Source organism: Cobetia sp. 2AS, assembly GCF_029846355.1.
Classification (GTDB): domain Bacteria; phylum Pseudomonadota; class Gammaproteobacteria; order Pseudomonadales; family Halomonadaceae; genus Cobetia; species Cobetia amphilecti.
Genome location: NZ_JARWKQ010000001.1, coordinates 57,672 through 173,014, shown reverse-complemented (window position 1 = coordinate 173,014; position 115,343 = coordinate 57,672). Strand labels below are relative to the sequence as shown.

At 63.8% G+C, this 115,343-nt stretch carries 98 protein-coding genes, 6 tRNA genes and 1 other RNA gene (2 of these 105 cut by a window edge); 43 read left to right on the top strand and 62 right to left on the bottom strand.

Annotated elements, in window-relative coordinates; translation table 11 throughout:
- The 12 genes from murC to rsmI all read right to left on the bottom strand — a co-directional run.
- On the bottom strand, nucleotides 1–916 hold the 5' portion of the coding sequence (gene murC / locus QD356_RS00775) for a UDP-N-acetylmuramate--L-alanine ligase (RefSeq protein ID WP_054555190.1). Its footprint begins 497 nt before the window's first position; only the first 916 of its 1,413 coding nucleotides appear in the window; its start codon is at nucleotides 914–916; its stop codon lies off the left edge, out of view.
- 22 nt (nucleotides 917–938) lie between these two features.
- Nucleotides 939–2,003, bottom strand: a complete 1,065-nt coding sequence (murG, locus tag QD356_RS00770) for an undecaprenyldiphospho-muramoylpentapeptide beta-N-acetylglucosaminyltransferase (protein WP_192838510.1) — start codon at nucleotides 2,001–2,003, stop codon at nucleotides 939–941.
- Nucleotides 2,004–2,080: 77 nt separating this feature from the next.
- On the bottom strand, nucleotides 2,081–3,310 hold the full coding sequence (ftsW, locus tag QD356_RS00765; protein WP_054555086.1) for a putative lipid II flippase FtsW: 1,230 nt from the start codon (nucleotides 3,308–3,310) through the stop codon (nucleotides 2,081–2,083).
- Nucleotides 3,303–4,814, bottom strand: coding sequence for a UDP-N-acetylmuramoyl-L-alanine--D-glutamate ligase (gene murD / locus QD356_RS00760; protein WP_192838351.1), 1,512 nt, complete (start codon nucleotides 4,812–4,814; stop codon nucleotides 3,303–3,305). The genes ftsW and murD overlap by 8 nt, the downstream gene beginning before the upstream one ends.
- Nucleotides 4,815–4,827: 13 nt before the next feature.
- Nucleotides 4,828–5,910, bottom strand: a complete 1,083-nt coding sequence (gene mraY / locus QD356_RS00755; protein WP_043332504.1) for a phospho-N-acetylmuramoyl-pentapeptide-transferase — start codon at nucleotides 5,908–5,910, stop codon at nucleotides 4,828–4,830.
- 9 nt (nucleotides 5,911–5,919) lie between these two features.
- Nucleotides 5,920–7,383 carry a UDP-N-acetylmuramoyl-tripeptide--D-alanyl-D-alanine ligase gene (gene murF / locus QD356_RS00750; RefSeq protein WP_192838350.1) on the bottom strand — a complete coding sequence of 488 codons (1,464 nt, stop codon included), beginning with the start codon at nucleotides 7,381–7,383 and terminating at the stop codon, nucleotides 5,920–5,922.
- Nucleotides 7,380–8,978 (bottom strand): UDP-N-acetylmuramoyl-L-alanyl-D-glutamate--2,6-diaminopimelate ligase, encoded by a 1,599-nt coding sequence (locus tag QD356_RS00745; protein WP_082388133.1) that lies wholly within the window; start codon nucleotides 8,976–8,978, stop codon nucleotides 7,380–7,382. Before QD356_RS00745 ends, murF begins: the two co-directional genes overlap by 4 nt.
- Before the next feature lie 105 nt (nucleotides 8,979–9,083).
- Nucleotides 9,084–10,745 (bottom strand): penicillin-binding protein 2, encoded by a 1,662-nt coding sequence (locus QD356_RS00740; protein ID WP_054555193.1) that lies wholly within the window; start codon nucleotides 10,743–10,745, stop codon nucleotides 9,084–9,086.
- 116 nt (nucleotides 10,746–10,861) lie between these two features.
- Nucleotides 10,862–11,182 carry a cell division protein FtsL gene (gene ftsL / locus QD356_RS00735; RefSeq protein ID WP_043332508.1) on the bottom strand — a complete coding sequence of 107 codons (321 nt, stop codon included), beginning with the start codon at nucleotides 11,180–11,182 and terminating at the stop codon, nucleotides 10,862–10,864.
- A 250-nt stretch (nucleotides 11,183–11,432) separates the two neighbouring features.
- Nucleotides 11,433–12,419, bottom strand: a complete 987-nt coding sequence (gene rsmH, locus QD356_RS00730; RefSeq protein ID WP_054555089.1) for a 16S rRNA (cytosine(1402)-N(4))-methyltransferase RsmH — start codon at nucleotides 12,417–12,419, stop codon at nucleotides 11,433–11,435.
- Between the two features lie 285 nt (nucleotides 12,420–12,704).
- Nucleotides 12,705–13,057: RNase P RNA component class A (gene rnpB / locus QD356_RS00725), an RNA gene on the bottom strand.
- Nucleotides 13,058–13,159: 102 nt separating this feature from the next.
- Complete coding sequence (gene rsmI / locus QD356_RS00720; protein ID WP_192838349.1) at nucleotides 13,160–14,023, bottom strand: 16S rRNA (cytidine(1402)-2'-O)-methyltransferase; 864 nt, start codon at nucleotides 14,021–14,023, stop codon at nucleotides 13,160–13,162.
- A 196-nt stretch (nucleotides 14,024–14,219) separates the two neighbouring features.
- Between rsmI and QD356_RS00715 the strand changes: the two genes are divergently transcribed.
- Genes QD356_RS00715 through QD356_RS00700 form a run of 4 tightly spaced genes read left to right on the top strand, consistent with a single transcriptional unit; the run spans nucleotide 14,220 to nucleotide 17,755 of the window.
- Nucleotides 14,220–16,121, top strand: a complete 1,902-nt coding sequence (locus QD356_RS00715; RefSeq protein WP_192838348.1) for a penicillin-binding protein activator — start codon at nucleotides 14,220–14,222, stop codon at nucleotides 16,119–16,121.
- A 1-nt stretch (nucleotide 16,122) separates the two neighbouring features.
- Nucleotides 16,123–16,524 (top strand): YraN family protein, encoded by a 402-nt coding sequence (locus tag QD356_RS00710; protein ID WP_052384397.1) that lies wholly within the window; start codon nucleotides 16,123–16,125, stop codon nucleotides 16,522–16,524.
- Between the two features lie 21 nt (nucleotides 16,525–16,545).
- A complete protein-coding gene (locus QD356_RS00705) occupies nucleotides 16,546–17,139 on the top strand; it encodes a phosphoheptose isomerase (RefSeq protein ID WP_043332512.1) in 594 nt (197 codons plus the stop codon).
- Nucleotides 17,140–17,176: 37 nt separating this feature from the next.
- Complete coding sequence (locus QD356_RS00700) at nucleotides 17,177–17,755, top strand: BON domain-containing protein (RefSeq protein WP_054555092.1); 579 nt, start codon at nucleotides 17,177–17,179, stop codon at nucleotides 17,753–17,755.
- 203 nt (nucleotides 17,756–17,958) lie between these two features.
- Here QD356_RS00700 and QD356_RS00695 read toward each other — a convergent pair whose 3' ends face one another.
- The 8 genes from QD356_RS00695 to zapE all read right to left on the bottom strand — a co-directional run bounded on the left by QD356_RS00695 (nucleotide 17,959) and on the right by zapE (nucleotide 24,684).
- The gene (locus QD356_RS00695) at nucleotides 17,959–18,549 is read right to left on the bottom strand and encodes a ClpXP protease specificity-enhancing factor (RefSeq protein WP_192838347.1); all 591 of its coding nucleotides are present in this window, start codon (nucleotides 18,547–18,549) and stop codon (nucleotides 17,959–17,961) included.
- 167 nt (nucleotides 18,550–18,716) lie between these two features.
- Entirely contained in the window at nucleotides 18,717–19,343 is a 627-nt protein-coding gene (gene sspA / locus QD356_RS00690) for a stringent starvation protein SspA (protein ID WP_043332516.1), read from the bottom strand.
- 215 nt (nucleotides 19,344–19,558) lie between these two features.
- A complete protein-coding gene (locus QD356_RS00685) occupies nucleotides 19,559–20,371 on the bottom strand; it encodes a cytochrome c1 (RefSeq protein ID WP_225996464.1) in 813 nt (270 codons plus the stop codon).
- Nucleotides 20,368–21,630, bottom strand: coding sequence for a cytochrome bc complex cytochrome b subunit (locus tag QD356_RS00680; protein WP_107335416.1), 1,263 nt, complete (start codon nucleotides 21,628–21,630; stop codon nucleotides 20,368–20,370). The genes QD356_RS00685 and QD356_RS00680 overlap by 4 nt, the downstream gene beginning before the upstream one ends.
- Entirely contained in the window at nucleotides 21,630–22,226 is a 597-nt protein-coding gene (gene petA / locus QD356_RS00675) for a ubiquinol-cytochrome c reductase iron-sulfur subunit (RefSeq protein WP_043332520.1), read from the bottom strand. Before petA ends, QD356_RS00680 begins: the two co-directional genes overlap by 1 nt.
- A 217-nt stretch (nucleotides 22,227–22,443) precedes the next feature.
- Nucleotides 22,444–22,833, bottom strand: coding sequence for a 30S ribosomal protein S9 (rpsI, locus tag QD356_RS00670; RefSeq protein WP_043332522.1), 390 nt, complete (start codon nucleotides 22,831–22,833; stop codon nucleotides 22,444–22,446).
- 13 nt (nucleotides 22,834–22,846) lie between these two features.
- Nucleotides 22,847–23,275: a 50S ribosomal protein L13 gene (rplM, locus tag QD356_RS00665; protein WP_043332524.1), complete on the bottom strand. Its 429-nt coding sequence runs from the start codon at nucleotides 23,273–23,275 to the stop codon at nucleotides 22,847–22,849.
- Between the two features lie 251 nt (nucleotides 23,276–23,526).
- Complete coding sequence (gene zapE, locus QD356_RS00660; RefSeq protein ID WP_043332526.1) at nucleotides 23,527–24,684, bottom strand: cell division protein ZapE; 1,158 nt, start codon at nucleotides 24,682–24,684, stop codon at nucleotides 23,527–23,529.
- 554 nt (nucleotides 24,685–25,238) lie between these two features.
- Here zapE and QD356_RS00655 point away from each other — a divergent pair.
- Nucleotides 25,239–25,691, top strand: coding sequence for a DUF1043 family protein (locus QD356_RS00655; protein ID WP_043332529.1), 453 nt, complete (start codon nucleotides 25,239–25,241; stop codon nucleotides 25,689–25,691).
- A gap of 88 nt (nucleotides 25,692–25,779) precedes the next feature.
- On the opposite strand, the gene QD356_RS00650 is transcribed toward QD356_RS00655, so the two are convergent.
- On the bottom strand, nucleotides 25,780–26,547 hold the full coding sequence (locus QD356_RS00650; RefSeq protein WP_192838346.1) for a Nif3-like dinuclear metal center hexameric protein: 768 nt from the start codon (nucleotides 26,545–26,547) through the stop codon (nucleotides 25,780–25,782).
- Nucleotides 26,548–26,733: 186 nt separating this feature from the next.
- Here QD356_RS00650 and QD356_RS00645 point away from each other — a divergent pair, with 186 nt between their 5' ends.
- Nucleotides 26,734–28,050 (top strand): Do family serine endopeptidase, encoded by a 1,317-nt coding sequence (locus tag QD356_RS00645; protein WP_192838345.1) that lies wholly within the window; start codon nucleotides 26,734–26,736, stop codon nucleotides 28,048–28,050.
- Between the two features lie 135 nt (nucleotides 28,051–28,185).
- Here the strand turns inward: QD356_RS00645 and hisD are convergent, their stop codons facing one another.
- The 9 genes from hisD to QD356_RS00600 form a co-directional block, all read right to left on the bottom strand.
- Entirely contained in the window at nucleotides 28,186–29,490 is a 1,305-nt protein-coding gene (gene hisD, locus QD356_RS00640; protein WP_107335420.1) for a histidinol dehydrogenase, read from the bottom strand.
- 179 nt (nucleotides 29,491–29,669) lie between these two features.
- Complete coding sequence (gene hisG / locus QD356_RS00635; protein WP_131431369.1) at nucleotides 29,670–30,314, bottom strand: ATP phosphoribosyltransferase; 645 nt, start codon at nucleotides 30,312–30,314, stop codon at nucleotides 29,670–29,672.
- An 83-nt stretch (nucleotides 30,315–30,397) separates the two neighbouring features.
- The gene (murA, locus tag QD356_RS00630) at nucleotides 30,398–31,663 is read right to left on the bottom strand and encodes a UDP-N-acetylglucosamine 1-carboxyvinyltransferase (RefSeq protein WP_192838344.1); all 1,266 of its coding nucleotides are present in this window, start codon (nucleotides 31,661–31,663) and stop codon (nucleotides 30,398–30,400) included.
- 12 nt (nucleotides 31,664–31,675) lie between these two features.
- A complete protein-coding gene (locus QD356_RS00625) occupies nucleotides 31,676–31,930 on the bottom strand; it encodes a BolA/IbaG family iron-sulfur metabolism protein (RefSeq protein ID WP_043332541.1) in 255 nt (84 codons plus the stop codon).
- A 223-nt stretch (nucleotides 31,931–32,153) separates the two neighbouring features.
- On the bottom strand, nucleotides 32,154–32,525 hold the full coding sequence (locus QD356_RS00620; protein WP_054555102.1) for an STAS domain-containing protein: 372 nt from the start codon (nucleotides 32,523–32,525) through the stop codon (nucleotides 32,154–32,156).
- Between the two features lie 14 nt (nucleotides 32,526–32,539).
- Nucleotides 32,540–33,202 (bottom strand): ABC transporter substrate-binding protein, encoded by a 663-nt coding sequence (locus QD356_RS00615; RefSeq protein WP_043332543.1) that lies wholly within the window; start codon nucleotides 33,200–33,202, stop codon nucleotides 32,540–32,542.
- A gap of 139 nt (nucleotides 33,203–33,341) precedes the next feature.
- Nucleotides 33,342–33,806, bottom strand: a complete 465-nt coding sequence (mlaD, locus tag QD356_RS00610) for an outer membrane lipid asymmetry maintenance protein MlaD (protein WP_043332545.1) — start codon at nucleotides 33,804–33,806, stop codon at nucleotides 33,342–33,344.
- Nucleotides 33,806–34,606 (bottom strand): lipid asymmetry maintenance ABC transporter permease subunit MlaE, encoded by an 801-nt coding sequence (gene mlaE, locus QD356_RS00605; protein WP_043332547.1) that lies wholly within the window; start codon nucleotides 34,604–34,606, stop codon nucleotides 33,806–33,808. Before mlaE ends, mlaD begins: the two co-directional genes overlap by 1 nt.
- On the bottom strand, nucleotides 34,603–35,523 hold the full coding sequence (locus QD356_RS00600; RefSeq protein WP_082388135.1) for an ATP-binding cassette domain-containing protein: 921 nt from the start codon (nucleotides 35,521–35,523) through the stop codon (nucleotides 34,603–34,605). Before QD356_RS00600 ends, mlaE begins: the two co-directional genes overlap by 4 nt.
- Nucleotides 35,524–35,838: 315 nt before the next feature.
- Between QD356_RS00600 and QD356_RS00595 the strand changes: the two genes are divergently transcribed.
- From QD356_RS00595 to mgtE, 12 genes are all read left to right on the top strand, one after another.
- On the top strand, nucleotides 35,839–36,783 hold the full coding sequence (locus QD356_RS00595; protein ID WP_043332549.1) for a calcium/sodium antiporter: 945 nt from the start codon (nucleotides 35,839–35,841) through the stop codon (nucleotides 36,781–36,783).
- Nucleotides 36,784–36,882: 99 nt separating this feature from the next.
- Nucleotides 36,883–37,950 carry a KpsF/GutQ family sugar-phosphate isomerase gene (locus tag QD356_RS00590; protein ID WP_192838343.1) on the top strand — a complete coding sequence of 356 codons (1,068 nt, stop codon included), beginning with the start codon at nucleotides 36,883–36,885 and terminating at the stop codon, nucleotides 37,948–37,950.
- Nucleotides 37,951–38,076: 126 nt separating this feature from the next.
- Complete coding sequence (locus QD356_RS00585) at nucleotides 38,077–38,646, top strand: HAD hydrolase family protein (protein ID WP_052384400.1); 570 nt, start codon at nucleotides 38,077–38,079, stop codon at nucleotides 38,644–38,646.
- Complete coding sequence (gene lptC / locus QD356_RS00580) at nucleotides 38,646–39,329, top strand: LPS export ABC transporter periplasmic protein LptC (protein ID WP_192838342.1); 684 nt, start codon at nucleotides 38,646–38,648, stop codon at nucleotides 39,327–39,329. The genes QD356_RS00585 and lptC overlap by 1 nt, the downstream gene beginning before the upstream one ends.
- Before the next feature lie 108 nt (nucleotides 39,330–39,437).
- Entirely contained in the window at nucleotides 39,438–40,016 is a 579-nt protein-coding gene (lptA, locus tag QD356_RS00575; protein ID WP_225996463.1) for a lipopolysaccharide transport periplasmic protein LptA, read from the top strand.
- 3 nt (nucleotides 40,017–40,019) lie between these two features.
- Complete coding sequence (lptB, locus tag QD356_RS00570; RefSeq protein ID WP_043332551.1) at nucleotides 40,020–40,760, top strand: LPS export ABC transporter ATP-binding protein; 741 nt, start codon at nucleotides 40,020–40,022, stop codon at nucleotides 40,758–40,760.
- A 233-nt stretch (nucleotides 40,761–40,993) separates the two neighbouring features.
- Nucleotides 40,994–42,442 carry an RNA polymerase factor sigma-54 gene (locus tag QD356_RS00565; RefSeq protein ID WP_192838341.1) on the top strand — a complete coding sequence of 483 codons (1,449 nt, stop codon included), beginning with the start codon at nucleotides 40,994–40,996 and terminating at the stop codon, nucleotides 42,440–42,442.
- 660 nt (nucleotides 42,443–43,102) lie between these two features.
- A complete protein-coding gene (raiA, locus tag QD356_RS00560; protein ID WP_043332555.1) occupies nucleotides 43,103–43,411 on the top strand; it encodes a ribosome-associated translation inhibitor RaiA in 309 nt (102 codons plus the stop codon).
- A 9-nt stretch (nucleotides 43,412–43,420) separates the two neighbouring features.
- Nucleotides 43,421–43,891 (top strand): PTS sugar transporter subunit IIA, encoded by a 471-nt coding sequence (locus tag QD356_RS00555; protein WP_043332557.1) that lies wholly within the window; start codon nucleotides 43,421–43,423, stop codon nucleotides 43,889–43,891.
- A 137-nt stretch (nucleotides 43,892–44,028) separates the two neighbouring features.
- Nucleotides 44,029–44,964: an RNase adapter RapZ gene (rapZ, locus tag QD356_RS00550; protein ID WP_107335427.1), complete on the top strand. Its 936-nt coding sequence runs from the start codon at nucleotides 44,029–44,031 to the stop codon at nucleotides 44,962–44,964.
- A complete protein-coding gene (locus QD356_RS00545; protein WP_043332560.1) occupies nucleotides 44,951–45,220 on the top strand; it encodes an HPr family phosphocarrier protein in 270 nt (89 codons plus the stop codon). Before rapZ ends, QD356_RS00545 begins: the two co-directional genes overlap by 14 nt.
- 397 nt (nucleotides 45,221–45,617) lie before the next feature.
- Nucleotides 45,618–46,973 carry a magnesium transporter gene (gene mgtE / locus QD356_RS00540; RefSeq protein WP_043332561.1) on the top strand — a complete coding sequence of 452 codons (1,356 nt, stop codon included), beginning with the start codon at nucleotides 45,618–45,620 and terminating at the stop codon, nucleotides 46,971–46,973.
- Between the two features lie 105 nt (nucleotides 46,974–47,078).
- Here the strand turns inward: mgtE and pmbA are convergent, their stop codons facing one another.
- The gene (gene pmbA / locus QD356_RS00535) at nucleotides 47,079–48,449 is read right to left on the bottom strand and encodes a metalloprotease PmbA (protein WP_192838340.1); all 1,371 of its coding nucleotides are present in this window, start codon (nucleotides 48,447–48,449) and stop codon (nucleotides 47,079–47,081) included.
- Nucleotides 48,450–48,525: 76 nt separating this feature from the next.
- On the opposite strand from pmbA, the gene yjgA reads away from it, so the two are divergent.
- Complete coding sequence (gene yjgA, locus QD356_RS00530; RefSeq protein ID WP_043332563.1) at nucleotides 48,526–49,029, top strand: ribosome biogenesis factor YjgA; 504 nt, start codon at nucleotides 48,526–48,528, stop codon at nucleotides 49,027–49,029.
- 137 nt (nucleotides 49,030–49,166) lie between these two features.
- Here yjgA and tldD read toward each other — a convergent pair whose 3' ends face one another.
- The 7 genes from tldD to QD356_RS00495 all read right to left on the bottom strand — a co-directional run bounded on the left by tldD (nucleotide 49,167) and on the right by QD356_RS00495 (nucleotide 60,089).
- Nucleotides 49,167–50,627, bottom strand: coding sequence for a metalloprotease TldD (tldD, locus tag QD356_RS00525; protein WP_192838339.1), 1,461 nt, complete (start codon nucleotides 50,625–50,627; stop codon nucleotides 49,167–49,169).
- Nucleotides 50,624–54,922, bottom strand: a complete 4,299-nt coding sequence (locus QD356_RS00520; RefSeq protein WP_192838338.1) for an AsmA-like C-terminal region-containing protein — start codon at nucleotides 54,920–54,922, stop codon at nucleotides 50,624–50,626. The genes tldD and QD356_RS00520 overlap by 4 nt, the downstream gene beginning before the upstream one ends.
- An 80-nt stretch (nucleotides 54,923–55,002) precedes the next feature.
- On the bottom strand, nucleotides 55,003–56,466 hold the full coding sequence (rng, locus tag QD356_RS00515) for a ribonuclease G (protein WP_043332570.1): 1,464 nt from the start codon (nucleotides 56,464–56,466) through the stop codon (nucleotides 55,003–55,005).
- A 185-nt stretch (nucleotides 56,467–56,651) separates the two neighbouring features.
- On the bottom strand, nucleotides 56,652–57,260 hold the full coding sequence (locus QD356_RS00510) for a Maf family protein (protein ID WP_225996462.1): 609 nt from the start codon (nucleotides 57,258–57,260) through the stop codon (nucleotides 56,652–56,654).
- A gap of 267 nt (nucleotides 57,261–57,527) precedes the next feature.
- Entirely contained in the window at nucleotides 57,528–58,010 is a 483-nt protein-coding gene (gene mreD / locus QD356_RS00505; protein WP_043332574.1) for a rod shape-determining protein MreD, read from the bottom strand.
- Complete coding sequence (gene mreC, locus QD356_RS00500) at nucleotides 58,010–58,987, bottom strand: rod shape-determining protein MreC (RefSeq protein ID WP_268750727.1); 978 nt, start codon at nucleotides 58,985–58,987, stop codon at nucleotides 58,010–58,012. Before mreC ends, mreD begins: the two co-directional genes overlap by 1 nt.
- Before the next feature lie 64 nt (nucleotides 58,988–59,051).
- Nucleotides 59,052–60,089, bottom strand: a complete 1,038-nt coding sequence (locus QD356_RS00495; protein ID WP_043332576.1) for a rod shape-determining protein — start codon at nucleotides 60,087–60,089, stop codon at nucleotides 59,052–59,054.
- Between the two features lie 328 nt (nucleotides 60,090–60,417).
- Here QD356_RS00495 and gatC point away from each other — a divergent pair, with 328 nt between their 5' ends.
- The 4 genes from gatC to QD356_RS00475 all read left to right on the top strand — a co-directional run bounded on the left by gatC (nucleotide 60,418) and on the right by QD356_RS00475 (nucleotide 64,485).
- Complete coding sequence (gene gatC / locus QD356_RS00490; RefSeq protein WP_054555110.1) at nucleotides 60,418–60,705, top strand: Asp-tRNA(Asn)/Glu-tRNA(Gln) amidotransferase subunit GatC; 288 nt, start codon at nucleotides 60,418–60,420, stop codon at nucleotides 60,703–60,705.
- Between the two features lie 130 nt (nucleotides 60,706–60,835).
- Nucleotides 60,836–62,314, top strand: coding sequence for an Asp-tRNA(Asn)/Glu-tRNA(Gln) amidotransferase subunit GatA (gene gatA / locus QD356_RS00485; protein WP_153635165.1), 1,479 nt, complete (start codon nucleotides 60,836–60,838; stop codon nucleotides 62,312–62,314).
- Nucleotides 62,314–63,768 carry an Asp-tRNA(Asn)/Glu-tRNA(Gln) amidotransferase subunit GatB gene (gene gatB / locus QD356_RS00480; protein WP_043332582.1) on the top strand — a complete coding sequence of 485 codons (1,455 nt, stop codon included), beginning with the start codon at nucleotides 62,314–62,316 and terminating at the stop codon, nucleotides 63,766–63,768. The genes gatA and gatB overlap by 1 nt, the downstream gene beginning before the upstream one ends.
- 165 nt (nucleotides 63,769–63,933) lie before the next feature.
- Nucleotides 63,934–64,485, top strand: a complete 552-nt coding sequence (locus QD356_RS00475) for a cupin domain-containing protein (RefSeq protein ID WP_043332584.1) — start codon at nucleotides 63,934–63,936, stop codon at nucleotides 64,483–64,485.
- 137 nt (nucleotides 64,486–64,622) lie between these two features.
- On the opposite strand, the gene QD356_RS00470 is transcribed toward QD356_RS00475, so the two are convergent.
- Genes QD356_RS00470 through QD356_RS00460 form a run of 3 tightly spaced genes read right to left on the bottom strand, consistent with a single transcriptional unit; the run spans nucleotide 64,623 to nucleotide 68,427 of the window.
- A complete protein-coding gene (locus QD356_RS00470; RefSeq protein ID WP_192838336.1) occupies nucleotides 64,623–66,119 on the bottom strand; it encodes an aldehyde dehydrogenase in 1,497 nt (498 codons plus the stop codon).
- 2 nt (nucleotides 66,120–66,121) lie between these two features.
- A complete protein-coding gene (locus tag QD356_RS00465) occupies nucleotides 66,122–67,636 on the bottom strand; it encodes an aspartate aminotransferase family protein (RefSeq protein WP_279876542.1) in 1,515 nt (504 codons plus the stop codon).
- A 2-nt stretch (nucleotides 67,637–67,638) separates the two neighbouring features.
- Nucleotides 67,639–68,427 carry a gamma-glutamyl-gamma-aminobutyrate hydrolase family protein gene (locus QD356_RS00460; RefSeq protein ID WP_192838335.1) on the bottom strand — a complete coding sequence of 263 codons (789 nt, stop codon included), beginning with the start codon at nucleotides 68,425–68,427 and terminating at the stop codon, nucleotides 67,639–67,641.
- A 260-nt stretch (nucleotides 68,428–68,687) separates the two neighbouring features.
- On the opposite strand from QD356_RS00460, the gene QD356_RS00455 reads away from it, so the two are divergent.
- Both QD356_RS00455 and QD356_RS00450 read left to right on the top strand, forming a co-directional pair.
- Entirely contained in the window at nucleotides 68,688–70,064 is a 1,377-nt protein-coding gene (locus QD356_RS00455; protein ID WP_192838334.1) for a glutamine synthetase family protein, read from the top strand.
- A 214-nt stretch (nucleotides 70,065–70,278) separates the two neighbouring features.
- Nucleotides 70,279–71,778, top strand: coding sequence for a Na+/H+ antiporter NhaC family protein (locus QD356_RS00450; RefSeq protein ID WP_192838333.1), 1,500 nt, complete (start codon nucleotides 70,279–70,281; stop codon nucleotides 71,776–71,778).
- A 214-nt stretch (nucleotides 71,779–71,992) separates the two neighbouring features.
- On the opposite strand, the gene QD356_RS00445 is transcribed toward QD356_RS00450, so the two are convergent.
- The 13 genes from QD356_RS00445 to hemA all read right to left on the bottom strand — a co-directional run bounded on the left by QD356_RS00445 (nucleotide 71,993) and on the right by hemA (nucleotide 86,823).
- Nucleotides 71,993–73,285: an FAD-binding oxidoreductase gene (locus tag QD356_RS00445; RefSeq protein ID WP_131431357.1), complete on the bottom strand. Its 1,293-nt coding sequence runs from the start codon at nucleotides 73,283–73,285 to the stop codon at nucleotides 71,993–71,995.
- Between the two features lie 237 nt (nucleotides 73,286–73,522).
- Nucleotides 73,523–74,905, bottom strand: a complete 1,383-nt coding sequence (locus QD356_RS00440) for a glutamine synthetase family protein (RefSeq protein WP_054555117.1) — start codon at nucleotides 74,903–74,905, stop codon at nucleotides 73,523–73,525.
- 73 nt (nucleotides 74,906–74,978) lie between these two features.
- Complete coding sequence (locus QD356_RS00435) at nucleotides 74,979–76,043, bottom strand: spermidine/putrescine ABC transporter substrate-binding protein (protein WP_192838332.1); 1,065 nt, start codon at nucleotides 76,041–76,043, stop codon at nucleotides 74,979–74,981.
- A 69-nt stretch (nucleotides 76,044–76,112) separates the two neighbouring features.
- Nucleotides 76,113–77,177: a spermidine/putrescine ABC transporter substrate-binding protein gene (locus QD356_RS00430; protein ID WP_192838331.1), complete on the bottom strand. Its 1,065-nt coding sequence runs from the start codon at nucleotides 77,175–77,177 to the stop codon at nucleotides 76,113–76,115.
- Between the two features lie 112 nt (nucleotides 77,178–77,289).
- Complete coding sequence (locus tag QD356_RS00425; RefSeq protein WP_192838330.1) at nucleotides 77,290–78,090, bottom strand: ABC transporter permease; 801 nt, start codon at nucleotides 78,088–78,090, stop codon at nucleotides 77,290–77,292.
- Nucleotides 78,087–79,010: an ABC transporter permease gene (locus QD356_RS00420; RefSeq protein WP_107335442.1), complete on the bottom strand. Its 924-nt coding sequence runs from the start codon at nucleotides 79,008–79,010 to the stop codon at nucleotides 78,087–78,089. Before QD356_RS00420 ends, QD356_RS00425 begins: the two co-directional genes overlap by 4 nt.
- A gap of 2 nt (nucleotides 79,011–79,012) precedes the next feature.
- The gene (locus QD356_RS00415) at nucleotides 79,013–80,341 is read right to left on the bottom strand and encodes an ABC transporter ATP-binding protein (RefSeq protein ID WP_279876536.1); all 1,329 of its coding nucleotides are present in this window, start codon (nucleotides 80,339–80,341) and stop codon (nucleotides 79,013–79,015) included.
- A gap of 75 nt (nucleotides 80,342–80,416) precedes the next feature.
- Complete coding sequence (locus tag QD356_RS00410; RefSeq protein ID WP_192838329.1) at nucleotides 80,417–81,754, bottom strand: FAD-binding oxidoreductase; 1,338 nt, start codon at nucleotides 81,752–81,754, stop codon at nucleotides 80,417–80,419.
- A 238-nt stretch (nucleotides 81,755–81,992) separates the two neighbouring features.
- Complete coding sequence (moeB, locus tag QD356_RS00405) at nucleotides 81,993–82,745, bottom strand: molybdopterin-synthase adenylyltransferase MoeB (RefSeq protein ID WP_192838328.1); 753 nt, start codon at nucleotides 82,743–82,745, stop codon at nucleotides 81,993–81,995.
- 72 nt (nucleotides 82,746–82,817) lie between these two features.
- Entirely contained in the window at nucleotides 82,818–83,318 is a 501-nt protein-coding gene (locus QD356_RS00400; protein WP_043335877.1) for an Lrp/AsnC ligand binding domain-containing protein, read from the bottom strand.
- Between the two features lie 301 nt (nucleotides 83,319–83,619).
- Complete coding sequence (gene prmC / locus QD356_RS00395) at nucleotides 83,620–84,468, bottom strand: peptide chain release factor N(5)-glutamine methyltransferase (RefSeq protein WP_192838327.1); 849 nt, start codon at nucleotides 84,466–84,468, stop codon at nucleotides 83,620–83,622.
- Between the two features lies 1 nt (nucleotide 84,469).
- Complete coding sequence (gene prfA, locus QD356_RS00390) at nucleotides 84,470–85,555, bottom strand: peptide chain release factor 1 (protein WP_043335881.1); 1,086 nt, start codon at nucleotides 85,553–85,555, stop codon at nucleotides 84,470–84,472.
- Nucleotides 85,552–86,823, bottom strand: a complete 1,272-nt coding sequence (hemA, locus tag QD356_RS00385) for a glutamyl-tRNA reductase (RefSeq protein WP_192838326.1) — start codon at nucleotides 86,821–86,823, stop codon at nucleotides 85,552–85,554. The genes prfA and hemA overlap by 4 nt, the downstream gene beginning before the upstream one ends.
- A 502-nt stretch (nucleotides 86,824–87,325) precedes the next feature.
- On the opposite strand from hemA, the gene QD356_RS00380 reads away from it, so the two are divergent.
- The 8 genes from QD356_RS00380 (at nucleotide 87,326) to ychF (ending at nucleotide 94,811) form a co-directional block, all read left to right on the top strand.
- Nucleotides 87,326–89,188 (top strand): tetratricopeptide repeat protein, encoded by a 1,863-nt coding sequence (locus tag QD356_RS00380; protein ID WP_192838325.1) that lies wholly within the window; start codon nucleotides 87,326–87,328, stop codon nucleotides 89,186–89,188.
- A 122-nt stretch (nucleotides 89,189–89,310) separates the two neighbouring features.
- Nucleotides 89,311–89,955, top strand: coding sequence for a lipoprotein insertase outer membrane protein LolB (gene lolB, locus QD356_RS00375; RefSeq protein WP_192838324.1), 645 nt, complete (start codon nucleotides 89,311–89,313; stop codon nucleotides 89,953–89,955).
- Between the two features lie 56 nt (nucleotides 89,956–90,011).
- On the top strand, nucleotides 90,012–90,884 hold the full coding sequence (gene ispE / locus QD356_RS00370; RefSeq protein ID WP_131431347.1) for a 4-(cytidine 5'-diphospho)-2-C-methyl-D-erythritol kinase: 873 nt from the start codon (nucleotides 90,012–90,014) through the stop codon (nucleotides 90,882–90,884).
- 29 nt (nucleotides 90,885–90,913) lie between these two features.
- Nucleotides 90,914–90,988 (top strand) — tRNA-Gln (locus QD356_RS00365).
- A gap of 72 nt (nucleotides 90,989–91,060) precedes the next feature.
- The gene (locus QD356_RS00360; protein ID WP_172978614.1) at nucleotides 91,061–92,002 is read left to right on the top strand and encodes a ribose-phosphate pyrophosphokinase; all 942 of its coding nucleotides are present in this window, start codon (nucleotides 91,061–91,063) and stop codon (nucleotides 92,000–92,002) included.
- 179 nt (nucleotides 92,003–92,181) lie between these two features.
- Nucleotides 92,182–92,817 (top strand): 50S ribosomal protein L25/general stress protein Ctc, encoded by a 636-nt coding sequence (locus QD356_RS00355; RefSeq protein ID WP_192838323.1) that lies wholly within the window; start codon nucleotides 92,182–92,184, stop codon nucleotides 92,815–92,817.
- A 29-nt stretch (nucleotides 92,818–92,846) separates the two neighbouring features.
- Entirely contained in the window at nucleotides 92,847–93,431 is a 585-nt protein-coding gene (gene pth, locus QD356_RS00350) for an aminoacyl-tRNA hydrolase (RefSeq protein ID WP_043335900.1), read from the top strand.
- 288 nt (nucleotides 93,432–93,719) lie between these two features.
- Nucleotides 93,720–94,811 (top strand): redox-regulated ATPase YchF, encoded by a 1,092-nt coding sequence (ychF, locus tag QD356_RS00345; protein WP_192838322.1) that lies wholly within the window; start codon nucleotides 93,720–93,722, stop codon nucleotides 94,809–94,811.
- Between the two features lie 185 nt (nucleotides 94,812–94,996).
- Here the strand turns inward: ychF and QD356_RS00340 are convergent, their stop codons facing one another.
- Complete coding sequence (locus QD356_RS00340) at nucleotides 94,997–95,947, bottom strand: LysR substrate-binding domain-containing protein (RefSeq protein ID WP_192838321.1); 951 nt, start codon at nucleotides 95,945–95,947, stop codon at nucleotides 94,997–94,999.
- 182 nt (nucleotides 95,948–96,129) lie between these two features.
- Here QD356_RS00340 and QD356_RS00335 point away from each other — a divergent pair, with 182 nt between their 5' ends.
- Both QD356_RS00335 and QD356_RS00330 read left to right on the top strand, forming a co-directional pair.
- A complete protein-coding gene (locus tag QD356_RS00335; RefSeq protein WP_192838320.1) occupies nucleotides 96,130–97,464 on the top strand; it encodes an FAD-dependent oxidoreductase in 1,335 nt (444 codons plus the stop codon).
- Between the two features lie 81 nt (nucleotides 97,465–97,545).
- A tRNA-Met gene (locus tag QD356_RS00330) sits at nucleotides 97,546–97,622 on the top strand.
- 216 nt (nucleotides 97,623–97,838) lie between these two features.
- On the opposite strand, the gene QD356_RS00325 is transcribed toward QD356_RS00330, so the two are convergent.
- Nucleotides 97,839–99,167 carry a M18 family aminopeptidase gene (locus QD356_RS00325; protein WP_192838319.1) on the bottom strand — a complete coding sequence of 443 codons (1,329 nt, stop codon included), beginning with the start codon at nucleotides 99,165–99,167 and terminating at the stop codon, nucleotides 97,839–97,841.
- 293 nt (nucleotides 99,168–99,460) lie between these two features.
- Between QD356_RS00325 and QD356_RS00320 the strand changes: the two genes are divergently transcribed.
- Nucleotides 99,461–101,569 carry a carboxy terminal-processing peptidase gene (locus QD356_RS00320; protein ID WP_054555131.1) on the top strand — a complete coding sequence of 703 codons (2,109 nt, stop codon included), beginning with the start codon at nucleotides 99,461–99,463 and terminating at the stop codon, nucleotides 101,567–101,569.
- Nucleotides 101,570–102,072: 503 nt separating this feature from the next.
- Here the strand turns inward: QD356_RS00320 and QD356_RS00315 are convergent.
- From QD356_RS00315 to QD356_RS00295, 5 genes are all read right to left on the bottom strand, one after another.
- Nucleotides 102,073–102,148, bottom strand: a tRNA-Asn gene (locus tag QD356_RS00315).
- A gap of 97 nt (nucleotides 102,149–102,245) precedes the next feature.
- Nucleotides 102,246–102,321 (bottom strand) — tRNA-Asn (locus QD356_RS00310).
- Between the two features lie 77 nt (nucleotides 102,322–102,398).
- A tRNA-Asn gene (locus QD356_RS00305) sits at nucleotides 102,399–102,474 on the bottom strand.
- A gap of 174 nt (nucleotides 102,475–102,648) precedes the next feature.
- Nucleotides 102,649–102,725, bottom strand: a tRNA-Met gene (locus QD356_RS00300).
- Nucleotides 102,726–102,811: 86 nt separating this feature from the next.
- The gene (locus QD356_RS00295; protein ID WP_225996482.1) at nucleotides 102,812–103,708 is read right to left on the bottom strand and encodes a choline ABC transporter substrate-binding protein; all 897 of its coding nucleotides are present in this window, start codon (nucleotides 103,706–103,708) and stop codon (nucleotides 102,812–102,814) included.
- A gap of 482 nt (nucleotides 103,709–104,190) precedes the next feature.
- Between QD356_RS00295 and betI the strand changes: the two genes are divergently transcribed.
- From betI to QD356_RS00275, 4 genes are all read left to right on the top strand, one after another.
- The gene (betI, locus tag QD356_RS00290; protein WP_043335913.1) at nucleotides 104,191–104,847 is read left to right on the top strand and encodes a transcriptional regulator BetI; all 657 of its coding nucleotides are present in this window, start codon (nucleotides 104,191–104,193) and stop codon (nucleotides 104,845–104,847) included.
- Nucleotides 104,840–106,321: a betaine-aldehyde dehydrogenase gene (gene betB / locus QD356_RS00285; RefSeq protein ID WP_043335915.1), complete on the top strand. Its 1,482-nt coding sequence runs from the start codon at nucleotides 104,840–104,842 to the stop codon at nucleotides 106,319–106,321. The genes betI and betB overlap by 8 nt, the downstream gene beginning before the upstream one ends.
- A 387-nt stretch (nucleotides 106,322–106,708) precedes the next feature.
- Nucleotides 106,709–108,424 carry a choline dehydrogenase gene (gene betA, locus QD356_RS00280; RefSeq protein ID WP_192838318.1) on the top strand — a complete coding sequence of 572 codons (1,716 nt, stop codon included), beginning with the start codon at nucleotides 106,709–106,711 and terminating at the stop codon, nucleotides 108,422–108,424.
- Nucleotides 108,425–108,821: 397 nt separating this feature from the next.
- Nucleotides 108,822–111,290 carry an acyl-CoA dehydrogenase gene (locus QD356_RS00275; protein ID WP_192838317.1) on the top strand — a complete coding sequence of 823 codons (2,469 nt, stop codon included), beginning with the start codon at nucleotides 108,822–108,824 and terminating at the stop codon, nucleotides 111,288–111,290.
- A 141-nt stretch (nucleotides 111,291–111,431) separates the two neighbouring features.
- Here QD356_RS00275 and QD356_RS00270 read toward each other — a convergent pair whose 3' ends face one another.
- Nucleotides 111,432–112,019, bottom strand: coding sequence for a hypothetical protein (locus QD356_RS00270; RefSeq protein ID WP_192838316.1), 588 nt, complete (start codon nucleotides 112,017–112,019; stop codon nucleotides 111,432–111,434).
- 365 nt (nucleotides 112,020–112,384) lie between these two features.
- Here QD356_RS00270 and ugpB point away from each other — a divergent pair, with 365 nt between their 5' ends.
- The 3 genes from ugpB to ugpE form a co-directional block, all read left to right on the top strand.
- Nucleotides 112,385–113,755 (top strand): sn-glycerol-3-phosphate ABC transporter substrate-binding protein UgpB, encoded by a 1,371-nt coding sequence (ugpB, locus tag QD356_RS00265; protein ID WP_052384813.1) that lies wholly within the window; start codon nucleotides 112,385–112,387, stop codon nucleotides 113,753–113,755.
- A 200-nt stretch (nucleotides 113,756–113,955) separates the two neighbouring features.
- A complete protein-coding gene (ugpA, locus tag QD356_RS00260) occupies nucleotides 113,956–114,831 on the top strand; it encodes a sn-glycerol-3-phosphate ABC transporter permease UgpA (protein ID WP_043335922.1) in 876 nt (291 codons plus the stop codon).
- Nucleotides 114,831–115,343, top strand: the 5' portion of a protein-coding gene (gene ugpE, locus QD356_RS00255; protein ID WP_043335925.1) for a sn-glycerol-3-phosphate ABC transporter permease UgpE. It continues 333 nt past the right edge of the window; 513 of the gene's 846 nt are visible here — the first part of the coding sequence; its start codon is at nucleotides 114,831–114,833; its stop codon lies off the right edge, out of view. The genes ugpA and ugpE overlap by 1 nt, the downstream gene beginning before the upstream one ends.

Below are 115,343 nucleotides of genomic sequence, written 5' to 3'. Positions count from 1 at the left end.
TTGCCAGTGCGCGGGCGATGGCCTCATCGCTGACACCGACATCGGTGGCGATGGCGATCGCCGCCAGGGCGTTGAGCGCATTGTGCTCACCCGGCATCGCCAGGGTAATCTCGAGCGGTGCATGGCCTTCCGGACGCAGCGCCGTGAAGCTGAGCTGACCGCCACCCTGGCGGAAATCGCTGATGCGGTAATCGGCATCATCGCTGAAGCCGTAGGTCACGAACTGACGCTGAACACGCGGCAACAGCTCACGCACGTTGGCATCATCGATACACAGCACCGCCAGACCGTAGAACGGCAGGTTGTGCAGGAATTCGATGAAGGTGTCCTTGAGGCGATTGAAGTCGCCCTCATAGGTGGCCATGTGATCGGCATCGACGTTGGTCACCACCGAGATCAACGGCTGCAGATGCAGGAAGGAGGCATCGGACTCGTCTGCCTCGGCGACCAGATACTCGCCCTCGCCCAGACGGGCATTGGTGCCCGCGCTGGTCAGCTTGCCGCCGATGACGAAGGTCGGGTCCATGCCACCTTCCGCGAGCAGGGTCGCGGTCAGGCTGGTGGTGGTGGTCTTGCCGTGGGTACCGGCAATCGCGATGCCCTGGCGGAAGCGCATCAGCTCGGCGAGCATCTCGGCGCGACGCACGACGGGAATGCGATGCTCCCGCGCCCAGGCCACTTCCGGGTTGGTGGTGTCCACCGCGGTCGAGACCACGACCACATCCGCGCCTTCGGCATTGATGGCCGCATGACCGATGGCGACACGCACGCCGCACTCACGCAGATGCGCCGTGACGGCCGATTCCTTGAGGTCACTGCCGCTGACCTCATAGCCCATGTTGCCCAGTACTTCGGCAATACCACACATGCCCACACCGCCGATGCCGACGAAGTGGATACGACGGATGCGGCGCATACCTGCACCGCGATCAGAATTGCTAGCGTTCAAGGCGAGTCTCCATGCAGCCTGCCAGCATGGTCGCTACCGCATCGAGTTCCGCACTATTGCGGGCGCGAGCGGCCATGCCAGTGAGTATCTTGGGGTCGAGCAATTCTGCCAGCGTCTCGGCGAGGCGCTCGGCAGTCAACGTATTCTGGGGAATCAGGCGCGCGGCATCCGCCTTGACCAATACCGCGGCATTGACGGTCTGGTGGTCATCCACGGCGTGGGGGAACGGCACCAGCACCGCAGGACGACCTGCCGCGGCCAGCTCTGCCACGGTCAGCGCGCCGGCGCGACAGACCACGAGATCTGCCCAGGCATAGGCCTCGGCCATGTCACCGATGAACTCGCTGACCTCAGCCGTGACACCGGCTGCCTGATAGGCGGCGAGGGTCGCCTCCTGCTTGTCACGTCCGGCCTGATGGCGCACCACGGGGCGCGAGGCTTCCGGCAGCAGAGCCAGCGCCGGCGCGAGCGTCTCGTTGAGTGCCTGAGCGCCCAGCGAGCCGCCCATCACCAGCAGATGCAAGGCACGCGCCTCGCCTGCCGTCTCGGTCACGCGCTCCGCGGCACCGACATCGGCGATCTCATCGCGCACCGGATTGCCCACCACCTGAGCCCCGAGGGCCGGCGGGAAGGCGCCCGGGAAGGCGGCGTAGACACGCGTCGCCATCCGCGCCAGCACCTTGTTGGTCAGGCCCGCGATGGCGTTCTGCTCATGAACGACCAGAGGAATGCCTTCAAGGCGCGCCGCGAGCCCGCCCGGACCACTGGCGAAGCCACCGAGGCCCACCACCAGCACCGGCTTGAGTTCACGGATCACGCGCCGTGCCTGCAGAACGGCACGCGCGAGACGAAACGGGATCGCCGCATAACCCGCCAGTCCCTTGCCACGCAGGCCTGCGACCTCGACCCGATGCAGCGGGTAGCCGGCGTCGGGCACCAGGCGATTCTCGATGCCACGCGGGCTGCCCAGCCAATGGATCTCGTGACCGGCCGCCGCGAGGGCACGCGCCAGCGACAGCGCCGGGATCACATGTCCTCCCGTGCCGCCGGCCATCATCAGCACGACGCCTTTGGAGACAGTGTCTACCGAGTCGACCGCCCCCTCGGGAGCGATGGTAGAAGAAGATGACGTCATGCCTGTGCTCCTTGCGGTGTCTCGGTCGGCTTCTTGGCCTTGCGCCGGGGCGCGGCGGCATTTCCTGTCGGTGTGCGGGTCAGCTTGCGGGTCTCGGCATCGATACGCAGCAGTATCGCGATCTGCACGCAACTGACGATCAGGCTGGAACCGCCATAACTCATCAGGGGCAGGGTCAGCCCCTTGGTGGGCAGCAGTCCGCTGGCCACACCGATGTTGATGAAGGCCTGCGCCCCCAGCACGAGGGCGATACCGTAGCCGAGGTAGGCGCTGAACGGCAAGCCGGCGAGTTCAGCGCGGCGACCGATCTTGAAGGCGCGGTAGATCAGCAGTCCGAACAGCGCCACCACGGCCGTCGCCCCGATCAAGCCCAGTTCCTCGGCCAGCACGGCGAACACGAAATCGGTATGCGCTTCGGGTAAATAGAACAGCTTCTGCACGCTGTTGCCCAGCCCCATGCCGCTCAGGTGGCCACGACCGAAGGCGATCAACGCCTGGGTCAGCTGATAGCCACTGTCATACATGTTGGCCCACGGGTCGGTATAGGTGGTCAGACGCTCCCAGCGATAGGGTTCGGCGATCGCCAACAGCCAACCGCCGCCGCCGGCCAGGCCCAGCAAGACGATGAAGCCCCACCAGGCGACGCCCGCCATCAGCAGCATGCCCATCACGGCGCCGCCCATCACCACGATGGAGCCAAAGTCAGGCTCGAGTGCCAGCAGCACGATCATCAGCAACAAGGGGACGCATGGCAGAATGAGGCCGTTGACGACGCTGGCGCGCACCTTGTCGAGGCGGCGGTCCAGATAGCCGGCCAGCCAGATCATCAGGCACAGCTTGGCGATCTCGGAGGCCTGCACCCCGCCGACCAATGGCAGCGGTATCCAGCGCTTGGCGCCGTTGATCTCGCGCCCGACCACCAACACGACCACCAGCAGCACGAAGCCCAGCATCAGCATCGCGAAGCTGCGCTGCTGCCAGGCGGACATCGGCACGCGCAGCGTACAGATCGCGGCCACCAGGCCGATCACGATGAAGATGCCGTGACGCATGCTGTAGTAGAAGGCATTGCCATCGAAGCGCTCGCTCGAGATCTCGCTGGAGGCAGACGTCACCATCACCCAGCCGATACACAGGATCGCCAGCGCGCAGAACAGCAGCCAGCCGTCGACGGGCTGACGCTCTGCCGTCAGGGTGTCATGGACTCGCCGAGCCTTGTTACGCATCGCAGGCTTCCTTGTCGCTGCCGCCAGGGCCAGAATTGCAGTCAGCACCGGACATGATGTGCTGCGTGACCCAGTCACGGAACGCGTCGCCGCGCGCCATGTAATTGGGGAACTGATCGAGACTGGCGCAGGCCGGTGACAGCAGTACGCAGTCCCCCGCCTGAGCGATCTGTCGAGCATGACGCATGGCCTCCAACAGCGTCATGACTGGCGTCACGGTGACGTCATCGGCCAGGGCTTGCGTCAATAACGGCGCATCCTGTCCGAACACCACCGCCTCACGGGCGTAACGGGCCAGTGGCGCCGCCAGCGGCGTGAAATCCGCACCCTTGCCCTGGCCGCCGGCCAGCAATATCAGCTTGCCCTCGAGCGTCGGACCGAGACCGGCGATCGCCGCCAGCGTCGCCCCGACATTGGTGCCCTTGGAATCATTGATCCAGCGCACGCCCGCCACCTCGGCGATCAGCTCGCCGCGATGCGGCAAGCCCGCGAAGCTTGCTAGCTCGGCGACCATCGCCGTCTCGTCGAGACCGATCGCGGTGCCCATCGCGAGTGCCGCCAGCGCATTGGCCTGGTTGTGGCGGCCGGCCAGTCGCACGTCCGCAGCAGGCATCACACTGCGCAGCTGACCAGACTCGATGTGACACAGCAACAGCGTGCCGCCCTGCTCCGCCAGGCACCATTGCGCCTGCCTGGCAGCCTCATCGGTCGACTCATCAGCTGACTCACCGAGCTGCACACTGAAGCTGACTCGCGCCACCGCATCATCTTCGGCCGGCCAGCTCCAGGCGTCATCGGCATTGATGACCGCAAGGCCTGCGCCGCGGAAGATGCCGCGCTTGGCGGCCTGATAGCCGCGCATGCCATCGTGGCGATCGAGGTGATCTTCAGAGAGATTCAGGAAGCAGGCGACATCGGCCTTGAGCTCAGGTGTGGTCTCGAGCTGGAAGGAAGACAGCTCCAGCACGTAGAGCTCGGCATCAGGCTGCTCACGCAACAAGGTCAGCGCGGCGGTGCCCAGATTGCCGCCGACCGCCACGTCACGACCGGCACGCGCGGCCATCTGCGCGATCAGCGTGGTCACGGTGGACTTGGCGTTCGAGCCGGTGATCGCGACCAGCGTGGGCCGCTTGCCCTGCGCGTCGCGGGCCTGACGCTCATCCAGCGCGCGCACGAAGAGTGCGATCTCGCCGACCAGTCGCTCGCGAACCCCATCGAATACCGCCTGACGCGGGTCAATACCTGGACTGAGCACCACCTCGCCGAAGCGTGACAGGTCCAACGCTTCCAGCGGGCCGAGATGTACCTCGGCCTGCGGCGCATGCTCGCGCAGGCTCTCGAGGCCCGGCGGTGCACTACGGGTATCGGCGACGGCAAAGTCGATGCCACGATCACTCAGATGGCGAGCGATCGCCTGTCCGGAGACACCAAGACCGACCACCAGGGTCGGTCCTTTGGCAGGCACCGGCGAGGCCGGTGCTTGAGAGGTGACAGAGAGGGTCATCGCGAATGCGTCCTCAGCGAACCTTGAGTGTGGCCAGGCCAAGCAGCACCAGCACGACGGTGATGATCCAGAAGCGCACGATGACGCGCGGCTCCGGCCAGCCTTTCAGCTCGAAGTGGTGATGCAGCGGCGCCATGCGGAAGATGCGTCGCCCGGTCAGCTTGTAGGAGCCGACCTGCAGGATCACCGAGACAGTTTCCATCACGAAGACGCCGCCCATGATGAACAGCACGATTTCCTGACGCACGATGACCGCCACGACCCCCAGTGCCGCACCGAGTGCCAGCGCGCCCACATCGCCCATGAAGACCTGGGCGGGATAGGTGTTGAACCACAGGAAACCGAGGCCGGCACCCGCGATGGTGGCGCAGAACACCGCCAGCTCGCCGGAACCGGCGATGAAGGGAATGTGCAGATACTCGGCGAACTTCAGGTTGCCCGAGGCGTAGGCGAAGATGGCCAGGCCCATGGCGACCAGCACGGTCGGCATGATCGCCAGACCATCGAGGCCATCGGTCAGGTTGACCGCATTGGAGCTGCCGACGATCACGAAGTAGGTCAGCACCATGTAGAACACGCCCAGCGGGATGACGACGTCCTTGAAGAACGGCACCAGCAGGCCCGTCTCGGCCGGCGTGCTCGCCGTCAGATACAGCACCACGGCGGCGCCGATGCCCACCACCGACTGCCAGAAGTACTTCCAGCGCGCCGGCAGGCCACGCGGATTCTTCTCCACCACCTTGCGGTAGTCATCGACCCAGCCGACGGCGCCGAAGCCCAGCGTGACGGCCAGCACCACCCAGACATACAGGTTGGTCAGGTCGCCCCACAGCAGGGTGGAGACGGCCATCGACAGCAGGATCATCACGCCGCCCATGGTCGGAGTGCCGGCCTTGGAAAGGTGAGACTTGGGGCCATCGTCGCGCACGGCCTGGCCGATCTGGCCATCGACGAGCTTGCGTATGACCCAGGGACCCAGCCACAGACACAGCAACAGTGCCGTCAACGTGGCCAATACCACGCGCAGGGTCAGATAATTGAAAACCGTAAAGGCGCCATTGAATTGGGCCAGAAACTCAGCAAGCAGCAGCAGCATGACTCACATTCACCTTGATGCGTCGACCTTGAGCGCGGCAACGACATTCTCCATGCCAGCGCTGCGAGACCCCTTGACCAGAACACTGGCCCCGGTGGGTAGATGGTTACGGGCGTAAGCTTCCAGCTCTGCCCGCTCGATAAAGTGCTTGCCACCGACCCCGAAGGCCTCGGCAGTCGCCTGAGCGCCCTCGCCGCAGGTGGCAATGAAATCTATGCCCAGCTTGCGGGCGTGATCGCCCACCTCGGCATGCAGACGTTCGGCGTCTGCTCCGAGTTCGCCCATGGCGCCCATCAGGCACCAGCGCGGCGCAGGCAGTGTCGCCAGCAGATCCAGCGCCGCCAGCATGGCGCCGGGGTTGGCGTTGTAGCTGTCATCCAGCAGACGCGAACCGTTGATGCCCGCCACGACGCCCAGCCTGCCGGGCACGCTCTCGGCGCTCTCGAGTCCGGCGATCACCAGATCACTGTCGATGCCCAGTGCCAGGCACGCCGCGGCAGCCGCCAGCGCATTGGCCACGTTGTGACGCCCCAGCAACGCCAGCTGGACACGACCGAGCGAGCGGCCATCAAACGTCAGTGCGAAAGCATAACGCCCGAGTTCATCCGCGCCTAGCTCACGCGCCTGCAGGCGTGCCGGGCGATCAACGCTATCCACGCTGCCATCCACAACGCCATCCGCAACACTGAAGTCGATGACATCGACCGCCTGGCCGGTTGCGGCCAGCGCCTGCCATAGCGAGAAGTAGGCGTCATCACGGTTGAGCACCGCGACCGGACGTCGCCCTCCCAACGGGCTCAAGCCCGCCAGAATCTCGCCCTTGGCCTGGGCGATCTGCCCCATGCCGCCGAATTCGCCGACATGGGCGCCGGTGACATTGGTGATCACCGCCACTTGCGGGCGCGCCAGGGCCGTCGTCCAGGCGATCTCGCCGAGATGATTGGCGCCCAGCTCGACCACGCCGTGCTGGTGGGCATTGCTCAAGCGCAGCAACGTCATCGGCAGGCCGAAATCGTTGTTGAGGTTGCCGTGATTGGCGAGGCTTTCGGCCTCGAAACGCGCGGCATCCCGCACCAGGATGGCGTGCACCAGGCCCTTGACGCTGGTCTTGCCGCTGTTGCCGGTCACCGCGATCAGCGGCCTCCCCCAGGCACGGCGACGCGCCGCCGCCAGCAGCCCGAAGGCCAGGCGGGTATCCGCGACGACGATCTGCGGCAGCGGATCATCCACTGCCCGCTCGACCAGCGCCGCGACGGCGCCATTGGCACGAGCCTGGGCGAGGAAGTCATGGGCATCGAAGCGCTCACCCTTCAGCGCCACGAACAGCGGTGCGACCTGCTCGCCAAGCTTGCGGGTGTCCGTCTCGATGGCGCCCAGCGCTTGATCGCGCAATGCCTGTGGCAACTGCGCCCCGAGCACCGCGGCCACTTCCTCGAAGGTGCTCAGACCAACGGGCTGTTCAGGCGCACTCATGCGTCACGCTCCTGACCTTCCAGCATCGAGAGCTCACGACGCTCCAGCGCCGCGACCGCATGGGCCACATCCGAAAACGGCAGTCGCTGACCGTCGATTTCCTGATAGTCCTCGTGCCCCTTGCCGGCGATCAGGATGACATCATGCTCGCCGGCATCGCGGATGACCTGGGCAATGGCTTCGCCACGCTCGGCGATATCCAGCACGCGCTCGCGGGCATGAATGCCGGTCATCATCTGTTGGCGAATGGCGGCGGCATCCTCGCTACGTGGATTGTCATCGGTGATCACGACACGGTCGGCGCCCTGTTCGGCGGCCGTGGCCATCAGCGGGCGCTTGCCGCTGTCGCGATCGCCGCCACAGCCGAGTACACACCACAGGCGCGCATCATCCCGCGCCGGCAGGTGGGCGCGCAGCGCGGTCAGCGCCGTCTCGACGGCCTCCGGCGTGTGGGCGTAGTCGACCACCACCACCGGCGCGCCATCACGACTCAGGCGCTGCATGCGGCCCGGTACCGGCGTCAGACGCGGCGCGGCGGCAAACAGCCCCTCGAACGAATAATCGAGGCCATGCAGGATCAACATTGCCAGCAAGGCGTTGTCGAGATTGAAGCGCCCCATCAGATTGAGGCCCAGCTCGCGCTCGCCATCCGGCGTCGCGATCACGGCAACCTGCCCCAGCGGCTCGGGGAAGACATCCAGCACGCGCAGGGTCGCGACATCATCACGCCCCATCGCCAGCACGCGCACGCCGCGCTGCATGCCGGCCAGCATCAGACGCGCCAGCGCATCGTCGGCATTGAGCACCGCAAGCTTGAGTTCGGGGCGCTTGAACAGCTTCGCCTTGGCCGCCGCATAGGCCGCCATGCTGCCGTGATAGTCGAGGTGATCCCGCGAAAGATTGGTATAGCCCGCGACGGTGAAGCGACAGCCATTGACGCGCCCTTGATCGAGCGCATGCGAGGAGACTTCCATCGCGATCAGCTCGGCACCGGCCAGGCTCAGGCCCTTGAGCGCCGCCTGCACGGCCAGGGCATCAGGCGTGGTGCGCTCGCCCGCGACCAGCGCGCCGGGACGCCCGATGCCGAGCGTGCCGATCATGCCGGCGGGCGTGCCCATCGCTTCGGCCAGCTCGGCGATGTAATGGGTGACGGAAGACTTGCCATTGGTACCCGTGACCCCGACCAGCGTCAGCGACTCGGGCACACTGAAGGCCTGGCGGCCCAGCTCACCGAGCTGCTCGCCCAGATTCTCGAGCCAGACGACTCTGGCATCGTCTGAATGCAGTGCGAGACGTGCATCCCCGCCTGCGGGTCTTTCGGCCAGCACCAGCTCGGCACCGCCCTCAAGCGCCGCGGCGATATAGTCGCGGCCATCGCTGGCGATGCCGGGGATGGCGATGAAGAGGGAGCCCTGCGCGGCACTGCGACTGTCGATCGTCAGGTGCCAGTCATCGCGCGCGGCAAGCCGTGCACGGCAATCGTCATTGAGGGCGCCTGGCCACAGCGCCAGCAATGCTGCCAGCATGTCTGTCGCCGTGGCCAACGGGCGCGCCAGAAACTCGCCCAGGCGCCTGGAATCGTGCGGTGAAGTCATGTCGGAAGACCTTCCTTGTTCCCGATGTCCCGGAACGTATTCACTACATGAGAAAAAAGACGCAGTCGCCCGCCTGAGGCCGACGACCGTGCCACATGAAAAGCGTTACTCACCGACCTTGCTGTCCGGCGGCACATCCAGCAGGCGCAATGCCTTGCCCACCACGCGCCCGAACACGGGCGCCGCCACCAGACCGCCGTAATATTCTTCCCCTTTGGGGTTCTCGATCATCACCACGGTCACGATACGCGGATCAGACACCGGTGCCACACCCGCGAACAACGAACGATAGGCGGTCTTCTGATAGCCACCGGCCGTCACCTTGCGCACGGTGCCGGTCTTGCCGGCGATGCGATAGCCTTCGACCACCGCCCGCTTGGCAGGCCCGTTGGGCTGCACGATCTTCTCCATCATGCCGAGCAAGGCGTGCGCGTTGTCCGATGAGATCACCTGGTCACCGACCGGCGGCGTCTTGACCTTGAGCAGCGACGGCGGCACACGACGGCCGTCGTTGGCGAGCGCGGTGTAGGCGCTGGCCAGCTGCAGCGCCGAGACGCTGATACCGTAACCGTAGGAGATGGAGGCCCGCTTGCTGCGCGACCAGTTGGTCGGCGGCGGCAGCACGCCGGTCGTCTCGCCCGGGAAGCCGGTGCCCGGCGCCTGGCCGAGGCCCAGCTCATAGTAGCGATTCCAGACCGCATCATCCTCGAGACTCAGCGCCATGCGGCTCATGCCGATATTCGAGGAATGATAGAGAATGCCCGCCATGTCGAGCTTGCCGTAGTTGCGGAAGTCACGAATGGTGAACTGATCGACCCGCATGTAACCCGGCGTGGTATCGATCACCGAGTCCGGCTGATACTTGCTGGAGGCAAGGCCAGCGCTCATCGACAGCGGCTTCATGACCGAGCCGGGCTCGAAGGCATCGGTGATCGCGCGGTTGCGCAGCCCGGCAGGATCAAGCCCGGCACGGTTGTTCGGGTTATAGGACTTCTGATTGACCATCGCCAGCACTTCCCCGGTGCGCGCATCCATCATCACCAGGGTGCCGCCATCGGCGCGGTGCTCCGCCACGGCCGCCTTGAGCTCGCGGTAGGCCATGTATTGCAGGCGCAGGTCGATGGAGAGGGTCAAGTCGCCACCGGGCTTGGCTTCGCTGATCAGATGCAGGTCACGCACCAGGCGCCCCTTGCGGTCCTTGAGCACGCGTCGCTTGCCCGGCGTACCGGAAAGGTAGGAATTGTAGGCAAGCTCGAGCCCCTCCTGGCCCTTGTCATCGACGTTGGTCACGCCGATCAACTGGGCGGAGACTTCTCCGGAGGGGTAATAGCGCTTGTATTCCTGCTTGTGGCTGACGCCCGGGATATCGAGGTCAATGGCAGGCTGGGCCTGCGGCGGGGTCATCTGGCGCTTGATGTACATGAAGCCCTTGCCGGCATCACGATAGCGGCGGACGCGTGCGATCAGATCATCCGGCTTCTGACCCAGCGCGCGCGCCAGCAATGACAGCCGCACGGGATCGTCGGGCACCTTGCGCGGGTCGGCCCACAGGGTGATGACCGGCGTGGAGATCGCCAGCGGCTCACCGGTGCGATCGGTGATCATGCCGCGGTGAGCATTGATGCTGTCGACACGCAGGGTGCGTGCATCGCCCTGATCCTGCAGGAACTGCTGATCGAAGAGCTGGAGATAGCCGATGCGGCCGACCAGAGCGACAAGCCCGGCCAGCACGATGAAGAGCATGATGCGATAGCGGGCTGGCCCCATGGCCGCGCGCGCGCTCTTGCGGGCACCGCTGGCGGCCTTGGTGCGAGCGGGCGTCTCAGCGCCGGCGGCTTTGCGCGGATTGCGCGGGCGAGACGAAGGCGGGTGACGCGTGGCCATCAGCGAATGACCTCGACATCGTGGACATCCGGGACACGCATCTCGAGTCGCTCGATGCTGATGCTTTCGATACGCGCCGGCGCCGACCAGGCGCTTTCTTCCAGCAGCAGGCGGCCCCAGCGTGCACGCGCATCATCGCGCGCCGCTTCCAGCTTCTGCAGCTGGGCATATTGGCCGCGCGAGAGGTGGGAGCTGATCACGACAGCAGCGGCAGAGCCGAGCAGACTGAGCATCAGCACCGCGAAACACAGGTGACGCCAACGCATCTGCACCTTGATCGGCCAGTTACCCGTCCAGCCATCCTGTCTCCGTCCCGCCATGCCGACTCCCTAATCACTCTGAACGTGATGCCCCGCATCACGAATATCCTTGCAGACTGCCAACGTGCAGGCGCGATGTTCGCTCACTTGTTTGAAGCGCCCGGCGCATTATGTCAGCAAGTGGCGTTAGCCGCTAAGAGTTGCAGCACGGCAACACTTGTGTCGTCCTTTCACCACAGCCCACTTGCGCGCGCGCCTGCCGGTAGGCAGGCGCAGAAAGAGGCACGATTCCCCAGAGGGAGCACTGACGCTATTTGAGCTTTTCGGCAATGCGCATCACGGCACTGCGCGAACGGACATTGGCATCGACTTCGCTCTGCGAGGCTTTCTGCGCCTTGCCCACCAGCTTGAGACGCTTGTTGAGCTGGTCTTCGCGGATCGGCATGCCACGCGGCGCCTGATCCCCCCGCGCCTTGTCACGCATGAAGCGCTTGACGATGCGGTCTTCCAGCGAGTGGAAGCTGATCACGACCAGACGACCGCCGGGCTTGAGCGCCTCGAGACCGGCATCCAGCGCGCGGGTCAGCTCATCCAGCTCACCATTGATGTGAATGCGGATCGCCTGGAAGACACGCGTCGCCGGGTGCTTGTGCTTCTCCCAGTTGGGGTGGGCATCCTTGATCAGGCTGGCGAAGTCGCCGGTGCGCGTGATGGGTCGCTCGGCGCGACGCTCCACCACGGCGCGTGCCAGACGCTTGGCATAACGCTCCTCACCATAGGTCTTGAAGACCCAGGCCATGTCCTCGGCACTGGCACGCGACAGCCACTCGGCGGCGCTCTCGCCACTGGTGGGGTCCATGCGCATGTCCAGCGGGCCATCATTCATGAAGCTGAAGCCACGCTCGGCATCATCCAGCTGCGGGGATGACACGCCGATGTCGAGCAGGATGCCATCCAGCTGGCCGTGCACGCCCTCACGCTCGGCATACTCGCCAAGACGCGCGAATTCACCGGCATGGATACTGAAACGCTCGTCATCGATGGTCGCAGCTTCCGCCAGCGCCTGGGGGTCACGATCACAGGCGATCAGACGCCCCTCGGGCGCCAGACGCGACAGGATCAGACGCGAATGGCCACCGCGACCGAAGGTGCCGTCGAAGTAGACGCCGGCAGTGTCCTGAATCAGGCCATCGACCGCGCCGTCGAGCATGACACTGACATGCGCGAAGCGATCAGCCACTTCGACGGACTCGGTATCGGCAGACTCGGTAACGGAAGGAGCGCTGGGCTTGGACATGACGAAACTCTGGACCTTGGCACGCGATGCGAGCAGTGAAAGCCGGTGGCAAAAGGCACCGACAGCATAAGAGCGGAAACAGCGCCTGCGTGCAGCAGGCAAGCGGCTGAAACACGAATTCAAGTGCCATAACCGACAACCGGCGCCTGTCACGGCAGCGTGTTCGTTGCCATCCAACTGCAATGGTCATTCACGAAACACGCAGCGGACGGCGCCGGTCATGCGAATTCAAGGTGTGCTGCCATCGCTAGCATCGCGAAGGCTGGCAGCACACTGACGTTATAAGGCGGGAGATGGCCGATAAGCCGGGTCTTGTCGTGGACAGTCATTCATCTAGGCCCTGAATCACTTCAGGGCTCAAGCAACCAACCCGCCCCCACTGCGGGCAGCAGCATAGGGGGCCTATTTGGTCTTGCTCCAGGTGGGGTTTACCTCGCCGCGAACTGTTACCAGCCGCGCGGTGCGCTCTTACCGCACCCTTTCACCCTTACCGGTCAGCCGAAGCTGACGTAGGCGGTCTTCTCTCTGCTGCACTTGCCGTCGGCTCGCGCCGCCCAGACGTTATCTGGCACCTTGCCCTATGGAGCCCGGACTTTCCTCCCCCAGCTTGCGCTGGCGGCGACTGTCTGGCCGTCTCCCAAGCGCGCAAGACTACCAGTGTCATGGGCCTTTCACAAGACGAAGCCCGCGCAGGCCGAACAATGGCAGCGGCAAAAAAGTCTGGCGTGACAGAGGTTTGCTTATTCCTCTGCCGCGTCCTTCATGGCTTGCGCCTTGGCATACCAGGCTTTCTTGCGCCCGCCCACCAGACGCGTGGCGATGGCGGCCATCTGCTTGACGCCGACGCCCTCCTCGAACAGCACCTGCAACAGGGCGTCGCCTTCGACACTGGCCGCCTCGTCGCCGTCACGTGCCGGCGCTCCTTCGATCATGACCACGAATTCACCGCGAGTCTGATCACTGTCAGCGTCCATCTGCGCCAGCAGCTCGGCCGCCGTGCCATCGAGGAAGGTCTCGAAGGTCTTGGTCAGCTCACGGGCCAGCACGACCCGGCGCTCGCCCAACACCTCGCGGATATCGCCGAGCAGCGCCTGGATGCGGTGCGGAGATTCATACAGCACATGGGTGGCGCTATCGTCGCGCAGCGCGGCAAGGCGCGCCTGACGCGGGCCACCCTTGTGGGCCAGAAAGCCCTCGAAGGTGAAGCGATCCGTCGGCAGGCCCGCCGCGCTGAGGGCGGTGATAAACGCGCACGGCCCCGGCAGCGGCACTACCTTGAAGCCACGCTCGCGCAGGGCGCGCACGACGATGAAGCCGGGATCGGAGATCAGCGGCGTGCCGGCATCGGAGACCAGCGCGACGCGTCGGCCTGCCTCCAGCGCCTGACACAGCTGGTCGACACGACCACGTTCGTTGTGATCGTGCAGGGACATCATGGGCACTTCCAGGCCCAGGTGACGCAGCAACCGCGCGCTGTGGCGGGTATCCTCCGCTGCGATCAGGTCCACTTCTCCCAGCACCCGCGCGGCGCGGGGACTGAGATCATCGAGGTTACCAATCGGCGTGGCGACCACGTACAATACGCCTTCAGAAGACTCGGACATTCAATGCTTCGACTCGTTGAACTCAATGGTAGAAATGGTCGTCAGACACAGGCAGATTGCCTTGGGACATTTCATCCGAAGGACGCTGCATGCGTGGCCCTGATCGACCGAGTGCCATGATGCCTTTCACCCTTCATCACAGTAGGCGGCGATGCAGTCCTGACCACATCGCCCATCAGCCAAGGGACCGTCGTACATGCGCCAGACATGGAATCGTGCATCAGCCAATACGCTGAGCACTTCGTCAGCCATCCGGCAGGAGGCCGCGCGCCGTTCACGTTCCGGCCTGCGCACGCTGGCGGGCCTCGCCGCCTCCGCCCTGCTGCTGGCAGGGTGTGCCGGACAGTCACCGCTTTCCAGCGGCCCCGGTGCCGATGCCCTGCTCGCTCAGGCCGAGCAGCAACAGGGTCAGCAAGCGGCCAGTACGCGCCTGCAAGCTGCGGACATCCTAGCACGCAGCGGCGACAACGCGCAGGCGATCACCATCGCATCCGACATCGATCCAACAAGCCTCGAGCCGCAGGAACGCGTGCAATGGGCCCTGCTGCTGTCGCGTATCGCGCTTGAGCAGCAGGACGGCTGGAACACGATCCTGGCCACCTCGGTGCTCGAGGACAACATCCAGATGTCCAGCGATGACCAGCGCACACTGCGCAAGCGTCGCGGCCTGGCACTCGGCATGGTCGGCGAACCCCTGGCCAGCGCCCAGACCCTGATCGCCCTGCAGGCCGACAGCGATGACCTGAGCATCAACGACACCCTGTGGGAGCAGCTCACGCGCCTCTCACCCAGCCAGCTCAATGAGCTGGCCAGTGCCAGCCCCACCGCCAGTGGCTGGACGGACCTACTGCGCCTGCAGCGTCGCTTCGGCGGCAACATCGACCAGATGTTCTCCGCCATCAACGACTGGTCGGACGCCAACCCGCAGCATCCCGCCGCACGCCAGATGCCGCAGGGCATTCTCGACCTGCGCGAGCTCTCCGGCCAGGAAGTGCGCAAGATTGCCGTCTTCCTCCCCGAGTCCGGTTCGCTCAAGCGGATCGCCCAGGCCATCCGTGAAGGCATCGAGGCGCGCCATCGCAGCGCCATCGACAATGCCGAGGCCACGCCGCAGCTGAGCTTCTATGACACCTCGAGCGCGGACCTCAAGACCCTGTATGCCCGTGCCACCATGGATGGCGCCCAGGTCGTGCTCGGCCCGCTGGACAAGAAGCTGGTCAGTCAGCTCGAGACCCAGAACAGCCTTCCGCTGCCGACACTGGCCCTCAACTACGGCACCCATGACAGCAACCGTGCCGACAACCTGTTCCAGTACGGCCTGTCCGCCGAGGACGAAGCCCGCCAGGTCGCCATGCGCGCCGCGCTTGATGGCCATCGTGGCGCCGCTGCGCTGGTGCCCAACAATGCCTGGGGCCAGCGCGTCTACAGCGCCTTCCGTGACCGCTTCGAGCAGGAAGGTGGCGACGTCGTTTCCGTCGAGCGCTACAACCCCAAGGGCGCCGTCAGCTCAGCCGTCAAGGACCTGCTGTCGGTCTCGAGCCAGGATCAGGCGCGCATGAAGTCCGCCAAGAAATCCGGCAGCAAATACGGCCGCGCGCACTCCGGCAACATCGACATGATCTTCCTGCTGGCGCTGCCGAGCTATGCGCGTCAGGTGCCGCCGATGCTGGACTTCTACTACGCGGGCGACCTGCCGATCTACGGCACCTCCCATCTCTATGACGGCGCACCGCAGCCCGATCAGGATGGCGACCTCAATGGCGTCGACTTCGTGGACATCCCCTGGGAAGTGCCGGAGGCCTCCTCCGGTGGCAAGGCGTCCCTGCCGGAAGTCGACACCTACCGCGCTCTGTCCGATGCTTCACCGCGCATGCTCAAGCTCAACGCCATGGGGGTCGATGCCTATCGTCTGGCCCAGCGCGTACCGCTGATGCTGGCCGGTGCGGGCGGCGAACTCTTCGGCGCCACCGGCAGCCTCTTCCCGCGCCACGATGGCCGCATCGAGCGCACGCTGCCCTGGGCTGAATTCAGAGGTGGCGTACCGCGTCCGCCACTGAAAGGCGCCAACAGCCGCACCGTCGAAGCCTACACGCCCTGACATGACACGCGCCGACTCGCCCTCTGGCAAGGCGCACCCGCCTCCCCAGCGTCGCGCCCGAGCGCGCGGCGCCGTCATCGAGGCGGAGGTAGAACAATGGCTGGCAGCGCGTGGCCTGACACCCGTCACGCGCAACCAGCATGCCAAGGGCGGCGAGATCGACCTGATCATGCGTGACGCCGAGACCCTGGTCTTCATCGAGGTGCGCTACCGGGCCAACTCCCGCTTCGGCAGCGCACTGGAAAGCGTGACCCATACCAAGCAACGCCGGCTGATCACTGCCGCGCGTTTTTATCTGGCCCAGCACGGGCTATCATGTTCCTGCCGCTTCGACGTGGTAGGCGTGGAGGGGACCTCCCCTCGTTCCATTCACTGGATTCGCCACGCCTTCGAAGCGTTCTGAAGCCAACGACCAAGAGCCATCATGGATTTCCAATCGCGTATTCTCGGCCACTTCAACGCCAGCATTGACACCAAGACCTACGCCAGCGAAGTGCTGCCGCCCTTCATCGAAGCGGCCAGCCAGATGATGGTCCAGAGCCTGGTCAATGACGGCAAGATCCTGGCCTGCGGCAACGGCGGCAGCGCCGGCGACAGCCAGCATTTCTCCTCCGAGCTGCTCAACCGCTTCGAGCGTGAGCGCCCGAGCCTGCCGGCCATCGCGCTGACCACCGACACCTCCACGCTGACGTCCATCGCCAACGACTACAGCTACAACGAGGTGTTCTCCAAGCAGATCCGCGCCCTGGGTCAGCCCGGCGACATCCTGCTGGCCATCTCCACCAGCGGCAACTCCGCCAACGTGGTGCAGGCCATCCAGGCGGCTCACGACCGTGACATGCGTGTCGTCGCCTTGACCGGCCGCGACGGTGGCGACATGGCGTCACTGCTGGGCAGTGAAGACTGCGAGATTCGTGTCCCCGCCACCTCTACGGCACGCATCCAGGAAGTCCATCTGCTGGCCATCCACTGCCTGTGCGACCTGATTGATCATCAGCTGTTCGGCAGCAACGAGTAATCCGCGCGCCCCACGGCATTCACCAGGAGAAAACGGCATGACGCCCAAGAACCTGCTTTCCCTCATGGCCACCGCCGGCTTCCTGACGCTAGCCGGCTGCACCACCGTCGCCGACCTGACCAACAGCGGCCCGATCGACGAAGACTATGGCGATCGCACCCTGGGCGCCCAGGTGGAAGACGAGAGCATCGAGACCAAGATTGAGGTCAATCTCGGCAAGACCGATGCCCGCTTCAATGATGCCCACGTCAACGTGAACTCCTACAACGGCATGGTGCTGCTGACCGGCCAGGTCGCCAGCGACGAGCTGAAGCAGAAGGCCACGGACATCGCCAAGGATGTGCGTCGCGTGCGTCAGGTGCACAATGCGCTGGAAATCAGCGCCAATGCCCCGGCCAGCCAGCGCGTGCAGGACACCTGGCTGACCACGCGCGTCAAGGCCACGCTGGCGGCGGATGCCAACATCGACTCCGGCCGCATCCTGGTACTCACCGAGAATGCCAGCGTCTACCTGATGGGTATCGTGACCCGCGCCGAAGCCGACCAGATCGTCAGCAAGGTATCTGAAGTCGGCGGCATCCAGCGTATCGCCAAGGTCTTCGAGTACCTCGACTGATCGAGGTGGCGCACCTTGCATGCCTGACATGCAACAAAGTGCCCTGAACCAAAAGTGCCCTGAACGATACGTACCCTGAATAAATAGCACCAAGAATGAAAAATGCCCCGCAGGCCGAAGCCTGCGGGGCATTTTTCATGACAGGAGCGACATCAGGCGGACAATGGCCAATCCTCATCCATCGCCCCCACCTGCCGACGTGATTACTTGATCACGCGCAGCGAAGGACGCCCCTTGCGCGGCGGCTTGGGCTGATCATTGTCATCAGCGCCCTGCTCGTCGCTGGCCGAATCCGACGCCTGCTCTTCACCGGCGACTTCGGCATCAGCGCCTGGACTTGTCTCGGCGGATGCATCCGCTGACTCAGGCGACTCTTCCTCGGCGGGCGCACTGCCGACACTGGCCAGCGTCGGGCGCGCTGCGGCGGCCGGCTCGGCATCTGGCGCGGCTTCACCGAATGTCATCTCATCGGCACCCGGCATCACCGGCTCGTGACCGAAGACCATACCGACACCGTTTTCACGCGAATACAGCGCGACCAGGGCCGCTGTCGGCACGCTGACGTGCATCGGCTGACCACCGAAGCGGGCATTGAAGCTGACCCCTTCATTGGCAATCAACAGATCACGCACCGCGCCGGGTGCGATATTGAGCACGATCTGGCCGTTCTGGATGTGTTGACGCGGCACCTGGACACCTTCCTGCTCGGCGTCCACCACGATGTACGGCGTATTGTCGTTATCCAGCAGCCACTCGTAGAGTGCGCGTGCCAGATAAGGGCGACTGGAAAGCATGGGAGAACCTCTTGAACTGCAATGAGTGTCAGCGACGACCGAAGTCCATTCCGCCAACGGGCCAACGCCCCGCACATCGCTCACATCCATCATCCACAGACTGATGAGCGAGGGCGAAAGCCCGAATGCGTGACCGATCGATCAATGACCGAAGGATCACGCACGGATCAGATGCGCATCTCGCGCTCGGCCTCGGACAGCGACGCCTTGAAGGCATCACGCCCGAACAACCGCTCCATGTAGGTCAGCAGCGGCTTGACCTGCTTCTCCGGCAGCTCGATTCCCAGTGTCGGCAAGCGCCACAGGATCGGGGCAATGCAGGTGTCCACCAGCGAGAACTCGTCGCTCATGAAGAACGGCATGTCGTCGAAGATCGGGGAAATGCCGATCAGGCTTTCACGCAATTCCTTGCGCGCCTTGTCGGCTTCCTTCTTGGTGCCTGTCTGGATGGTTTCCATCATCGGCACCCATTCGCGCTCGATGCGATGCATCCACAGACGGCTCTGGGCGCGCGCCACCGGATACACCGGCAACAGCGGCGGATGCGGGAAACGCTCGTCCAGATATTCCATCATGACCTTGGACTCGTAGAGCACCAGGTCGCGATCCAGCAGCGTCGGCACACTGTTGTACGGGTTCAGGTCGGCCAGCTCGGCCGGACGGCTGTCATCATCCACATCAATGATATCGACTGCCACACCCTTCTCGGCCAGCACGATCCGTACACGGTGGCTGAAGTGGTCGTCACCACCGGAGTAGAAGGTCATCGATGAACGCTTGGCCACAACACCCATGAAACTGTCCTCGCATCTGTTCGAGACATGCCCGTGTCAGCTTTTGGCCTGACAAACGGGGATAAGTTTCCTCTGGCCTGCCCTTGTCACAACGGGCCCTGCCAGAGGGTCAGCCTGCGCCACCTCAAGGCGACGCAAGCGGGCGCGCGACTGATCAGCCGCGCGCCCGTCACTGCCGGCTCGCCATTATCACTGAGACCCCGCCCCGGGGGCCATCAATGAATGTCGCGCCAGTATTCCTTCTTGAGAAGATACGCCAGCAAGGTAAAGATCAGAATGAATATTAACACCTTGGGGGCCATGCTCTCAGCCTTGAGTCGCGAAGGCTCGCCGACATAGGCCAGAAAATTGGTCAGATCCCACATTGCCTGATCAAACTCCCCTGCCGTCATGCTGCCAGGCTGGGTGATCTCTAGAATATCACAGGACGCATAACGCCCCGTGTCGGGATCGATCTCCGCCCCCGCTACCGCCAGGTCACTCTGTCCACAGACCTTTTCCTGCACGCCCTGCAGCGACTCCAGCACATGCGGCATACCGACCTGGGGGAAGACCGCATTGTTGACGCCCCACGGACGTGACGCATCGCGATAGAAGCTCTTCAGATATGTGTAGATCCAGTCCGTGCCGCGCAGACGCGCCTCGAGCGACAGATCCGGTGGCGGCGTGCCGAACCAGCCGGCCGCGTCTTCTTTCTGCATGCCCGTGCGCATGGTGTCATTGATCTTGAGCGCTGGCGAGAGAATCAGATATTGCTCGACCAGGTCCTCGGGCATCCCCAGGTCCTCTGCGGCACGCGAGTAACGCTGATACTGCAGGCTATGACAGCCGAGGCAGTAATTGGTGTAAAGCTGCATACCTCGCTGCAGCGAGGGCTGATCGTGCAGATCCGGCTGCATCGTCTCCAGCGGCACCGCGCTGCTCGCCGCGCTCACCATGCCCGACCCCATCAGGCTCACTACGGCCAGCAACCCTGCTGCCAGCCCGCGTTTGAGCCACTCCCTTGCCCCACCCATCAGCGCGCTCATCGGCCCGTCACCCTGTCAGGCACCGCTCGCGTCGTCTCGAAGCGCGTATACAGCGGCATCAGTATGAAGAAGGCGAAATATGCCACGGTCGCCAGCTGCGCGATGATCGTGCGCTCCTGCGTGGGCGGCATCACCCCCAGCACGCCCAGCGTCACGAAACTCACCACGAAGATGACGATGGCGATACGCGATAGCCAGCCCTTGTAGCGGATCGAGCGCACCGCCGAGCGATCCAGCCACGGCAGCACGAACAGGATGGCGATCGCCAACCCCATGACCACCACGCCCCAGAACTTGGCATCCACGCCGAACAGCGGGTAATTGACCGCGCGCAACATGGCGTAGAACGGCGTGAAGTACCACACCGGCGCAATGTGCTCGGGCGTCTTGAGCGAATTGGCCGGCTCGAAGTTCGGCGTCTCCAGGAAGTAGCCGCCGCCTTCGGGGAAGTAGAAGATCACCGCACAGAACACGAACAGGAAGACGCCGACGCCGACGAGGTCCTTCACCGTGTAATAGGGATGGAAGGGAATGCCATCCAGCGGCTGCCCCGCCTCATCCTTCCTGTCCTTGATCTCGATGCCATCGGGGTTGTTCGAGCCCACCTCGTGCAGCGCCACCAGATGCAGCACCACCAGCCCGACGATCACCAGCGGCAAGGCAATGACATGCAGCGCAAAGAAGCGGTTCAGGGTGATCCCCGAGATCAGGTAGTCGCCACGTATCATCTGCGCCAGGTCTGCCCCGATGACCGGAATCGCCGTGAACAGCGAGATGATTACCTGCGCGCCCCAGTAGGACATCTGCCCCCAGGGCAGCAGATAGCCCATGAAGGCCTCGGCCATCAGCGCCAGATAGATGCACATGCCGAAGATCCATACCAGCTCGCGAGGCGCACGGTAGGAGCCATACAGCAGGCCACGGAACATGTGCAGATAGATGACCACGAAGAAGGCCGAGGCGCCGGTGGAATGCATGTAGCGGATCAGCCAGCCGTACTCCACATCGCGCATGATGTACTCGATGGAGGCAAAGGCCTCCTCGGCACTCGGCGTATAGCTCATCGTCAGCCAGATACCGGTCAATATCTGATTGACCAGCACCAGCAAGGCCAGCGAGCCGAAGAAGTAGAAGAAGTTGAAGTTCTTCGGCGCGTAGTAGCCGGTCAGATGGTCCTGCAGAAACTGGGTGGCCGGCAGGCGATCATCGATCCAGCGCATGATGCCGCGTGGCGCCTTGGCACGGTTTGGATTCCCCATCAGGCAGCCTCCTCGTCGACACCCACCACCAGCACCTGCTCACTCTCGTAGCGATGCGGCGGCACCTCCAGATTCGAAGGCGCCGGCACCCCGGTGAAGACTCGCCCGGCGAGATCGAACTTGGACCCATGGCAGGCACACAGATAGCCGCCCGGCCAGTCCGCGCCGAGATCCGCCGCGCCGATCTCGGGACGATAGCCAGGCGAGCAGCCCAGGTGCGTGCAGATACCCACCAACACCACATATTCCGGCTTGATGGAACGCAGCACGGCATCGACATACGGGGGCTGCTGGGGACGCAGTGACTCGGGGTCCTGCAGCTCTGCGGGGGGGATGGCACGGATATCGGCGATCATCTCGGGGGTGCGACGCACCACCCACACCGGTTTGCCGCGCCATTCGATGGTCATCTGCTGGCCGGGAGCCAGCCGCGAGATATCCGCCGTGACAGGTGCGCCTGCCGCACGGGCACGCGCACTTGGCTGCCAGGACGCCAGGAAGGGCGTTGCGATACCGACCACCCCTACCGCCCCGACCACGGTGGTTGCGCTGACGAGGAAGCGGCGTCGCCCTCGGTTCACAGCTTGATCTGACATTTTATTGTTATCTCCCAAACACTACCGCTTGATGCTGGGCCATCCACTTGCCGAGCACTTGATGCTTGCTTGTATTAAAGGGCAAGAACAGAGCGCTCACAACTCAAGAAAGCCACCTTGACCAAAGCCGCTTTCGTCAATCGTGCAGCGAGACCGCAAAAAAAACGTCCAGCACCCTTGCGGGCACTGGACGTTCTTGTGGTCGACGCGAGTTCTCTTAACGCTTGGAGAACTGCGGACGACGACGGGCCTTGCGCAGGCCGACTTTCTTACGCTCGACTTCACGGGCGTCACGAGTGACGTAACCGGCGGCGCGGAGGGCCGGACGGAAGTCTTCGTTGTAAGCCATCAGGGCACGAGTGATGCCGTGACGGATAGCGCCGGCTTGAGCAGAACCACCACCACCAGCAACAGTGACGTAGACGTCGAACTGTTCGGTAGTTTCGGTCAGCTCGAGCGGCTGACGAACAACCATGCGGCCTGTCACACGACCGAAGTAGTCGTTCAGGTCACGCTGGTTGACGGTGATTTTGCCGGTGCCCGGCTTCAGGAAGACGCGCGCGGTAGAAGTCTTGCGGCGCCCGGTACCGTAGTGCTGCTGTGTCATGGCGATGCTTCCCTCAGATGTTCAGTTCTTGCGGCTGCTGCGCAGCGTGCGGATGCTCGGAGCCAGCATAGACTTTCAGCTTGGACTGCATGGCACGACCCAGCGGGCCCTTCGGCAGCATGCCCTTGACAGCCAGTTCGATCACGCGCTCAGGCTTGTGCTCGATCATCTGGTTGAAGTTCATGGAGCGCAGGCCGCCCGGGTAACCGGTGTGACGGTAGTAGGTCTTGGCTTCTGCCTTGCGACCAGTCACAGCGACTTTCTCGGCATTGATGACGACGATGTAATCGCCAGTATCAACGTGCGGAGTGTACTCGGCTTTATGCTTGCCGCGCAGGCGACGAGCAATTTCGGTAGCCATACGGCCCAGCGTCTTGCCGGCTGCGTCGACGACGAACCAGTCACGCTGGACGGACTGCGGCTTAGCAGTAAACGTCTTCATGGATGAATCACCTATAGTCGGGTCTTGCACTTGTGTGCGCGACCAATCCCTATTTTTCTTGGTTGTCCGACGTCTGGCAGCGAGCGGCGTGCTGCTTGCGCAGTCACTGACCTCTCATCTCCAGACTGCCCTCGCCCATCAGGAGTGAATGACTCAGGATGGCTCGAGAACCGGTCAACAGTTCGAGCGAGCGCGCATTGTACATGTCATGCCCGCCTACCACAAAGGCTATTTTGCCCTTGCCGCAGGTCTCACGGCTTGTGCGGCAGCGCGAGATACTCACGCGATTGCATTTCCTGCAGACGTGACAGCGTGCGCTGGAATTCGAAATCCAGGTTGCCGCCGGTATAGAGGTCCTCGACGGGCGTCGCGGCGCTCATCAGCAGCTTGACGCCACGGTCATAGAACTCATCGACCATGTTGATGAAACGACGCACCTGGTCGTCGCTGTCGCGCCCCATCTGCGGCACCTCGGATACCAGCACGGTGTGGAACTCACGCGCCAGCTCGATGTAGTCATTCTGGCTACGCGGGCCATCACACAGCTCATCGAAGTGGAACCACACCACGTCTTCATGGCGACGCAGGGCGTGCAGCACGCGATGATTGATGCTCAAGCCTTCATCGGCATGGCCTTCGGCACCGGCGATGGAGCGGAATTCCCGCGCCAGCCGCGCGGCACTGTCGTCGCCCAGCGGGCTATGGAAGAGCTCGGCGTGCTCCAGCGCGCGCAGGCGGTAGTCGATGCCGGAATCGACATTGACCACCGTGCAGTGACGCTTGACCAGGTCGATCGCCGGCAGGAAGCGCGCCCGCTGCAGGCCGTCCTTGTAGAGGTCATCCGGCACGATATTGGAGGTCGCGACCAGCACCACACCCTGCTTGAACAGCTCTTCGAACAGGGTGGCGAGAATCATCGCATCGGTGATGTCCTTGACGAAGAATTCGTCAAAGCAGATCACGCGCGCCTCGACGGCGAACTTGGCCGCCACCAGAGTCAGCGGGTTCTTCTCGCCCTTGTAGTGGCCGAGTTCATTGTGGACACGCTGCATGAAGCGGTGGAAGTGCGTGCGCATCTTGTCGGCAAACGGCAGGCTCTCGTAGAAGGTATCGACGAGATAGGTCTTGCCACGTCCCACGCCGCCCCAGAAGTAGAGGCCCATGATCTCGGGCGCTTCATCGACAGGCGCCGTGCGTGACGGCTTGCCGAACAGACGACGCACCTTGGAGCCCAGCCCGCCGCCACCCGTCGCGTCGGACACCTTGTCGGGCGTCTGGCGCGGTGTGCGCACGAGGTCGTCGTAGAGACGCTGCAGATGGCGAACCGCATCTTCCTGGGCGGCATCGTAGGCAAAGTCATCACGCTTGAGGTCTGCCTGGTACTTCTCGAGAGGCGTCGGTGCTGGCATTGAGAAACCCGCTGCAGGTCAGGCGCCACGCACTGGCGCACGCCTGACATGAAAGGAACAAGATCACGCCTGACCCGACACGGCGGGCAGGCAAGGACGAAATTGCGCGGCATTATACGCCTTGATGGCCACTTTACCCACTCACCGACCAGCAATCGGCTGCGCGACGTGGCTTTCGCCGCGCGCATTGCTCGCAGGGCGTGAGCTGGCATCCGCCCACACCCCGCCGGCTGCGCCGACAGGCGACCAAGGTCGCGCGCCGCGTGAATTGACGCATCGCTGCACCACACCGATATAATGGCGCGTGGACGCTTTTGAAACGCAAGCGGCACGAAAGACCGGATCACGAAAGACCGAGCCACGAAAGACCGAGCAAAGAAAGAGACACGCAAGACTGACGCAAGAAGGACAGCGGCAAGCGGCGCTGACCTGCTGGACACCAGACCGATCCCGAGATCGGCGTGATGGAACATCATTGAATACCGGCATCGTATCTCAGCGCTACCATGCCCCAGCGGTGACGATCACCGCAGTCGTGACACAAGGAGAGCGACGTGAACGAGAGCAACATTGACTGGATCCTGGCCATTGCCTGTTTTCTGGCTGGCATCGGTATCGGCGCCTTGTGCTACCACCTGCTGAATGCCAACGTGGCCCGCAACCAGAAGACCCGCCAGAAGCTGGCTGAGCGCGAGCTGGAGCTGACCCAGTTCCGCGATGCCCTCAACGACCACTTTTCCAAGGCCAGCGACCTGACCGACCAGATCCAGCGCGCCGGCAATGAGCTGCGCCAGCATCTGGCCACTGGCGCCACCGCGCTGTGCGATGACAGCCAGCTCAAGCGCCGCCTGCTGGACACTGACACCACGCCGGACGACAGCGAGACCGACAAGGTCGACCTGCCGCGTGATTACGCCGACAACCGTGGCACCCTGTCAGAGGACTTCGGCCTCAAGCCGCAACCGAGTGAAGGCGAGACACCGGCTACCAACCCGCCGCGTATCTGATCGCCCTGCTGTCGTGAACCTCTCACGGCATCTGAAAACGACAACGGCCACCTCTCGAGGTGGCCGTTGTCGTTTCCGGCATCAGATGTCACGCCGGGTTGTCGATATCCACAAAGCGATGCTCCACACCATGCTCGGTCGCCAGCCACTCGCCGAGGGCCCGCACACCGTCACGCTCGGTCGCATGATGACCCGCCGCAAAGTAGGTCACTCCCTCTTCGCGGGCGCTATGGGTGGTGCGCTCGGAAATCTCGCCCGAGAGGAAGGCATCGACGCCGGCTTCGATGGCCAGGCCGATATAGTCCTGAGCGCCGCCGGTGCACCAGGCAATGCGCTTGATGGGGCGATCATGGCCGGCCACGACCAGCACCTCACGCCCGAGACGCCGGCTGAACTCGGCCCCCAGCGCGGTGCTGTCCAGCCCCTCCACCTCAGCGGCCAGACGCCCGACATGCACCAGACCACGCCCGGGCACGCCATCCAGACAACCTTCACTGATCAGCCCCAGACGCTCGGCCAGCTGGGCATTGTTGCCAAGTGTCGGATGCGCATCCAACGGCAGGTGATAGGCCGCCAGATTGATGTCATTGGCCAGCAAGGTCTTGAGGCGCCGACGCTTCATGCCGGTGATCTGGGCCGGCTCGTTCTTCCAGAAGTAGCCGTGGTGCACCAGCACCAGGTCGGCCTGCCAGGCGAGCGCCTCATCAAGCAGCGCCTGACTGGCCGTCACGCCGGTCAACACGCGGCGCACCTCACGGCGCCCCTCCACCTGCAAGCTATTGACGGTATAGTCCTTGAAGGCCTGCGCCTCCAGACAGCCATCCAGCGCCTTCATCAGCGTGTCACGATCAGCCATTGGGCCTCCAGCAGTCAGAGTCATCGAGTGTTACACTGGCGAGCATTGTAACGGCGCATCGGCGCCATGTAAGCGTGTCGCGCCTTGACCGGGGCCATCCCTTCGCGTGGCACGTGGATCTTCAGGCTTTTCATCTTCATGTCCGCAGCATCGCGTCGGTGCGCGGACTTTTTATCAGGAAATCCGATGCCCCGTTCTCTTCGCAGCACACTGCTCCCGCTACTGTGGCCCGTCGTCACCGGCGTCCTGCTGGCCGTCGTCGTGCTGGACCGCTTTCCGACGCTGGGCCTGGGCGAGCCCGCCCCGCAGCAGAACGAGCAGGCAGGCAACACCCCCTACCCGAGCCCGTCACAGAACCCTGCCGCCAATCAGCAGGTGCTGCCGCCTCCGAGCCTGACGCTGTCAGCGGCGCAGCGCGAGGAGTCGGCAGACCCGGTACTACGTGAAGCACCGCCGCTGCAGCGCAACAGCGGCCCGGCCAGCTATCAGGCCGCGGTGGACGCCGCCGCACCGGCGGTGGTCAACATCTACTCCTCGCGCGAGATCAAGGACGACAGCAAGCATCCGCTGATGTCCGATCCCTTCTTCAACCAGTTCTACGGGGAAGACGCCCTGCGCAGCCAGCGCATGCTGTCGAGCCTGGGCTCCGGCGTCATTCTCTCCAGTGACGGCTATATCCTGACCAACAACCACGTCATCCAGGGCGCCGACCAGATTCAGGTCGCCCTGCGCGATGGCCGCGAGACATTCGCCAAGGTCGTGGGTGTGGACCCGGAATCCGACCTCGCGGCGCTCAAGATCGACCTCGACAACCTGCCCACCGTTGCGATCGCCGATTCCACCCAGGTCCACGTCGGCGATGTCTCGCTGGCGATCGGCAACCCCTTCGGGGTCGGCCAGACGGTCACCATGGGCATCATCTCGGCCACCGGACGCAACCATCTTGGCCTGAACGCCTATGAAGACTTCATCCAGACCGATGCCGCGATCAACCCCGGCAACTCCGGCGGCGCGCTGATCAACACCGACGGCTCACTGGTCGGCATCAATACCGCCATCTATTCGCGCTCCGGCGGCTCGCAGGGCATCGGCTTCGCCATCCCCGCCAACCTGGCGCGCGACATCCTCGAATCGCTGGTCGACCACGGCCGCGTGATTCGGGGCTGGCTGGGACTGGAGGTACAGGAGCTGACACCGTCGCTGGCGCACTCCTTCGGCCTGAGCGCCCCGCAAGGCGTGGTGGTGGCCGCCGTGCTGCGTAACGGCCCTGCCGCGCGCGCCGGCCTGCGCCCGGGCGATATCCTGACCGCCATCGGCGGCAAGCGCCTGCTGGATGCTCGCCTGGCCATGGCCGACATCGCCGCCGTCAAACCCGGCAATGCGCTGGAGTTGCGCCTGCTGCGTGACGGCAAGACGCTGGACATCGACGTCAAGGTCGGCGAGCGCCCGATTCCCGACAACACGGCGGCGGCCGTCGAGCCGTCCCTGCAGGACAAGGGCTGAAGCGGGGTCTCGGCGTGACGCCTTGAGCAGAACACCCGCCCCATGATGACAAAAAGCCCCGCGACGGAGTCCGTCGCGGGGCTTTTTTTACTGACAAGACAAGGCTCAGCCTCAGTCTCAGTTTCTGGCTCAGGCTCAGTCGAGAATGCGATTCTCGGCACTGCGCGCGTGCGCCGTCAGCGACTCGCCACGTGCCAGTACCGAGGCGGTACGCCCAAGCACTGACGCGCCCTCTGGCGAGCACTGGATCAGCGAGGAGCGCTTCTGGAAGTCATAGACGCCCAGCGGCGAGGAGAAGCGCGCGGTGCCGGAGGTCGGCAGCACGTGATTCGGCCCGGCGCAGTAATCACCCAGCGCCTCGGAGGTGTGCGAGCCCATGAAGATGGCGCCGGCGTGACGCACGCCCTCGACCCACTCCTCGGGATTCGCCACCGAGAGCTCCAGGTGCTCCGGCGCGATGCGGTTGGTCAGCTCCAGTGCCTGCTCCGGTCCGCTGACGCGAATCAGGGCGCCGCGCTCACGCAGCGAGGTCAGGATGATCTCGGCACGCTCCATGGTCGGCGCCAGACGCTCGATGGAGGCCTCGACGGCGGCCAGGTGCTCGTCATCCCACCCGATCAGGATCGCCTGGGCATCTTCGTCGTGCTCGGCCTGGGAGAACAGGTCCATCGCCAGCCAGTCCGGGTCGGTCACGCCATCGCTGACCACCAGAATCTCGGACGGCCCGGCGATCATGTCGATACCGACCTGACCGAACACCGCACGCTTGGCAGTCGCCACGTAGATGTTGCCGGGGCCGACGATCTTGTCGACGCGCGGCACGGTCTCGGTGCCATAGGCCAGTGCCGCGACGGCCTGGGCGCCGCCGATGGTGAAGACACGATCGATACCCGCCAGGTGCGCCGCGGCCAGCACCAGCTCATTGACCACGCCGTCCGGCGTCGGCACGACCATGATGATCTCGCGCACGCCCGCGACATGCGCCGGAATCGCGTTCATCAGCACGGAAGACGGATAGGCCGCCTTGCCGCCCGGCACGTAGATCCCGGCGCGGTCCAGCGGCGTGACCTTCTGGCCCAGCAGGCTGCCGTGCTCGTCCTTGAAGGACCAGCTTTCCGGCTTCTGATGCTCGTGATAGACACGCACACGCTCGGCAGCCACGGCCAGCGCCTCGCGTTGATCCGCCGGCAGGTCGGCATAGGCCTGGGCCAGACGCTCGGCACCGATGACCAGCTCGGCCATGCTCGAGACATTCAGGCGGTCGAAGCGGTTGGAGAACTCCACCAGCGCCGCATCGCCTTCCTGCTTGACGCGCGCGAGGATGTCGGTGACACGATGCTGTACCTCGGCATCGGACACGCCCTCCCATGACAGCAAGCGGTCCAGGCGGGCAGTAAAATCGGTATCACGGCTATCAAGCCGGTTGATCAAGGTATCCATGCGAACCTCTTTTCTCATTGCTTGGCAGAGAAGGCTGAACCGGACGGGCACTGTCCAGCGCCTGCCCGCATCATCGTAATGAGCACGGGAGGCAGCTGGCGTTTCGAGAGTCATCTTCTGCCACGGTCATCTATGCGACCTTGGGTATCCATCGGGTCGATGCCGACAGCACGCGGCCATCACGCCTCTCGGCGGACTTCCACGGCCTGACGCAGGCGATCGATCAGCGGCTTGAGGCGATCGTGCTTCATGGTCATGGCGGCCTTGTTGACCACCAGGCGCGTGCTGATGTCGGTGATCAGCTCGCGCGGCTCCATGCCGTTGGCGCGCAGGGTGTTGCCGGTGTCGACGATATCGACGATCTCGTCGGCCAGATTCATCAGCGGGGCCAGTTCCATCGCGCCGTAGAGCTTGATGACCTCGGCCTGGATGCCCTGCTCGGCGTAATAGCGACGCGCGACATCGACGAACTTGGTCGCGACACGGCGGCGAGCGCCCTGCTGCTGCTGACCGACGACACCGGCGGTCATCAGGCGACACTTGGCGATTTCCAGGTCCAGCGGCTCGTACAGGCCTTCGGCACCATGCTCGAGCAGCACGTCCTTGCCGGCGATACCGAGATCGGCGGCACCCAGCTGCACGTAGGTCGGCACGTCGGTGGCACGGATGATGACCAGCTTGACGTCCGGCAGATTGGTATCGAAGAGCAGCTTGCGGCTCTTGTCGAGATCTTCCAGCGGCTCGATGCCAGCGTCAGCCAGCAGCGGCAGGGTTTCCTTGAGGATACGCCCCTTGGAGAGGGCGACGACCAGTTGCTTGCTCATGGGGTATTCGCCCGTGCTTGTACGTAGGAATTCGGCACGCGCTGCCGGTCAATCAAGGCCGACAGCGCGAGGTGGGGCACTGATCAGCCGGCGGAGCGACGGATGATCACGTTCAGCCCGGACAGCTTCTCTTCGATGCACTCGTAACCGCGGTCGATGTGATAGATGCGGTCGACCATGGTCTCGCCGTCGGCGACGATCGCCGCGATCACCAGCGAGGCAGAGGCGCGCAGGTCCGTCGCCATCACCGGCGCACCGGACAGGCGCTCGGTGCCGGTCACGACTGCGGTGTTGCCCTCGAGGGCGATGTGGGCGCCCATGCGGTTGAGCTCCTGCACGTGCATGAAGCGGTTCTCGAAGATGGTCTCGATCACGGTGCTGGTGCCTTCCGCGACCGCATTCATCGCCACGAACTGGGCCTGCATGTCGGTGGGGAATGCCGGGTACGGCGCCGTGCGGATATTGACCGCCTTCGGGCGCTTGCCGTGCATGTCAAGCTCAATCCAGTCATCACCAGTGGTGATGGTGGCACCAGCTTCTTCCAGCTTGGCCAGTACGGCGTCCAGGGTGTCGGCACGCGTACGCGTGACACGCACCTTGCCACGCGAGGCAGCCGCCGCGACCAGGAAGGTACCGGTCTCGATGCGGTCCGGCATGACGGAGTATTCACAGCCGTGCAGCCTCTCGACACCGTCGATGACGATGGTGTCGGAGCCCTGGCCCGTGATCCTGGCGCCCATGGCGATCAGGCACTCGGCCAGATCGACGACTTCCGGCTCACGCGCGGCGTTTTCCAGCACGGTGCGGCCATCGGCCAGGGTCGCGGCCATCAGCAGGTTCTCGGTGCCGGTGACGGTCACGACGTCAAAGACGATGCGCGCGCCCTTCAGGCGGCCACCCGGCGCCTTGGCGCGGATGTAGCCATTCTCGACCGTGATCTCGGCCCCCATCGCCTCCAGGCCACGGATGTGCAGATCCACCGGACGCGAACCGATGGCGCAGCCACCCGGCAGCGAGACTTCGGCACTGCCGAAGTGCGCCAGCAGCGGGCCCAGCACCAGAATCGAGGCACGCATCTTCTTGACCAGATCATAGGGCGCGTGACAATGCTCGACCTTGGAGCCATCCAGCTGCACGGTCATGTTGTCGCCCATCACCGGCTCGACGCCCATGCGCCCGAGCAGCTCGAGGCTGGTCGTGATGTCCTGCAGATGCGGCAGGTTGCTGATGGTCACGGGACCTTCCGACAGCAGCGTGGCTGCCAGAATGGGCAGTGCCGAATTCTTGGCGCCGCTGGCCCAGACTTCCCCGTTGACCGGCCCGTTGCCAGTGATGATCAGCTTATCCATGAAATGTTCCGGTCAACCCTGAGCGTTGCCGGCGGCAGCTTCGAACTGCGCCGGGGTATAGGTACGAATGCTGATGGCATGCAGCGCGCCAGAGCGGATCTCGTCATTGAGTGCGGAGTAGACCAGCTGCTGGGCCTTGACGCGGCTCAGCTCGGCAAAGACATCTCCCACGGCGACGACCTGGAAATTGCAGCCCTCACCCTGGATATGAAAATCGACGTTCTCGATACGAGCCTCGAGCAGGGCCTTGACATCATTCGGTTGCATGACGGGCGGTGACTCCTTCGCGGTACATGTCGGGATCGTGGCAGGGAATCCTTGCGCGACGATCGATGCGATATGACCGCACATGGTAATCAAAAGCGCGCGGGAACGCGATTGGCAGTCAATCGCTGCCTCCACGTTGCCGCGCGCATGAATGGCGATACGGACAAGCCTCGAGCCTCCAGCAGAGCGGTGCGGCCTGACAGACGGTCAGGCCGCCGCTGACTCAGGACGTCTCGAGTGACAGCGGGGGCTCGGCGCTGATCTCGGCGACATTCAGCCCCGGCAGCAGGTTTTCCAGTCCGGAGACTGCCGCCAGTCGGCTCAATGCAGGAGACAGCGCGAGGTGAGCGACATGCCCACCATGCTCCGCCAGATGGCGCTGCCACTCGAGCAGTACGCTCAGGGTGGCGGTACTGGCGCTATCCACGCCGCACAGATCGATGGAAACCCCATCCTCGCGGCGCCCCAGCCATTTCCTGCCGGAATCCGCCAGCTCTGCGGCATTATCGAAATCCGGCTGGCCACTCAGGCTCAGCCGTGCGTCACCGGCTTCCAGCGTGACGCCCTCGCGATCGAAGAGAGTTTTCATGGTCATGGCGACGACAGGGCTCAGCTGTTGCCCTGATCCCCCTCACCCTTCTCGAGGTCGACATCCGGCTGCCAGCCCTTGATGACGGCATCGATGTCGCGGCCGTTGTCACGCATGGCCTGATCGAACTGGTTGCGGAAGGTCAGGCCCAGGTTGACGCCGTTGACGATCACGTTGACCACCTTCCACTCGTCGTTGCGCAGACGCATGGAATAGGCCACCGGGTAGACCTTGCCCTTGGTATCGACCACGTCCATGTAGACGGTGTCCTGGTCTTCATAGCGACGCTCGCCTTCGCTGTCCTTCACGTCCAGCCTGGCGTAATCGAAGCTCACCAGACCCTTGGCGTAGGTGCCGATCAGGGTGTCATGGAAGACCTTGGAGAATTCGGTGCGCTGCTCAGGAGAGGCGCCCTTGAAGTACTTGCCCATCACGCTGGCGGCGATGTAGCGATAATCCACCACCGGCTTCAGCGCGGAATCCACCAGGGTTTCCAGCTCGTCGACGTTGTCCTTGTAGTAGCTCTCGCGGCTATCGATCTTGGTGGTCAGGCCCTCGACCGTGTCGCGCAGCAGCACGTCCGGCTCCTGCGGGGCGGCCATGGCCAGCGGGCTCAGCGCCATCAGCGCGGACAGGCTCAGCACGCTCAACGGACGAATCAGCTTCTTGAGGCTAGAGGTCATCAGGGTTGCTCCTTGAAAATGTGCATCGTGCTCGAACGTGAAACCGCAGGCACCGAGTCAGGTCTTCCGGTGCATCACACGCGTGCGCCGGATGCCTGCACTTGGATGAACAGCGCATCGAGAATCAACGCTTCGAGAATCAGCTCTTCGAAAAATTGGACACGAACTGCTGGATCAACTCTTCCAGCACCAGTGCAGACTGGGTATCGCGAATGGTATCGCCGTCCTCCAGCACGTCCGGGTCTCCCCCGGTGCTCAGGCCGATGTACTGCTCGCCCAGCAGGCCGGACGTCAGGATGGCGGCGGTGGTGTCCTTGCTCAGCTTGCCACGCAGGCTGCTGTCGAGCTTCATCGTGACACGGGCGTCAAACCACTTCGGGTCCAGCTCGATCTTCTCGACGCTGCCGACGGCAACACCTGCCATCGTGACCTTTGACCGCGCCTTGAGGCTTCCGATCCCTGAGAAGTTGGCATTGAGCACGAAGGTGTCATCGGCCTGCTGGAACGTGACGCCGCTGACACGCAGCCCCAGGAAGACCATTCCCAGGAAACCAGCGAGTATGAACAGGCCCACGCCGAACTCGAGCATGCGGGTACGTTTCATCAAATCTCTCCGAACATGACGGCCGTGAGGACAAAGTCGAGTCCCAGCACCGCCAAAGATGAATAAACCACGGTACGTGTGGTGGCGCGCGAAATGCCTTCCGAGGTCGGGATCAGGTCATAGCCCTGGAAGACGGCGATCCAGCTGACCACCAGCCCGAAGACCAGTGACTTGATGACGCCGTTCATGACATCACCGATGAAATCGACGTTCGACTGCATGCTGCTCCAGTAGGCGCCCTCGTAGATGCCCAGCCAGTCGACCCCCACCAGCTTGCCGCCCCAGATGCCGACGACACTGAAGCCGATGGTCAGCAGCGGCAGCGAGACGAAACCGGCCCACAGGCGCGGCGCGACGATGCGCTTGAGCGGATCGACGCCGATCATCTCCATGCTGGTCAACTGCTCGGTGGCCTTCATCAGGCCGATCTCCGCCGTCAGCGCCGACCCCGCACGCCCGGCAAACAGCAAGGCCGCGACCACAGGCGCCAGCTCACGCAGCAGTGACAGCGACACCATCTGCCCCAGCGCCTCCTCGGCGCCGAAACCGACCAGAATGGTGTAGCCCTGCAGCGCCAGCACCATGCCGATGAACAGCCCCGAGACCAGCACGATGGCCAGCGACAGCACACCGACGAAGTGCATCTGCCGCACCCACAGGCCGATGCCCTCACGGGACGGAATGCCGATACCGGCCTGTACCAGCAGCATGCCGGCACGCCCGATGGCCGCGATCACGTCGATGCTGCTGCGGCCCAGTGACGTGATGGCCCCGAGCGGGCCACGATTCAGACCACTCATGACTCTCTCCTGCGGGTTGCCGATTCGCGACCATCGAGAATGTCGCCGGCGAAGTCCGGGGCGGGATAATGGAAGGGCACCGGGCCATCCGGCTTGCCGTGGATGAACTGGGCCACGCGCGGGTCCGATTCGGCGTTCAGCGCCTCGGGGGTGCCCTGCGCCATCACCTTGCCATCGGCGATCACATAGACGTAATCGGCGATGGTCAGCGTTTCCTTGATGTCGTGCGAGACCACCAGCGCCGTCATGCCCAGCGCATCATTGAGGCGCCGGATCAGATTGACCAGCACGCCCATCGAGATGGGGTCCTGCCCGGCAAAGGGCTCGTCGTACATGATGAGGTCCGGGTCCAGCGCGATGGCTCGCGCCAGCGCCACACGCCGCGTCATGCCGCCGGAGAGTTCGGCCGGCATCAATTCACGCGCGCCGCGCAGCCCGACGGACTCGAGCTTGATCAGCACGATGTCACGAATCATCGCATCGGGGAGGTCGGTGTGGACGCGCAGCGGGAAGGCGACGTTCTCGAACACGCTCAGGTCGGAGAACAGGGCACCGCTCTGAAACAGCATGCCCATGCGACGGCGCATGCGAAACAGCTCGCGCCGCGACAGGCCATGCACGTGCAAGCCGGCGATCTCGACGCGCCCCGCCGAGGGCGTCAACTGACCGCCGATCAACTTGAGCAGTGTCGTCTTGCCGGTACCGGAAGGCCCCATGATGGCGGTTATCTTGCCGCGCGGGATCTTGAGGTCGATGCCGGAGAATATCTCGCGTTCTCCACGGGTGAACCGCAGGCCTTCAACACGAATCAGGGCATCATCGAGATTGATCTCGCCTGCCGCGCCGCGTGAAGAAGCCTGCGCATCCTGGCCGTCCGCACCCGTCCGGGTTGCGGTCTGACCGGGCAAATCAGTCATAGAAGCATCCGCTGTGAGGGACCTTCGCCGTGACGAGCCACACGCTGTCGGCTCGTGAACAGGTCGAATGTCCGAGTCATGGGATCCAAGGATCAAGTTAGTTAGCGAACATCGTATCCGAACCCACCCCTGTGCCGCCAGTCTCATCAAGGCAACAGAGCCGTGCCGCGGGTGGTGATGCGCTCAACAATGCGCTCGGCAACACGCTCGACAATGGGAACATGGCCGCTGTCTTGCAAAGGATTGGGGGGATGCGTTTAATGGCGCGGTTCCCGGCGATATGCCACCGCCCTGCCCCCTGCCCCGAGAGTTCTGATGCTATATCCCATCCTTGCAGTCGTCATCGGCCTGATTGGTCTTGTCTGGAGTGCTGATCGCTTCGTCGAAGGAGCCGCGGCCACTGCGTGGCGCGCCGGGATGAGCAAACTGCTGATCGGGATGACGATCGTCTCCGTCGGCACCTCTGCCCCCGAGATCGTCGTCTCCATCATGGCCTCTCTTGATGGCACTCCGGATATCGCGACCGGCAATGCGCTGGGCTCCAACATCGCCAATATCGGCCTGGTGCTCGGCGTCACGGCGCTGATCGCCCCGATTCCGGTGCATTTCGGGCTGGTGCGCCGCGAGCTGCCGCTGCTGCTGGCGGCCACGGCGCTGGGCGGTTATGCGCTGTCCAACAGCGGGCTCGAGCGTCTCGATGGCATCCTGTTGCTGGCCCTGCTGGTCTTCACGCTGGTGTGGCTGTTCAAGGTCGATTCGCCGAGCGAGGCGGAAAGCCAGGATGACGTGCCCGAGATGAGCACCGGACGCGCCATCTTCTGGCTGCTGGTCGGGCTGGCGGTGCTGATCGCCAGCTCGCGTGCGCTGGTGTGGGGGGCGACCGACATCGCCCAGGCACTCGGCGTGCCGGAATTGATCATCGGCCTGACCGTGATCGCCATCGGCACCAGCCTGCCGGAACTGGCCGCCAGCGTGGCCAGCGCCCTCAAGCGCCATCACGACATCGCCATCGGCAACGTCATCGGCTCCAACCTGTTCAACATCCTCGCCGTGCTGCCCGTGCCAGGCCTGCTGGCGCCGGGTCCGGTGGATGGCAGCGCCATCAGCCGTGACTATCCGGTGATGCTGGGGCTGACGCTGCTGCTGGCCGCGCTGCTCATCTGGCAGCGCCGTGGGCGCATCGGCCGCGGCCCAGGTGTTATCCTGCTCGCCTGCTATCTGGCCTACACGGCCTGGCTTGCCATCAGCCTGACTCGCTGACGGCAGCGTCTTCATCATCGTTTGCCACGCCGCCGCGCGGGATGACACGCCCTTTCCGCGCGGTTTGAGCCCTGGCCAACCACAGGCAACAATTCGATCATGACCGAGCCTTCCAGCACCCCGCACGCCACCGCGCCTGGCGCTTCTGCTTCAAGTCAATCCGCCGCCAGCCAGTCCGCCGCCGATGAGACTCCGGCCAGCCAGGCGGATTTTCGCGCCAGCGCCCGCCGCACCTTCGCCATTGAGGAAGCGGCCATCGCCGCGCTCGAAAGCCATCTCGATGACGACTTCGACCGCGCCTGTCAGCTGATGCTGGCCACCAAGGGCCGCGTCATCGTCACCGGCATGGGCAAATCCGGCCATGTCGCCAGCAAGATCGCCGCCACCCTGGCCAGCACCGGCACGCCGGCCTTCTTCGTCCACCCCGGTGAAGCCAGCCATGGCGACCTGGGCATGATCACGCCGGCCGATGTGGTGCTGGCGCTGTCCAACTCCGGAGAGACCGCCGAGGTCACGGCGCTGCTGCCGCTCTTGAAGCGCATGGGCACCCCGCTGGTCTCGATGACCGGCAAGCCCGGCTCGACCCTGGCGCGTGACGCCGATGCACATCTGGACACCAGCGTCGCCCAGGAAGCCTGCCCGCTGAATCTGGCACCGACCGCCTCGACCACCGCTGCGCTGGTGATGGGCGACGCCCTGGCGGTGGCACTGCTGGAGGCCCGCGGCTTCACTGCCGAGGAATTCGCGCTTTCCCATCCGGGCGGCAGCCTGGGCCGCCGCCTGCTGCTGCGGGTTCAGGACGTGATGCACCATGGCGACGCCCTGCCGCGCGTGGCACTCGGCAGCCCGCTGCGCGATGCGCTGCTCGAGATCACGCGTCAGGGCATGGGCTTCACCTGCGTGATCGATGATGACGACCACCTGGTCGGCGTCTATACCGATGGTGACCTGCGCCGCACCCTCGACCAGCACGGCGATCTGCGCGCGCTGAAGGTCGATGATGTCATGACCCGTGGCGGCAAGACCGTGCGCGCCAGCATGCTGGCCGCCGAAGCGGTGCGCATCATGGAAGAAAACCGCATCAGCGTTCTGGTAGTCTGTGACGAGGATGAGCACCCCATCGGAGCCATCCATATGCACGGCCTGCTGGCCAGCGGCGTGATCTGAACTCCCGCGGGCGATCGCTGTCTCTGTTCGACGGCAGACCGTCCCGGCAAGACGCTACCGCTCAACGCCCATCAGCGCCGTTCACAGGACAGCGTCAAGCATGCACGGAGTGCGAGGAGAAAGACCATGAGCGACACGAATTCCCTGAGCGAAGAATATCCGCAGGACATCATCGACCGCGCACGCCGCGTGCGTCTGCTGGCGCTGGATGTCGATGGCGTGCTCACCGACAACCGCCTGCACTACGATGCCAACGGCGTCGAGACCAAATCCTTCCACGTCCAGGATGGCCATGGCCTCAAGCTGGTGCTGCGCAGTGGCGTTCGCGTCGCGCTGATCACCGGCCGCAGCTCGCCGATGGTCGAGCGTCGCGCCAAGGAACTGGGCATTCAGGATGTCATCCAGGGCCGTGAAGACAAGCTGGTCGCGTTGACCGACCTGTGCCGCGAGCACGGGATCGAGCTGGAAGAAGTCGCCTATTGTGGCGATGACCTGCCGGACCGCGAGGCCATTCGTCGTGTCGGTCTCGGCGTCAGCGTGCCCAACGCCATGGCCTACGTGATGAGCGAGGCCAACTGGGTCACCTCACGCCAGGGCGGCGATGGCGCCGTGCGCGAGCTCTGTGATCTGCTGCTCAAGGCACAGGGCCACTGGGCCTCGGTGCTGGACACCTACCTGCAGGAGTCGCGTCCCTGATGTTACGTCTGCCCCGCCCTTCTCCGCGTCTCTGGCTGATGCTGCTGTTGCTGCTCGTCGGTGGCGTGCTGGCGCTGATCGAGCAGCGCAACAGCCTGGAATCGACCGTCAACGTCGAGGTCGACAGCAGTGAGCCGGATTACTATCTCGACGGGGCAGACATGACACGCTTCGATGGGCGCGGCGTGGCGATCCAGTCCATGACCTCGCCGCATATCGAGCACACGCCAGGCGATGACGTGACCCGGGCGCAGACCCCGAAGATTCGCACCAACGACAGTGAAGACCGCCGCTGGTATGCCACGGGTGACAGTGGCGTGTTGAGTGCCGGCGGCGACACCTTCACCCTCGAGGGCAATGCCAGACTGCGCCAGCCCGATGACCGCTGGACCCTCGATACCGATGTCCTGCACTACAGCCGTGACCAGAATCGCGCTTGGAGTGACGTGCCGGTCGTGATCACCCAGAATGGCCAGCATGTCGAAAGCGACAGCTTCAGCGCCGACCTCTCACAGGATTCCGCCGTGCTGCAGGGCCGTGTTCGCAGCGTCCTGCAACCCGGCACAGGCCAGAGCGAGGCCAGCAAGGAAGCCGAGCGCATCGACTCGGCCACCGACAGCACCACCTCCGATGATGGGCGCGTCAACAGCACCTTCGAGGCAGCGCCTGCCAGCGGTGAATGAACCCGCCGGGCTGGCCGTCACGCCATGACCCGCGCCGCAACACCTTCTTCTCTGCCGCTCGATGGCATCATTGCTCGGGCGGCGACCCCGTCATGCCAAGGAGCCACCATGACTTCCACGACTCGCAAGCCCTTGACGGCCTGTCGCCAGACCCTCAACAGCGGTGTCATGGCGCTCTGCCTGGCACTGGGTATGTCCACCTTCGCCCCGGCCGCCATGGCGCTGGACAGCGATGCCAGCCAGCCGATCAACATCGCCGCGGACGCCCTGTCGCTCGATGACAAGGCCGGCACCGCCACCTACACCGGCCAGGTGGAAATGCGCCAGGGCAGCATGAAACTCGATGCCAGCCGCGTCGATATCAGTCGCGCCGGCAGCGGCGAGATCTCGCTGGTCAAGGCCACCGGCAAGCGTGCCTACCTGGAACAGCAACCCGCACCCGACGAGAAGCTGGTCAAGGGCTGGGCCGACACCATCCGCTACCATGCGCTGGAGCGCCGCGTGGAGCTGGTCGGCAATGCGCGTCTCGAGAAAGGCGATGACACCTTCGAAGGCGGCTACGTGGAGTACTTCCTCGACAAGCGCCAGGTGAACGCCAACAACAGCAAGACGGCACAGCAGACCGAAGGCGGTCGCGTGCACATGACCCTGACGCCGCGCGGCACCAATGCCAGCAAGGAAAACTGAGTCATGACTGCTGCTACTCCGCGTACGCTGAGCGCTCGCCATCTGGCCAAGGCCTACAAGGGCCGCAAGGTGGTCAAGGACATCTCGCTGGAGATCCGCCAAGGCGACATCGTCGGCCTGCTGGGCCCCAACGGCGCCGGCAAGACGACCTCGTTCTACATGATCGTCGGACTGGTGCGCGCCGATGCCGGCAACGTCTCCATCGATGACAAGGACCTCTCCGCTGCCGCCATGCATCAGCGTGCACGCGCCGGCATCGGCTATCTGCCGCAGGAAGCGTCGATCTTCCGCAAGCTGTCGGTGGCCGACAACATCATGGCGATTCTGGAGACCCGCAAGGACCTGGATCGCAATGGCCGCAAGGCACGCCTTGAAGAGTTGCTCGAGGAATTCAGCATCACGCACATCCGCGCCAGCGCCGGTATGAGCCTGTCCGGTGGTGAGCGTCGACGGGTCGAGATCGCCCGGGCGCTTGCCACCGAGCCGGACTTCGTACTGCTCGATGAGCCCTTTGCCGGCGTCGACCCCATCTCGGTGGGCGAGATCAAGAGCATCGTGCGCCAACTGCGCGATCGTGGCATCGGTGTGCTGATCACCGACCACAACGTGCGCGAGACACTCGATATCTGTGACACCGCCTATATCGTCGGCGATGGCCAGATCATCGCCCACGGTGACGCGGACTCCATCCTGGCCAACCAGCAGGTGCGCGACGTCTACCTGGGTCACGAGTTCACGCTCTAGGGTCAGCGGCTGCGCTGAGTCCTCGCGAGGCAAAAGCTTCAAAAGCCGCTGCGTGATTTTATCGCGTAGCGGCTTTTTCATGTCTGACATCAGACGCATGCATGACGTCCATACCACCTTGGTGGAAACATGGCATGCAAGTTGCTTGAATATTCACGACAACCACTTGTCAGTGCCCCGAGTCACGGTATAGCGTAGTAAGCACGTTCCTTTGCCGTGAATTGACTGACTCCATGAAACCCACCCTGCAACTCCGCCTCGGCACCTCGCTGACCATGACGCCGCAGCTCCAGCAAGCGATCCAGCTGCTGCAGCTGTCGACGCTCGACCTGCGTCAGGAGATTCAGCAAGCCCTCGAGTCCAACCCCATGTTGGAGCTCGACGAGGACTACGAGTCGCTGGATGTCGTCGAGACACAGGATTCGAGCGAGATCTCCACTGCCGACTCCTCGAGCGAGATTCCCGAGGAATACCCCCTCGACAGTGACTGGTCGGACCTCTACCAGGACCACGCCGGTAGCCTGACCAGCTCCGGCAGTGGCAGCGGGAGCGAGGAAGGGCCGGACTTCGATCGCAATACCAGCGTCGAGAGCCTGCAGGACCACCTGCGCTGGCAGCTGGCGATGACCGACCTCGATGGCCGTGAACGCCAGATGGCGGAGAGCCTGATCGATGCCGTCGACGGTGCCGGCTATCTGAGCCTGTCTCTCGATGAGCTGGTCGATGGCCTGCGTGGCCAGGGCCTGCCCGGCCTCAAGGCCTCCGAGCTCGAGCAGGTATTGCTGCGTCTGCAGCAGTTCGACCCGACCGGCGTCTTTGCCCGTGATCTGCGCGAATGCCTGCTGCTGCAACTGGCGCTGCTGCCGGATGATCTGCCGCTGCTGGCGCAGGCGCGCCGCCTGGTACGCCAATTCCTCGAGGCACTGGGCAACGATGATCGCAAGCTGCTCAAGCGGCGCCTGAGCCTTGACGATGACGAGCTGGACCACGTCATCCGCCTGGTGCGCGCGCTCGATCCGCGTCCGGCATCCGCCTGGGGCGAGCCCGCCAGCGATTACGTGATCCCTGATCTGCTGGTGCGCCATACCCGGCATGGCTGGCAGGTCGAGCTCAACCCGGAAGCGCTGCCCAAGCTGCGCATCCAGCCGGAATACGCCGCACTGATCAAGCGTGCCGACAAGTCCGCCGACAACACCTTTCTCAAGGACAACCTGCAGGAAGCGCGCTGGCTGATGAAGAGCCTGTCATCACGCAATGACACCCTGCTCAAGGTCGGCCGCGAGATCATGGCACGCCAGATCGACTTCCTCGAGCAAGGCGAGGAAGGCATGAAGCCGCTGATTCTGGCCAACATCGCCGAAGTGGTCGAGATGCACGAATCGACCATCTCGCGGGTCACGACCCAGAAGTACATCCACACCCCGCGCGGCGTCTTCGAGCTCAAGTTCTTCTTCTCGAGCCAGGTCGGTGGCAGCGGCAATGGCGACGCTCACTCAAGCACCGCCATTCGTGCCCGCATCCGCAAGCTGATCGCGGAAGAGCCGGCCCGCAAGCCTCTCTCCGACTCGCGGCTGGTCGATCTGCTCGCCAGCGATGGCATCGAGGTCGCACGTCGTACCGTGGCCAAGTATCGCGAAGCGATGGGCATCCCCTCCTCCAGCGAGCGCAAGCGTCTGGCCTGACCCGTCACCTGCGGCTGCCATGCCCTGCTTTCACCTCCACAATGGCAGCCGCCGCCAACCTCAAGCGCTGGATTTTCCGCTCATCAGCCTCTGACTTCGCGGGCAGCGGTACGCCTGTCGCGTTCCCTGTCATCCCGGCAACCGCTCGCCAATTGCCCGTCATGGCACATGACGGCGCGCAGGATGACGGTAAAAAACCGCCGTTACGGCAGCGTCATTCACCGTCAATCGCATGTTTTTAAAGTCACTTTTGCGCGTATTGCACCTGGATGACACCCGGTGAACCTCCCGGAACGCCGCTTGCTCCACGCAATCGGAGCGCCTGAAAGGTGACGTACATGCAGGGATTGGCGACGAAAACCCGCCTTCTTGCGCGTCTTTCACGCACCACCCACCAGACGTGCCCTTGAAGTCCACTCCGATACCCCTCACTGAGTTGAAGACAAGCACTGAGCCACGATGCAGCGCAGCGTTGATCTTTGCGCAAAGCTTGGGCATTGTCGGTACAGACGCTCACGACATCTGACGCCACTGGCAAGGGTGCGAAAACATCGCCAGACGGTGGCCGTCAAGCCTGTTGCAGAGCGTCCGATCAGGGTTTGCTCGTAGTCAAAAAGGGTTACAATTGAATGGCAACCCGCTGGATAAAGGAGCGTGTCCATGCAAGTGAATATCACCGGGCATCATGTGGAACTTACCGATCCTCTCCGCGATTACGTCAACGAGAAGCTCGCTCGCCTCGAACGGCATTACGACAACATCACCAATGTTCAGGTGACTCTGTCGATCGAGAAGGAGCGCCAGCAGGCTGCCTGCACCTTGCATGCGGCAGGCGCTGACCTCCACGCCCTGGCAGAAGACCCCAACATGTACGCTGCCATCGACGCGCTCGCCGACAAGCTGGATCGCCAGCTGGTCAAACACAAGGAAAAGTCCCAGGCTCGCTCTCAGGGCACCGGGACCCGTTGACCTTCCGCCATGACACTTGATCAGATCCTTCCCCCCGAGCGCACGCTTTACGGTGTCCCCGGGGGGAGCAAGAAGCGGGTGCTTGAATTCTTCAGCACCTTCATCGCACAGAACATTCCCAGCCTGGATAGCCAGGAAGTCTTCTCGCGCCTGATCGGGCGCGAAAGACTGGGGTCGACCGGCATTGGCCACGGCGTGGCCGTGCCCCATGCACGCAGCCCGCATTGCAAGACGCCAATCGCTGCGTTTCTGAAGCTCGGTGAACCCATCGACTTCGATGCCATCGACGGAGAACCCATCGATCTGCTGTTCGTGCTGCTGGTGCCTGAGGAAGCGGATGAGACCCATCTGACGCTGCTCGGGCAGGTCGCGGAATTGCTCAATTCCCCGACCAATCGCTCGGCCCTGCGCCAAGCAGACAGCCAGCGTGCACTCTTTGAGGCATTGACCCAAGCCATCGCCGAATTACCGGCGCGCTGAATGACAGGCCCGGACATCGTCCGGGCTTTCGTCTTGCTGGCCTTCCATCGGCCGACGTACAGCGCACTGATAGCGGGCAGCCTTCTGCCCCACCCCTGCATTCTTTCGACGTTGACCTCGCCCTTGGAGAGCACTTCATGAAGATCGTGATCATCAGCGGCCGCTCCGGCTCCGGGAAATCCATCGCTCTCCAGGCGCTGGAAGATATTGGCTACTATGCCATCGACAATCTGCCCGGCATGCTGCTGGCGCCACTGGTCGATCAGCTCGAAAAGGACAGCCCGGCGCGTCGGCGCATCGCGGTCTCCATCGATGCCCGCAACCTGCCGGAAGCCTTGACCCGCTTCCCCGAATTGCTCGACAACGTCCGCCAGAGCGGCATGGACGTGCAGGTCGTCTACCTGACCACCGATTCGCGAGTGCTGCTGGAACGCTACTCGGCGACCCGTCGTCGTCACCCTCTGACGCGCGACAATGACCACACCCTGGCCGAGGCCATCGAGATCGAGCAGAAGACGCTCGCTCCCATCCGCCAGAAGGCCGACCTGGTCATCGACTCGACCAACCTGAGCGTGCACGACCTGCGCTCGCGGATCACCGAGCAGGTCGCCCAGCACAGCTCCCGCCACCTGACGCTGACCTTTGAATCCTTCGGCTTCAAGCATGGCGTGCCGACCGACGCCGACATGGTGTTCGATGCCCGCTGCCTGCCCAACCCGTACTGGGACATCAATCTGCGCGGCGATACCGGTCGCGACGACAGCGTGGCCGAATTCCTGCAGCGCTACCCCACCGTCCAGGCGATGCATGACGATATCGCCGGCTGGCTGGAACGCTGGCTGCCCGCCTATCAGGACAGCAATCGCAGCTACCTGACGGTATCCGTGGGCTGCACCGGCGGCCAGCATCGCAGCGTCTACCTGTGCGAGCAGCTGGCGAGCTACTTCGCCGAGCGCCTGCCTGAGGTGCGCCTGCGTCACCGCGAGCTGGGCATTCATACCGCGCTGAGCAACGCGGGTGAGGCGAGTGATCAGCAAGAACATCAGCAGGAGCATCGCGATGGCCTCTCGTGAGCTGACGCTGACCAACCGCCGCGGGCTGCATGCTCGCGCAGCCACCAAGCTGGTCAATTGCTGTGCGCCCTATTGCGCGACGGTGATGGTCAGCCATGGCGAGCGACGCGCCAATGCGGCCAATGTGATGGCATTGCTGATGCTGGCCGCGCCCTGCGGCACCACGCTATTGATCGATGTCGAGGGCGAACAGGCCGATGAGGCGATGCTGGCCATCGAGGCGCTGTTCGAGGCGCGTTTCGAGGAAGACGAATAACCGCCACTGACGGTGCTGTGCATTTGCGCTGTGCATTTGCGCTGTGCGCTCAGCCTTCCTTCCTCAGCCAGCTCGCTTCTTGGTCAACTATCTTTTCGGCCCGCTCGCTTATCGGCCAGCCCCCTCTGGCGGCCCCTCTGGCGAAAGCATTAACTGCTCATGCAGGATGCCTAGCGCCTGTTCCTGCACCGGTTCCTGCACCTGTCCTTGCGCCTACCCTTGTACCAATCCCAGCACCTATCCTTGCGCCTGGCAGCCATACGACGCTGCTTTTGTGCCAGTGGCGGGACGCGGATTGTCCTTTCGATAAGAAACACTGTTTTCTTTTGTCGACGCGCCCCCCTACGCCAATGGTAGAATCAACGCTGTCCTTCATGTCGACAGGGGAAGCCGACAGATGAGCAAGACGTCTCGTAAACTCAAGCCAAGACTTGATCGCCTGTCACAGGCGCTGGAAAGCGGCGAGCTGGAACAGGCAAGACGCATGCTCAATCGCGGCCTCGCGCCGGTGGACGTGGCCCACCTGCTGGAATCCTCGCCCCCCAAGGAGCGTAATCTGCTCTGGGAGCTGGTCGATGCCGAGCTGCAGGGCGATGTCCTTCAATACCTTGGCGAAGACATCCAGACCGACTTCCTCAAGGACATGGACGCCGTCGACGTTCTCGCCGCCACCGAGAACCTGGAACCGGATGATGTCGCCGACATTCTGCAGCGCCTGCCGAATGCAGTGATTCTCGAGGTCCTCGACTCCATGGAGGCGCAGGAGCGCCTGCGCGTCGAAACGGTACTGTCCTTCCCGGAGGACACCGCCGGCGGCCTGATGAACACGGACACCATCACCATTCGTCCGGACATCACCCTGGACGTGGTGCTGCGCTACATTCGCCGCCACGAGCGCCTGCCCGACTCCACCGATACCCTGCTAGTCGTCTCACGCCGTGATGAATTCATCGGTGCCCTGCCCATCAATCGCCTGCTGGTCTCGGACCCCGGCGTCACGGTGCGCGAAGTGATGGACACCGACAGCGTGGTGATTCCGGCCCTGATGCCGGAAACCGAAGTCGCCTCGCTGTTCGAGAAGCACGACCTGATCTCGGCGCCCGTGGTCGGCGGCGATGGCAACCTGCTGGGTCGCATCACCATCGATGACGTGGTCGACGTCATCCGTGGCGACGCCGAGCACCAGGTGATGTCGATGGCGGGGATGGATGAGGACGAAGACACCTTCTCTCCCGTGATGCGCACCTCGTGGCGCCGCGCCGTCTGGCTCGGCATCAACCTGCTGACCGCCTTCATGGCCTCCGCCGTGATCGGCATGTTCGAAGGCACCATCCAGAAGATCACCGCGCTGGCCGTACTGATGCCCATCGTCGCCAGCATGGGCGGCATCGCGGGCTCTCAGGCACTCACCGTCCTGATTCGCGGTATCGCGCTGGGGCACGTCAAGAGCGGCAATGTCCGCTGGCTACTCAAGCGCGAGGTCATCGTCGCGGGACTCAACGGCCTGTTATGGGCCGTGGTGGTGGCGGGCATCGCCATCGTGTGGTTCGGGGATGTCCAGCTGGGGGCCATCATCGGCGCCGCGATCATGATCAATCTATTGATCGCCGCCGTGACGGGCACGCTGTTGCCGGTGCTGCTCAAGAAGCTCAATATCGACCCTGCCCTCTCCGGCAGCGTGATATTGACCACCGTGACCGACGTGATCGGCTTCATGGCCTTCCTGGGGCTGGCGACCTGGCTCTATCTGTAATACGCCCGACGGAATCCAGTGACTGCTCCAGATGCAACACGGCCGCTCCCTTGGGAGCGGCCGTGTTGCATCTCGCCTGTCGCGCGATCAGAGAAGCGTCAGCGATCAGCCTTCCAGCTCTTCGTCTTCGCCTTCGGACATGCCGGCGACGGTCATGCCATCGATCAGCCAGCTACCGCTGTGGATGCTGCCACGCGTATCGACATCATCGCCGACCGCCAGCAGATTGGCCGCCATGTCGCGCAGATTGCCGGCAATGGTGAACTCCTCGACCGCATGCTGGATCTCGCCGTTCTCGACCCAGAAACCGGAGGCGCCGCGTGAGTAGTCACCGGTGACGCCGTTGACGCCCTGGCCCATCAGCTCGGTCACCAGCACGCCGGTGCCCATCTGCTTGAGCATCTCATCGAGAGAGGTCAGCGGCGCGGTGATGCGCACGTTGCGCGCGCCGCCGGCGTTGCCGGTGGTCTGCATGTTCAGGCGCCGGGCACTGTAGGCGCTCAGCATGTAGCTCTGCACCTTGCCGTCGGCAAAGTAGACATTGTCACGCGTCGCGACGCCATCGTTGTCGAAGGCGGCGCTGGACATGCCACCGACTTCCCGCGGCTTCTCACCCAGCGTGAACCAGTCGGGGAACAACGGCTGACCCAGGCTATCGCACAGGAAGCTGGACTCACGGTACAGCGAGCCGCCGGCGATGGCAGACAGGTAGTGACCGACCAGCCCGGCCGACATCTGCGGGTCGAACAGCACCGGCATGCGACCCGTCGCCACCTTGCGCGCATTCAGGCGTGCCAGCGTGCGGCGAGCGGCTTCACGCCCCACCGACTCGGGGGAGCGCAGGTCTACCGGATTGCGCACGCTGGTGTAGTCATAGTCACGCTGCATGCCCTGTGCATCCTTGGCGATCAGCATGCACGACATCGAGTGGCGGCTGCCGCACTGGCTGGCCAGGAACCCATGGCTGTTGCCATAGACCTGCACGCCTTCACCGCTGGAGAAGCTGGCGCCTTCGGACTGCGCGATGCCTTCCACTTCCAGCCCGGCACGCTCACAGGCCAGTGCCAGGTCGGTCGCTTCATCGACGCTGATCGCCCAGGGATGATGCGCCTTGAGGTCAGGGAAGTCGGTGGCCATCAGCTCGGCCGGCGCCAGACCGGCAAAGCTGTCTTCGCCGGTATAGTGCGCGATGGAGACCGCCTTCTCGACCGCGGCACGAATCGAGTCGCTGCCGGCATCGGAAGAGGTCGCGCTGCCCTTGCGATTGCCGAGATAGACGGTCACGCCGATACCCTGGTCACGCGACAGTTCGACCGTCTCGACTTCGCCGTCACGCACCGAGATACTGACGCCCTGATCGACGCTGGCACCGACCTCACAGGCGTCGGCACCCAGGCTGCGGGCAAGCTCGAGAGCTTCGCTGACGCGACGCTCGAGCAGTTGTTGCTGAGCAACGGCATCAAAGGCCTGGCTCATGTTGTTCTCCTTCTGAGGAGACGGGGGCCCGGCAGTGCTATACTGCCGCAAATTTCCCCGACTCATTGGAATTGGCATGCGTAAAGAAAGACCCGAGGAGCTCGTCGAGCGCCCCAGCAAGTCCCAGTTGAAGCGCGAGATGATCGAGCTGCAGGCGCTGGGCAAGAAGATCATCGATCTGCCGGAAGGCCAGCGCGCCAAGTTCCCGCTCTCTGACGACATGCTGGCCGCCATCGAGGAGACCCATCGCATTCGTAGTCACGAAGGCCTGCGTCGCCACATGCAGTACGTCGGCAAGCTGATGCGCAAGGAAGACCTGGACGCCGTGCGTGCCGTCTTCGAAGCCATGGAGCAGCAGAACGTGCGTCGCGATGCTTCCTTCCAGCGTCTCGAACGCTGGCGCGATCGCCTGCTGGACGACGATGAAGCCTTCGTGATCTTCGTCGAGGATTATCCTCACGTGGACCGTCAGGCCCTGCGTCAGCTGATCCGCAATGCGCGTGCCGAACGTGACGCCGGCAAACAGCCCAACAGCGCCAAGAAGCTCTTCAAGCTGCTGCGGGCCGAACTCGACCTCTAAGACGGGTTCTGCCGCTCACGCGCTGCGTCTCTCGTGCTGAACCTCATGCACTGATATTCAAGCGCTTCCTCGACACCGCCATGGCCCTGCCACGGCGGTGTCGTCGTATTCATCGCTTCATTGTGAACGCGACCCGATCAGGATTGCGTGCCGCCGACCGTCAGCTCATCGAGCTTCAGCGTCGGCTGACCGACCCCGACGGGCACGGACTGGCCGTCCTTGCCACACACGCCGACACCGGTATCCAGCTCCAGGTCGTTGCCGATCATCGAGACGCGGCCCATGGCTTCCGGCCCGTTGCCGATCAGGGTGGCGCCCTTGACCGGCGTTGTCACCTTGCCGTCTTCGATCAGATAGGCTTCGCTTGCGGAGAACACGAAACGCCCGGAGGTGATGTCGACCTGGCCACCGCCGAAGCTGACCGCGTATATGCCACGCTTGACGCTCTTGATGATCTCCTGCGGATCGCGATCGCCACCCAGCATGTAGGTATTGGTCATGCGCGGCATCGGCAGGTGCGCGAAGGACTCACGACGCGCATTGCCCGTCGGCGCCATGCCCATCAGGCGGGCATTGAGCTTGTCCTGCATGTAGCCGGTGAGGATGCCGTCCTCGATCAGCGGCGTGTACTGTCCCGGGGTGCCTTCGTCATCGACGGACAGCGAGCCACGGCGATCGGCCAGGGTCGCGTCATCGACCACGGTGACGCCGCGTGCCGCGACCTGCTCACCCATGCGACCCGAGAAGGCAGAGCTGCCCTTGCGGTTGAAGTCACCTTCCAGACCATGACCGACCGCCTCGTGCAGCAGCACGCCCGGCCAGCCATTGCCCAGCACCACCGGCATCTGGCCGGCCGGTGCATCGATGGCCTCGAGATTGACCAGCGCCTGACGCACGGCTTCACGCGCGTAACGCTCGGCGACATTCTCATCGCGCAGACGGGTCAGCGGGAAACGACCACCGCCACCGGCACTGCCACGCTCACGACGGCCATTGCGCACCGCGATCACGCTGATGTTGAAACGCACCAGCGGACGCAGGTCCGCGGCGAGGGTGCCATCACTGGCACGCACCATCACCACCTCGTAAAGCGCCGACAGCGAGGCCGACACCTGACTGATGGACGGGTCGAGGCTGCGCGCGATGCGGTCCGCTTCCTTGAGCATCGCGACCTTGTCCTCAGCGCTCAGGCCATTCAGCGGGTCGATGCCCGCATAGAAGGACGGTGCCTCGGTGATGATCGAGCTTGCGACCGTGCCGCTGCTGCCGCTGCGTGAGATACCCGCCGCAGTCCGGCCAGTGTCGGCAAGCGCGGCGGCATCGATCTGATTGGAGTACGCGAAGCCGGTCTTTTCCCCCGCCAATGAGCGTACGCCCACGCCACCATCGATGTTGTAGCTGGCGTCCTTGACGACGCCGTCTTCCAGCACCCAGCTCTCCTGCCAGATACGCTGGAAGTAGAGGTCGGCATAGTCGGTGCCCGGGCCCATGGCATGTGCCAGGCCAGCATCCAGATCATCCAGGCTGAGCCCGCCCGGGGACAGCAACAGGGCCGCGGCATCGTCGAGCACGCGACCGGAACTCGCATTTTGCGTCATTCGGCACTTTCCAGAGTAATGTTCGGGTCGCCCCAGGGGCCTGATACCCGATAGTGAATTTGCGTCACCTTGTCGATGAAGCGGCCGAAGATCTTGTCGGCCACGAACAGCGCCCCGCCCACGGCGGGTGCGCCTGCCAGCACGGCGGCCAGCGGAAGGTTCTGGCTGACCGGCACCGTGATGGCCATGCGTTGATCAAGGGTACCGCGAAGCAGATCGACCTGCCCGTTGAGTGTCACGGTGGTGGACGGCGCCTCGATACGCAAGGGGCCATCGCTTTCCAGCCGCCCATCGAAGAGCGTCGCTGCGCCGCGCACCTTGTCGAAGGCCGTCCCCTTGTCGGTGACATCAGAGAAGTCCAGCGACAGCCGGCGCAGCAGGTTATCCACATTGACCAGCCCCAGCAGGCGGGCGGAGGTCGAGCCCAGATTCAGGAAGCGTCCATCATCCAGCTTGATCTCGACGCGACCATTGGAGCGCGACAGGGCAAAGTCCTGCGGCGCGCCGGGCCAGGCCAGCTTGACCTCGGCCCGGGCACGGTCCGCCTCGATGCCGCGCGGCTGGGAGAGACGCTCGAGCAACCCGCCCAGGTCACTGCCATCGGCGGACAGGCGAGCGCGCGTCAGACTGTTGGTGCCGGCATCCTCCCAGGTGATGTTGCCCACCGCGGTGATCTTGCCCAGCGTGATGGAGAGGGGCAACATCACCAGCTGCTGGCTGTCGGCGGTCCAGTCGGCACTGATCGGCCCCAGCTGCTGATCGCGCCAGATGAGGTGTGCCAGACGCAGACTGCCCGCGGGCAGGTCGGCAAGCTCGGCGGGATACGGCGTCGGCTCGATGCCGACATCGATAGCCTCGGTAAAGTTGCCTGGCGCACTGGCGGTCTGCGCCTCCTGCTCGGCATCCGCGGGCCACAGGGCATCAAGATTCAGGGTGTCCAGGTCCAGAATCAGCGGTCGCGCGGCGCCTGACTGCCACACCAGCTCGCCACTGGCGAGCTGACCATCCAGCGTCGCGGCCAGCCCCAGCCCTTGCTGCTGCGAGCTCTGGCGCGGCGCGGCCTCCAGCGTCATCGGCCCCGTACACCGGGACTGGATCATCAGGCAATCGGTGGCAACACGCAGGCGTGACAAGGCACGCAGGGGGTCACTCTGCCCCGCGTCGCTGCCCTCACCACTCGCGCTACCCTCTCCACTCACGCCACCTTCACCGGAGAGCGCTCCCGCCCACGGCTTCCATAGCTCGGGGGCGAGGGTCGGCGTGCGCCAGGCGATGTCCCAGCCCGTCTGGGTGGGCCACTGCGGGTCACTCGGCCAACGCTCCAGCCACAACTGCCCCGTCATCGGCACCGTGCTGCCATCGTCTCGCGTATTGCCGCCTTTCCAGCGTGCTCGGGCGCGATTGTCGAGGCGAACATCGCCGCCACCCTCCGCGAGCCCGATATCCACCGCCAGCGGAACCGCCTGATCGCGCGCCTTGCCAAAGGGTGCCGGCAGATTGATGGCGACTCCTTTGAGGTCACTCGAGAGCGCCAGGCTGGCGCCGTCATCCGGCAGCATCAGGCGCGCCTGGTAGTTGAACTCGCCGCCCAGCGCGCGCGGCGTCTCGCCGTCCTGCAAGGCGGCCCGGGTGTTCTCGGCGGCATCGCCGATCAGGTGCTCGGGCGCGCCCAGCCAGCCCAGCACCGGTGCCAATGGCGCCTTGCCGTCGAAGGTGATCGCGCCCTTGCTGCTTGAATCTGCCTGTCCGATGTTGAGCGCCGCCTTGACCGCACCACCGAACAGCTTGCCGGAGAGATTGCCGGTCAACTGCTCACGCCGCCCCTCGGGTCGGGATGGGTCATGCACGAACTCGAGCGGCCCGCGAATGCCGTCAACCTCGATGCCCGGCCCCGGGAAGGCCAGCGTCGCCGCCTGGCGCTCGCCGACCTTGCCCGCCGCCGTGATGCGCGTCTGCTCGGCGTCCTCCAGCGGCACGCGGATGTCCATCGTCGTATCCACCGAGCCCTTGCCCTGCCATTCGGCGATCAGCGCTGCGGTATCTTCCAGCGGCGCATGCGAGAGCAGATCGAACAGCGCCTCGACGCTGCCGGTCACGTCACCCTGAATCTTCAAGGTGTTGTCCTGCATGTCGACGTCGGCCTGACGCACCGCCAGGGGCGCCGCACTGCCCAGCGCCGTGGCCGGCTGAGAGCGCGCCGCCGCGACCGTGGCACTCAACGTATTGTCGTGCAGCGCGAGATTGCCCTTCACGCCCTCCAGCGCAGGCCAGCCCTCGGCATAACCGAGTCTCCCATCCTCAATGGCCAGCTCAAGGTCCATCGAATCGCCGGGGCCATAACCATTTTCACCATTGTCGTCATCCCACACCTGAGTGAGATGCAGGCTGCCCTCGGGGACCTGCCCCGCGACATCGCGCGTCAACCACTCGCTCAGCGCCGGGTCCAGTACCTTCATCGGCAACCAGGAGGCCAGCGGAATACTGCGGGCATCCACATCACGCATCTCGAGATCCAGCTGCAAGCGGTCATGGTCCTGTGCGGGAATCTGCAGGCCGAAGCCGCCCGTCACATCGGCGCCAGCGCGCTGGATATGCAGGTCATGCCCCGAGACGCTGCTGCCACTGTCATCGACCTTGACCTCGACCACTCCGTCGGCGGCCTCGAGCTGCCAGCCGTCGCCGAAGACCTCGGGGAAGTGGAAGCGCATGCCCGGGTCACCGCGAAACGCGATCCGGCTCGCGATGCCGCCTTCATCAAGGCTCTGCGCGGTGACCCAGGCCGCCAGGGGGCCGAGCCCCGGGGCGCCCTGCCAGGGTTCCACCTCGGCGCCGGTGAGGCCCAGCGCCAGCTTCATGGTCAGCGGGGTATCGAGGCCGATCCCGGCCAGCGACAGGGAGAGGCCGGTGGCCGTGCCACGCGGATCGAGAGACTCGAGCACATCGCCCAGCTCGCCGAGCGCCAGCACATTGCGCCAGCGCGCCACCTTCTCCAGATCGAAACTGCTGGTGACCAGTGACACGCTGCCCTCGGCGAGATCCCCCGACAGCGAAATACGCTCGGGCAGACTGGCAAGCGCCGCGGAGACTTCTGGCGATGACGCCGCTTGCGGCGCCTGGCCGTCACTATCTGCCACCGAAGCGTCTGCCGCCGGATCGCCAGGCGCCGAAGCGTCGGCCGCCGGGGCGTCATCGAGTTGCGTGGCGCCGACCGAGATCTGATTGAGCCAGGCCTGCCAGCGATCACTGCCCGCCAGGTCGCGCAGCCACTGGCCACGCGCATGAATGTCCTTGAGCGCCAGCTGGGCGCCATGGTGATCCAGCGTCAGGCGATTGAGATCAAGACGCAGACGAGCATCTTCCAGTCGCGCGTCACGCCAGCGCGCCCACAGCGTCGCGTTGCCATCGGCGTCGCGCAGCATCAGGCTGTCGCGCTCGCCCATCAGGCGCCCGACACTCGCCAACGCACCGGCGTCCAGCTCCACCTGCAGCTGGGCCGAGTAGTCGGCGAGGCCGTCATCTCCCGGCAGCACCTCCAGCACGGCGCTGACACCGGCCTGAGGCGATTCCCCGACCCGCAACTGGCCTTCCAGATGCGCGCGATCGCCTTCTCCCGACAGCAACAGCTCGGCGGCATTCAGGTTGAGGGTATCGTTGCGACCATGCAGTACCAGGCGCACATCCTCGAGCCGCACACGCTGCCGTGCCAGCAGCGCCAGCCCCTGCTCCGTCTGCGCAAGGCTCATCTGTCCTTCGGGTTCGAGCGCTTCGGGAGGACGCGGCGGCCCCGGCCAACCCCAGCTGCCATCTTCGCGCTGGTACAGGTGCACGATGACGCCGGTGGCGGTGGCGCGATCAAAGACAGGCGCCAGATGGCGCAGGGAGGAAAGTACATCGAGACGGGTTTCCAGATGCGACACGCTCAACAGCGGCGCCGCCTGCATCTCGTTGGGTCGAAAGAGGTTGAGACCCGACAGCTTGATGGCCGGATCAAGGTGATCCATGCGGCCCTCAAGCGATGACATCCCCACATTGGAGTGGGTCTGGGTGGCAATGAAGTCACTGATGGACTCACTGCGCGAATCCAGCGTGGTCAACCACCAGCGCAGGCCCCCGATCAGGGTGGCCAGCACCGCCAGCAGCACCGCGAGCGCCATCAGCAGCCCGCGCGCCCAGCGCCGCCCACGCGAGGGTGGCGCTGGGCGCGCAGCTGACGAAGACGGGGCGTCTTCGACGCCCTCCTGCACCGCCTCTTGCGAGGTAGAACGTGCCGCCTCTTGTGAGGTAGAACGGGTCACTGGTGGTTCTCCGAACAGGACAGACTCACGATGTGGATAACGCGACTCCCGGCTTCATCGCAGGCGCGGCGGCTGACAGATCACATGAGCACAATATCGTACTGCTCCTGGGTGTAATGCGCCTCGACCTGGAAGCGGATGGTCTTGCCGATGAAGCTCTCGAGGTCCGCCACGGCTGCGGATTCCTCGTCCAGCAGGCGATCGACCACGTTCTGTGAGGCCAGCACCATATAGGTATCCGGGCTGTAGGCGCGCTCTTCGCGCATGATCTCGCGGAAGATCTCGTAGCAGACCGTCTCCGGCGTCTTGAGGGTGCCGCGCCCCTGACAGGTCGGGCAGGCCTCGCACAGCACCTGCTCCAGACTCTCGCGCGTGCGCTTGCGCGTCAGCTGCACCAGGCCCAGTTCGGTCACGCCGGTCATCTTGTTCTTGGCATGATCACGCTCCAGCGACTTCTCGAGCACGCGCAGCACCTGGCGCTGATGCTCGGTCTCTTCCATGTCGATGAAGTCGATGATGATGATGCCGCCGAGATTGCGCAGCCGCAGCTGGCGCGCGATGGCGGTCGCCGCCTCGAGATTGGTCTTGAAGATGGTCTCTTCGAGGTTGCGATGGCCGACGAAACCCCCGGTGTTGACGTCGATGGTGGTCATCGCCTCGGTCTGGTCGATCACCAGATAGCCGCCACTCTTGAGCTGCACCTTGCGGCCCATCGCCTTGTGCAGCTCATCCTCGACACTGAACAGATCGAAGATCGGTCGCTCGCCGGGGTAATACTCGATGCGCCCTTCCATGTCGGGCATGAACTCGCTGGCGAATTCCTTGAGCCGGATGAAGTTCTCGCGCGAGTCGATGCGCACGCGCTCGATCTCGTCACGCATCACGTCGCGCAGCGTGCGCATGAACAGTGGCAGATCATCATAGATCACGCTGGGCACGGCGGCGGTCAGGCGTCGCTCGCTGACCTTGCGCCACAGGCGCAGCAGGAAGTGCATATCCTGCTTGAGCTCGGCCTCGCTGATGCCTTCGGCCGCCGTGCGCAGAATGAAGCCGCCAGGGGCTTCCGGGTCCAGCGCCGTCAGGCACTGCTCGGTGAGCTCCTTGAGGCGGTCACGCTCGGCATCGCTCTCGATGCGCTGCGACACGCCGGTATGCGGCGAGTCCGGCATGTAGACCAGATAGCGTGACGGCACCGACAGATGCGTGGTCAGCCGGGCGCCCTTGGTGCCGATGGGGTCCTTGGTGACCTGCACCACCAGTGGCTGGCCTTCGCTGAGCAGCTCGCGAATCGAGAGCTGCTCATCATGCGGCGTGTGCGCCGGCATGACTTCCTGGGCATGGATGAAGGCGGCCCGTTCGAGACCGATGTCGATGAAGGCCGCCTGCATGCCGGGCAACACTCTCACCACCTTGCCACGGTAGATGTTGCCGACGATGCCGCGTCGCCCGCTGCGTTCGATGAAGGCTTCCTGCAGGACACCGTTCTCGACCACCGCCACGCGGGTCTCCATCGGTGTCAGGTTGATCAATACCTCGCCGCTCATAGCGCAAGTCCTTGTAAAGTCGTTGCTTGCGATTATGACATAGCAAGGGAGCCCCCGGCTGTGATCTATCGACTAAGGATTTCCTGCAACGGGTATTTTGTGCCACGCATGCAAGCCATCGTCCTTCGCGATGGCGCTGGAGTGCTGTCTCGACACCCGACTGCCGCAGTACAGAACATCGCCCGTCAGAGTGGTTGCCACGGCTGAACGCCCGCCTTGCTCAGAAGCTCTGCGGTCTCATGCAGCGGCAGCCCGACCACGGCGCTGTAACTGCCCTCGAGATGACTGACGAAGACGGCGCCGAGCCCCTGGATGGCGTAGCCCCCCGCCTTGTCAGCCGGCTCACCGGTCGCCCAGTAGCGCGCGGCCTCCTCCGGAGTGATGGTGCGGAAAGTCACGCGGCTCTCGACCAGCTCGCTCGCGCAGCGCATGTCGCGCCCGGCGTCGCCATGACACAGCGCCACGCCACTGAGCACCTGATGGCTGCGCCCCGACAGGCTGAGCAGCATCTCGCGCGCATCGGCCTCATCACGCGGCTTGCCGAGAATGCGTCCATCCAGCGCCAGCGCGGTATCCGCGCCGAGCACTCGCCGCCCCGCCGTCTGGCCTGCCGTCCGCTGCGCCAGAGCCGCGAAGCCGGCCTGCGCCTTCTCCCGCGCCAGACGCAGCACATAATGCTCCGGCGACTCATTGGCCTGCGGCGTCTCATCGATATCCACCGGCGCCACCTCACATTGGATGCCGATACTGGCCAGCAGGTCACGACGACGCGGCGACCCCGAGGCCAGAATCAATTCCGCTTGAGCAGCGCCCTGTTGAGCAACGCCCTGTTGAACAACGTCCTGAGACCTTACTTTGCGCTGCGTCGCGGCGTCAGAGTTCGCAAAGAGTGAGGAAGTGGGGCTTTCGGTGTCAGGTGTGGATGGCCTGGAAGTGGATGACCTTGAACTGGATGACATGGAAGACCTCGTGAAGAGAAACATGGCTGACAAGTACCAGAAAGCCGCCCGTAGGCGGCTTTTGGAAGCTCACAAGAAGCGCTAGCGACGTGCCAGTGGCACTCAGGCCGCGACCCGCCGACGCAGCATCTGCAGCAGAGTATAGAGCCACGGCCACAGTGCGCCGCCGATGACCGCCGAGAGCAGGAACGACAGGCTGACGGGGCCGGCACCGAACAGACTGCGCAGCCATTGATCCAGCAACTGCGCGATGCCCAGCACCACGATCACCAGCAACGCCTGCTGCAACAGCGAGTAGGCGCGAATGCGCTGATAGAGCAGCACACCCATGAAGGCCGTCAGCGACAGCACCAGGGCGTTGTGCCCCAGCGGTGCGCCCTGCAGGACATCCAGCGCCAGCCCGAACAGGAAGCCGTGGAAGACTCCGACACTCTGCGGCGAGACGATGCACCAGTAGACCAGCATCAGACCCAGCCACTGGGGCCGCCAGATCAGCCATACATCCGGCAATGGCATGACCTGCAGACACAGCGCCAGCAGCAGCGAGAACCAGCACAGCAAGGTGGTCTGGGGACGAAAGGCCATCAGTTGTTCTCCCCGGCAGCATCGGTGGGTGCCTGTGCGTCTGCCGCATCCTCGGCGGAGCCTTGTGCGGCGTCGTCACCCTCGGGTCTGGGCGCCGCCAGGTTGTCACGCGGCAACTCATCGAGGCTGTCATCGACATACAGGTTGTCGGTGTCCACCGGCGGCGGCATCTGGATCAGGAAGTTGCGCGAACGCTCCAGCTGCGCGATGGGCTCGGCACTCACGCGGGCAAACGGCTTGCCGGGATCATGATAGACCTCGGTGACACGTGCCACTGGCAGGCCGCGCGGAAAGCGCAGCGCCAGTCCGGAGGTCACCAGCAGGTCACCGACACGAATATCGGCCGTGTCCGGCACATGCAGCACATCGACCTGATCGATCTTGCCGCTGCCCTGGGCGATGAAGCGCAGGCCATTGCGATTGATCTCCACCGGCACGGCATGGCTGGCATCACTGATCATCAGCACGCGACTGTTGTAGGCCGAGGTGGAGATGACCTGGCCGACGAGGCCATAGGCATCGAGTACCGGCAAGCCGATGCGCACGCCATCCTGCTCGCCGCGGTCCACCACCATGCGGTGGGAGAACGGGTCAGCATCGAGGGTGAGCAACTGGGAGGTGATATAGGGGATGTCGCTACGCTGCCCGGCATTGAGCAATTCGCGCAGGCGCGTATTCTCGGAGGTCAGGCTCGCCATGCGTTGCACACGGCTGGACAGATTGAGCAGCTGTTCGCGCAGCGCGCGATTCTCGTCGGCCAGCTCCTGCTGGTCGGCAAACACCAGCGCGCCCCAGCTGATGCCTTCCGTCGGCAAGCTGACGACCCACTGCACGGGCGATACCAGCGTCGCCATGCTGGCGCGCACATCGACCATCCAGCTGAAGCGATCTTCGGCAAACATCAGCGCGAGTGACAGCACCGCGCACAACAGCATGCGGTAGCCGGGCACGGGGCCACGCGTGAACAGGGGTTTGATAGCACTTCCTCCGACAGGCCGGGACCAGCCGTACAGCACACAGCATGCCCGGCCCCGGACGAGGTCAATCGCTCGACAGCAGCTCGAAGGTGTGCTGATCGATCATTTCCAGCGCCTTGCCACCGCCACGCGCCACGCAGGTCAGCGGGTCTTCGGCGATGATCACCGGCAGGCCCGTCTCTTCCGCGATCAGCTTGTCGATGTCACGCAGCAGCGCACCACCACCGGTCAGCACCAGGCCGCGCTCGGCGATGTCGGAGGCCAGCTCCGGCGGAGACTGCTCGAGCGCGCTCTTGACCACCGAGACGATGGCCGCCAGCGGTTCCTGCAGCGCATCGAGAATCTCGTGGGAGTTGAGCGTGAAGGAACGCGGAATGCCCTCGGCCAGGTTGCGGCCGCGCACGTCGATCTCTCGCAGCTCGCCACCCGGGTAGGCACAACCGATCTCTTCCTTGATGCGCTCGGCCGTCGCCTCACCGATCAGGCTGCCGTAATGGCGACGCACATAGGAGGTGATGGCTTCGTCGAAGCGGTCACCGCCGATACGCACGGATTCGGAATAGACCACGCCGTTGAGCGAGATGATGGCGATTTCAGTGGTACCACCACCGATATCGACCACCATGGAGCCCATCGCCTCTTCCACCGGCAGGCCCGCACCGATCGCGGCAGCCATCGGCTCCTCGATCAGGTAGACCTCACGCGCGCCGGCCCCTTCGGCCGATTCCTTGATGGCGCGACGCTCGACCTGGGTCGACATGCACGGCACACACACCAGCACACGAGGGCTGGGTGTCAGGAAGGTGCTCTGATGCACCTTGCGGATGAAATGCTGGAGCATCTGTTCGGTAACGGTGAAGTCGGCGATGACGCCGTCCTTCATCGGACGGATGGCCGTGATATTGCCGGGGGTACGCCCCAGCATGCGCTTGGCATCGGCACCGACGGCCGCCACACTGCGGGCATTCCCGGACTGGCGAATGGCCACGACTGAGGGCTCGTCGAGCACGATACCGCGACCGCGCACATAAATAAGCGTGTTGGCAGTACCCAGATCGATCGACAGATCGCTCGAGAACAGCCCACGTAAACGTTTAAACATGGAAGTTGATCACCTAGTCCAGACCGGAACCCTGTGCAGACGCGAACGGTACCATTGCCACCCCATGGCGGCAAGCTGACACGCCTGCCAGAGCGACGCAGATGTGGTACATTTCACGCCGAATCACACTGTAACGGCGCATTCGGCGACAGATTGCTCCATCGCTGCAAAGCGCGCTGTTTTACAGGGTAACGGGCATCGGGTTTGCCGGGACACCACAATTTTCGAATTCGGCTTTTCGCGTACCTCGCGCCAGCCGATTCCGCGTGGTCGTCTCCGACTCCTGCCGTCACCTCAAGCCTCTCGAAGCCAAGACAGGGAAACTTCAATGGCCCTTGAACATTCAGATGTGCTGCGTGCCGCTCACCTCGCACGCCTGGGTCTTGCCTCGCAGGATGCCGAAGCCTACGTCGAGGATCTCGACCGGATTCTCGCCATGGTCGACCAGCTGCAACAGGTCGATACCGACGGCGTCGCACCGCTGGCACACCCGCTGGAAGCCACGCAACGCCTGCGCGCCGACGAAGTCACCGAATCGAATCAGCGCGAGCGTTTTCAGCAGGTGGCCCCGGCCACAGAGCAGGGTCTGTATCTGGTTCCGCGCGTCGTCGAGTGATCTCGCCTGGCAGGTCGCTCACGCATCGTGACCGGCTGCCATCGGATACCACGTCACGCGGCACGCCCCGTCCGCCCCGGAATTTCTGCGGACGATGCCCGGCGCATCGTCTGCACTGATGGAATCGAACATGTCATCGTCCATTGCACTACATGACAAGACGCTCAGTGAGCTGGCGCAAGGCCTGGAGGCCGGCGAATACACCAGCCGCGAGCTGACGGAAGCCTTCCTGGCCCGTATCGAACGCCTCGACGGCGAGCTCAACAGCTACATCACCCTGTGCCGCGAAGACGCGCTGCGTGATGCGGATGCCGCCGATGCACGCCGTGCCGCTGGCAATGCCGCCGCGCTGACCGGCGTGCCGATGGCCATCAAGGACATCTTCTGCACCGAAGGTGTGCGCACCAGCTGTGGCTCGAAGATGCTCGACAACTTCGTCGCGCCCTACGACGCCACCGTGATCGAGAAGCTCAAGGCCGAAGGCGTGGTGATTCTCGGCAAGACCAACCTCGATGAGTTCGCGATGGGCTCCTCGAACGAGAACAGCCACTACGGCGCCGTCAAGAACCCGTGGGACCTGTCCGCTGTCCCGGGCGGCAGCTCCGGCGGCAGTGCCGCCGCCGTCGCCGCTGGCCTTGCGCCGGCCGCCCTGGGCACCGACACCGGCGGTTCCATCCGCCAGCCGGCCGCCTTCTGTGGCATCACCGGCCTCAAGCCGACCTACGGTCGCGTCTCGCGCTACGGCATGATCGCCTACGCCTCCAGTCTCGATCAGGGCGGCCCGATGGCTCGCTCCGCCGAAGACTGCGCGCGCCTGATGAACGTGATCGCCGGCGCCGACCCGCGCGACTCCACCAGCGTGGTACGTGGCGTGCCGGATTACGTCGAAGGACTGGACTACAACCTCAAGGGCCTGAAGATCGGCCTGCCGAAGGAATACTTCGGCGAAGGCCTGTCCGAGGAAGTCGAAGCTTCCGTGCGTGCCGCGATCAAGGTCTTCGAGGATGCCGGTGCCAGCGTGCAGGAAATCTCGCTGCCGCATACCCACCTGGCCATCCCGACCTATTACGTGATCGCACCGGCCGAGGCCTCCTCCAACCTGTCGCGTTACGACGGCGTGCGCTTCGGCCATCGCTGCAAGGACCCGCAGGACCTGGAAGACCTCTACAAGCGCACCCGCGAGGAAGGCTTCGGCGACGAAGTGAAGCGCCGCATCATCATCGGCACGCACACCCTGTCCGAAGGCTTCTTCGATGCCTACTACATCAAGGCCCAGAAGGTGCGTCGCCTGATCCGCCAGGACTTCCTCGATGCCTTCGACCAGGTCGATGTGCTGATGGGCCCGGCGGCGCCGACCCCGGCGTTCGATCTCGGCGCGCACAAGGACCCGCTGTCCATGTACCTGCAGGATCTCTACACCATCGCCATCAACCTGGCGGGCATTCCGGGCATCAGCGTGCCGGCTGGCCTGGCAGGCAAGCGTCCGGTGGGTCTGCAGATCCTCGGCCCGCACTTCGGTGAGCAGACCCTGCTGGGCGTCGCGCACCAGTTCCAGCAAATCACCGACTGGCACCGCCAGCGCCCGGAATTCGGACAGGAGCAAGCCTGATGCAATGGGAAGTCGTAATCGGGCTTGAGGTTCACGCTCAGCTCGCCACCCAGTCAAAGATCTTCTCCGGCTCTTCCACCACCTACGGTGCCGAGCCCAACACCCAGGCAAGCGCCGTGGACCTCGGTCTGCCGGGCACCCTGCCGGTGCTCAACGAGCAGGCCGTGGCCATGGCCGTGCGCTTCGGCCTCGCCGTCGATGCCGCCGTTGCCGGCCGTTCGGTGTTCGAGCGCAAGAACTACTTCTACCCGGATCTGCCCAAGGGCTACCAGACCAGCCAGATGGATCAGCCCATCGTCGGCCCTGGCGTGCTCGAGATCCTGCTGGAAGATGGCACGCGCAAGTCGATCCGCATCCACCACGCCCACCTCGAGGAAGATGCCGGCAAGTCGCTGCACGAAGACTTCCAGGGCATGACCGGCATCGACCTCAACCGTGCCGGCACACCGCTGCTGGAAATCGTCTCCGAGCCGGACATGCGTTCCGCCAAGGAAGCGGTGGCCTACGTGAAGGCGATCCACGCCATCGTCACCTACCTGGGCATCTCCGACGGCAACATGGCCGAAGGTTCCCTGCGTTGCGACGTCAACGTCTCGGTGCGCCCCAAGGGCCAGGAAGCCTTCGGCACCCGCGCGGAGATCAAGAACGTCAACTCCTTCCGCTTCATCGAGCGCGCCATCCACTTCGAGGTGGAGCGTCAGATCGAGCTGATCGAGGACGGCGGCAAGGTCGTGCAGGAAACCCGCCTGTATGATCCGGACGCCGACGAGACGCGCAGCATGCGCACCAAGGAAGAAGCCAACGATTACCGCTACTTCCCGTGCCCGGACCTGCTGCCAGTGGAAGTGGACGAGGCCTACATCGAACACCTGCGCCAGACCCTGCCGGAACTGCCGGCCGAGAAACGCGCCCGTTTCGAAAGCGAACTGGGCCTGTCCGCCTATGACGCCAGCGTGCTGTCCGCCAGCCGCGAGATGGCCGACTTCTTCGAGGAAGTGAAGGATGTCTGCGGCGATGCCAAGCAGGCCGCCAACTGGGTGCAGGGCGAGCTGGCCGGTCGTCTCAACAAGGAAAACCTCGACATCACCGTCAGCCCGGTCTCCGCGGCCCAGCTGGGTGGCCTGATCAAGCGCATCGTCGATGAGACCATCAACGGCAAGGCCGCCAAGCAGGTGTTCGCTGCACTGTGGGATGGCGAAGGCAAGAGCGCCGACGAGATCATCGAGTCACGCGGCCTCAAGCAGGTCACCGACACCGGTGCCATCGAAGCCGTGGTCGATCAGGTCATCGCCGACAACCCGGCCCAGGTGACCCAGTATCAGGAAGCCGAGCCGGACAAGCGTGGCAAGATGATCGGCTTCTTCGTCGGCCAGGTGATGAAGGCCTCACGCGGCACCGCCAATCCGCAACAGGTCAACAAGGTGCTGAAAGACAAGCTGGATAGTCTCAGCTGATCGCGTGGCCGATGATCAGGACAGCGCCGGCTCTGATGCCGGTGCCCCTGATCTTGACCACCAGCACGTGAACGACGGCCAGTCGCGGAGCTCCGTGGCTGGCCGTCGTCGGTCTGGAAGGGCTTGCCCCTCTCCTCAACTCGTCGCGACATGAAGGATGTTCTGATGGCAGATGATGTCGGTGCCCGCCTGCGGGCATTGCGTACCTTGCGTGGCATCTCGCAACGCGAGCTGGCCAAGCGCTGCGGTGTGACACACTCGAGCCTGTCACTGATCGAACAGGGCAAGGTCAGCCCGTCGGTGAGTTCACTGTCGAAGATTCTCGCCGCCATTCCCATGAGTGTCGGAGACTTCTTCACCATGGAGCTCGAGAACACCGCCAAGGTGTTTTACAGCGAGGAGGAGCTGATCAACGTCGGCAGCGGCGATGTCATCTTCAAGCTGGTGGGCGCCAAGCGGCGTGACCGCGCCCTGTCGTTCATGATCGAGACCTACCCGCCCGTCACTGACACTGGCCGCGAGATGATCACCCATCAGGGTGAGGAAGCGGGCGTGGTCATCGAGGGCGAGATAGAGATCACCATCGGTGGCGACACGCGGGTATTGAAGGCGGGCGACGCCTACTACTTCGATACCAACGTGCCGCATCGCTTCCGCAACATCGGCGATGTCGAGTGCCGTCTGGTCAGCTGTGCCACGCCGGCGCGGATGTTCTAGCCCTTGCGGCGAAGGCAAGAAAGAAGAGGCCACGCAATCGCGTGGCCTCTTCTTTCTTCGCAAGCCCCTGAGTTCACGGGGACCTACACAGCTCATTTCATTTCAGTTCAGCTCATTCCGGTTCAGCTCATTCCGGTTCAGCTCAGCTCGATCCAGACACTCTTGAGCTGGGTGTATTCCGCCAGCGAGTGATGTGACTTGTCACGGCCGTTGCCGGACTGCTTCACCCCACCGAAGGGCATGGTCTGATCGCCCCCCGCCCAGTTGTTGACGAAGACCTGACCGGATTCGAGGCGATGCGTCACGCGCATGATGCGATCGATGTCCTGACTCCACACCCCTGCCGCCAACCCGAAGTCACTGTCATTGGCCAACGCCAGCGCTTCGTCTTCGGTCTCGAAGCCGAACACGGACAGCACCGGGCCGAAGATTTCCTCGCAGCCGATCGCCATCTGTGGCGTGACGCCATCGAAGACCACAGGACGAATGAAGAGCCCGGGCCCTTCGACCTCCTCACCGCCGGCGCGCAGTGCCGCGCCCTCCTCGACACCCTGGCGGATATAGCCCATCACGCGCTCATATTGGGTACTGTCGACCATCGCGCCCATGAAGCTTGCCGGGTCCAGCGGGTCGCCCGGCTGCATGCGCTCGGCAGCCGCGACCACCTTGGCGACGAAGGCATCACGGATCGAGTTCTCCACCAGCAGACGTGAACCCGCGATGCAGACCTCACCCTGGTTGTAGAAGATGGCGGCAGCGGCACTTTCGGCGACGCGATCCAGATTGGCGCAATCGGCGAAGACGATGTTGGGGCTCTTGCCGCCACACTCCAGGAACACCCGCTTCAGATTCGACTGCCCGGCATACTGCATCAATTGCTTGCCGACGGCGGTGGAACCGGTGAAGGCCAGGCACTCGACGTCCATCGACAGCGCCAGCGCACGCCCGACGGTATGCCCGAAGCCCGGCAGCACCTGGAAGACGCCGCTCGGGATACCGGCCTCACGCGCCAGCTGCGCCAGACGCAGCGCCGACAGCGGTGACTTCTCCGACGGTTTGAGGATGACGCTGTTGCCCGCCGCCAACGCCGGGGCGATCTTCCACGCCGTCATCATCAGCGGGAAGTTCCACGGCACGATGGAGGCCACCACGCCCAGCGGTTCGCGCAGCACCATGCCCAACGCCTGCTGACCGGTCGGGGCGACCTCACCGTAAAGCTTGTCGATGGACTCGGCCTGGTGGCGGATCGAGCCGATCGCCCCGGCCATGTCGTTCAGCGCGCTAGTGACCGGCTTGCCCATGTCGAGGCTATCCAGCAACGCCAGCTCATCCTGATGGGCTTCCATCAGCTCGGCCAGCCTGAGCAACACCTGCTTGCGCCGATTCGGGGCCATGCGCGACCAGACACCGCTCTTGAAGGCGGCACGCGCATGACGAATGGCGATCTCGGCATCGGCGCTGTCACAGCTGGCGACCATCGCCAGCCGCTCACCGGTGGCCGGGTTGAGGCTCTCGAAGGTCTCGCCGCTGACCGCCGGCACGAATTCGTCATTGATGAAGGCATTGCCTTGCAACTGCGGGGTCAGGCGAGCGGCCAGCGCCTGCCATTCGGCCAATGTCTGAGGACGGCTCATGATCAGGATTCCGAGGTCAGGGAAGAGGAAGGTTCAGAGGATGGAGTAGAGGAGAGTGAAGAAGGCAGCGAGGACGAGGGCGAAGTGGCCTTCAGCGCAGCGGAAGAGCAAGCGGCGGCGTGACTCGCCAGCTGGCGCGCCGTTTCATCCAGTGCCGCGCGCGCCAGACTGACCAGCGCATCGATCTGCTCATGCGTGATCACCAGCGGCGGCGAGATGATCATGGTGTCGCCCACCGAGCGCATCACCAGTCCCGTCTCGAAACAGATATCACGACACAGGTTGCCGACGGCCTGGGAAGAATCGAAACGCTCGCCACTGGCCTTGTCGGCCACCAGCTCCAGCGCCCCCATCAGGCCAAGCGAACGCGCCTCGCCGACCAGCGGGTGGTCTGCAAGCGTGGCCCAGCGACTGGCGAGATACGGCCCCAGGTCGTCACGCACCCGGGTGACGATATCCTCGCGCTGCATGATCTCGAGGGTCTTGAGCGCCACGGCGGCACACACCGGGTGCCCGGAATAGGTGAAGCCATGGAAGAACTCGCCGCCCTCTTCGATCAGCGTATCGGCGACCCTGTCGCCGACCAGCACACCACCGATCGGCAGGTAACCGGAGGACAACCCCTTGGCGATGGGCATCAGATCGGGCTTCAGGTCGTAATGCTGACTGCCGAACCATTCGCCGAGGCGACCGAAGCCGCAGATGACCTCATCCACCACCAGCAGGATGTCATATTTCGCCAGCACGGCCTTGATGGCAGGCCAGTAGCTGTCAGGCGGCATGATCGCACCGCCGGCACCCTGCACGGGCTCCGCCAGGAAGGCGGCCACATTGTCCGGGCCCAGTTCCTGAATGCGCGCTTCCAGCGCCTCGGCACACAGTCGCCCGAAATCATCTCGGCTATGTGTTTCAGATGCCGGGCTTTCACTCCCCTTTCCACGACCTTCCGCGAACCAGTAAGGCTGGCGGATATGCGTGATGCCGGGCACACAGGGGCCGCCCTGGGCATGCATCGGTGCCATGCCGCCCAGGCTCATACCCGCGACGGTCGAGCCGTGATAGCCATTCTCGCGCGCGATGATCCACTGCTTTTCCGGCTTGCCCTTGAGCGCCCAGAACCGCCGAACCATGCGCAGCATGCTGTCGTTGGCTTCAGAGCCGGAGCCGGTGAAGAAGACATGATTGATATGCTCTGGCGCGAGACGACACAGCTCGGCCGCCAGCTCGATCGCCGGCGGGTGGGCGGTCTTGAAGAAGGTGTTGTAGTACGGCAGCTGCGTCATCTGCTGGCTGGCCGCCGCGACCAGTTCCGGCTGGTCATAGCCGAGGTTCACGCACCACAGCCCCGCCATGCCATCGAGGATCCGCTGGCCATCGGAGTCATGGATATAGACGCCGCTGGCACCGGTGATGATACGACTGCCCTGCTCGCCCAGCTGCTTGAAGTCGGTGAAGGGGTGCAGGTGGTGGCGCGCATCCAGCGCCTTCAGGCGTTCGCCAGCGTCATTCATTGCCATCTTCACGCCTCCTCGCGAGTCGGGTGACAGGTCGGCAAGGTGCCACCCTCGGCCTTGTCACGACAGGCCGCGGCAAAGCCTTCCAGAATCGCCTGATACAAGGCGTGCTCACGCGGCTTCCATTCCGGATGCCACTGCACCGCCAGCGTGAAGGACGCCGCACCACTGACCGAGACCGCCTCGATTAGCCCATCCGGGGCAACCGCTTCGATATTCAGGCCCTCACCAAGACGGGCGATCCCCTGCTGATGCAAGGAATTGACCTGCGCCTCGGGCGCGGCGTAAAGCCCTGCCAGCACTCCGCCGGGCGAGATGCTGATGGCATGCGACGGCGCGAACTGCGCCTCGAGATCGCCCTTGGGCTCACGATGATCCATCAGGCCTGCCACCTTCTGCACCGCCTGGTGCAAACTGCCGCCGAAGGCAACGTTCAGCTCCTGAAACCCGCGGCAGATCCCCAGCAGCGGCAGTCGCAACTCAAGCGCCAGCGGCACCCAGCAGAGCACCGCAGCGTCGCGGGCCGGGTCTCCATAGGTGTTCTCCGGCGCGCTGGTCTCGCCGTAGCGTGAGGGGTGCATGTTGGAATAGCTGCCAGTCAGCAGCAGACCATCCAGGCGTGCCAGCAGGGCGCTGGCGGCGCCGGGCTCGACATCCTCCCAGACCGGAATGACCACCGGATCCAGTCCGAATTCACGCAGGGCGCTGACGTACTTGTCGGTCACCATATGCGCCGGATGACCTTCTACGGTGCGACGGCAGGCAATGACGCCCACCAGGGGACGAGGTGGCATGGGATCTCCTTTGAGGCGAACAAGCAGGCCTTGGATGATTGGTATGTTTTAATCAACATAGACTGAACGCCTTTCCTTGCCAACCCGACGAAACGACGATTTCACAGAAATCTATGCAAAATACTGTTTTAAAACAACTTATTGCCATAACGCCAAGACCATCCAGCCACGAAAACCATCACGTGTTGTAAAATATTTGACAACAATGGCCATGATGGCGATATATAAACCACAACATCCCATGCCCACAGGTGATATCCATGTACAGCCTCCCCGTCGATGAGGCCAGAGAATTTCTGGACCGTCATCCGGAAATCGAGAACATCGATCTGCTGATCAGTGACATCAGCGGCATCCAGCGCGGCAAGCGAATCCCGCGCGAGAATCTGGAAAAGGCCTATGAGAATGGCATCAACCTGCCAGGCTCCGTCTTCGCACTGGATATCGCCGGCAACACCATCGAGGAAACCGGGCTGGGGCTCAGCAGCGGCGACAGTGATCAGGTCTGCCGCCCCATCCCCGGCACCTTGATGGCAGCCCCCTGGCTGCGCAACGGCAAGCAGGGGCAGCTGCTGATGAACATGCGTGATGACAAGGATGGCCCCTTCTTTGCCGACCCGCGCAATCAGCTGCAGAAACAGGTCGATATTCTTGCCGACATGGGCCTGACGGCGGTCGTCGCGCTGGAACTGGAGTTCTATCTGGTCGATCGCGAGCGCGATGACCTGGGCATGGTGCAGCCGCCGTGCTCCCCGCTGACAGGCGAGCGCGCCAGCGAAAGCCAGCTCTATTCCATCGGCGAGCTGGATGAGTACGCCGACTTCCTCGACGAGATCCAGACTGCCGCGCGCATCCAACAGCTGCCGCTGGATACCGCGCTCAAGGAATGTGCGCCGGGCCAGTTCGAGATCAACCTGATCCATCTCGACGATGTCATGAAGGCCTGTGACAGCGCTGTCCTGCTCAAGCGTCTGATCAAGGGCGTCGCCCTGCGCCACGGCTTCGATGCCACCTTCATGGCCAAGCCGTATGGCGACGAGGCCGGCAACGGCATGCATGCGCACATGAGCCTGGTGGACCAGCACGGCAACAATGTCTTCGCCGCGCAGGACGAGAATCCGCTGGGCACCGAGACCCTGCGTCACGCCATCGGCGGCCTGCTGGAACTGATGCCCGCCTCGATGGCGCTGTTTGCGCCCAACCTGAATTCCTATCGCCGCTTCCAGCAGGGCCTGTACGTGCCGATGGCGCCGACCTGGGGCTTCGACAATCGCTCGGTCGCCATCCGCATCCCCTCCGGCCCCAACGAGGCACGTCGTCTCGAGCACCGCGTCGCCGGGGCCGACGTCAATCCCTACCTGCTGCTGGCCACCTTGCTGGCCTCGGTGATCCACGGCATCACGCATCAGGTCTCGCCGGGCGAGCCGGTCACCGGCAATGCCTATGACCAATTCGAGCCGAGCCTGACCAACAGCTGGCCCGAGGCGCTGACGCTGCTGGAGGAGAGTGAAGCATTGGCCCACGCCTTCAGCGAGCGCTTCCTGAAAGTCTTCATCGCTGGCCGTCGCGCGGAGCGTGAAGCGGCCATGCAGATCATCAGCCGTCTGGAATACGACTGGTACCTGCGCAACATCTGATCCACACCGACCTCTCCACCAACTCCAGGGCTCAGGACATGACAATCATAAAAACCGTCGCTGCCCGCGACTTCGTTGGTCACTCACTGCATGGCCACGGCTTTGCAGACCGGCTCCCCGCAGAGCGCTGCTGCGCTGACCAACTCAGTGTCGACCAAGCCAGTACCGAGCAAGTCAGCACCGAGCACTTCCTCGCTGCATGGGAGGCCCGGGCATGAATCAGGTCTCTCCCGTCCCCCCAGCGTCCCCACACCCCTTCGCTCCCTCCGTCAGCGTCCGTGGCAAGGGGCGCAGCATTGCCATGTTCGGCGTCATCCTGGCACTGGTGCTGGGCATCACCTTTACCCATGAGGCCGGCACGCCGTACGGCTGGATCAGCCTCGTGCCATCGCTGATCGTGCTGGTGGTCGCCATCGCGACCCATCGCACCCTGGAAGCCCTGGCCATCGGCGCGCTCACGGGTCTGCTGATACTGCAGCCTGACGACTACATCGGAGAGCTGGCCGATATCTCGCTGGGCGTGATGATGAACGAGACCATCGCCTGGCTGATTCTGGTCTGTGGGCTGATGGGCGGCTTCATCGCCATGATGGAGAAGTCCGGCTGCACGCTGAGTTTCAGCAACATGATCGGTCGCCTGCTCAAGACACGCCGTCAGTCGCTGATCGGCACCGTGATTCTCGGCATCCTCATCTTCATCGATGACTATCTGAATGCCCTGGCGACGCCGGCTGCGATGAAACGCCTGACGGACCGCTTCGGGGTCTCGCGTGAGAAGCTGGCCTATATCGTCGACTCGACTGCCGCCCCCATCTGCATTCTGGTGCCCCTCTCGACCTGGGCGGTGTACTTCTCCCAACTGCTCGAGGAAGGCGGTGCCACCGAAAGCGGCATGTCGCTCTATATGCAGGCGATTCCCTACATGCTGTATGGCTGGATCGCGATGGCGCTGGCCATGCTGGTCGCCATCGGCCTGATGCCGGACATCGGCCCGATGAAGGCCGCCGAGCGACGCGCCAAGGCCGGCCAGCCGATTCCTGACGGCGCCCCGGAGCCCCTGCCGGAAGCCCAGGCGCCGCAGTCCAGCCCCTGGGTCGGCCTGATGAACTTCGTGCTGCCGATGGCCGTGCTGATCGGCGCCAGCGCCTGGTTCGAGATCGACCTGCTCAAGGGCGTGATCGTCGCTACGCTGTTCACCATCCTGCTGTATCTCGCCCAGCGCCTGGTGTCGTTTTCCTCGCTGATGGACGCGGTGATGGACGGCTTTCGCACCATGATGCTGCCCCTGGCCATCGTGGCGGTCGGGTTCGTGCTGCGCGAGGTCAATGACCAGCTCGGCATGACCACCTTCATGATCGAGAGCCTGACACCCTACCTGACTCCGGCGATCCTGCCGGCCATCGTGTTCGTCAGCATGGCCGTCGTGGTCTTCGCGACCGGCTCCTCCTGGGGCGTGTTCGTGATCTCGATCCCGATCGTGATTCCCATCGCGCTGCACATGGATGCCTCGCTGCCGCTGATCGTCGGCGCCCTGCTGTCAGCCTCCAGCTTCGGTAGCCACGCCTGCTTCTTCTCGGACTCTTCGGTGCTGTCCTCACAGGGCTGCGGGGTCCAGCCGATGCAGCATGCGCTGACGCAACTGCCCTACACCTTGATCGGTGCGCTGGTCACGACGCTGGGCTTCCTGCTGATGGGGTTCTGGATCGCCGGCTGACCCAGCGCTCACGCCATGAATCGGCAAGACATGCACTGCGCCCCGCCTTCACAGGCGGGGCGCAGTGCATTGTGCATGACCTGTTTGCCTGCACCTCTCACCATGGCCACTAGCTTTCATCAGGACCGTCTGTCTTGTCCCTCTTTGTCTAGCCAATGAAAAAGCCGCCTCCCGATAAGGAAGGCGGCTTGGGGCATTCTGGAGAACAGGCTGATCAGATACCGAGCTTGTCGCGGGTCTGGTAGTACCAGGCACCCACGGCAGACAGCGGCACCCGCAGCATGCGGCCACCGGGGAACGGCAGGTGCGGCAGGCCGGCGAAGGCATCGAAGCGGCCATCACGGCCGGTCATCACCTCACTGATCAAGCGCCCAGCCAGATGGCTGCAGGTCACGCCATGCCCGGAATAGCCCTGGGCGTAGTAGACGTTGTCATTGAGCACGCCGAACTGGGGCAGACGATTGAGCGTCATCAGGAAGGTACCGCTCCAGGCGTAGTCGATCTTGACGTTGGCCAGTTGCGGGAAGGCCTTGAGCATCTTGGGGCGAATCAAGGCTTCGATATTGCTGGGGTCTTCGCCGCCATAATTGACGCCGCCACCGAAGATGAGTCGGTTGTCACGGGTCAGGCGGTAGTAATCGAGCAGGTAATTGCAGTCTTCCACCGCCATGTTGTTGGGCAGCAGACTACGCGCCACATCCTCCGCCAGCGGTTCGGTGGTGATGATCTGGGTACCACAGGGCATCGACTTGCCTTCAAGCTCCGGCAGCACGCCGTTGAGGTAGGCATTGCCCGCCATTACGACGCGGTCGGCCCGCAGGGTGCCGCCCGCGGTCTTGAGCACGACGGGGCTGCCATGCTCGAGACTCAGCAGCGGGCTGTGCTCGAAGATCACGCCGCCCAGTGACTCGAAGGCTGCGGCTTCGCCCAACACCAGATTGAGCGGATGGATGTGGCCACCGGAGTGATCGACCAGCGCGCCCGTATAGCCTTCGGCACTCACTTCACGCTTGTAGGCATCGCCTTCCAGCAATTCAAGACTGGTGTTGCCATAGCGCTCCCACAGCGCCTTGTGCTCCTTGAGTCCCTTGAGCTGACGCGCATTGCAGGCGGCAAACAGATTGCCTTCGCGCAGGTCACAATCGATGCCATAACCGGCGATACGCTCACGAATGATGCGGTTGCCTTCAAAGGCCATGTCCCCCAGCGCACGTGCCGTCTGGGCGCCGAAACGCTCCTCGATCACATCCATGTCGCGGCTGTAGCTGTTGACGATCTGCCCGCCATTGCGACCGGATGCGCCGTAACCCACGCGAGCGGCCTCCAGCACCATCACCTTGAGGCCCTGCTCGGCCAGGTGCAGCGCCGCCGAGATGCCGGTGAAGCCAGCCCCGACGACGCAGACATCACAGCTGACATCTCCCGCTAGCGGGGGCCGTTCGGGCACGGCATTGGCTGAGGCGGCATACCAGGAGGCAGCATGTTCCAGGGGCAGAGAGGCACTCATGACAATTTCCTTGTGGTTATTTTAATCAACATGAAAGCACGATATCACGGATCATCGAGCCAATCACGCCGACTTTGACATGCAATAATCACCACAAGCAGCGACCTGCCAACACAGAGTGCACCACCTGAAACGCCGAGAGGCCGTGACGACTGTCACGACCTCTCGGCTCCCTCATGGGCATGCCCCGCAGGGTGAGATACACAGTGCTAGACACACAGGACATGTCCCGAAGGGCTAGACACGCAGCAGCAGGTGCTCCCGCTCCCACGAGCTGATGACCTGGAAGTACTCACGATGCTCGGCGCGCTTGACGGCCAGATAGCTCTTCACGAAGCGCTCGCCGAGAATATCCGCCAACGGCTTGCAGGAGTGCAGCGCATTCAGTGCCGGCCCGATATCGTCCGGCAGGCTGTTGCCGCCCTCCCAGGCAGAGCCCACGGCCGGCGGACGTGGCTCGATCTGCGCCATCATGCCCAGATAGCCGCAGGCCAGCGAGGCAGCCATCACCAGATAGGGATTGGCGTCGGCGCCGGCCAGACGGTTCTCGACCCGCGTCCCCTCGGCATCTGACACCGGCACCCGCAAGCCGACGGTGCGGTTGTCAAAGCCCCACTCCACGTTGATCGGTGCGGAGCCACTGGTCTCGCTGCGCATCAGGCGGCGATAGGAATTAACGTTGGGCGCGAAGAACGGCATCGCGGACGGCATGTAGGTCTGCAAGCCGCCGATGAAGTTGCGAAACAGGGTGCTGGCCCGCCCTTCATCATCCGCGAACAGGTTCCTGCCGGTCGAGACATCCACCAGGCTCTGATGGATATGCATCGAGCTGCCCGGCTGATAGGCCATCGGCTTGGCCATGAAGGTACCGTACATGCCGTGGCGCAATGCCGTCTCGCGCAGCGTGCGCTTGAACATCACGACCTGATCGGCCAGCGCCAGCGGGTCACCATGCTCGAAATTGACCTCCATCTGCCCGGCGCCCTCCTCATGGATCAGGGTATCGAGATCCAGCCCCATGGCCTCGCAGTAGTCATACATCTCCTCGAAGAGCGGATCGAACTCATTGACCGCATCGATGGAATAGGACTGACGGCTGCTCTCCTGACGACCGCTGCGTCCGATGGGCGGCTCCAGTGGATAGTCGGAGTCCTTGTTGGTCTTGACGAGATAGAACTCGGCTTCGGGGGCCACCACCGGCTTCCAGCCGCGTGCGGCATACAGCGCCAGCACTCGCTTGAGCACATAGCGCGGCGACAGCTCCACCGGATCACCATTGAGGTAATAGCAGTCATGGATGATCTGCGCGGTGGGGTCTTCCGCCCATGGCACCAGATAGACGGCACTGGTATCCGGGATCAGCTGCATGTCCTGCTCGGCCGGATTCCAGAAGCGGCTGTCTTCATCATCCGGATACCCGCCGGTGACGGTCTGGATGAAGATGGAGTCCGGCAGGCGCGGTCGCCCACCATTGAGGTACTTGCGCGCCGGCATGATCTTGCCCTTGAGAATGCCGGTCAGGTCGGTGACCAGACATTCCACCTCGGTGATGCCATGTGCCGTGAACCATTCCTGCAGCACGGCTTCGTCGTCTTCGCGACCAGTGGGTTCGTACTTCATGACACCTTCCTTGAACGCTACAGGGCAGGCCACGCGCTCGGCAGCCTGCTTCGATAGACCCGATTGCCAGCGCTCAGCGCGCCTTCACCTCGGACCACAGCTGCTGGAATATCTGCAGCTGCTCGCCGGAGAGACTCGGTGAAAAACGCAGTCGCGCCATGTCCTCTTCGGAGGGCTGAATCGGTGGCTGAGTCAGCACCTCATCCAGATACGGCTCTGCCGCGGCATTGGGGCTGGCGTAGTAGTTGTAGTTGGAGAGCTGCGCGCCGACCCGGGCATCGAGAATGAAGTTGATGAAGGCATTCGCCAGCTCCGGGTGCGGCGCCCTGGCGGGAATCATCATCGAATCCACCCACTTCTCGGTGCCCTCTTCGGGGATGACGAACTTGATGTCAGCGAAGGACTCCGGATTTTCCTCACGATAGAACAGGTAGTCGCCATTGAAGGACAGCCCGGCATGCGTGACCTTGCGCGCCAGCTGCTGAAGCGCGGGCGTGCCGTCGGAGAAGCCGCTGAAATTGCCGCGATGCTTGGTCTCGATCAGCAACCTGGCGGCCTCGCGCCAGTCGTCGAGATCCGTGCAGTCATAGCCATGGCCGAGATAGGCGCAGGCGATGCCCATGCTGACCTGACCACCGGTCATCAAGCCGAACGGCCAGGCATCATTGACGGTCGGATCAAACACCATCGACCAGCTCTTGGGCGCTTCCTTGAAGGTGCTGGCGTTGTAGACAAGCCCGGTGACACCCCACTGATAGGGCGCGGCATAGTCGAGCCCCTCCCCCAGCACCGGATCACGGAACTGCTCGGCGAGATTGGCCAGATTCGGCACCTTGTCCTTGTCGAGCTTCTGCACCAGGCCCATCTCGATCAGGCGCGGTACGTAGTAGCTGGAGGGCACGATGATGTCGTACTGGGAGACACCCCCGGCATTCAACTTGGCGACCATTTCCGGCTGCGAGTTGTAGTAGTTCTCGACCACCTCGACGCCGAACTTCTCCTCGAAGGCGGTGATGATTTCCGGGTCCATGTACTGGGTCCAGTTGAAGAGATACAGCTTCCTGTCTTCGGCCTGGACGCCACCGGCCAGCAACAGGCTGGCGATGGCCGCAGCGAAACGCAGCGTGTCAGTTGTCATCGTGATGCTCCATGCGTGGCTTCGACTCAGACATCAATCAGAGCTCCCTCGGTTCAGAGCTCCCTCGGTTCAGCGCGACTGCACCTCAGACCACAGTTGCTGAAATACCTGCAGTTGTTGGCCGGAGAGACTCGGTGAGAAACGCAGGCGCGCCATGTCATCCTCAGAGGGCTGAATCGGTGGCTGAGTCAGTACCTCATCCAGATACGGCTCCGCGGCGGCGTTGGGGCTGGCGTAGTAGTTGTAGTTGGAGAGCTGCGCGCCGACCTTGGCATCCAGAATGAAGTTGATGAAGGCGTTCGCCAGCTCCGGGTGCGGTGCCTTGGCCGGAATCATCATCGAATCCACCCACTTCTCGGCACCTTCGTCAGGAATCACGAACTTGATGTCAGCGAAGGACTCCGGGTTTTCCTCCAGATAGAACAGGTAGTCGCCGTTATAGGACAAGGCGCCATGGGTGACCTTGCGCGCCAGCTGCTGAAGCGCCGGCGTGCCATCGGAGAAGCCGCTGAAGTTGTCGCGGTGCTTGGTCTCGATCAGTAGCCTGGCGGCTTCGCGCCAGTCATCCAGGTCGGTGCAGTCGTAGCCGTGTCCCAGATAGGCACAGGCAGACCCCATGCTGACCTGGCCGTCACCCATCAGGCTGAAGGGGTAATCGCCATTGACGGCGGGATCAAACAGCAAGGACCAGCTCTTGGAAGCGTCCTTGAAGGTGCTGGCGTTGTAGACCAGCCCCGTCACGCCCCATTGATACGGGGCGGTATATTCGGCGCCCGGATCGAAATTCGGGTCACTGAACTGCTCGGCGACATTGGCCAGGTTCGGGACCTTGGCCTTGTCGATCTTCTGCACCAGGCCGGTTTCGATCAGACGCGGCACGTAATAGTTGGACGGCACGATGATGTCGTACTGGGAGACGCCGCCCGCGTTGAGCTTGGCCAGCATTTCCGGCAGCGAGTTGTAGTAGTTCTCGACTACCTCGACGCCGAACTTCTCCTCGAAGGCGGTGATGATTTCCGGATCCATGTACTGGGTCCAGTTGAAGAGATACAGCTTCTTGTCTTCGCCCTGGACGGCACCTGCCAGCAGCAGACTGCCGATGGCGACAGCGAAACGCAGCGTGTTGTTTGTCATTGTGATGCTCCGCTCAACGTGCTTGAGAAGTGATGGGACGTGCGTGATGAATGATCAGGCCCGACGTCGGCAAGGACAGCAGTGTCAGACCGCCTGTGGATATTGCGTATGCTCACGACGCCGCGCGCCGGCGCGACAGCACCAGACTCATGAGCGCCGCCAGGGCGACCGCCGCCATCATCAACGTGGCGATGGCATTGATTTCAGGAGTCACGCCCTTGCGTATCGCGCTCCAGATGTAGATGGGCAAGGTGGCGCTCTCCGGTCCGGCGGTGAAGAAACTGATCACGAAATCATCCAGCGACAGCGTGAAGGAGAGCAGGAAGCCCGAGATCAATGCCGGCTTGAGTGTCGGCAACATGAAGAACTGCACGCGCTGCCGCGGTGTCGCATAGAGGTCCTTGGCCGCCTCGAACAGCGTCGGGTCCAGCCCGACGAAGCGCGAGTAGACGATCAACGCCACGAACGGCACCTGGAAGGTGACATGTGCGATGGTCATGGTGGCCAGTCCCGGCGACAGCAGACCGGTCAGCTCATTGATCTTGACGAAGAAGGTCATTTCCGAGATCCCGAACACGATGTCCGGCAGCACGATGGGCAGATAGATCAGCACGATCAGCCAACCCAGCTTGCGGTGACGATGGCGATACATGCCATACCCGATCAGCGTGCCGATCATCAGCGCCAGCAATGACGACACCACCGCCAGCAGCAGCGAATTGCCCAGCGCCGACAGAATCGCGTCATTGCCCAGCAGGCGCCGATACCAGCGCAGCGACACGCCAGTGAAGCTGGCGGCACTGTTGGAGGCATTGAAGGAAAACAGCATCACCACGATCAGCGGCAGATACAGAAAACCGAGCGTCAGCCACCAGAAGCCCCGCAATCCCTTGTGAAAGCTCCCGCGCCTCATATCACCACCTCTTCACCGCCGCCCAGCCGCTTGCCGATGCGGCGCATGGCGTAGAGACCAATGAAAGTGGCGATCAGCATCAGGATCGCGCCCGCCGCCCCCAGCGGCCAGTTGGCGCTGCCAGCGAACTGATTGGCGACCAGATTGCCCAGCATCATGCCCTTGCCGCCGCCCAGCAGCTCCGGAATCACGTACATGCCGAAGGCCGGAATCGCCACCAGCACGACACCCGCCAACAGCCCCGGCAGTGTCTGGGGGAAGACCGCGTGCCAGAAGGCCTTGAGCGGCGAGGCGTAGAGGTCCTGCGCCGCCTCCACCAGTGAAAGATTCAACTTCTCGAAGGCGGCGTACAGCGGCAGCACCATGAACGGCAGGAAGTTGTAGACCAGCCCCAGAGTGACCGCGAAATTGGACGGATAGAGCCCCATGTTGGGCGCGATCATGCCCATGGCTTCCGCCAGCTCCGCCAGCGGCGTGCCCGGCGCCAGCAGATTCATCCAGCCGAAGGTGCGAATGACCTGATTGGTCCAGGACGGCACCACCACCGCCAGCAGCATGATCGGCCGCCAGCGCTGGTCTGACTGCGAGATGTAATAGGCGATCGGATAGGCCACCAGCACCACCAGCACAGTGGAAAGCACGGTCTGCCACAGCGAGCGCCCCAGCGTCATCAGGTTGCCCGGGCTCCAGCCGAGAAAGCCCTGTCCGGCCAGCTGCTGAAACGAGGTCAATGACAACGGCATTTCCGGCAGCCCATAGGGGCCGTTGGTCATGAAGGCCACGCTCATCAGATAGAGACTGGGCAGCACCAGAAAGACGATGATCCACAGTGCACCGGGCGCGACCGTCAGCAACAGGTGGCGTGACTCGGCGACCACCGCGCGGCTGCGCGCAGTGGCCAGGGTTGCGTGATAGGCCATCGTCATTCCCCCAGCGTGATCAGGTCTTGCGCGGCGACCACCACATCGACCTGGTCGCCGACTTCCGGCAACTGGCCACCCCGGTTGTTGACCACCACCTGCACGCTGACACCCGCTACCTCGACGCGATATTCGGCGTGGCTGCCGCGGTAGAGTCGCTCCTGCACCCGGCCCGGCAAGTGATTTTCCAGCACGTCGTGACGCTCGAACTCGCTGGCGGGTCGCCGGCGCAGGTCCAGCGTCTCGGGACGCAACAGCAGCAGACTGCCAGTGCCCGGCGCCTGTGCGGTCAGTACGCCCAGCGGCGTGGTCAGTCGGATGGCGTCACTGCGGCTGTCATCGCGAGCCGTGACGTCGAACAGATTGGCATGGCCCATGAAGCGCGCCACGAAGGCATTGGCCGGACGCTCGTAGATCTCACGCGGCGAGCCCACCTGCTGGAGGCTACCGCTGTCGAGCACCGCAATGCGGTCCGACATCACCATCGCTTCCTGCTGATCATGGGTAACGAAGACGAAGGTCATGCCCAGGCGCTTCTGCAGGCGCAGCAGCTCGATCTGGATCTGGCTGCGCAGGCCGGCATCCAGCGCCGACAGCGGCTCATCCAGCAGCAGCACATCCGGCTCGCAGACCAGCGCCCGCGCCAGCGCGATGCGCTGACGCTGACCACCGGAGAGCTGGTCGACTCGGCGATCGATCAGGCTGCCCAGCTTGATGAACTCCGCCATCTCGGCAACCCTGGCCTCGCGCTCCCGGGGGGCGACACCGCGCATCTTCAGGCCGAATGCCAGGTTGTCGCGCACCGACAGATGCGGAAACAGCGCATAGGACTGGAAGACCGTGTTGACGCTGCGCTGATGCGGCGGCACCTCGGTGACGTCCCGCCCGCCGATCACCACCTGACCTTCATCCAGCGCCTCGAGACCGGCCAGAATCCGCAACAGTGTCGTCTTGCCACAGCCCGAAGGCCCCAGCAGCGTGAAGAACTCGCCGGGCTGGATGCTCAGGTCCACGCCATCCAGCGCCGCCACCTCATTGCCGAAGCGCTTGTGCAGCCCCTTGAGCTGGATGGAGGATGCCGCGCGTCGCGGCAGCGCGGGCTGATCCGCCTTCGCGCCTTGGCTCTCGCCGATGCTCTCATTGACGGTATCGCCAAGGTTCTCACCGGCGTTATCGTCGAAGCCCTCACCGACATGTTCACAGACGCTCTCGCTGGCGTGCGTGCCGCCAGGCGCCCGCGCGCCGGCAGGCTTTCTCGTCGTGTGCTGCTCGGGCGTACCAGCGTCCTTGCCATCCACCGCGCTCATCGCGCCTCCCTTGCGATTACTCACCAGTCGTTTCCAGCTCTTGGGCTGTCGGGGTGTTCAACAGTGTCAAATGTGCAGCACCTTCATCATGGCCTCGGCCTAGAGCCGATCACGCAACGTGTAGAAGCTGGTCGCCAGGACCAGCAGAGGAGTTCGCAGCCAGCGCCCACCCACAAAGGGGCGGTGCGGCATGGCGGCAAAGATATCGAAACGTTCTGCCTGACCGGCGATGGTCTCGGCGACCAGCTTGCCCGCCAATCCTGCAAGCGACATGCCATGTCCCGAGTAGCCCTGAGCGTAATAGACATTCGGCGCGAGACGCCCGAAGTCCGGCGCGCGGTTCATGGTGATGGCCACGTCGCCGCCCCAGCGGTAATCGATCGCCACGCCATCGAGCACCGGAAACAGGCGGCGAATCTTGCTGTCCATGCGCGCCTTGAGGCCACGCGGCTCCTGACCGGTATAGCTCACCTCACCGCCATACAGCAGGCGCCTGTCGGCAGAAAGACTGTAGTAGTCGAGCACGAAGTTGGCATCGGAAAGCGCGTCATCCTGCGGCAGGACCTGCGCGACCTGAGCCTCGCTGAGCGGTTCGGTGGCGACGATGTAATTGGCGACGCGCATGATGCGCTCTTCCAGCGAGGCGACGAGGCCATTGAGGTAGGCATTGGTGGCCACGACCACGAATTCGGCGCTCACGCAGCCATGCTCGGTTTGGATACGAGCACGCCGTGAGGTGCCATCGGGTGTATCGCCGCTCCGGCCGTGGTCGAGCTGACGCACCCGGCTCTGTTCGCAGAGCGTGACGCCGGCCTGCTGGGCAGCTCGCGCAAGTCCGAGGGTATAGTTGAGCGGATGCAGATGACCGCCCTCACCATCATGCAACGCGCCCGGATAGGCGTCGGTGACGACCCGCTCGCGCAGCGCATCGCCCTGCAGCCACTGCAGCGCGTGATAGTCGTAATCGCGTGCCATGCGCGCCTGGAACTCCTGCAGTTCGCGCACATGACGCGGCTTGACCGCGGCATGCAGGTAGCCCTGGGTGAAATCGCAGGGAATCTGATGCCGGGCGACCAGCTCGGCGGTCAGGCGCACGGACTCGCGGCTCATCTCCCAGATGGCGCGTGCCTGCTCGCGCCCCAGCGCCTTCTCGACCGTCGCGATATCGGTGCCGAGCCCCGGCAGGATCTGGCCGCCACTGCGCCCGGAGGCCCCGAAACCGATGGTCTGCGCTTCCAGCAGAATGACCGAATAGCCACGCTCGGCGAGATGCAGCGCAGCGGAGCAGCCCGTGACACCGCCGCCGATCACGCAGACATCGGCTCGCTGCTCACCGACAAGAGGCGGGCATGGGTCAAGCGTCACACGCTGGCTGGCCTGGTAGTAGGAATACGAGCCAGCACACTCGCTCTGCGTGCCTGATCTGAAGCCGCCCATGCACCTCCTCATCCGCTCTTGTTGAGTTTATTCACCATCGACTGGAGTATTTTCGATATTTACCACACGTTTCGCTGGAATGCTGCATGTTGATTGCGCTGCATGGGAGAAATCTTCAACACCCCATGGCATTGGCGCACCCTGGTGGTGCGCTCACGCGGCATGCGACAAAAAAGCCCCGCCAGCCAGAAAGGCTGCGGGGCTTATTAGAGATATGCCGTCGATTTGACCGGCTACATCATGACGCTTGACCACACACCTGGCAGCCGGGGTCGCGCTTGAGGCCCATGCGCCGCCATTCACCGCTCAGGCCATCGAAGGTGGCCAGGCCGCGATGCACGCTGCCGGCACCGCTGATCAGCTTGAGCGCTTCCAGCGCCTGGAAGGCGCCGATGATGCCGACCAGCGGCGCGATGACCCCGCTCTCGGCACAGGTCAGCTCTTCATCGCCCAGCTCATCCGGCGGATACAGGCAGCCATAACACGGCGCCTGTGGCTCACGGCGATCGAACACCGCCAGCTGGCCGGAGAAGCGTATCGCGGCGCCGGACACCAGCGGGGTGCCCGCTGCCACGCAGGCGGCGTTGATCGGGAAGCGCGAGCTGAAGCGATCGGTGCAATCGAGCACCACGTCTGCGGCGGCCACCTGCTCGGACAGCGCCTCACCCTGCAGGCGCTCTGACAACGCGATCACCTCGGTATCGGGATTGATCGCCAACAGCGAGGCGGCGAGTGATTGCGCCTTGGGCTGATCGATGTCGGCGTCACCATGGGCGATCTGGCGCTGCAGATTGGAGAGCTCGACGTGGTCATCATCGGCCACCACCAGGGTGCCGATGCCCGCGGCTGCCAGATAGAGCGCTGCCGGGCAGCCCAGACCACCCGCCCCGATCACCAGAACCCGCGCCGCCAACAGGCGCTGCTGCCCGGCGATGTCGACCTGAGGGAGCAGGATCTGGCGCGAGTAGCGCAGCAATTGCGAATCTTGCATGGGAGAAAAGCCGCCTATCGGTAAATGAAGTGAGAAGCCATGAGCCCTGCCTGGCAACAGCAGGGCATGCCATTACTTGGCATCCAGCTCCTCGATATCGGGCACATGCAGCGAGAACTGCTCCTTGACCTCTTCCATCACCACATAACTCTTGGATTCCTTGACGCCGGGCAGCGTCAGCACCACATCGCCGAGCAGCTGACGATAGGCGGACATTTCCGGAATCCGGCACTTGAGGATGTAGTCGAACTGACCGGAGACCAGATGACATTCCTGGATCTGCGGCAGCTTGGAGACGGCGCGGCGGAACTCATCGAACACCGACGGCGACTGCGTCTCGAGACTGATCTCGACGAAGACCAACAGATTGGCCTTGAGCGCCTTGGGGTCGAGTACCGCCTTGTAACCGCGGATGACGCCGGCACGCTCGAGGCGCTTGACGCGCTCCAGGCACGGCGTGGTGGAAAGGCCGACTTCCGAGGCGAGGTCGACATAGGAGATACGGGCATTCTCTTGCAGGCAACGCAGAATCTTGAGGTCGATGCGGTCCAGAGAGCGTGATTTTGCTTTCATTGTAATAGTTTTCCCAGCAGGGTGACTTGCAGCAGGATCATCCGTGCTCCTGGCTTCCGTGCAGTCAGGCCGTCGGATAACAAGGGGGTTATCAGATGACCATGCCAATCATGCAGGTTCATTACTATCATACCCGGCCAACAGGGGATACGCCTTCACTGGCGGTACTGTGACGAGGATTCCACGCAGACTCCACTGAAAACGGTGGAATGCACTACAGGGGTGCCAAGCGCGAGGACGTCAGTGGGGACCACGCACGGGCGCCACTACACGGGCACCGCTAGACGGTGCCCGGCGAGCATCAGGCCAGCTTGCCCAGCGTGATGCGTTCGCGCCCGCCCAGGTCTTCCAGGGTCTCGACGTCGACGAAGCCGCCGGCACGCAGTGCCTCGCGCACTTCATTGCCCTGGGTGAGGCCATGCTCCAGCATCAGGTGGCCGCCTGCGGCCAGGTGCTGCGGCGCAGTGGCGATCAGATGCAGGAAGTCCGCCAGCCCTGCCTCGGCCGCGACCAGCGCCGAGCGCGGCTCGAAGCGCACATCGCCCAGCGCAAGATGTGGGTCATCATCGGCCAGATAAGGGGGGTTGGCGGTAATCAGCGCAAAGCCGCTCTCGGTGACGGCACTGAACCAGTCACTTTGGCGGAATTCGGCATTGGCGATCGCCAGACGCTCGGCATTGCCGCGGGCAAGCTGCACGGCTTCCTCGATGAGATCGACCCCCAGCACCTGCCACTGCGGGCGATGACGCGCAAAGGCCAGCGCGATGGCACCGGTGCCGGTGCCGAGATCCAGCAGCTTGCCGCTGGTGGCCTCGGCCAGTTCCAGCGCGCACTCCACCATCACCTCGGTGTCCGGGCGCGGAATCAGCGTGGCCGGCGAACAGGCCAGCGTCAGGCCATAGAACTCACGCCGCCCGAGCAGATGCGCCACGGGATGGCCCTCGGCGCGACGCGCCAGCAGCGCCTCGAAACGTGCCACGCCCTCGGCGCCCGCCTCGCTCTCGAGGTCACGATCGCCCCAGGTGTAGAACCAGGTGCGCTCTCGTCCCATTACCTCGCCCAGCAGCAGCTCGGCATCCAGACGCGGAGAATCGCTGCCCGCCTCGCTCAGACGGGCAGTCGCGGCTGCCAGGGTGACATCGATTCTCACCTTATTGCTCCTGCAGTGCAGTCAGCTGATCGGCCTGGTATTCCACCACCAGTGGCTCGATCACTTCGTCCAGCTGGCCGGCGATCACTTCATTGAGCTTGTAGAGCGTCAGGTTGATGCGGTGATCAGTCAGACGCCCCTGCGGGAAGTTGTAGGTACGGATACGCTCGGAGCGATCCCCCGAGCCGACCAGCTTGCGACGGGCATCGGAGGTGGCCTGTGCCTGGGTGTCCACGGCGGCCTGCTTGAGGCGCGCCGCCAGCAGTGACATGGCGCGCGCACGGTTCTTGTGCTGGCTGCGCTCGTCCTGACACTCCACCACCACGCCGGTGGGCAGGTGGGTAATGCGAATCGCGGAATCGGTAGTGTTGACGTGCTGACCACCGGCGCCGGAGCTGCGATAGGTGTCCACGCGCAGGTCGGCCGGATTGATGTCGACGTCACCGACTTCATCGGCCTCGGGCATCACTGCCACGGTGCAGGCCGAGGTATGGATACGCCCCTGGGATTCGGTGGCGGGCACACGCTGCACGCGGTGCGCGCCGGACTCGAACTTGAGGCGCGAGTAGACGCCCTCGCCCTTCACGCGGGCGATGACTTCCTTGAAGCCGCCGTGCTCGCCGTGGCTGGCGCTTACGGTCTCGACCTTCCAGCCCTTGAGCTCGGCGTAGCGCGAATACATCTTGAACAGGTCACCGGCGAACAGCGCAGCCTCGTCACCGCCCGTGCCGGCACGCACCTCGAGGAAGACGTTGGCACCATCATCCGGGTCACGCGGAATCAGCAGCTGGGTGATCTCGGCTTCCAGCGTCTCGAGCGCCGCATCGGTATCGCGGACTTCCTCACGCGCCATGTCGCGCATCTCGGGATCACTGTCCTCCGCCATCGCCAGCGCGGCGTCACGGTCTTCGTTCAGGCCGCGATGGCGGCGCCATGCCTCGATCAATGGCTCAAGCTCGGCATACTCCCGCGACAGGTCGCGGAACCTGGCCTGGTTCCCGATCACTTCGGGCTCCGACAACAGTGCGGAGATCTCCTCGAAGCGGTCATGGAAGGTGTCGAGCTTGGTGATGAGGCTGTCTTTCATGAAGGGTCCTGTGATGAATCAGCCGGCGCGAGCAGAAGCGTCTGGGCCGTCTGAAGAATATCCTGGCGATCGTCTCCCGAGGCCTGGCGCAGTGCCAGCGTCGGGTGATGCATGAAGCGATTGGCCAGCTGGCGTGCCAGCTGCGCGACCACTTCCTGGGGGTCGCGTCCCTGATCGAGCTCCGCCAGCGCCTGCGCCTCGCATTCGGCGCGCAGTTGCTCGCCATGGCTGCGGTAGCGCTTGATGACTTCGCCGCCACTGCGCACCCGCTTGAGGTGCAACCAGGCGTTGACGCCCTGGCGAATCAGCTCTTCTGCCTGGGCAGCGGCCAGCTCACGGTGGCGACGATTCTCGTCGATCACTTCCTGCAGATCATCGACCGTATAAAGGAAGACGTCGTCGAGGTCGCCGACCTGCGGCTCGATATCTCGCGGCACGGCGATGTCGACCATGAACACCGGCTTGTAGCGGCGCTTCTTGAGTGCGCGTTCCACCATGCCCTTGCCGAGAATCGGCAGTTGGGAAGCGGTGGAGGCTATCACGATATCGGCATTCTCGAGGGCATGCGGAATGCCTTCCAGGCCGATGGCGCTCCCGCCCAGCTCATCGGCCAGACGCTCGGCGCGCGATACGGTGCGGTTGGCGATGCACAGGTTGGCGATGCCCGCTTCCTTGAGATGGCGCGCGACGAGCTCGATGGTCTCGCCAGCACCGATCAACAGGGCATTGGCCCGCGAGAAGTCATCGAAGATGTGGCTGGCCATGCTGACGGCGGCGTAGGCCACCGAGACGGGGTTCTCGCCTATACCGGTCTCGGTACGTACCTGCTTGGCGACCTGGAAGATATGCTGGAAGAGCTGCTCGAGCTCACCGCCCAGCCCCACCGAGTTGCGCGCGAACTGATAGGCGTCCTTGAGCTGGCCCAGAATCTGCGGCTCGCCCAGCACCATCGAGTCCAGCCCCACCGCGACACGGATCAGATGGCGTACCGCCTCTTCTCCCAGATGCTGATAGCTGCAACGCGACAGCTCCTCCACCGGCAGGCGGTGAAAACGCCCCAGCCACTCGAGCACCGACTTGGCGCCATCGCTGGTCACGCAGTAGAGCTCGGTACGGTTGCAGGTCGACAGCACCGCCGCTTCGGAGACCGCCGGCAGGCGCTTCAATTCGCCCAGCGCGGCATCGAGCTGCGCGGGCGTGAAAGCAACGCGCTCGCGCACGTCAACGGCGGCGGTGCGGTGATTGATGCCAAGGGCAAGAAGGGTCATGGAGTCAGTCGTCAGGGTCTGGCCGGCAGGAATCGGCGTCAATGTCAGGCGGCTCTCGGTGCTGGCCTGCCGCGAGGCCAAGGCCAGGACAGCAGGTAATCCGCGCAGGCTCGGTGCCTTTACACCTGTCGACTCAATGGGGACAAAGGCGGCTGACATAAAGGCACACAGGGCTGCCGAAGCGGCTGAGATCGTAATATTAGCGCGCTCATTCTACCACAGCGTCTGGACCACGCGACCCCGCAGCACGTCGCAGCCGATGAGGATTTTCCATGATGCTGGCAGGCTATCGCTATCAGCCCGCGCGGCGTATCTGTCGGCATACGAGGCATCCGGTGGGTCATGCCACTTCCTCGCGTCGGCAACGCTATCCCCGCTCGCCGCCAGCCGTTATGCTGCGAGACACGACGCCTTCGTCAGCGCCACGCTGCGCGCATGACCCGGCCTGCGGCTCGACCGCCCCGTTCCCTCATCCTGCCCCCACTGACAAACGCGAGGTTGCATGCACGCTTCGACTGCCGCTGAACATAGCCCCCCGCACGCGCACACCACCCTTGATGCCCCCCGTCGCCCACGCGGCGGGTGGAAGTCCTGCGTCGTGGGCGGGTTGCTGCTGGGCATGACCGGCTGTCAGTCGATGAGCAACTCCGCGCCCCTGATGGCGCAGCCCGACCCGCTGGCCACGGCGCCGCCCATCCAGCAGGGCCTCGATGCCGACAGCCTCAATCAGCTGCTGAGCGCCGAACTCGCCGGACAGCGCGGGGACTACCCCCGCGCCGCCAATGGCTATCTGGCCGCCAGCCGTCACTTCGATGACCCGGAACTGGCGCGCCGCGCCGTGCTCGCGGCTCGTTTCGCCGACAACCCGGCCCTGCTGGAGCGCGCCGCCGAACGCTGGCAGCAACTCGACGAGTCCGCCAGCGAGCCCGGCATCATCCGCGCCCGCCTGGCGGTCGAGCGAGGCGACTGGCAGGCCGCACTCGAGCAGCGCCTGATGCTCACCGCCAGTGGCGGCAATGGCAATCTGGCGACCCTGGCCGAGCAGGCGATCGATGCCGGTGCCGAGCTTGAACCCCTGCTGGCGATGCTGGAGACGCATATCGCCCAGTATCCCGAGCAGCCGATGCCCGAGATTGCCGCGGCATTGTTCGAGGCTGCGCTGGGCGATGAGACAGCGGCGCGTGCACGCCTGGTGCGCCTGGAAAGTGCTCACGCCACACTGGCGGAGCTATGGCTGGCGCGCAGCGAGATCGAACGCAGTGCGGGGCGTCTCGAGGCGGCGCGGCGCGCGGTGGCCCGAGGCCTTGAGATCGCTCCCGATGACAGCCGCCTGATCCTGAGCGCCGCGCAGACCGAACTGGCCAGCGGCGATCTGGACGCGGCACGCGAACGCATCGACAGCCTCATCACCCGCCACCCCAACGCGCCACGCCTGCGCCTGGCGCTGGCCAGCCTCTATCTTGATGCCGATTCCCCCGAGGACGCCCATCGCCTGCTGCTGCCGCTGCTTGATGAAGACCCGGTGCCGGACGCCGCCTACGCCCTGCTGGGGCTGGCCGCCGAGTCCAGCGGCGACGTCGACAACGCCATCCTTTACTACCGTCAGGTGCCGGACGGCGAGCGCTACATTTCCAGCCGCGCCCGCGCCGCCCAGTTGCTGGTCGAACACGAGCGCACGGACGAGGCCCGTCAGTTCCTGGCCGTGGAACGCCTGCGCCATCCGCGTCATGCCATGACGCTGCTCAGCTTCGAGATCGACCTGCTCGACTCCCAGGAGGCGCATGCCGAAGCCGATGCCCTGCTCAGCAGCAGCATCACCACGCGCCGCAAGGCACTTGCGCAAGCCATCGCCGCCCAGGAGGCCGACACGCGCAACACGCTGGAAAGCGAGCTGGGCAGCCTGTTGTTCCTGCGCGGCATCCGCCGTCTGGAAGATGATCAGCTGGGCGGCATGGAAGAAGACCTGCGGGAAGTCATCGCGCTGGAACCCGACAACGCCAGCGCCTACAACGCGCTCGGCTACACCCTGCTGGTGGAGACGGACCGCCTCGAGGAAGCACTGGCCTTGATCGAGCGCGCCCATGCGCTGTCGCCCGACGACGCGGCCATTCTGGATAGCCTCGGTTGGGGCCGCTATCTGACCGACGACCTCGACAATGCGCTGGCACCACTGGAAGCCGCCTGGGCCCAGCAGCAGGATGCCGAGATCGGCGCCCATCTCATCGAGGTGCTATGGGCGCTGGGCCGCGAGGATGAAGCCCGTGGCCTGGCGGTAGAGCTGAGCGAGCGCTTCGAAGAAGCCAGCGAGCTCGAAGCCCTGTTCCAGCACATCCCCGAGCTGCGCCCGGTCGTCGACGCGCCCTGAAGGGCACTGCCACGCTACCCGGCACTTTCTGCCCACTGGCGAGTCCATTATCCTGACCCGTCAGTGAGTGGAGTCTCACTCACCGTCACTCATCTTCTCGCCATCCGGAAGGCCTTCGCGTCATGATCACTTCTCCCCTGTCACTCCCCCTGCTGGGCCAGGCACGCCGCCTGCTCGGGCCAGCCCTGCTGGCCATGACACTGGTACTCAGCGGCTGCGCCAGCCAGATGGCCAGCGACAATGCCGGTGATCTGACGCGCAGCGACGGTGACTGGCAGCAACAGGACGCGCAACTTGCCGCCCTGACCCACTGGCAGCTGGCAGGCAAGGTCGGCATTCGCACCCCCGAGGAAGGCCATAGCGCCAACCTCGACTGGCAGCAGGACGGCGATGACTACCACATGCTGATCACCGGCCCGCTGGGCGCGGGGCGCACGACTCTGGTGCGCGACGACGAAGGCGTGCGCCTCTCCTCCTCCGAGGGTGACTTCGAGGCCCCGGATGCCGAGAGCCTGATGCTGGCGCAACTGGGCTGGTCATTGCCGCTGGGTGCCCTCGACAACTGGGTGCGCGGCGTACCGGCCGCTGGCGAGCATGACATCGAGACAGATGAGCTGGGCTTCCCGACCATCCTCTACCAGGACGGCTGGGAAGTGGACTATCAGGATTGGACCCGCGCCGAAGGCCTGTGGCTGCCGCGCAAGATGAAGCTCTACTACGGCGACCTCACCGCCACGCTCATCGTCAACCAGTGGCAGGCGCTGTGATCGTGACACCTTCTCCTTCTTCCATGACGACCCCGACAGCCGCATCCGCATCGACCATGACTCTCACCCTGCCCGCTCCGGCCAAGCTCAACCGCATGCTGCATATCACGGGCCAGCGCGCCGATGGCTATCACGAGCTGCAGACGCTGTTCCAGTTCCTCGAGCACGGCGACAGCCTCAGCTTCACGCTGCGCGACGATGAGGCCATCCGCCTCTCACCGCCTATTGAAGGCGTGCCCGAAGAGGCCAACCTGATCGTGCGCGCCGCGCGCCTGCTGCGAGAAGCCGCACACGCGCAGGGCAAGGTCGCGTCACCCACCGCATTGCCCGGTGTCGATATCACGCTGGAGAAAGTGCTGCCGATGGGTGGCGGCCTGGGGGGCGGCAGCAGCGACGCCGCCACGACCCTGCTGGCGCTGGACAGACTCTGGGGGCTCGAGCTTGGCGAAGACGCCCTTGCCGAGCTCGGGCTGTCGCTTGGCGCGGATGTGCCGGTGTTCGTGCGCGGCTTCGCCGCCTGGGCCGAAGGCATCGGTGAACGCCTGGTGCCAGCCCCGCTGGACACCCCATGGTTCGTGGTGATCCACCCCGGTGTCGAGGTCGCGACACCGGCCGTGTTCGGCCACCCGCAATTGACACGTTCCAGCCTCGCGATTAGTATGGCGCGCGCACTGCAGGGGGGCCGCAACGACTGTGAAGTCGTGGTGCGCACTTTGTACCCGGCAGTCGCCGACGCCCTGGACTGGCTGGACCAGTTCGGCACCGCCAGACTGACGGGCACCGGCGCCTGTGTGTTCTGTGCGTTTGACGACGCACGACAGGCCAGCGAGGTGCTGGGTCGACTCGAACTCGAGCGCCCGATGTGGCACGCCTTCTCGGCACGCGGTTGCAATATCTCCCCTCTACATGCCGCTCTGGCTTCGGCCTGAGCACAGCAACTGGTTGAAGTGAACGTTGCTGGGGTATCGCCAAGTGGTAAGGCACCGGTTTCTGGTACCGACATTCCCAGGTTCGAATCCTGGTACCCCAGCCAATCCTGGCCGTTCCCGGTCAACCCGGAATTCTCCACTCCCGAGATCCCACAAGACTCCAAAGGTGGCTGCGCGTGTCAAAACTGATGGTATTCGCGGGGAATGCCAATCCCGCTCTCGCCCGCAAGGTAGCTGAAGCCCTCGATACCCGCCTGGGCCATGCAACCGTCGGTCAGTTCAGCGATGGCGAGATTGCGGTAGAAATCAACGAAAACGTTCGCGGCAAGGACGTCTTCATCATGCAGTCCACCTGCGCACCGACCAACGACAACCTGATGGAGCTGATCCTGATGGTGGACGCGTTGCGTCGTGCGTCTGCGGCGCGTATCACTGCGGTCGTTCCCTACTTCGGTTACGCCCGTCAGGACCGCCGCGTGCGCTCTGCTCGCGTGCCGATCTCGGCGAAGGTGGTCGCGGACATGATGGTCAAGGCTGGCGTCAATCGCGTCATGACCATGGACCTGCATGCCGATCAGATCCAGGGCTTCTTCGATGTGCCGGTGGACAACGTCTACGGCTCACCGATCCTGCTCGACGACATCGAACGTCAGAACTATGACAACCTGATCGTCGTCTCCCCGGATGTGGGCGGCGTGGTACGTGCCCGTGCCATCGCCAAGCAGCTCAACTGCGAGCTGGCCATCATCGACAAGCGTCGTCCCCAGGCCAACCAGGCCCAGGTGATGAACATCATCGGTGATATCAAGGACCGCACCTGCGTGCTGGTCGATGACATGATCGATACCGCCGGCACCCTGTGCAAGGCGGGCGAGGCACTCAAGGATCATGGCGCCAACCGCGTCGTGGCCTATGCGTCCCACGCGATCCTGTCCGGCCCGGCGGTCGACAACATCACCAACTCCGTCCTCGACGAAGTGGTAGTTGCCGACACCATCCCGCTGTCCGACGCCGCGCGTCGTTCCGGCAAGATCCGCCAGCTGACAGTCGCTGGCCTGATCGCCGAGGCGATCCGTCGCGTCAGCAATGAAGAATCCGTCAGCGCCATGTTCCACTGAGTCCTGTCGGCGGGCCCTGCTCGCCGCTGCTCGGGGAAGAGGCACTGACAACGGCAGATGATCCGTCATCTGCCGACAAGCGGCCGGCCCGGAAATCTCCGGGCCGGCCTCATGGATCCGGTAGCGCTCTGGTCGCGGGGGCTACCGGATTCTCATTAGACCCTTGAGGTATCTGCAAAATGAAACTGTTCAAACTGAATGCTGAAGTTCGTGAAGACCTGGGGAAAGGTGCGAGCCGCCGCCTGCGTCGTACGAACGACTTCGTGCCGGCCATCATCTACGGTGCCGACCAGGCTCCGACTCCGGTCATGATCGACAAGCCGAGCCTGTACAAGGCGGTTGACGATGAGGCGTTCTACTCCTCCATCATCACCCTGAATGTTGCAGGCAAGACCGAGAAAGTCGTCATCCGTGACCTGCAGCGTCACCCGTTCAAGCCGCTGCTGACTCACGTCGACTTCCTGCGCATCGATCCGAACCACAAACTGACCATGAACGTGCCGCTGCACATCACTGGTCAGGAAGCCTGTGTCGGTGTCAAGGACCAGGACGGCGTCCTGCACGTCCTGGCGACTGACGTCGAAATCAGCTGCCTGCCGGAAGCCCTGCCGGAATACCTGGAGCTGGACGTGTCCAAGCTGGAAGTTGGCCACACCCTGCACCTGTCCGACATCGCTCTGCCGGAAGGCGCCGAGTCCGTTGCCCTGTCCCACGGTGCCGATCACGACACCGCTGTGGTCAACGTCACTCGTCCGAACATCTCTGCTGACGCAGAAGATGCTGCTGAAGGCGAAGAAGCACCTGCTGCAGAATAACGCAGCCTGATCAAGGAGCCAGACAGCGCATGTCACGAGTGAAAGCGATCATCGGCCTCGGTAACCCGGGGAACGAATACGAAGACACCCGTCACAATGCCGGCGTCTGGCTCCTTGACGCTCTTGCGCGCCACGGTCACACCACGTTGCGTCCGGAACGCAAGTTCCATGGCCAATACGCGAAGGTCCACTTCGCCGGCCAGGATCTGCATTTGCTGTTCCCATCGACGTTCATGAATCGCAGCGGTCAGGCCGTGGCCGCATTGTGCAACTTCTACAAGCTCGCCCCGGATGAACTGCTCGTCGCCCACGATGAGCTGGACATCGACCCCGGCACCGCCCGCTACAAGCAGGGTGGCGGCCATGGCGGTCACAACGGGTTGCGCGACATCATCAGTGCACTGGGCAACGACAAGTCGTTCCATCGTGCCCGCATCGGCATCGGCCACCCCGGCAATGCCAAGCTGGTGACCAACTTCGTGCTCGGACGTCCCGGCAAGGCTGAACGCCAGGCCATCGACGACGCCATCGACGAAGTGGTGATGACCCTCCCCGACGCCATCAGTGGCGAATGGGCACGGGCCATGAATCGCCTGCATTCCTTCAAGAGCTGAACCTCTGCATCACCCCTCTCCGAATTTCGGTGATTCGCTCAGCGCATCACCTCGCTTGCGTGCGCGCGTCTCGCCACGCGATCAGCAACAAAAGGCATCATTTGTCGCGCGACATGCGCCCAATGGATGACCTCGGCGGCATGAGGCCTTACACTTCCCGCCTGTCTTCATTCCGTGCCTGCCCACTCGTTTCCCCGCATGCCCAGTGCCTGTGCACTCAGAGCCTGCTGGTCGAGACGACTGCCAGTGCCACGCCCCATTCGATACGTCACACCAGGATCTAGCGCCATGGGTTTCAATTGCGGCATCGTCGGCCTGCCGAACGTCGGCAAGTCCACTCTCTTCAATGCACTGACCAAGTCTGGCATTGACGCCGAGAACTTCCCCTTCTGCACCATCGAGCCGAACACCGGTATCGTGCCGATGCCTGACCCTCGCCTGAACGCGCTGGCCGAGATCGTCAAGCCGGAGAAGGTGATTCCGACCACCATGGAATTCGTCGATATCGCGGGTCTGGTCGCGGGCGCTTCCAAGGGCGAAGGTCTGGGCAACAAGTTCCTGGCCAACATCCGCGAGACCGACGCCATCGCGCACGTGGTGCGCTGCTTCGAGGATGACAACGTCATCCACGTCGCCAACCACGTCGACCCGGCCGCCGACATCGAGACCATCAACATCGAGCTGGCCCTGGCCGATCTCGACAGCGTCGAGCGCAGCATCCAGCGTCTGGCCCGCGTCGCCAAGGGCGGCGACAAGGAAGCCATCGCCACCAAGGCGGTATTGGAACGCATCCAGCCGCACCTGGCCGAAGGCCAGCCGCTGCGCAGCTTCGGCCTCAGCGATGACGACCTGAAGATCGTGCGCGGCTTCGGCTTCCTGACCCTCAAGCCGACCATGTACATCGCCAACGTCAGCGAGGAAGGCTTCGAGAACAATCCCTACCTCGATATCGTGCGCGGCATTGCCGCCAACGAAGGCGCCAGCGTCGTGCCGGTGTGCAACAAGATCGAAGCCGAGATCGCCGAGCTGGACGAGGAAGAGCGCGAGATGTTCCTCGACGAGCTGGGCATGGAAGAGCCGGGCCTGGACCGCGTCATCCGCGCCGGTTACGAGCTGCTGGGTCTGCAGACCTACTTCACCGCTGGCGTGAAGGAAGTGCGTGCCTGGACCGTCAAGATTGGCGCTACCGCACCGGAAGGCGCTGGTGTCATCCACACCGACTTCCAGAAAGGCTTCATCCGTGCCGAAGTCGTCTCCTATGACGACTTCATCGCCTACAGGGGCGAGCAAGGCGCCAAGGATGCCGGCAAGTGGCGTCTGGAAGGCAAGGACTACATCCTCAAGGATGGCGACGTGGTGCACTACCGCTTCAATGTCTGATGGCTCACCGGTGCCCGGCGACGCCCGGGCCCAGCTGACGCCCTGACAGCCTGTCCTGACAGAACGCCCCTGATCTCTCACGAGGTCAGGGGCGTTCTGCGTTGTGGCGCGGCAAACTGTACAAACAGGGACACAGATCAAGCCATGGAGGTCTTAACCAACGGAGGTCTCAACCAGCGAAAGACTCAGACCGCTGAGGGCTCTGCCAGCGGCACCTGCAGCCACTGCGCAGCCTGTCTGGCGAGCTGGTCCGCCAGCGACTGCGCCAGCCGCGAACGCCCCGCCTCGCGTCGCCACACGGCACTCAGCACCAGCTCACCCGCCTGAGGCAGCTGACGAGCGCTCAAGCCGCGCTCCGTAGTGGCGGCATGCGCCGTGAGCGCATCGACCACCGCCAACCCCTCCCCCGCCTGAACCAGCGCCGCCGCCAGTGGATAGGTCTGCACACGCGTCACGATGCGCGGTGAAGATGGCAAAGCGCCTGAAGCTTCCTGCGCCACGCTCGCCAGCAGACCATCGAGTCGCCGCGCCAGCGGGTCGTGCGCTCCCAGCGCGATCAGGCGCTGACCGGCAAGCTCCGCCACCGTCATCGGCGCCTGCTGACAGTCCTGTGCCCAATACCCTGCGGGCGCGAGCACCAGTAGCGGCATGCGCACCAACGGTCGCGTCATCAGCGCAGGATGCGTCGGCGCACTCAGCGTGAAGGCGATATCCACCTCATGCAGCAACAGGGCATCGACGATCTCGCGGGTATGCTGGGTCGCCAGCTCACAGCTGACTCGCGGCTGACGCCGGCGCCACTGACCCAGCGCCTGCGGCAGCAATTGCTGGGCGATGGCAGGCGTCGCCACCACCTTGAGCGTGCGTGCCTCGCCCTCACGCAAGCCATCGACCAGCCGTCTCACATCATCCAGCTGACCGAGCATTCCCTGACTGGCCGCTTCCAGCTTGCGCGCCTCCTCGGTGGGATGAAGCTGCCCTGCACTGCGCGTGAATAGCGTGATGCCCCACTGGCGCTCGACCTGCTGCAGCGCCTTGCTCGCCGCCGGCTGAGAGATATGCAGCAACCGCGCCGCGCCGGTCACGCTACCGGCCTGCAGGACGGCGTGAAAGATCTCCAGGTCCCTGAGCCGCATGCGCTATCTCCCTGTCCGGTTGTCTAGAAGGCTAACTTGAGGGCGCACTTGAGCGCCTGCGCATCAGGTTACCCCATAACCTCGAGTTATGGCGTGGCACAACCTTTTCATTCGCCACTTACGCAAGCGACCGGCAAGCTCGAGCACAACACGACACGACCTTCACGACCCGGGAGCCCAGCATGCAACGCCACGTGACCCTCATCGGAGGCGGCGTGATCGGCCTCGCCAGTGCCCACGCCCTGGTACGCGTCGGCCACTGCGTGACCCTGATCGACGCCCATGCCGAGGTCGCCAGCGAGACCAGCCACGCCAACGGCGGCCAGCTGAGCTATCGCTATGTGGCGCCACTGGCCGATAGCGGCGTGCCCCGCCAGGCCATCAAGTGGTTGCTGGCAGGCAATGAGGCACCGCTGAAACTGCGCCCGAACCTGGACCCCGCACAATGGCGCTGGATGGCCCGCTTTGTGGCCGCCTGCAATCACCGCACCCATCAGGCCAGCGCAGCGCAGATGCTCTCGCTGGCACTGCACAGCCAGGCGATCATGAGCGAGTGGCGCACTCGAGATGCGCTCGGCGACTTCGCCTGGCAGCAGCGCGGCAAGCTGGTGATCCATCGTGACCCGGTGGCGCTCGACAAGGCGGCCGCCGCGCGCGTCGCCCCGCAGGACCAGCAGGTGCTCGATGCGCGCCAATGCATCGCGCTGGAGCCCTCACTGGCCCATCAGCAAGCCCATCTGTCGGGCGGCATCTTCAGCGCCTCGGACGAGACGGCGGATTGCCATGCCTTCTGTCAGGCGCTGGAGCGCAAGCTGCAGGCCTCCGGGCGCTACACGCGCATCGCCAACACGCGCGTCGCCCCGCTGAGCGCACGCAACGGGCGCATCGCGCAGCTCGAGCTCAGACACCTTGATGGCCGCCGAGAACACCATGCCGTCGAAGAGATCGTCATCGCGGCCGGCAATCATGCCGCCGAGCTGGTGCGCCCCCTGGGCATCCACCTGCCCCTGCAGCCGCTCAAGGGCTATAGCCTCACCTTGGCGCTGACAGCTGACACCCCGGAGACGGCCGCACCGCGCATCAGCGTCACCGACTCGGCACGCAAGGTGGTCTATGCCGACCTGGAGTCGTCGGCATCACGCCAGCTGCGCGTCGCGGCGATGGTGGATATCGGCCAGCGGGAACGCGACAGCTTTCACCCCGAACTGGATGAGCAGCGAATTGCCGCGCTGCGCAAGCTGGCCAGCGCCACCTTCCCCGCAGCCGGCAATTTCGCGCAGGCCACTCCCTGGGCCGGACTGCGCCCCAGTACGCCCAAAGGGCCGCCGATCCTCGGCCGCCCCCGGCAAGCGAACAGCCCGGACAATCTGTGGCTGAACGTCGGCCATGGCAGTCTGGGTTTCACGCTGGCCTGCGCCAGTGGCGACCTCATCGCACGCGCCATCTCGCGAGAGGCTCTCCCCTGCTCTCTCTCCGACAGCCTACCTGATGCCCTCGCTGCGCGGCCGGGACGCTAGCCTGATGAATTCCCTGCCACTTTTTCGCGCTGATGCGTTGACAACATCGCGGACAATCCGTAATATTCGCCTCCGTTGGACGGCTACATAGCTCAGCTGGTTAGAGCACATCACTCATAATGATGGGGTCCCCTGTTCAAATCAGGGTGTAGCCACCAACCAAGATTCGAAAGGCCTGACTGCTTGCAGTCAGGCCTTTTTCGTTGTGCGCGATCCATACGCAAGACTCGCGCATCCGGCGTCCTGCGCCGTAGTCCTCGAGCCAGATCACAGGCATCAAAAAGGGCGACCCGCAGGCCGCCCTTTTTCCAGGCTCGTCTTTTTACGATATTACGCTACGCGCCCGCTCTCTCAGCACAATCCGGCTCGACTACTCAGTCCAGCTGCTCGCGATTGCAGAAGGCTACCAGCACCTTGATCAGCATGACGACATCGGCACTGCCGGATGTCTCACGAATCGAGTGCATGCCCCACTGCGGCAGCCCCACATCCAGAGTCGGCACCCCCACCTCACTGGCGGTGATCGGCCCGATGGTGCTGCCACAGCCCATGTCGGCACGGCTGACGAAGGTCTGCACCGGCACACCCTGCTCGCGACACATCTCGCGGAACAGCCCAGCCGTGGTGCTGTTGGTGGCGTAACGCTGATTGGCATTGACCTTGATGACCGGCCCGGCATTCAACTTCGGCCCATGCCCCGCATCATGCTTGTCCGCGAAATTGGGGTGCACGGCGTGGGCATTATCGCAAGAAATCATCAAGGAGCGCTGCACGAGGCACTGATAGCCTTCTTCGCTGTCCAAGCCGACGTAGTGATTGATGCGCTTGAGCACATCGGCCAGGAAGGGCCCCTGGGCACCACAGGCGCTGGCACTGCCGACTTCTTCATGATCGGTGGTGACGAACAGCGCCCCCTGACTGCCATCGGCCTCCAGCAGTGCCTCGAGACCGACGAAACAGGACAGCAGATTGTCGAGGCGCGCACTGGTGATCAACTCACCTTTCAGCCCCGACTGCGCCGCCGGCTGCAGATCATGCAAGCCCAGCTCGAAGTCGACGACATCCGCGACCCGCACGCCGCGCTGCTCCTCGATCAGCTCGATCAACAGCGCATTGAAGGCCTCCGCGGGTGTCCCGGCCTCTTCCCCCAGCTGCATGACCACGGCTGACATCTGGGTCTGGGCATTGATGGCACGCCCGCTGTTGACGTCACGATCCAGATGGATCGCCAGGCTCGGCACGCAGGCAAACGGACGCATGACCGTCAGCAGCAGCGTCTCGCGACGACCGTCCGCATGCCGCACCTGGACACGGCCCGCAAGCCCCAGATCGCGATCGAACCAGGTGCTCAGCAACACGCCGCCATAGGTCTCGACGCCCAGCGTCAACCAGCCCTGACTGGCCTGTGCCGGATTGGGCTTCAGGCGCAGACAGGGCGAATCGGTGTGCGCACCGATCATCCGAAGTGAGCTCAGCGACGTATCACCCTTCGGGAGCTGAAAGGCGATCAACGAGGAATCATTGCGCGTGACATAGGCGCGCTCACCGGGCGCCAGCTGCCAGGAAGACGTCTCGCTGAGGCGACGATAGCCCGCCTGTTCAAGACGCTGCGCCATGGAAGCTGTCGCATGCCACGGCGTGGGAGAAGAAGACAGGAAGTCGAGCAGTGCGGGAACGCGGGAATCCGCAATCGCATGAGTCATGATGGCGTCTGGTCCTCGAAGATATATGCAAGGCACTGTATAAGAAGAAACATGATGGGGAAAACCTGTGACGACCCTTCGATGACATGACTGCCATCCAGTCACCATTCAGCGGGGCGTCGAGAAGCGCGGCATGCCAGCCAAAGCCCTGCGCTGACAGAGTTTTCACAACCCCAACGCACCAACGCCAGACAACTGTGTATGGTGCGTGAGACTGCTACAATGCCCGCTCGACCCCCTGCGGGGAGGTCGTTCAGGGAGCAGAGTGTACATGAATCGGGAGTGCTTCATTGATGAGCCTGTTCGCAAACGTCCGGCGCACGGCATTCGTTGCCCTGTGTCTTGCCATGGCCGGCCCTGCCAGTGCCGCGGTCACCCCTACTGACGCCGATGCACAGGCTGCTCGCGAAGTTGCCGAGTCTTTGCGCTATGGGCATTACGAAGATGTGACCCTGGATGACCACTGGGCCAACCGCGCCTTTACGCAATACCTCAAGACTCTCGACCCCCAGAAAGCCTATCTGCTGGATGCGGACATCAGCGAGTTCAGCGACCTGCGTCACGATTTCGACGACGCCATGGTCGATGGTGATCTCGAGCGTATCTATGGCCTCTACGAGCGCTATCAGCAACGCCTCACCGCACGCCTCACCTGGCTGGTGAAGACGCTGGACGCCAAGCCGAGCTTCGATTTCGACAAGGATGATCGCCTGGCGCTGGACCGCAAGGACAGCCCGTGGGCCGATAGCGAGCAGGAGCTCGACGAGCTGTGGCGCAAGCGCCTCAAGAATGCCTGGCTATCGATGTCGCTGTCCGACAAGAGCGATGACGAGATCGCCAAGACGCTCAGCGAGCGTTATTCCAACCAGCTCAAGCGCATCAAGCAGACTAACGATGAAGATATCCTGACGCTGGTGATGCATGCCGTGACCGGCAGCATCGACCCGCACAGTGAATACTTCTCGCCGCGCCAGGGCGAATCCTTCGATATCCAGATGAAGCTGTCGCTGGATGGCATCGGCGCCCTGCTGCAATCCGAAGGCGAATACGTCAAGGTCTCGAGCCTCGTGCCCGGCGGCCCTGCCGAGAAGGATGGCGAGCTCAAGCCGGCTGATCGCATCGTGGCCGTCGGCCAGGGTCAGGGCGACAGCGAGTGGACCAACGTGGTCGGCATGCGCCTGGATGACGTCGTGGATCTGATCCGCGGCCCGAAGGGCTCCGTCGTGCGCCTGGAAGTGATTCCGGCCCAGTCGCTGGATGTCACCAAGACACGTGAACTGGATATCACCCGCGACACCGTCAAGCTCGAGGACCAGGCCGCCAATGCCAAGGTCATCGACGTCAAGCGCGATGACGGCGTCCACAGGATCGGCGTCATCCATGTGCCCGCCTTCTATGTCGATTTCGATGCCTGGCAGGCCGGTGAAGACGACTACCGCAGCACCACCCGCGACGTGGCGCGCCTGATCGATGAACTGAAGGCCAAGCAGGTGGAAGGCATCATTCTCGATCTGCGCAACAACGGCGGTGGTGCCCTGCAGGAAGCCAATTCGATGATCGGCCTGTTCATCGATCGCGGCCCCACCGTGCAGGTGCGTGATGCACGCGGCCGTATCAGCCTCTACGGCGATACCGACGCCGGCACCCACTATGACGGCCCGCTGACCGTGCTGGTCAACCGCCTCTCGGCCTCGGCATCCGAAATCTTCGCCGGTGCGATCCAGGACTACGGCCGCGGCCCGATTCTCGGCAGCCAGACCTTCGGCAAGGGCACGGTGCAGACCATCTCCTCGCTGAGCGAAGGCGAGATCAAGCTGACCCGCGCCAAGTTCTATCGCATCTCCGGCGACTCGACCCAGAACAAGGGCGTGAAGCCGGACATCGCCTTCCCCAGCGTCATCGACCCGCAGGAGATCGGCGAATCCAGCCTCGACTATGCGCTGCCCTGGGATCAGGTACGCCCGGTGAAGTATCGCCGCTACGGTGATCCGGCACGCTATCTGGCCGCATTGCGCGCCCGCCACCAGAGCCGCGTCGAACAGGACCCCAACTTCAGCTACCTGAAGAGCGAAGTCGCGCTGTCAAAGGCACTGCGCGCGCAGCAGACCAGCATCAGCCTCAATCGTGAGCAGCGCAAACGCGAGATGGATGCCCAGGAAGCCGAGCAGCTGGCACTGGAAAACAAGCGCCGTCGTGCCCTCAACCTCGAGCCACTGACAAGCTTTGCCGAACTCGATGCCGCCAGCGACCACATCTCTTCCCCCGAGAGTGATCCCGAGCAGGAAGCCGATATCGAAGAAGGCAGCAGCGACAAGGAAGCCAAGGACCCGATCGATCAGGCTCAGCTTCAGGAAAGTGCCGAGATCCTGCTCGACTACGCCCACCTCACCGGTGATCGCTAGACTCTCGTGACTCGCACCATGACCCGCGTCTGACGAAGCTGGTCGACCGCCAAGGCCCCTACCCTCATGCAACACCGAGCGCAGGGGCTTTTTCATGCCACAAAGAAAGCCAAGGCATGCGCAGCATCAAGGCCGCGCGAGGCAGCAACGCACACGCATCAACACATACGAAGCAACACATACGAAGCAACGACAAGACAGAAAACGTAACAGCAGAAGCGGAATGGCATGCATCGCAACGCCAGGCAGCTGCCGCGCAGAGGATGACAGCAGAATGCTGGCGACGCGGGAACACACTCTCGAGGCAGAAAGCACGAAATGCTGAAGCAGCACGAAATACCAAAGCAAGATGCGGAGCAGGAGCGGACTGACGAGCAGAACTGAGGAAGCAGGGTTTGCGAACAGAGCTCAGAAACAGGGCTTATGGTCAGGGTCAACAAGCAAGGCTCAGGCAGCGATGGTGCGACCAACAGAGAACACGAGGGGAAGCAGGGAAGTGATATTGGCTCCTCGAACAGGACTCGAACCTGTGACCCAATGATTAACAGTCATTTGCTCTACCAACTGAGCTATCGAGGAACAACAAAATATCGATCGATATCAGGGCGATATCGAAGCTGACGACGAGGAGCTCATCTATCAGCGTCATTTCCGGCATTGGCAGGAAGCCTTGGATTGGCTCCTCGAACAGGACTCGAACCTGTGACCCAATGATTAACAGTCATTTGCTCTACCAACTGAGCTATCGAGGAACGACCGGAAATCCATCTGTCAGTGACATCATCATGGATGCTATCAGGCTGACATTTCAAGCATGCTGCATGTCTATTGGCTCCTCGAACAGGACTCGAACCTGTGACCCAATGATTAACAGTCATTTGCTCTACCAACTGAGCTATCGAGGAACAACCTTGAACACGCGACGAATTATACGGAAATACTCAATGGCGTCAACCACCTTCGGCCATTCAGACCACCGCAGAACTCGTTCGATTCCTCCTGCCGGATCCACCTCCGAAAGCGCACGAAGCGACATCCAGATGTGACAAGGCCCGCACGGATGCAGGCCTTGGAATCACTGGTGGCTACACCCTGATTTGAACAGGGGACCCCATCATTATGAGTGATGTGCTCTAACCAGCTGAGCTATGTAGCCACACGACGAGGCGTATATTGCAGGTCAGGCTGCTGAATTGCAAGCACTTTTTATCAAAAGCTCAACAGACGAGCCCGACGGGCCGATCAGATCCCCAGCGATGTCTTCACCGCGGCAAGGCCCGGCTGACCCTCCACGGTCTCGACCCCCTTGAGCCAGGCCTCCAGCACCTGAGGGTTCTGCTTGAGCCAACTGGCCGCCGCGTCATCCGGGTCTTCGCCGCCATCCATGATGTCGCCCATCAGCTGGTTTTCCATCTCCAGGGTGAACTCGAGATTGGAAAGCAGGGCCCCGACGTTGGTGCATGCCTCGCTGTAGCCCGCGCGGGTATTGGTATACACCGTCGCCCCCCCCAGATTCGGCCCGAAGTAATCATCGGCCCCTTCCAGATAGCCCATCTCGAAGCGGGTATTCATCGGGTGCGGTTCCCAGCCGAGGAACACGACCCACTCCTCGGCGGCAATCTTCGACTTCACTTCCGCCAGCATGCCGGCTTCCGAGGAGTCGATCATCTCGAACTCACCCATGCCGAAGGCGTCGTCATCGATCATGTCGGCAATGATCATGTTGCCGTCGTTGCCCGCCTCTATCCCGTAGATGCGACCATCGAACTTCTCGAGATTGTCGGCAAGGTCCGCCACCGAGGTCACGCCGGCATCCAGCACGTACTGCGGCACCGCCAGGGTGTATTTCGCGCCCTGGAGATTGGCGCGCGGGCGATCGACCTGCCCCTTGTCGATGTAAGGGTCACTGATGGAGGCCATCGACGGCATCCAGTTGCCCAGGAAGACATCGAAGTCATCATTCTTCATGCCGGCATAGGCGATCGGCACCGAGATGGTGTCAGAGGTCGTCTCATAGCCCAGCCCCTCCAGCACGGCACGCGTCAGGGCGGTGGTGGCCGTGATGTCCGTCCAGCCGACTTCGGCGAAACGTACCGTGCGACATTCCTCCGACACGGCGGCCTGGGCCTGATTCGCCATGACCGGCACGGCGATGACGCCCAGTGCCAACAGCACCTTACCAGGTGATCGTTTCATGCTAACCCCTTGTTTTATTGTTCGTTGTCATTCAACTCTCGAGCGTCGCTGCAACGTTCAACCTACGTTGAGATCGACATGCTGCCCCTCCATGTTCTACCGCACTGTAGCGCTTTTACCAACCGGCCTCGCCAACCCACAGTCTTGAACGCCCGCCTGTCGCTGGCCGCCACCTGCTCTCGATTCCTCGTGCGCCTCCCCCTCCTGACCATCCCTGACCGCCCCCCCTGACTGCTTCCGGCTGCCCCGCCTTGCCTCGACTTGACGCATCGGGAACCAGCCTCTACACTTTTTGTTAATTGAACGTTCAATAAAAATTTTGCACACCACAGCATGGTGCAGCGCTCGCGGCAAACCGGTGATGATCCAGTACCATGGCCACACCAAGTGTCACACCGACCCGATATACGAAAAGGACTCCGTTGATGCCCAAAGTGGGAATGGAACCTATCCGCCGCCGCCAATTGATCCAGGCCACCATGCAAGCCATCGATGAGGCAGGACTCGCCGACGCGACCGTGGCCCGCATCGCCCGTCACGCAGGTGTGTCCACCGGCATCATCAGCCACTATTTCGGCGGCAAGGATGGCTTGATGGAAGCCACCATGCGCCAGATTCTCACTGACCTGCGCAGCGCCGTCAGTGAGCGTCGCGCCGCACTGGCCGACGACGACGTCCGCAGCCATCTGCGCGCGGTGATCGACGGCAACTTTGACCGCAGCCAGGTCAGTCAGAGCGTTTCCAAGACCTGGCTGGCCTTCTGGGCCTCCAGCATGCACCGCATTCCGCTGGAACGCCTGCAGCGGGTCAACGACAGGCGGCTGATCTCCAATCTATGTGCCCTGTTCCGCCGCTGCATGCCGCTGAACGAGGCACGTGATGCCGCGGCCGGACTGGCCGCCTTGATCGACGGCCTGTGGTTGCGCGGTACGCTGGACCCGACCGGCCTCGATGTCGAGCGCGCACGCCGCCTCGCCTACGAATATGTCGACTACCAGCTGACACGTCACATGGCAGCATCCCTGAACGCGACAGACTCCCCCACTTCCCCTGAACCCAGTAAGGAGCGCACGCATGGCTAACGGCAACGCAAGCTTCCCGACCCAGACCCTCTACATCGGTGGCCGTCGGGTCGAGGCTACCTCCGGCGAGACCTTCGAGACCGTCAACCCGGCCACCGGCGAAGTCATCGCCGAGATCCAGCAGGCCAGCGGTGCCGACGTCGATACCGCCGTCGAAAGCGCCCTGCAGGGTCAGAAGGTGTGGGCCGCGATGACCGGCATGGAGCGTTCACGCATCCTGCGTCGCGCCGTCGACCTGCTGCGCGAGCGCAACGACGAACTGGCGCTGCTCGAGACGCTGGACACCGGCAAGCCGCTGTCCGAGACCGAAGCGGTCGACATCGTCACCGGTGCCGATGCACTCGAGTACTACGCGGGCCTCGCGCCGGCCATCGAAGGCAGCCAGATGCCGCTGCGTCAGGAAGCCTTCGTCTATACCCGCAAGGAGCCGCTGGGCGTCATCGGCGCCATCGGTGCCTGGAACTACCCGATCCAGATCGCCTGCTGGAAGTCTGCCCCGGCCCTCGCCGCCGGCAACGCCATGGTCTTCAAGCCCAGCGAAGTCACTCCGCTGAGCGCACTGAAGCTGGCCGAGATCTTCACCGAAGCCGGTCTGCCGGATGGCGTGTTCAATGTCGTGCAGGGCGATGCCCGCGTCGGCGTGATGCTCACCGAGCACCCGGATATCGCCAAGATCTCCTTCACCGGGGAAGCCGGTACCGGCAAGAAGGTCATGTCCGCGTCCGCCTCTTCCAGCCTCAAGGAAGTCACCATGGAGCTGGGCGGCAAGTCCCCGCTGCTGGTGTTCGCCGACTCCGATCTCGACCGTGCCGCCGACGGCGCCATGATGGCCAACTTCTACAGCTCCGGTCAGGTGTGCACCAACGGCACCCGCGTGTTCGTCGAAGCCAGCGTCAAGGACGCCTTCGAAGCCAAGATCGTCGAGCGCGTCGCGCGCATCAAGGCCGGCGACCCGCAGGACCGCGCCACCACCTTCGGCCCGCTGGTCAGCTTCGAGCACCTGGACAAGGTCGTCTCCTATCTGGAGATCGCCAAGCAGGACGGCGCACGTCTGCTGGTCGGCGGTGAGCGCATGAGCGAAGGCGACTTCGCCAAGGGCGCCTGGGTCGCACCGACCGTCTACACCGACTGCAGCGATGACATGCGCATCGTGCAGGAAGAGATCTTCGGTCCGGTGATGTCCATCCTGTCCTTCGACAGTGAAGAGGAAGTCATCCGTCGCGCCAACGACACCACCTATGGCCTGGCGGCTGGCCTGTTTACCGAAAGCCTGAACCGCGCACATCGCGTGATTCACCAGCTCGAAGCCGGCATCTGCTGGGTCAACACCTGGGGCGAGTCGCCGTCCGAAATGCCGGTCGGCGGCTACAAGCAGTCCGGTATCGGTCGCGAGAACGGTGTCGAGACGCTGTCTCACTACACCCAGACCAAGTCCGTGCTGATCGAGATGGGCCCGTTCGAGTCCGCCTTCTGAGCCATCACTGGCCGCAAGGCCTGATGACAGCAGCACCCTCTGGCGCCAGAGGCTGAAGTACCGGAACTCAAGACCGGACCTTAAGCACCGAGCCTGAGCACCGGGCCTAAGCACCGGACCTAAGCAAGACCAGGCGCCAGATGCCCCTCCTGCCGGCATGTCGAACACTCGCCATGCCGGCTGCACGCCGCGACGCTCGCCAGCGCCGCGCGCAGTGCCCGAATCCCGATGAGTCGTTGAGCCCCCGATGGCAGCTTGCTGTCATGCGGTGCCCCGACGACTCACCACAGACAAGCAAACGTATCCAGCAGCCCGGCAGTGGCCACTCCCCGTCGTGAACGGGGCGTCATGTGCCCGCATGTGGCACCCGATACGAGAGGAGATTTCATGAGCCAATTCGAGCGTGAATACGACTACGTCATCATCGGCGCCGGCAGCGCCGGCAACGTGCTGGCCACCCGCCTGAGCGAAGACGCCGACGTCAGCGTGCTGTTGCTGGAAGCCGGTGGCCGCGACCACCGCTTCGACTTCCGCACCCAGATGCCCGCAGCGCTGGCGTACCCGCTGCAGGGTCAGCGCTACAACTGGGACTTCAAGACCGATCCCGAGCCGCACATGAACAACCGTCGCATGGAATGTGGCCGCGGCAAGGGTCTGGGCGGCTCCTCGTTGATCAATGGCATGTGCTACATCCGCGGCAACGCGCTGGATTACGACAACTGGGCCAAGGACCCCATCCTGGCCGACTGGAACTATCGTGAGTGCCTGCCCTACTTCCGCAAGTGCGAGACGCGCGATATCGGCCCCAATGACTACCATGGCGGCGACGGCCCGGTGTCGGTCACCACGCCCAAGCAGGGCAACAACGAGCTCTATCACGCCTTCATCGCGGCAGGCATCGAGGCGGGCTATCCGGCCACCGAAGACGTCAACGGCTACCAGCAGGAAGGCTTCGGCCCGATGGACCGCTTCGTGACCAAGGAAGGCCGTCGCGCCTCCACCGCGCGCGGCTATCTGGATACCGCCAAGAAGCGCTCCAACGTGACCATCGAGACGCGTGCCACCACCGACGTCATCCTGTTCGAAGGCAAGACGGCGGTCGGCGTGAAGTACGAGCGCAAGGGCCAGGACCACCGCGTACGTGCGCGCAAGGAAGTGCTGCTGTGCGCCGGCGCCATCGCCTCGCCGCAGATCCTGCAGCGCTCTGGCGTCGGCAACCGTGAACATCTCGAGCCGCTGGGCGTGAAGATGGTCCACCACCTGCCGGGCGTGGGCGAGAACCTGCAGGACCACCTGGAGCTCTACATCCAGTACGAGTGCACCCAGCCGATCTCGCTGTATCCGTCCCTCAAGTGGTACAACCAGCCGCCCATAGGTCTGGAATGGATGCTCAAGGGCACCGGTGTCGGCGCCAGCAACCAGTTCGAGGCCGCCGGCTTCATTCGCAGCGATGACAACGAAGCCTGGCCGAACCTGCAGTATCACTTCCTGCCGATCGCGATCAGCTACAACGGCAAGAGCGCGGTGCAGGGCCACGGCTTCCAGGCGCACGTCGGGTCGATGCGCTCCCAGAGCAAGGGCCGCGTGCGCCTGACCTCACTCGATCCCAAGGCCGCGCCGTCGATCTTCTTCAACTACATGGCCGAGGAGCGTGACTGGGAAGAGTTCCGCGCCGCCATCCGCCTGACCCGCGAGATCATCGCCCAGCCCGCGCTGGACCCCTACCGCGGCCGCGAGCTGGCACCGGGCGCCCAGGCGCAGACCGACGCCGAGCTCGACGAGTACGTGCGCAACCATGCCGAGACCGCCTACCACCCGTGTGGCAGCTGCCGCATGGGTAGCGACGAGACCTCGGTGGTCGATGGTGCCGGTCGCGTACATGGCCTCGACAACCTGCGCGTCGTCGATGCCTCGCTGTTCCCGGTCATCCCGACCGGCAACCTGAATGCGCCGACGATCATGCTGGCCGAGAAGATGGCCGACAAGATTCGTGGCCGCGCGCCGCTGCCGCCGTCCGACGCCGATTACTTCGTGATCGAACCCGGCACGCCGGCCAAGAAGCCCGCCAAGCGCAAGATCGACTCCGCTCCGATCAATGGCTGAGCACTGGTCAATGGCTAAGCACTGATGAATGGCTAAGCACTGATCAATGACTGAGCACTGATCAACGCCAGAGCCCGTGCGAGTCAACGCCTGAGACAGGTAGTCTGACCTCACGCACGCAAGCGCTATCGATCGACCAAGGCCCCGCATTGCGGGGCCTTTTTCATGCCTGTCAGACAGCTTTCACTCACCCCGGTCTGGCGCTCGCCGACCGCCTCCCCCGGACGACTGCCCTTTTCGAGAATGAATCCGCACACCTTAGACCTTGGACGTACTGCAGGGTCGGGCAACATGGGATACGCTGAAGAGAATTCAAACAACTGTTCTAAACGCATGGCTGCTACGCTGTAGAAACGCCATGCAAAGACACCATCCATCGCCACCCGGAGATCCTGCCATGACGCAGCTCATCCTCATCCTTGTCGCCGTTGCCGGTCTGTTGGCCGTCATGGCACGCGAAGCCGGGGCCCTCGCGGCCATCGGCGTTCTCGCCATCATCGGTATCGTCGGCCTGGCGGTCGACGCGTCGGTGCTGGGTTGCCTGCTGCTGATCGGCGCGGCACTGGTCGCGGTGTGTGGCCTGCCGGCTCTGCGCAGCAAGTGGCTCAGCCCGCGTCTGTTCGCGATGTTCAAGAAGGTCTCCCCCAAGGTCTCGGACACCGAGAAGGTGGCGCTGGAAGCCGGCACCGTGTTCTGGGACGCCGAGCTCTTTTCCGGCAAGCCGCAGTGGGACACCCTGACCGCACAGCGCAATGACGGCATCTCCAGCGAAGAGCAGGCCTTCATCGATGATCAATGCTCTGTCGCCTGCGGCATGACCAACAGCTGGGAGATCGCGCGTGAGCGTGCCGATCTGCCCGAAGCGCTGTGGGAATTTCTCAAGCGCGAGAAGTTCTTCGGCATGATCATTCCCAAGGAATATGGCGGCCTGGGCTTCTCGGCCAAGGCGCAATCACTGGTGCTGCAGAAGCTGGCGGTCAACGAGACACTGATGGTCACCGTCGGCGTGCCCAACTCCCTCGGCCCGGGCGAGCTGCTGCTCAAGTACGGCAGCGAAGAACAGAAGAACTACTACCTGCCACGTCTGGCCGATGGCCGCGAGATTCCGTGTTTCGGTCTGACCGGCCCGCGTGCCGGCAGTGACGCGACCTCCATCCCGGACACCGGCATCGTGTGTCGCGGCATGCATGACGGCGAGGAAGTCGTCGGTATTCGCCTGAACTTCGAGAAGCGCTGGATCACCCTGGCGCCGGTCGCCACCGTGGTCGGCCTGGCCTTCCGCATGTTCGACCCCGAGCACCTGCTGGGCGACGTGGAAGACATCGGTATCACCTGTGCCCTGATTCCGCGCGACACCGACGGCATGGACATCGGCCGTCGTCACCACCCGATCGGCGCGCCGTTCATGAATGGCCCGATCTTCGGCAAGGACGTCTTCATTCCGCTCAGCTACCTGATCGGTGGCGAGCAGATGGCCGGCCAGGGCTGGAAGATGCTGGTCGAGTGTCTGTCGGTGGGTCGCTGCATCACTCTGCCGTCCGGCTCCGCGGGCATCTCGCGCTACGCACTGGGCTGGAGCGCCGGCTTTGCGCGCATCCGTCGTCAGTTCAATCTGCCGGTGGCCGAGATGGAAGGCGTGCAGGAGCCGCTGGCACGCATGGCCGCGATGAACTACATCAGCCAGGCGTCGGTGCTGCACACCGCCAACATGATCGACAACGGCCACAAGCCGGCGGTGCCCTCCGCCATCCTCAAGAGCCAGCTGACCGAGATGGCCCGCTCGCTGCTGGCCGACGGCATGGACATCCACGGCGGACGCGGCGTGACGCTTGGCCCGCGCAACTACATCGGCGTGGCCTACGCCGGCACCCCGGTCTCGATCACGGTGGAAGGCGCCAACATCATGACCCGCAACCTGATGATCTTCGGTCAGGGCGCGATCCGCTGCCATCCTTACGTGCTGGAGGAGCTGGCCGCCAAGGACGCCGATGACCTGAATGCCTTCGACAAGGCCTTCTTCCGCCATGCCGGCCTGATCTTCGGCAACGCGGCACGCGCCTTCACCCAGAGCTTCGGCATCGGCGGCAAGGCCACCGGCTTCGACGCCGTCGCCACGCCCTACGCCAGCCACATCAACCGCTTCAGCGCCGCCTTCTCGCTGTCCGCCGATGCGGCCATGGCAAGCCTCGGCTCCAGCCTCAAGGCGCGCGAGATGCTGTCGGCACGCCTGGGCGACGTGCTCTCCAACCTCTACCTGGCGTCACTGACGCTCAAGCAGTGGCACGAATCCGAGGCCTGCGAACACGAAGAGGCGCTGTTCCACTACAGCATGCAATGGCTGTTGCACCGCGCGGAAAAGGCACTGGATGAGCTGTTCGCCAACCTGCCCAACCGTGCGCTGGGCACTGCCTTGCGCGTGATCGCCCTGCCGCGTGGCCGTCAGTTCGCCATGCCCAAGGACAGCCTGACCCGCGAGATCGCCCGCGCCGTCTCCACCGACACTGCACTGCGTGCCAAGCTGACCGACAACACCTGGGACGCGCAGGACGGAGGCCAGCAGGACAACGCCCTCGCCCGCTACAACGCGCTGCTCAAGGACTACCCGCGCGCCGAGCCGATCTACAAGGCGCTGGCCAAGGCCTACCACAAGGGCGAGATTCCGGCCGACGCACTGTCACCGGAAGCGCGTATCGAAGCGGCGGTCGAGGCAGGCATCCTGTCCGCCGAGGATGGCGACTTCATGCGCGTCTTCGAAGCCGAGGTACTCGACATGCTGACCGTCGACCACTTCGAATTCGACGCCTTCGTGCGCAAGCCGATGGCGAGTGACGGCACCGCCTCCAACCCGCAGCAGGACGCCGCCTGATGACTGGCCGACGCCCGCTTGATCGACGCCCACCTGATCGATACAGGAATTGATCGCCGATCGCAGAACCACAAAGGCCCCGCTCACTGAGCGGGGCCTTTGTCTTGGCAGAGCATGTCATTCGCTTGCGTCATCTCATCCTCAGATATGACGCGCGAAGTGCTCCAGGTCACGCACGAAGGCGTTCTTGTAGGTCTCGAAGTCCTTCGGGCGCGCCTTGAAGGAGCGTTTGATGCGCTCGCGGTCCAGGCGCAGCGGCGCGTCGAGGGCCGCCAGGTTGCCGACACGCGCCGCCGGATTCATGCCGACCAGCTCGCGCGGTTGATCGCCTTCGGCCTCGGCCTCCAGCCAGTCGCTGATGCCGGCGCGACGCAGCACACTGACCAGTGAGCTGTCGGTGATGCGCACCTGCAGGCGGCCGTGATCGGACAGCTGGGAGACCAGCGCGATGCCGTGGTCGTGACCGCGATGCACCGTCGGCGTCGCCCACAGCGCCAGATTCAGGCCACATGCGTTCTCGTCGAGTACCAGCAGCGCGGCAGAGTGGATGCGCTCGGCATCGTCGACCAGCGCGAACAGGCGCGCCATCTCATTCTCGAACCACACCCCACGCACGCCGGCGTAACTCACCAGCGCATCCAGACCACCCTCGCGGCCATGGACTTCGGCGCACAGCATCGCCAGACAGGCATCACGTCGGGCACCGGCACTCACTTCAACCACTTTCATCGCGTTCTCCGCCACAGGCATTTTCAGCGCGCAAGACTAGCACACTCGCTCGCCGGCCGCTTATTCCGGACTTGAGTTACCCCCGGCGCCTCGCTTGCCAGTATGAGCCGAGCTGGCGGCGCCACACACTCGCTGCTCATTCACAAACTCAGTCACAAATTCAGCCATAAGCTCAGCCTCGCTCGAATGAACATCTTCCTGTCACAAAGTTGTAAGGCGGGCGCTATAGAGTCGTCTACGCTTTTCGGACGATCATCAAAAGAACAAGAAAATGTTCACTTGATCGTCGCCATCGATCGTCAGCGGCCAGCGTCCTTCTTCTTTGTTGCGGAAGCTGGCCAGGGGAACCTCTCAGGAGTTTGACCATGCGCCGCCCGACTCATCATGCAAGCACCCGCACGACTGCCACCGCGACTCGTCGCCTCGCCAGCCTCGCGCTGGCCATCGGTTTCGCCTCCGCCTCCGCCAGTGCCCTCGCCGCCACCGAGGTGGAGTGGTGGCACGCCATGGGGGGCGGACTCGGCAAGAAGGTCGACGAGATCGCGGCCGACTTCAATGCCAGCCAGGACGACTACGTCGTCAAGCCGGTCTTCAAGGGCAACTACTCCGAGACCATGACCTCCGCCATCGCCGCCTTCCGCGCCGGCAAGGGCCCGGACATCGTGCAGATCTTCGAGGTCGGCACCGCCACCATGATGAGCGCCAAGGGCGCGATCGTCCCGGTGCATCAGCTGATGGCAGACTTCGCGCCGCAGGAAGGCACCGCCTTCGATCCGAACGCCTACCTGTCTGCCGTCACCGGCTATTACACCGACACCGACGGCAAGATGCTGTCGATGCCGTTCAACTCCTCCACGCCGGTGACCTACTACAACAAGGACGTGCTGGCCAAGGCGGGCGTCGACTCCCTCCCGCAGACCTGGCAGGAAATGGGCGCCGCGCTCAAGAAGGTCGTCGATTCCGGCGCCGCCAGCTGTGGCCTGACCACCACCTGGCCGTCCTGGGTGATGCTGGAGAACTTCTCGGCGCGCAATGACGTGCCCTTCGCCAGCCAGGCCAATGGATTCGCCGGCACCGATACCCGCCTTGAATTCAACACGACCGCCGTGGTCGACCACATTCAGCGTCTCGATGACTGGCAGGCCGACAAGCGCTTCGTGTTCGGCGGTCGCTTCGATGACGCGGCGCCCAAGTTCTATTCCGGCGAGTGCGCGATGATGATGGGCTCTTCCGCCAGCTATGCCGGCGTCAAGGAAAGCGCCAAGGGCTTCGAGTTCGGCGTGGCACCGCTGCCCTATGACAGCGACGTGATCGAGACGCCGCAGAACTCCATCATCGGTGGCGCCTCGCTGTGGGTGCTGTCCGGTCACAGCGATGAGGAATACCAGGGCGTCGCCAAGTTCTTCCAGTACCTCTCCAAGCCTGAAGTGCAGGCCGACTGGCACCAGTTCACCGGCTATCTGCCGATCACCACTGCCGCGGCAGAGCTGACGCGCGAACAGGGCTTCTACGCCGAGAACCCGGGCACTGACGTCGCCATCACCCAGATGACCTCCGCGACGCCGACCGAGAACTCCAAGGGCCTGCGCCTGGGCAACATGGTGCAGATTCGTGACGTGATCAATGAAGAGCTGGAGAAGATCTTCTCCGGCAAGGAAAGCGTGCAGGACGGTCTCGACAACGCCGTCAAGCGCGGCGACTCGCTGCTCGAGAAGTTCGAACGCGCCAACGGCTGATCATCGCCACACCGGAGGCGGGCCCATGCCGGGCTCGCCCTCCCGCTATTTTCTCCAGCCAGAGAAGGGAAAGCGCATCCGACATCCGGTGTCCTTTCCCTTCTCTCACGGCTTGATGGCGCAGGAGCGGCCGAGGTTTGCCGACTCCGTGCTACCGACGGAACCACCCAGTCCCTCCTTGCTTGCGAGACCCCTGCTGCATGGCCCATTTCAATCGACACCCCATCACGCCCTGGATACTGCTGGCGCCTCAGCTGCTGATCGTGGCCGTGTTCTTCTTCTGGCCGGCCTACCAGGCCATCGAACAGGCCTTCTATGTCGAGGATGCCTTCGGGCTCTCACGGGAATTCACCGGGCTGAGCAACTTCGTCAGCGTGCTGAGCGAGCCGGAATATCTCACGACACTATGGACGACCACCTATTTCTCCTTTGCGGTAGCCTTCGGCGCCATGGCATTGGCGCTGGGGCTGGCCGTACTAGCGGACCGCGTGCTGCGCGGCGCACACGCCTACAAGACCCTGCTGATCTGGCCCTACGCCGTGGCGCCCGCCGTGGCCGGGGTTCTATGGCTGTTCCTGTTCGACCCGACGCTGGGCATTCTGCCGGAGCTGCTGTCCGCCATCGGCATCGACTGGAATCACAAGCTCAATGGAGATCAGGCCATGTTGCTGGTGGTGCTGGCCTCGATCTGGAAGCAGATGAGCTACAACTTCGTGTTCTTCCTCGCCGGTCTGCAGGCGATACCCAAGAGCCTGCTGGAAGCGGCCGCGATGGACCGCGCCGGCCCCTGGCGGCGTTTCTGGACCATCACCTTCCCGCTGCTCTCGCCGACCAGCTTCTTCCTGCTGGTGATGAACGTGGTCTACGCCTTCTTCGAGACCTTCGGCACCATCGATGCCACCACCCAGGGCGGTCCGGCCGGCTCGACGCGCACCCTGGTCTACAAGGTCTATGAAGATGGTTTCGTCGGGCAGGACCTGGGCTCGAGTGCTGCCCAGTCCGTGCTGTTGATGGTCATCGTCGGCGTGCTGACGCTGATCCAGTTCAAGTATGTCGAGAAGAAGGTGCAGTACTGATGCGCTACAACCGCCCCGGGCTTGATATCGCAAGCCATGCCCTGCTGATCGTCGGCTGCGCACTGTTCTTCCTGCCGGTCTGGATCGCCTTCAGCGCCAGTACTCACGAGATGGGTGACCTCTACTCCAACGTCGCCCCCGTCTGGATCGGCGAGGCTGGCCTGGACAACTACCGCCAGCTGCTGGCAGACCCGGTCAGCAGTCTCGGCGCCGACGTGATGACCCTGCTGTTCAACTCGATGCTGATGGCACTGGGCATCGCCATCGGCAAGATCATCATCTCGGTGCTGGCCGCCTACGCGATCGTCTTCTTCGAGTTCCGCTTCCGCAAGCTGTGCTTCTGGCTGATCTTCATCACCCTGATGCTGCCGGTGGAGGTGCGAATCCTGCCGACCTTCAAGGTGGTGGCCGACCTCAACATGCTGGACAGCTACGCCGGCCTGATCCTGCCGCTGATCGCCAGCGCCACCGCGACCTTCCTGCTGCGTCAGTTCTACCTGACCATTCCGGCG

Coding starts and splice junctions, on each gene's coding strand:
- murG (WP_192838510.1), bottom strand. CDS start 2,003: ATGGCCGGCGGCACGGGAGGACATGTGATCCCGGCGCTGTCGCTGGCG.
- ftsW (WP_054555086.1), bottom strand. CDS start 3,310: ATGCGTAACAAGGCTCGGCGAGTCCATGACACCCTGACGGCAGAGCGT.
- murD (WP_192838351.1), bottom strand. CDS start 4,814: ATGACCCTCTCTGTCACCTCTCAAGCACCGGCCTCGCCGGTGCCTGCC.
- mraY (WP_043332504.1), bottom strand. CDS start 5,910: ATGCTGCTGCTGCTTGCTGAGTTTCTGGCCCAATTCAATGGCGCCTTT.
- murF (WP_192838350.1), bottom strand. CDS start 7,383: ATGAGTGCGCCTGAACAGCCCGTTGGTCTGAGCACCTTCGAGGAAGTG.
- QD356_RS00745 (WP_082388133.1), bottom strand. CDS start 8,978: ATGACTTCACCGCACGATTCCAGGCGCCTGGGCGAGTTTCTGGCGCGC.
- QD356_RS00740 (WP_054555193.1), bottom strand. CDS start 10,745: ATGGGGCCAGCCCGCTATCGCATCATGCTCTTCATCGTGCTGGCCGGG.
- ftsL (WP_043332508.1), bottom strand. CDS start 11,182: ATGGCGGGACGGAGACAGGATGGCTGGACGGGTAACTGGCCGATCAAG.
- rsmH (WP_054555089.1), bottom strand. CDS start 12,419: ATGTCCAAGCCCAGCGCTCCTTCCGTTACCGAGTCTGCCGATACCGAG.
- rsmI (WP_192838349.1), bottom strand. CDS start 14,023: ATGTCCGAGTCTTCTGAAGGCGTATTGTACGTGGTCGCCACGCCGATT.
- QD356_RS00715 (WP_192838348.1), top strand. CDS start 14,220: ATGCGCCAGACATGGAATCGTGCATCAGCCAATACGCTGAGCACTTCG.
- QD356_RS00710 (WP_052384397.1), top strand. CDS start 16,123: ATGACACGCGCCGACTCGCCCTCTGGCAAGGCGCACCCGCCTCCCCAG.
- QD356_RS00705 (WP_043332512.1), top strand. CDS start 16,546: ATGGATTTCCAATCGCGTATTCTCGGCCACTTCAACGCCAGCATTGAC.
- QD356_RS00700 (WP_054555092.1), top strand. CDS start 17,177: ATGACGCCCAAGAACCTGCTTTCCCTCATGGCCACCGCCGGCTTCCTG.
- QD356_RS00695 (WP_192838347.1), bottom strand. CDS start 18,549: ATGCTTTCCAGTCGCCCTTATCTGGCACGCGCACTCTACGAGTGGCTG.
- sspA (WP_043332516.1), bottom strand. CDS start 19,343: ATGGGTGTTGTGGCCAAGCGTTCATCGATGACCTTCTACTCCGGTGGT.
- QD356_RS00685 (WP_225996464.1), bottom strand. CDS start 20,371: ATGAGCGCGCTGATGGGTGGGGCAAGGGAGTGGCTCAAACGCGGGCTG.
- QD356_RS00680 (WP_107335416.1), bottom strand. CDS start 21,630: ATGGGGAATCCAAACCGTGCCAAGGCGCCACGCGGCATCATGCGCTGG.
- petA (WP_043332520.1), bottom strand. CDS start 22,226: ATGTCAGATCAAGCTGTGAACCGAGGGCGACGCCGCTTCCTCGTCAGC.
- rpsI (WP_043332522.1), bottom strand. CDS start 22,833: ATGACACAGCAGCACTACGGTACCGGGCGCCGCAAGACTTCTACCGCG.
- rplM (WP_043332524.1), bottom strand. CDS start 23,275: ATGAAGACGTTTACTGCTAAGCCGCAGTCCGTCCAGCGTGACTGGTTC.
- zapE (WP_043332526.1), bottom strand. CDS start 24,684: ATGCCAGCACCGACGCCTCTCGAGAAGTACCAGGCAGACCTCAAGCGT.
- QD356_RS00650 (WP_192838346.1), bottom strand. CDS start 26,547: ATGGCTGATCGTGACACGCTGATGAAGGCGCTGGATGGCTGTCTGGAG.
- QD356_RS00645 (WP_192838345.1), top strand. CDS start 26,734: ATGCCCCGTTCTCTTCGCAGCACACTGCTCCCGCTACTGTGGCCCGTC.
- hisD (WP_107335420.1), bottom strand. CDS start 29,490: ATGGATACCTTGATCAACCGGCTTGATAGCCGTGATACCGATTTTACT.
- hisG (WP_131431369.1), bottom strand. CDS start 30,314: ATGAGCAAGCAACTGGTCGTCGCCCTCTCCAAGGGGCGTATCCTCAAG.
- murA (WP_192838344.1), bottom strand. CDS start 31,663: ATGGATAAGCTGATCATCACTGGCAACGGGCCGGTCAACGGGGAAGTC.
- QD356_RS00625 (WP_043332541.1), bottom strand. CDS start 31,930: ATGCAACCGAATGATGTCAAGGCCCTGCTCGAGGCTCGTATCGAGAAC.
- QD356_RS00620 (WP_054555102.1), bottom strand. CDS start 32,525: ATGACCATGAAAACTCTCTTCGATCGCGAGGGCGTCACGCTGGAAGCC.
- QD356_RS00615 (WP_043332543.1), bottom strand. CDS start 33,202: ATGACCTCTAGCCTCAAGAAGCTGATTCGTCCGTTGAGCGTGCTGAGC.
- mlaD (WP_043332545.1), bottom strand. CDS start 33,806: ATGAAACGTACCCGCATGCTCGAGTTCGGCGTGGGCCTGTTCATACTC.
- mlaE (WP_043332547.1), bottom strand. CDS start 34,606: ATGAGTGGTCTGAATCGTGGCCCGCTCGGGGCCATCACGTCACTGGGC.
- QD356_RS00600 (WP_082388135.1), bottom strand. CDS start 35,523: ATGACTGATTTGCCCGGTCAGACCGCAACCCGGACGGGTGCGGACGGC.
- QD356_RS00595 (WP_043332549.1), top strand. CDS start 35,839: ATGCTATATCCCATCCTTGCAGTCGTCATCGGCCTGATTGGTCTTGTC.
- QD356_RS00590 (WP_192838343.1), top strand. CDS start 36,883: ATGACCGAGCCTTCCAGCACCCCGCACGCCACCGCGCCTGGCGCTTCT.
- QD356_RS00585 (WP_052384400.1), top strand. CDS start 38,077: ATGAGCGACACGAATTCCCTGAGCGAAGAATATCCGCAGGACATCATC.
- lptC (WP_192838342.1), top strand. CDS start 38,646: ATGTTACGTCTGCCCCGCCCTTCTCCGCGTCTCTGGCTGATGCTGCTG.
- lptA (WP_225996463.1), top strand. CDS start 39,438: ATGACTTCCACGACTCGCAAGCCCTTGACGGCCTGTCGCCAGACCCTC.
- lptB (WP_043332551.1), top strand. CDS start 40,020: ATGACTGCTGCTACTCCGCGTACGCTGAGCGCTCGCCATCTGGCCAAG.
- QD356_RS00565 (WP_192838341.1), top strand. CDS start 40,994: ATGAAACCCACCCTGCAACTCCGCCTCGGCACCTCGCTGACCATGACG.
- raiA (WP_043332555.1), top strand. CDS start 43,103: ATGCAAGTGAATATCACCGGGCATCATGTGGAACTTACCGATCCTCTC.
- QD356_RS00555 (WP_043332557.1), top strand. CDS start 43,421: ATGACACTTGATCAGATCCTTCCCCCCGAGCGCACGCTTTACGGTGTC.
- rapZ (WP_107335427.1), top strand. CDS start 44,029: ATGAAGATCGTGATCATCAGCGGCCGCTCCGGCTCCGGGAAATCCATC.
- QD356_RS00545 (WP_043332560.1), top strand. CDS start 44,951: ATGGCCTCTCGTGAGCTGACGCTGACCAACCGCCGCGGGCTGCATGCT.
- mgtE (WP_043332561.1), top strand. CDS start 45,618: ATGAGCAAGACGTCTCGTAAACTCAAGCCAAGACTTGATCGCCTGTCA.
- pmbA (WP_192838340.1), bottom strand. CDS start 48,449: ATGAGCCAGGCCTTTGATGCCGTTGCTCAGCAACAACTGCTCGAGCGT.
- yjgA (WP_043332563.1), top strand. CDS start 48,526: ATGCGTAAAGAAAGACCCGAGGAGCTCGTCGAGCGCCCCAGCAAGTCC.
- tldD (WP_192838339.1), bottom strand. CDS start 50,627: ATGACGCAAAATGCGAGTTCCGGTCGCGTGCTCGACGATGCCGCGGCC.
- rng (WP_043332570.1), bottom strand. CDS start 56,466: ATGAGCGGCGAGGTATTGATCAACCTGACACCGATGGAGACCCGCGTG.
- mreD (WP_043332574.1), bottom strand. CDS start 58,010: ATGGCCTTTCGTCCCCAGACCACCTTGCTGTGCTGGTTCTCGCTGCTG.
- QD356_RS00495 (WP_043332576.1), bottom strand. CDS start 60,089: ATGTTTAAACGTTTACGTGGGCTGTTCTCGAGCGATCTGTCGATCGAT.
- gatC (WP_054555110.1), top strand. CDS start 60,418: ATGGCCCTTGAACATTCAGATGTGCTGCGTGCCGCTCACCTCGCACGC.
- gatA (WP_153635165.1), top strand. CDS start 60,836: ATGTCATCGTCCATTGCACTACATGACAAGACGCTCAGTGAGCTGGCG.
- gatB (WP_043332582.1), top strand. CDS start 62,314: ATGCAATGGGAAGTCGTAATCGGGCTTGAGGTTCACGCTCAGCTCGCC.
- QD356_RS00475 (WP_043332584.1), top strand. CDS start 63,934: ATGGCAGATGATGTCGGTGCCCGCCTGCGGGCATTGCGTACCTTGCGT.
- QD356_RS00470 (WP_192838336.1), bottom strand. CDS start 66,119: ATGAGCCGTCCTCAGACATTGGCCGAATGGCAGGCGCTGGCCGCTCGC.
- QD356_RS00465 (WP_279876542.1), bottom strand. CDS start 67,636: ATGGCAATGAATGACGCTGGCGAACGCCTGAAGGCGCTGGATGCGCGC.
- QD356_RS00460 (WP_192838335.1), bottom strand. CDS start 68,427: ATGCCACCTCGTCCCCTGGTGGGCGTCATTGCCTGCCGTCGCACCGTA.
- QD356_RS00455 (WP_192838334.1), top strand. CDS start 68,688: ATGTACAGCCTCCCCGTCGATGAGGCCAGAGAATTTCTGGACCGTCAT.
- QD356_RS00450 (WP_192838333.1), top strand. CDS start 70,279: ATGAATCAGGTCTCTCCCGTCCCCCCAGCGTCCCCACACCCCTTCGCT.
- QD356_RS00445 (WP_131431357.1), bottom strand. CDS start 73,285: ATGAGTGCCTCTCTGCCCCTGGAACATGCTGCCTCCTGGTATGCCGCC.
- QD356_RS00440 (WP_054555117.1), bottom strand. CDS start 74,905: ATGAAGTACGAACCCACTGGTCGCGAAGACGACGAAGCCGTGCTGCAG.
- QD356_RS00435 (WP_192838332.1), bottom strand. CDS start 76,043: ATGACAACTGACACGCTGCGTTTCGCTGCGGCCATCGCCAGCCTGTTG.
- QD356_RS00430 (WP_192838331.1), bottom strand. CDS start 77,177: ATGACAAACAACACGCTGCGTTTCGCTGTCGCCATCGGCAGTCTGCTG.
- QD356_RS00425 (WP_192838330.1), bottom strand. CDS start 78,090: ATGAGGCGCGGGAGCTTTCACAAGGGATTGCGGGGCTTCTGGTGGCTG.
- QD356_RS00420 (WP_107335442.1), bottom strand. CDS start 79,010: ATGGCCTATCACGCAACCCTGGCCACTGCGCGCAGCCGCGCGGTGGTC.
- QD356_RS00410 (WP_192838329.1), bottom strand. CDS start 81,754: ATGGGCGGCTTCAGATCAGGCACGCAGAGCGAGTGTGCTGGCTCGTAT.
- moeB (WP_192838328.1), bottom strand. CDS start 82,745: ATGCAAGATTCGCAATTGCTGCGCTACTCGCGCCAGATCCTGCTCCCT.
- QD356_RS00400 (WP_043335877.1), bottom strand. CDS start 83,318: ATGAAAGCAAAATCACGCTCTCTGGACCGCATCGACCTCAAGATTCTG.
- prfA (WP_043335881.1), bottom strand. CDS start 85,555: ATGAAAGACAGCCTCATCACCAAGCTCGACACCTTCCATGACCGCTTC.
- hemA (WP_192838326.1), bottom strand. CDS start 86,823: ATGACCCTTCTTGCCCTTGGCATCAATCACCGCACCGCCGCCGTTGAC.
- QD356_RS00380 (WP_192838325.1), top strand. CDS start 87,326: ATGCACGCTTCGACTGCCGCTGAACATAGCCCCCCGCACGCGCACACC.
- lolB (WP_192838324.1), top strand. CDS start 89,311: ATGATCACTTCTCCCCTGTCACTCCCCCTGCTGGGCCAGGCACGCCGC.
- ispE (WP_131431347.1), top strand. CDS start 90,012: ATGACTCTCACCCTGCCCGCTCCGGCCAAGCTCAACCGCATGCTGCAT.
- QD356_RS00355 (WP_192838323.1), top strand. CDS start 92,182: ATGAAACTGTTCAAACTGAATGCTGAAGTTCGTGAAGACCTGGGGAAA.
- pth (WP_043335900.1), top strand. CDS start 92,847: ATGTCACGAGTGAAAGCGATCATCGGCCTCGGTAACCCGGGGAACGAA.
- ychF (WP_192838322.1), top strand. CDS start 93,720: ATGGGTTTCAATTGCGGCATCGTCGGCCTGCCGAACGTCGGCAAGTCC.
- QD356_RS00340 (WP_192838321.1), bottom strand. CDS start 95,947: ATGCGGCTCAGGGACCTGGAGATCTTTCACGCCGTCCTGCAGGCCGGT.
- QD356_RS00335 (WP_192838320.1), top strand. CDS start 96,130: ATGCAACGCCACGTGACCCTCATCGGAGGCGGCGTGATCGGCCTCGCC.
- QD356_RS00325 (WP_192838319.1), bottom strand. CDS start 99,167: ATGACTCATGCGATTGCGGATTCCCGCGTTCCCGCACTGCTCGACTTC.
- QD356_RS00320 (WP_054555131.1), top strand. CDS start 99,461: ATGAGCCTGTTCGCAAACGTCCGGCGCACGGCATTCGTTGCCCTGTGT.
- QD356_RS00295 (WP_225996482.1), bottom strand. CDS start 103,708: ATGGCGAATCAGGCCCAGGCCGCCGTGTCGGAGGAATGTCGCACGGTA.
- betI (WP_043335913.1), top strand. CDS start 104,191: ATGCCCAAAGTGGGAATGGAACCTATCCGCCGCCGCCAATTGATCCAG.
- betB (WP_043335915.1), top strand. CDS start 104,840: ATGGCTAACGGCAACGCAAGCTTCCCGACCCAGACCCTCTACATCGGT.
- betA (WP_192838318.1), top strand. CDS start 106,709: ATGAGCCAATTCGAGCGTGAATACGACTACGTCATCATCGGCGCCGGC.
- QD356_RS00275 (WP_192838317.1), top strand. CDS start 108,822: ATGACGCAGCTCATCCTCATCCTTGTCGCCGTTGCCGGTCTGTTGGCC.
- QD356_RS00270 (WP_192838316.1), bottom strand. CDS start 112,019: ATGAAAGTGGTTGAAGTGAGTGCCGGTGCCCGACGTGATGCCTGTCTG.
- ugpB (WP_052384813.1), top strand. CDS start 112,385: ATGCGCCGCCCGACTCATCATGCAAGCACCCGCACGACTGCCACCGCG.
- ugpA (WP_043335922.1), top strand. CDS start 113,956: ATGGCCCATTTCAATCGACACCCCATCACGCCCTGGATACTGCTGGCG.